We start from the raw sequence: 115,343 nt of genomic DNA on the forward strand, positions 1-115,343 counted from the left end.
CGTGGAAGACACCGCAGCGTCCCCTCAGGAGCAGGTAGAGCGCATCCCCTGGCAGGCCCCGGGTGAGGATGGGCTCTCCCGCCTCGACGGCGCGAGGGACGAACGCCGTGACGAGCTGCACCGCCAGCTCCGGCGGCAGCGTCGCGAGCAGCGGGCTGGTGCGCAAGGCGTCGGCCATGAGCCGCTCCTGGCAGGCCATCTTCACCACGGTCGCTTCGAGCCCGTGCCGGGCCCCCGCCTCCACCAACCCCGCGCGCGTCAGCTCCAGCACGACGGTGCGCTCCACCGCCATGATGCTCGCCGTGCGGCGGCACTGCGTCACCAGCGAGAGCTCGCCGAAGAAGTCTCCCGGGGACAGGTACCCCACCGTCTTCCGCGGGCCGTCCGGCGGCTGCCGCATCACCGCGACCCGGCCGTCGACGATGACGAACATCGAGTCTCCAGGCTCACCCTCCCGCACCAGCAGCTTTCCCGCCGGGTAGCAATGCGTCCACACCGGCTGCGGCGTGAGGGGAGGTATGGGGCTCACCGTGACGGGAGGCCGGGGCTCCGCCGCTTCAGGAGTGCTCCCCGGGGAAGGAGAACGGCGGCGATTGAACAGAGACAGGAACCGGAAGGCCAGACGCGACATGACTCCTCCCATGCAGGAGCGAGGCTGCTCTGACACCGTATGTTCCGGCCTGGAATCACGCAGTGAAGCGCTTCACACCGCCCCGGAAGGAAGCCTCACTCCGCCTCGCGCACCAGCCGCGCGGGGTGGACCAGGGTGATGCGTCCCGCCTCGTACGACAGCAGCCCCTCGCGGACGTAGAAGCGGAGCCACTTGTTGGTGCTCTCGCGGGTGAGGCCGCACAGGTTGGCCAGCTCCGTCTGTGTGAGCTTCTGCGGGATGACGACGCCTTCCGCCCCCTGCTGGCCCTGGTTGCGCGCCAGCTCCAGGAGCACGCGCACCAGGCGCGCCCGTGCATCCAGGAACGTCGTGTCGTGCACGAGCTGCGTCACGTGCCGCACCAGCCGGCTCAACGTCGCCAGCAGCCCCAATGCCACCTTGGGGCGCGCGTCGAGGAAGAGGCGGAAGTCGTCACGCTGGATGGACAGGAGGTCCGTCTCCTCCCGCGCCACCGCGTCCGTGGAGCGAGGCTCCCCGTCCAGCAACGCCAGCTCTCCGAAGAAGTCCCCCCGGTTCAGCAACGCCAGGATGACTTCCTTTCCATCCGGAGATGCGAGGCGGATGGCCACCTCACCCTTGCGGATGATGTAGAGCGAGGTGCCCACATCCCCCTGGTGGAAGATGACCTCTCCCTTGGCGTAACGCCGCGTGCGCAGGAGCGCGGACAGTTGCTCGAGGTCGTCACCGCCAAGCTGCTCGAAGATGGAGACCTGGGCCAGGAGCTGCGAGTAGGACACGGAATCACCCCTCGGACCGCGTGTGCCTTCAATACTGTCAACGCAACCAGCTTTATCCATCTATCCGGATACGGCAGTTTCCTGCCAGGGTATGCGAGTGAAGTGTCGGAATGACTCTCAATTCCACACGTGTCTCCGGCTTCACCGCGAGGGAGTGAACAGCTTCACAGCCGTGCAACATCGAGGGGACTACCGTCACGTCCAACCCCGCAGTGAGTGACTGGACGGCTCCCATGGCTCGACCGACCGCATCGGCGTCTCTCGTCTCCTCCCCTTCTCCCCGCTTGGAGTCCGCCTCCGCCCCCTCGCCCCGGGATGCGAAGAATCGCGGCACCGAGCTGCTCCTCCAGGGAGACCTGGAGGGCGCGCTCGCCGCGTTCCAGGAGGCGGCGGCGCTGGCACCGGAAGATGCCACCTGCCGGCAGAGGGTCGCCGAGGTCCTCCAGCGCCTGGGGCGCACCCGCGAGGCGACGGCCGAGTACGAAGTGGCCGCGAGAATCTGGGACGAGCAGGGCTGGATGCTGCGCGCCCTGGGGCTGTGCAAGGTCATCCTCCAGCTCGCCCCGGATCACGCTCGCGCCCGCGCGCTGCTCTCGGACCTCCGCGCACGACGAGGGCTGCCCGAGCCCGGGGGTGAGGCCCCGCCGGTGAGGCGCCCCGCCCCCGAGGCGCCCACCCGCGTGCTGCGCCCGGAGGTGGTCGCCCACCTGCTGCGACCCCACCCGCTCTTCGCCAGGATGCAGCCGCGACTGCTCCAGTTGATGGGCGAGGCCTTCAAGCCCTGCATCATGGACACGGGTGAGACCATCCTGACCCGGGGGGAGCCGGCCCAGGCGCTCTACCTGCTCCTGCGCGGGCAGTGTGAGGTGTTCCACCAGCACGTGGACGGCCACGAGACGGCGTACCCCGACCTCGTCGAGGGAGACGTCTTCGGGGAGGTGGCGCTGCTGCGCAGCAAGCTGGTGACGGCCTCGGTGCGGGCGAAGTCGGCGTGTCTGCTCTTGAAGCTGGACCGCCAGTCCTTCGATCAGCTCGTCACGGCCCAGCCCGAGCTGCGGCGAGAGCTGCAGCGCCTGGGGTCCGAGCGACTGTGCCGCACCGCTCTGCTGCTGACGCGTCCCCGGTAGGTGCTCCCGTGCTTGTGGTAGACATGACGCGCGTGGCCACGACGCGACGACGTGGCCATCACCGCGGGAGAGGTTTCGTGCAGGTGCTGCAAATCGTCATGAACCCGGGGCTGCCCGACGAGCAGAGCTTTCCGCTCGGCGAGGGCGTCACGTTCATCGGGCGCGACGTGGAGAATCAAATCTCCGTCCTCCACCGGAGCCTGTCCCGCCAGCACGCGAGGCTGGACACGGCCGGGGGCAAGGTCGTCCTCACGGACCTGCAGAGCAAGAACGGCACCTTCGTGGGTGGCTCGCGCGTTACCCGCCACGAGCTGCGGACGGGAGACACCTTCAGCTGCGGCGCCGTGACGTTCCGTCTGCTCGGCGACAATCAGGAGACGCTGGTCAGCCCCATGCTGACCCATGAGTCGCGCGCGCTGTCGCAGGTGTCGATTCAGGAGCTGCTGGGAGCACGCGAGGCCGTCCGCTCCTCCGCGCTCAAGCTGGGCACCACGCCCGCGGTGGAGCGGGACCGCGACAAGCTGCAGATTCTCCTCAAGGTGAGCCAGTTCCTCTCGTCCCCGGGCACCATCGAGAGCCTGATGGAGCGCTCGCTGGAGCTGGTGTTCCAGGTGCTCGAGGTGGACCGGGCCGTCATCCTGCTGGTGGACCCGGTCACGAAGGTGCTGCGGCCGCACGTGGCCCGGACGTCGGACGGCGCCAAGGATTTGTCGCAGGTCTACAGCCGGCACATCACCACGTACGTGCAGCAGCACGGCGTCGCCGCGCTCTTCGCGGATGCGCGGTTGGACCCGCGCCTGGACACCGCCGAGTCGGTGGTGCAGCAGTCCATCTACGCGGCCATGTGCGCCCCGCTGAAGGCCCGCGAGGAATTGCTGGGCGTGCTCTACCTGGACAACCTCCGGCGCCCGGAGCGCTTCTCGCAGGAGGACCTGGAGTTCCTGTCGTCCTTCGCGAACCAGGTGGGCATCGCCCTGGAGAACTCGATGCTGTACCGGCGCATCGAGCAGGAGGCCATCCGCCGCAACAACTACCAGCGCTTCTTCCCGCCCAGCGCCCTGGAGCGGCTGGAGCAGTCGTCCACGGGGATGGACCTGGGCGCGAAGGAAGCGGAGGTGACGACGCTCTTCTCGGACATCTGCGGCTTCACGCAGCTCTCCTCGACGATGCGTCCCACCGACGTGGTGGACATGCTCAACGTGTACTTCCCCATCATGGCGGACATCGTGTTCGAGCAGGAGGGAACGCTGGAGAAGTACATCGGCGACGCGCTGATGGCGACGTGGGGCGCGCCCTTCTCACACCCGGACGACGCCGACCGCGCGCTGCGGGCCGCCGTGCGGATGCAGCAGGCGCTGTTGCAGCTCAACGAGCAGCGGCGGGCGCGCAAGCAGGTGGAGCTGCAGATTCACATCGGCCTGAACAGCGGCCCGGTGGCGGCGGGGAACATCGGCTCCAAGCGCTTCCTCCAGTACGCGACGATTGGAGACACCACCAACGTCGCCAGCCGCGTGTGCGGCGCCGCCGGCGCGGGTGAAATCCTCATCACCCAGAGCACCTGCGACTTGCTCGCGGACAAGCGCTGGCCGCTGGAGCGGCTGCCCCCCACTTCCGTGAAGGGCAAGGACGCGCCGCTGACGCTCTACCGCGTCGACTGGCTTCGTGGCACGCCCGCGAAGCGCTGAGCATCATCCTGCGGTCGACGGACGGCGTGTCACGCCTGTGAAGCGCTGATAACCCGACACTTCCCGTATTGACTCTCCTGTCATTGCATGGCATCTAACCCGTCATCGATAATGAGAACCATTCTCATTATCTGGAATTTTCAGGTCCGGCGGGTTCCGGAAGAACGGGTGAGAAGCACCGATGGAGACGAACTCCAGGGTGGCGCTGGTGACAGGCGCCGCGCAGGGCATTGGCGCGGCGGTGGCGCGTGCGCTGGCGGACGACTCCTCCATTGCGGCGCTCGACGTAAATGCCGAGGGGCTCGACTCGCTCGTGACGGAGCTGCGTGCGCGCGGGTGCAAGGCCGTGGGCTACCGGGTCGACGTGGGTGACAGCGCGGCGGTGGACGCGGTGGTGGAGCGCATCGAGCGCGAGCAGGGCGCCATCGGCATCCTCGCCAACGTCGCGGGCGTGTTGCGCGTGGCCCCCGCCGTGTCGCTCAGCGACGCGGACTGGGAGGCCACCTTCGCCGTCAACACGCACGGCGTGTTCCACGTCTCGCGCGCCGTCGCGCGGCGCATGGTGCCCCGGAAGACGGGGGTCATCGTCACCGTGGGCTCCAATGCCTCGCACGTGCCGAGGATGCAGATGGCGGCGTACGCGGCGTCCAAGGCCGCGTCCTCCATGTTCACCCGCTGCCTGGGACTGGAGCTGGCCCAGCACGGCATCCGCTGCAACGTCGTGTCCCCCGGCTCCACGGACACCGCCATGCAGCGCGCGCTCTGGACGGATGAGCGCGGCGCCGAGGCCGTCATCGCGGGCTCGCCCGAGAGCTTCCGGGTGGGCATTCCCCTGCGCCGCCTGGCCGACGCCGCCGATATCGCCGAGGCGGTGCGCTTCCTCGTCTCGGACGGGGCCCGCCACATCACCATGCACGACCTCTGTGTCGACGGCGGAGCCACGCTCGGCGCCTGAGTCCCCTCCCTCGCTTCCCTCTGAAACCGGCACTCCTCCACTTGGGAGTTGAGAATGATTCCTAAATCCATTGTCGAAAATGTCACGGCGAGCCTCCCCGCGCAGTTGCTGGAGAGCTACGAGGCCGGCTCTTCGTTCTTCTTCGCCAGCCCCCGCCGGACGCTGCTGGCGCGCGGCACGTTCGCCACGGTTCCGCACACCGTCGGTGAGGATGCGCTGGAGCGGCTTCCCGGGCGCGTGACGTCCGTGCTCGATGCCGCGCGGCAGGCGGACCATGACATCCCGGTGGTGGTGGGCGCGGTGCCCTTCGACGGCACCGTCCCCGCGCAGCTCGTGGTGCCGATGACGATTCAGCGCGCGGGTCCGCTGGTGTTCGACAAGGCGGCCTCCGTGCACCGCCCGCTCGGCGCGCACTACACGGTGCAGCCGGTGCCGGAGCCCGCCGCGTATCTCCACGGCGTGGAGCGGGCCCTCACGCTGATGCAGAGCGGCCCGCTGCGGAAGGTGGTGCTGTCCCGCTCGCTGCACCTGCACGCGGCCGCGCCCATCGACATGCGGCAACTGCTGCGCAACCTCGCGTGGCGAAACCCCTCCGGCTACACCTTCGCGGTGGACCTGCCTCCCTCCGAGGACGGCGCCACCGGCGCGCGCACGCTGATTGGCGCGAGCCCGGAGCTCCTCGTGTCGCGCTCGGGGTTCCAGGTGCTCGCCAACCCGCTGGCGGGCTCGGCCGCGCGCAGCCCGGACCCGGTGGTGGACCAGGAGCGGGCCCGCGCGCTGCTGACCTCGCCCAAGGATTTGCACGAGCACGCGGTGGTCATCGACGCCGTCGCGGAGGCGCTGCGCCCATACTGCAAGACGCTGGATGTGCCGGCGGGCCCCTCGCTCGTCAGCACCGCGACGATGTGGCACCTGTCCACGCGCATCGTCGGCGAGCTGGCGGACCCGTCCATCTCCTCGCTGACGCTGGCCGCGGCGCTGCACCCGACGCCCGCGGTGTGCGGCTACCCGACGCGGCTGGCGCACGAGGCCATCGGCTCCATCGAGCCCTTCGAGCGCGGCTACTACACGGGCGCCGTGGGCTGGTGCGACGCGAGCGGCGACGGCCAGTGGGCGGTGACCATCCGCTGCGCCGAGGCCGACGAGCGCACGCTGCGGCTCTTCGCGGGCGCGGGCATCGTCGCCGGCTCGCGGCCCGAGTCCGAGCTGGCGGAGACCGAGGCGAAGTTCCGCACCATGCTCCAGGCCATGGGTCTGGGCCAGGGCGCCGAGGTCAACCCATGACGTCCCCCGCTCTGCCCCTCCCGGGCTGCCCCACGTGGCCGGAAGACTTCGCCGCGCGCTACCGGGCCGCCGGCTACTGGCGCGGAGAGACCTTCGGGCAACTGCTGCGTGAGCGCGCGCTGCAGTACGGCGAGCGCACGGCCATCGTCGCCGGGGACCAGCGCTGGAGCTACCGCGAGCTCGATGAGCGGGTGGACCGGCTCGCCGCGGGTTTCCTCGCCCTGGGCATCCAGCCGAAGGACCGCGTGGTGGTGCAGCTCCCCAACATCGCCGCCTTCTTCGAGGTGGTCTTCGCGCTGTTCCGCATCGGCGCGCTGCCGGTGTTCGCGCTCCCGGCGCACCGGAGCGCGGAGATTGGCTACTTCTGCGAGCACGCCGAGGCCGTCGCGTACGTCATTCCCGACAAGCACGGCGGGTTCGACTACCGCACCCTGGCGGCGCAGGTCCGCGAGAAGGTGCCGGGCCTGAAGCACGTCATCGTCGCCGGTGACGCGGGGCCCTTCACGCCGCTGAGCAGCCTGCCCTCCGCGCCCGTCACGCTGCCGGAAGTCCGGGCCAGTGACGTGGCCTTCTTCCAGCTCTCGGGCGGCAGCACCGGCGTCCCCAAGCTCATCCCCCGCACGCACGACGACTACCTCTACAGCGTGCGCGCGAGCGCGGACATCTGCCAGCTCGACACGACCAGCGTGTACCTGTGCGCGCTGCCCGTCTCGCACAACTTCCCGCTCAGCTCACCCGGGGTGCTCGGTGTCCTGCACGCGGGCGGAACCGTGGTGATGGCGTTGCACCCGAGCCCCGACGCGGCCTTCCCGCTCATCGAGCGCGAGCGCGTCACCCTCACCGCGCTGGTGCCGCCGCTGGCCATGGTGTGGCTGGACGCCGCGAAGGCGCGCCGGCACGACCTGTCCAGCCTGCGCGTGTTGCAGGTCGGCGGTGCCCGGCTCAGCAACGAGGCGGCGGGGCGCGTCCGGCCCACGCTGGGCTGCGCGTTGCAGCAGGTCTTCGGCATGGCCGAGGGGTTGGTCAACTACACCCGCCTCGATGATTCCGAGGAGCTCATCGTCGCCACGCAGGGCCGGCCCATCTCCCCGGATGACGAGCTGCGCATCGTCGACGAGGACGACCGCGAGGTCGCCCCCGGAGAGCTCGGCCAACTCCTGACGCGCGGCCCGTACACCATCCGCGGCTACTACAAGGCGGAGGCGCACAACGCTCGGGCCTTCACGTCCGACGGCTTCTACCGCACGGGAGACCTGGTGCGCCTGACGCCCGAGGGTTACCTCGTGGTGGACGGCCGCGTGAAGGACCAGATCAACCGCGGCGGAGAGAAGATCGCGGCCGAGGAGGTGGAGAACCACCTGCTGGCCCACCCCGCCGTGCACGACGCCGCGGTGGTGGCCATCCCCGACGCGTTCCTGGGCGAGCGCACCTGCGCCTTCGTCATTCCCCGTGGCACGCCTCCGGCCGCAACGGTGCTCACCGCGTTCCTTCGCGAGCGCGGACTGGCCGCCTTCAAGATTCCCGACCGGGTCGAGTTCGTCGACACCTTCCCCCAGACGGGTGTCGGCAAGGTCAGCAAGAAGTCGCTGCGCGAGACGCTCACCCGCTCCGCCGCGAAAACCGCCTCTCCCTCTCCGCGCTGAAAGGACCTCCCCATGGCGCTCCCCGCCATTGCTCCCTATCCCATGCCCGGCACGGCCGACCTGCCCAGGAACAAGGTCTCCTGGACGCCCGAGCCCCGGCGCACCGCGCTGCTGATTCACGACATGCAGCGCTACTTCATCAACGCCTTCACCGCCGGCCAGTCCCCGGTGTCCGAGCTCGTGTCCAACATCCAGCGCCTGCGCCAGCACTGCGCCGCGCTGGACATCCCCGTCGTGTACTCGGCCCAGCCCGGCGGTCAGACGCCCGAGCAGCGCGGCCTGCTGCTGGACTTCTGGGGACCGGGCATCAACGCCGGCCCGGAGCAGAAGCGCATCATCGACGCGCTGGCCCCGGCCGACGGGGACATCGTCCTCACCAAGTGGACCTACAGCGCGTTCCGGCGGACGGAGCTGCATGAGTTGCTGCGCGAGCGCGGCCGCGACCAGCTGCTCATCTGCGGCATCTACGCGCACATCGGCTGCCTCCAGACGGCGAGCGACGCGTTCATGAGCAACGTGCGCCCGTTCCTGGTGGCGGATGCGCTGGGTGACTTCTCCCTGGCGCACCACCAGCTCGCCCTGAGCTACGCCTCGCAGCTCTGCGCAGTCACCCTCACCACACAGCAGGCCGTCGATGCGCTGGGCTCGCCGCCGGCGCTGAGCCGCTGGAAGGTTCGCGCGGACGTCGCGGAGCTGCTGCAGATGTCTCCCGCGGACCTGCTGGAGGACGAGAACCTGCTCGAGCGCGGGCTCGACTCGATTCGCATCATGAGCCTCGTGGAGCGTTGGCGGAGCGCCGGCACCGAAGTGACCTTCGTGGAGCTGGCCGAGCGGCCCAGCCTCACGGACTGGTACGCGCTGCTGTCTCGCGCCAACGCCCAACCCTCGTAGTCCCCGGTACAGGGAGCAACTCCGATGCGCGACTCACAGCCCATGGGCTGGCCCCTGTCCGCTGCCCAGCACGGAATCTGGGTGGGACAGCAGTTCGACCTCAAGAGCCCGGTGTACAACGCCGCCGAGTGCATCGAGATTCGCGGCGCCGTCGACGTCGCGCATTTCGAGTCCGCGCTCCGGCAGGCCGTCGGTGAAGCCGAAGCCCTCCACTCGCGCTTCGTGTCCGGAGCGACGGGGCCCGTGCAATACATCGAGCCTCGCACCGACTGGCCGCTGCACTTCGAGGATGTCAGCGGGACGCCGGACCCATGGGCGGCGGCACATGCCTGGATGCAGGAGGACCTGACCCGGACCGTGGACCTGGGCCAGGGGCCGCTCTTCGCGGAGGCGCTGTTCAAGGCCGCGCCGGACCGCTTCTTCTGGTACCAGCGCGTCCACCACGTCGCGCTGGATGGGTACGGCTTCTCGCTCGTGGCGCGGCGGGTGGCGGACCTCTACACCGCACGCGTCACCGGACGCGCGGCGGCGGGAGGCTTCGGCCCTCTACGTCCCGTGCTGGACGAGGACGCGGCCTACCAGTCCGGGCCGCAGATACAGGCGGACCGCGCTTTCTGGGTGGAGCGCTTCGAGAAGGGCCCCATGCCCGTCAGCATCACCACGCCCGCGCCCATGTCGTCGCGCTTCGTGCGGCAGATGCAGCACCTCTCCGCGAGTGAGGTGGAGCGGCTCCAGGCCACCGCGCGTCAGGCGGGACTCGTCTGGCCGGACCTGGTGCTGGCCACCACCGCCGTGTGGCTGCACCGGTTCACGGATGCCACCGAGGTGGTGCTGGGCCTGCCGGTGATGACGCGCCTGGGCTCGGCGGCGCTGAAGGTGCCGTGCATGGCGATGAACATCGTGCCGCTGAAGGTAGCGGTGCGTCCCGAGGCGGGGCTGCTCTCGCTGGCACGTGACGTGGCCACTGAGGTGCGCGCCATGCGTCCGCACCTGCGCTACCGCTACGAGCAGCTCCGGCGTGACTTGCGCCGGGTGGGCGGCCAGCGACGGCTGTTCGGTCCCGTGGTCAACCTCATGCCGTTCGACTACGCGCTGCGCTTCGCGGGGATGCCGGCCGTCGCGCACAACCTCTCCGCGGGCCCCGTTGAAGACCTCTCCATCGGCATGTACGCGCGCTCGGACGGCGGCGGGATGCGCGTGGATTTCGACGCGAACCCCGCGTGCTACCGGCCGCAGGAGCTGCGCGCCCATCAGCGAAGCTTCCTCCAGCTCCTGGAGTCGCTGACCGCCGAGCCCGAGCGGCCCGTGGGAACGGTGACCGCGGCGCGGAGCAGCACCGCGCCGGAGACGAGTGCGCGGACCGCCGCGTCCGTGCTGGACGGAGGTCCCCTGCCCGCCCCGGCGCGCTCGGTGGTGGAGCTGTTCACGGAGCGCGCGCTCGAAACGCCCGAGGCCGTGGCCTTGGAGCACGGCCCGTACCGGATGACCTACCGCGAGCTGCTCCAGGCCTCGCTCGCGCTGGCGGACCGGCTCGTGTCCGAAGGCGTGTGGCCGGACACTCCCGTGGCGGTCATGCTGCCGCGCGGCCTGGATGCGGTGGTCGCCGCGTGGGGCGTGCTCTTCTCGGGTGCGGGTTATCTGCCCGTGGACCCCTTCGGTCCCGCGTCGAGGACCGAGGCCATCCTCACCGACGCGGCGCCCGACCTGGTCATCACCTCCAGCCACGACCTCGTGCCGGGAGTGGGTCCCCTGGCTCCGGGCCACCTGGTCGTGAAGCGGCGCGCGGGCGTGGCCGCTTCCGATGCGCAAACCGTGAAGCCCCGGCTGGCGTACGTCATCTACACGTCCGGCTCGACGGGCCAGCCCAACGGCGTACAGATTGACCGCCCCGCGCTGGCGCACTTCGTGGCGGGGGCGACGCACCGCTACGGAGTGAGCTCCAGCGACCGCGTCCTGCAGTTCGCCCCGCTGCACTTCGACGCCAGCATCGAGGAGCTCTTCCTCACGCTGTGCAACGGCGCGAGGCTGGTGCTGCGCACCGACGAGATGCTCCAGTCAGTGCCGAGGCTGCTCGAGGCCTGCGCCGAGCACGGCATCACCGTGCTCGACCTGCCCACAGCCTTCTGGCACGAGCTGGCCTACAGCGTGTCCACGGGCTCGGCCCGTCTGCCCTCGTCGCTGCGCACCATCATCATCGGCGGCGAGGCCGCGCTGCCCGAGCGCGTCGCCCGCTGGCGCGCCACCGTGGGCCCCTCCGTGCAGTTGCTCAACACCTACGGCCCCACCGAGGCCACGGTGGTGGCCACCGTCGCCACACTGAGCGGCGCTGAAGAAGTCGCCTCCTCCGCCGACGAGGTCCCCATCGGCCAGCCCCTCCCGGGCGTGCGCGCGGTGCTCCTCGACTCTCACGGGCGGCCCACCGCTCCGGGTGAGGAGGGAGAGCTATACCTGCTCGGTGGAGGGCTGGCCCGGGGCTACCTGGGACGGGCGCAGCTGACCGCGTCGCGTTTCGTCACACTCGACGGACTGCCCGACAAGCCGCGCGCCTACCGCACCGGCGACCGGGTCCGGCTCCGCGAGGACGGCAACCTGGTGTTCGTCGGCCGCGTGGACGATGAGCTCAAGATCAGCGGTCACCGCATCGACCCGGCCGAGGTCGAGAGCGTGCTCCTCCGTCACCCTCGGGTGAGGGAAGCCGCCGTCGTCGGGCAGTCGCTGCCCGGAGGCTCGCGACGACTGTGCGCGTTCCTCGTCACCGAGCCGCCTCAACCGTCCACGTCCGAGCTGCGCCAGCACGTGCAGTCCGCGCTGCCCGCTCCCATGGTGCCCGGTGCCTTCGTCCTGCTCGAACGGCTCCCGCGCACGAGCACGGGGAAGATCGACCGCGCGGAGCTGCGCCGCATGTCCGCCACCGAGGAGCCGCTCCCGCTCTCGGCGAATGCCACGGGGCTGGAGCAGACGGTGCTGCGCATCTGGTCTCAGGTGCTCGGCGTGAGCGGCGTGTCCGCGGGAGATGACTTCTTCGACCTGGGTGGCCAGTCGCTCCAGAGCATCCAGGTGGCCAACCGGCTCAGTGTCGAGCTGGGCCGCGAGGTCCCCGTCGCCACCGTGTTCCGTCACCCCACCGCCGCGGCGCTCGCACGGGCCCTGGAGCAGGGCACCGACGCAGCCTCCGAAGCGGGAGGACTCACCGCCGCGATGCTCGCGGATGCCGAGCTTCCGGAAGACATCGTGCCCGTGCTGCCGCCCGTCAGGACGTCACAGGCCCGGCTGAGACAGGTGGTCCTCACCGGAGCCACGGGCTTCGTCGGCGCACACCTGCTCTCGCAGCTCCTGCGGCAGACGGACGCGCGAGTCGTCTGCCTGGTGCGTGCGCGCGACGAGGCGCAGGCGATGCAGCGGCTTCGCGAGTCGCTCACCTCCCAGCACCTGTCCACGTCGGGCCTCTTCGAGCGCGTGCTCGCGCTGCCGTCCGACCTGACACAGCCCTGGCTGGGGCTCGGCGAGGCGCGGTTCCACGGCCTGGCCTCCGAGTGTGACGCCATCTTCCACAACGCCGCCGTCGTCAGCGTCGTGCGCGAGTACGGCAGCCTCCAGGCCGTCAACGTGCGCGGCACGCGCGAGCTGCTGCGAATGGCCGCCGCAGTCCATCCCAAGCCCTTCCACTACGTGTCCACGCTGGCGGTCGCGCCGCCCGCGAACCTCCGCCCCGAGGTGCCCGAGGACTTCGTCCCCGCGCACTCCGGCCTGCGTGACGGCTACCAGCAGAGCAAGTGGGTCGCGGAGCGGCTCGTCCAACAGGCGGGTGCCCGTGGCCTGCCCGTGTCCGTCTACCGGCTGGGCCGCGTCGTCGGTGCGCCAGACAGCGGCCTGGTGAATCCGCAGGACCTCGTGTGGCGCATCCTCCTGGCCGGCATACCCGTGGGCGCCCTGCCCCAACTCGACGTGAGCGAGGTGTGGACTCCGGTGGACTACGTGGCGCGTGCCATCGTCCACCTGTCGGGCGTGGCCCAGCCCGGCGAGGTCTTCAACCTCTCGCCCACACCTGAGGTCCGGCTCGGCGAGCTGTTCGGCTGGGTGCGCGACTTCGGCTACCCCGTGGAGATGCTCCCCGTCGGCGTCTGGCGCGCGCGCGTCGCGGAGCGGGCCGGGAGCGCGGAGAACGGCGCCACGCTGGCGTTCTTCGACCTGCGCTCGGGAGAGGCCGAGCCCGCCTTCGGCCTCGGTCCCATCCGCTGTCAGCGCGTGCTCCAGGCCCTCTCCGGCAGCGGCATCACCTGCCCTCCGGCGGACCGCGCGCTGCTCTTTCGCTACCTCGAATTCTGCGTCGAGCAGGGACTCCTGCCTCGGCCGCCCTCCACCGAAACGGCCCTCCCGTGATGACCCGAGACTGGACACCCCGCACCTGGCGGAACAAGCCCGTCACGTGCATGCCGGACGACTATCCGGACCTCAACGTGCTCACCCGCGTCGAGGAGCAGCTCTCACACCTGCCGCCGCTCGTCTTCGCATCCGACACGCGTCGCCTCTCCGCCCACCTCGCCCGAGTCGCCGAGGGTAAGGCCCTCCTGCTTCAAGGGGGAGACTGCGCGGAGAGCTTCAAGGAGTTCACCACCGACAACATCCGCGACACCTTCCGGCTCATCCTCCAGATGGCGGTGGTGCTCACCTTCGCGGGTGGCCGGCCGGTGGTGAAGGTGGGCCGCATCGCCGGGCAGTTCGCCAAGCCGCGCTCCAGCCCCATGGAGACGCGGGACGGCGTCACCCTGCCCAGCTACCGCGGCGACATCATCAACGGCATGGACTTCGACACGCGCGAGCGCACGCCCGACCCGCGTCGCCTGCTCATGGCGTACCACCAGTCCTCCGCCACGCTGAACCTCGTGCGCGCCTTCGCCCAGGGCGGGTACACGGACCTGTGCAACCTGCACCGGTGGACGCTCGACTTCATCGCGAGCAGCCCGCAGGGCGACCGCTACAAGGGACTGGCGGATAAAATCTTCGAGTCGCTCTGCTTCATGAGCGCCCTCTCCGCGCACCCGGAGCCGCACCCGCACGGAAGCGGCCCGGTGGACTTCTTCACCAGCCACGAGGCCCTGCTCCTCAACTACGAGGAGGCGCTGACGCGCGCCGAGCCTGGCTCCGGCGAGTGGTTCGACACGTCCGCGCACATGCTGTGGATTGGTGAGCGCACGCGCCAGCTCGACGGCGGCCACGTGGAGTTCATGCGCGGCATCCAGAACCCCATCGGCCTCAAGTGCGGCCCGACGATGGAGCCGGACGAGTTGCTGCGGCTGATGGACGTGCTGGACCCGAAGGGCGTGCCCGGGCGCCTCACGCTCATCGGCCGCTTCGGCGCGGACAAGGTTTCCGACCGTCTGCCCCGGCTGATGGCCGCCACCCGCCGCGATGGCCGCCCCGTCATCTGGTCCGTCGACCCGATGCACGGCAACACGCACAAGGCGAGCAACGGGTACAAGACGCGCTCGTTCGACCGCATCCTCTCGGAGGTGCATGCCTTCCTCGACGTCGCCGCCGCCGAGGGCGTGCACCCCGGAGGCCTGCACCTGGAGATGACCGGGCAGCACGTCACCGAGTGCCTCGGTGGCTCGCTGCCGGTGACGGAGGACGACCTCTCCAGCCGCTACCACACCCACTGCGACCCGAGGCTCAACGGCACCCAGGCCCTCCAGCTCGCCTTCACCGTGGCCGAGTCCCTCCAGTCTCCCCGCTCACACCGCGCTCGCGCTGCTTGAGCCCACGCTCTTTTCATGCTCTCAAGTTGAGAATGAAAGACATTTTCACATTCAAGTCCGTGACGTGGAGGGGGCTGCCACGCAGCGTGGTGCTGGGAGGCCTGCTCGCGGCCGGGCCGGTCCTCGCGGGTACGCCGCAGGACAGTGCACCGGCGGCTGCGTCCGCGCCCGCCCTCGAGGCTCCGAAGCTCGTGGAGTTCGTCGAGGCGCCCTACCCCGCGCAAGCGGAGCAGGAGCGCCTGGAGGCCACGGTGGTGCTCCGGCTCACACTCGACGCGCAGGGCGCCGTCACGGGGGCGGAGGTGATGACGCCCGCCGGACACGGCTTCGACGAAGCGGCCCGGGACGCGGCGCTCCGCTTCCGCTTCGAGCCCGCGAAGCGCAACGGCGTGCCGGTGCCGTCGCGCATCGCGTACAGCTACGAGTTCCGGCTTCGGGCGCCCGAGACTCCCACGACGGAGTCCGCGCCGGTGGCCGAGAGCGCGCAGGGAGCCACACCCGTTTCGCAGCCGGCCGACCCCACCGCTGTCACCGTCCCCCAAGAGCCGGTGCCGGGCTCCGAGCATCCCGCTTCATCAAGCGGGCCGACTGCCGCTGACGGTGAGCCCATCGAAGTCACCGTCGAAGGCGAGTCCGACGTGGAGCGCCTGCGTAACTCCGCCGAGGCCGTGCGCGTCATCGAGATGGAGCAGGTCCAGCGCGAGGCCGCCGACCTGGGCCAGGTCCTCGCGCGCACGGAGGGCATCGGCGTGCGTCGCGTGGGCGGGCTCGGAAGCCGCGCGCGCTTCTCGCTCGCGGGCTTCACCGACGAGCAGATCCGCTTCTTCATCGACGGCGTCCCGCTGGAGCTGGCGGGCTACGGGCCCGAGTTCGCCAACGTCCCGGTCAACTTCGTGCAGCGCATGGAGGTCTACCAGGGCGTCGTCCCCGTCCGCTTCGGAGCGGACGCGCTCGGCGGAGCGGTCCAGTTCGTCACCAGCGAGAAGCTCGGTGGCTCCAAGGCCGCGGCGTCCTACGAGGTCGGCTCCTTCAACACCCACCGCCTCACGCTCAGCGGCTCGCACCTGAACGAGGCGAGCGGCCTGTACGCCCGCGCCAGCGCCTTCTTCGACTCCACGCCCAACGACTATCGCGTCGACGTCGAGGTCCCCGACGAGCAGGGCCGGCTCGTGCCGAGAACCGTCCCCCGTTTCCACGACGCGTACCGCGCTGGCGGAGGCGCGTTGGAAGCCGGCTTCGCCGACCGCCCCTGGGCCCGGCGCCTGCTGCTGCGGGCCTTCGCCAGCACCACGTCCAAGGAGCTCCAGCACGGCGCCACCATGGAAATGCCGTACGGCGACGTGGACTCCGGGAGCACCTCCGCGGGCGCCACGCTCCGCTACGAGAAGACGCACGACTCGGGCCTCACCACCGACGCGGTGGGCGGCTACGTCTTCCGTCGCAGCACCTTCACGGACGTGGGCACCTGCGCGTACGACTGGTTGGGGAACTGCGTCCAGCAGCTCCCCCAGCCCGGTGAAATCGAGTCGCGCGCCGTCGAGCGCAACGTCCGTCAGCACACCGGTTTCGCCCGCATCAACCTCGGCTGGTCGCCGTCCACCGCCCATGCATTCCGCCTCGCCATCGCCCCCACCGGGGTGAGCCGCTCCGGCGAGGACCGGGCCCTGCGCGAGCGCGGAGAAATCGACCCGCTCACCGGAGACCGGAGCATCCTCTCGCTCGTTACCGGGCTCGCGTACCAGCACCAGGCGCTCGACGGCCGCCTGGAGAACATCGCGTTCCTCAAGGACTACTTCCAGCGCTCTCGCGCGGATCAACTGCTGCCCAGCCAGGTCTTCGCGCCCGCGGACCAGGACATCCACCGCCTCGGCGTGGGCGACAGCTTCCGGTTCCGCTTCAACGACGTGCTCATCGCGAAGGCCTCCTACGAGTGGGCCACGCGCCTGCCCCGCCCCGATGAGCTCTTCGGCGACGGCATCCTCTACGGAGAGAACCTCCTCCTGAAGCCCGAGCGCAGCCACAACGTCAACGTGGAGCTGGCGGCCACGCTGCCCCGCATCGCCCCCGGCACGTTCCGCGGCAACGTGCTCGGCTTCGCGCGCCTGGTGGACGACTTCATCCAGCCCATCGGCCACTCGGGCTACTACACGTACCAGAACGTCATCGAGGCGCGCAGCCTGGGCGTCAGCGGCGCCCTCGGCTGGAGCTCGCCCGGTGAGTGGCTCACGCTCGACGGCAACGCCACCTTCCAGGACTTCCGCAACATCTCCACCGAGGGCCCCTTCGCGGAGTTCGAGGGCCAGCGCCTTCCCAACCGTCCGCACCTGCTCGCCAACGGCAGCGCGCGCTTCCAGTGGACGGGGGTGGCCAGCCCCCGCGACGAGCTCTCGCTGAGCTGGCACACGCGCTACATCCACTCCTTCTTCCCCGGCTGGGAGCGCCTGGGCCAGGCCAGCCAGAAGCAGAGCGTGCCCACCCAACTCCTGCACTCGCTCGCGCTCACCTACGCCACCCGCATTTCGCGCGCCACGCTGAGCTGGACGGTGGACGTGCAGAACCTCACCGACGCCGACGCCTACGACTTCCTCGGCGTGCAGCGTCCGGGCCGTGCTGTCGCAGCCAAGGTGGTCGCGGAGCTCTGACCCCTTCCCCAACCCACGCAGTACCCCACCTGAAAAAGGACCCCCGAATGAAGCCTGCCTCGCCCTTCCGATTCGTACGCCTGACGGCCATGGCGCTGTCCATGTCCCTGCTCGCCGCCTGCGGTGACGACGAACCGACCGACCCGGAGCCCACACCGGACGAGACGCCGCTGTACGCCGCCGTCGCGCAGGTCTCCGTCAACGGTGAGTCGCACAGCTACATCGCGCTCACGGACAAGGTGGACCTCTCCGCGCCGCTGTCGCTGGAGACCGCCACCGAGGTCCCCGGCCGTGCGCTCGGCTTTGGCATCGCGAAGTCGCGCTCGCTGTACGTCGGGGGCAGCGACAGCGCCACCATCACCCGCTTTGACCTGAACAGCAGCGGGAAGCTGGAGCAGAAGGGCACCGTGAGCTTCGCGGGCAGGGGCCTCTCCTCCATCGGCGAGTACCAGAACCAGGTCCAGTTCGTCTCCAACACCAAGGCCTACTACCTCGACGGGCGCACCTCGCAGGTCATCATCTGGAACCCCACCGACATGACGCTGACCAACACGGTGGCCATCAACGACCTGGCCGTCGCGGGCGGCGTGACGACCTTCGCCACGCACCCGGTGCGCACGGGCGACCTCATCATCGCGCCCATCGGCTGGAGGTTGCAGGACGGGACCGTCGTCAAGCGGGCCGGCGTCGTCGTGGTGGACACGAAGACGGATGCGGTGACCCTGGCGACCGACGACCGCTGCGGCTACGTGCGGGATGGCGTCCTCGCGCCGGACGGCAAGGTGTACATCGCGACCGAGGCCTACGGCGCGGCGGTGTACCGCGTCGCCGGCGGTAGCACGCCCGTGCCCTGCCTGCTGAAGTTCGACCCCGCGACGAAGACGTTCGACAAGGACTTCTTCCGCGAGCTGAGCTCGTTCACGGGCGGCGCGGCCACGGGCTCGCTGCTCCCCGGCCCCAATGGGACGGGCTACCTGCGTGCGCTCGACGAGACCGTCTACACCGTGGCCCCGAACGCGTCCGGCCGCGCGGTGGCGAGCGCTCCGGCCTGGACCTGGTGGCAGCTCAACTTCAGCACGCTGACCGCGACGAAGGTGGCGTCGCTCCCGGCGAGCACCGGCAGCTCCTTCCTCTTCAACGTCGCGGACAACCGCGTCCTCTTCACGGAGTTCACCAACAACTCCAGCCAGACGAACTTCCGCGACCTGTCGAGCCAGAACGGCGCGGTGACGATGAGCACGCAGGGCCTCGTCTTCTCGTTCCTGCAGATCCGCTGAAGCATGAGCCCCTCGGCGCCGGGCATGGCCCTCCTTGCCCGGCGCCGTTCTCTCCCTTCCTCCGCGGTGTCGCCCATCCAGGGCCCCGTCACACGGCGCTGAGGCGCGGCCGGCGACCTTCCCTTCCACCGTACCGTCAGGAACCTCCCGTGAGTGCATCCGCCCCATCGAGGCAGGAACGCCAGCTCCTCTGGCTGCTGGCCGCCGTGCAGTTCACCCACCTCATGGACTTCATGCTCGTGATGCCCCTGGGGCCGGAGCTCATGCGCGTGTTCTCCATGTCGACCGCGCGCTTCGGGATGATGGTCTCCGCGTACACGCTCGCATCCGCGGTGATGGGCGTGTCGGGCCTGTTCTGGCTGGACCGCTTCGACCGGAAGCGCGCGCTGCTCACGCTCTACGGCGTCTTCATCATCGCGACGCTGGCCTGTGGCGCCGCGCCAGGCCCCACGGCGCTGCTCGTGGCGAGGATGCTCGCGGGCGCCTGCGCGGGGCTGATGGGCGCGGGCGTCATGGCCATCATCGGAGACCTGGTGCCACCCGAGCGCCGGGGCCGCGCCATCGGGACGGTGATGGCTTCGCTCGGCCTGTCGGCGGTGGCGGGCGTGCCGTTGGGACTGGGCATCGCGAGCAAGCTCGGCTGGCGCGGGCCCTTCTTCGTCATCGGTGCGCTCGCGGGAGTCGTGTGGCTGTGCCTGCTGTGGCGGTTGCCTCCGGTACGCCAGCACCTCACCGCGGCGAGCGCGGGCGAGCGGCGCAACCCGCTGGCGCCCCTGGCGTCCCCCGGGCTCGCGCTGGGCTGGCTGCTCACCTTCAGCGTGGTGTTCTCCAGCTTCCTGCTGATTCCGTACCTGGGCGCGTACATGGTCGGCAACCTGGGCCTGCGCCTGGAGGACCTGTCCGGGGTGTACCTGGGCGGAGGCCTGGCGACGCTGCTGAGCGCGCGCCTCGTGGGCCAGCTCGCGGACCGGCACGGCCCGGCGCGGGTCCTCGTCGCGTTGCTCGTCGGGACGGTGGTGCCGCACCTCGTCTTCACCCACCTGTCACCCTCTCCGTTCCCGGTGGTGATGGGCGTGTTCATGGTGTTCATGGCGACGACGTCCAGCCGGGCCATCCCCACCATCGCCCTGGTGACTTCACGCGTGCCTCCGCACCTGCGCGGGCGCTATCTCGCGGTCAACATGGCGGCGAGTGATGCCGCGTCCGGCCTCTCCGCCTGGGCGAGCGGGCTGTGGATTGCGACGGCGCCCGACGGCGCGATGGTGGGCTTCGGCCAGGTGGGCTGGATGGCGGTGGGCGTGACGGCCTTTGCGTTGTGCATCCTCTGGACGTTGGGTCGTAGCGCCGTTCCCGCGAGTGCCGTAGCCACCTGAGCCACGTCCCCTTCCTGTTCTCCACCGACGGAGCGCCCCTGGCGCCCCGAACGATTCCTCATTGCCTGTTCGTGCCCCGCAGTCGTCACCCCACAAAGGAAAGACTCATGGACCCCGCCAAGCGAAACCACCCGTCGCTTCCCCGCCCAATCATTGGAGACTTGAAGCTGGACAACTCCAACCGCCTGCTGGCCGACGCCAAGCGGATGGTGCCCGGCCTCTCCCAGTCGATGATGAAGCGGCCCGAGATGTTCGCCCCCGGCGCCTTCCCCGTGTTCCTGAAGTCCGGCCAGGGCGCGCTGGTGGAGGACGTGGATGGCCAGCAGTACATCGACTTCATCAGCGGCCTGGGCGCCAACATGTTGGGCCACAACCACCCGGACGTGGTGGAGCCCATCCGCAAGCACCTGGAGGAAGGCGTCCTCCACTCGCTGCCCACGCCGGTGGAGCTCACCGCCGCGCAGGCGGTGTTGGACCTGATTCCCGGCTCGGAGATGGTTCGCTTCTTCAAGACGGGAGCAGATGCCACGTCCTCCGCGGTGCGCCTGGCGCGCTACATCACCGGCAAGGAGCGCATCATCGCCGTGGGCTACAACGGCTGGCACGACCACTTCATGTTCGACACCCCGGGCGTGCCCGCCGCCCTGGCCGGCCTCACGATGCGCATGCCGCTCTTCACCGAGCCCGACGAGGCGGCCCTGCTGTCCAGCATCGCGCAGCACGGGAAGGAGCTCGCGATTGTCCTCCTCTCGGTGCCCTACAACCGCGTGCTGAGCCGTGAGTTCTTCAAGGCCCTGCGCGCCACCTGTACCAACCACGGCGTGCTGCTGGTCATGGACGAGGTGGTCACGGGGTTCCGCCTCGCGCTCGGCGGCGCGCAGGAGTTCTTCGGCGTGGAGGCGGACTTCGTGTGCCTCTCGAAGAGCATCGCGGCGGGCATGCCCCTGTCCGCGATTGCCGGCCCCACGCGGCACCTGAGCAAGCTGGCGGAGCTGCAGGTGTCCACCACCTTCGGCGGAGAGCTGCTGTCGCTGGCGGTGTGCGAGGCCGTGCTCAAGGGCTACCGGAAGAGCGGCTTCGTCGAGCACATCGCCTCTCTGGGCCGGCGGCTGCGCGAGGGCGTCAACGCGCGCGCGGAGAAGCTCGGCTCGCCGCTGCGCGTGGTGGGCTACGACGCGATTCCGTTCTTCCTCTTCGACAAGAACCCGCCGGAGCACGCGAAGCGGATGCAGCCCTTCCAGGCCGGCATGGCCCACCGGGGCGTGCTGCTGCGCCGCGACGTCAACTTCATCTGCGCGGCGCACACGGCTGAGCAGATTGAGTACACCATCGAGATGGCGGGAGAGGTAATGCAGGCCCTTCTCGCCCCGGCCGCGCCCGCCACCGCGGCCTGAGCAGGAGTCCCGGTGGCCAGGGGCTCCGTGCTCCTGGCCGCCGCTTCAGTCGTGCGGCTCCTCGTGGTCGGCGATGCCGCGCTTCCAGTAACCGACCACGCGGACCCAGGGCTTGTGGATGCCGCGCTCGTTGACGAAGTAGTCCCGGATGTTCCGCATCGAGTTGGACTCACCCGCCGCCCAGACGAAGCCGTCTCCCGGCGGGAGCGTCAGCCCGCGCACGGCCTGCTCCAGCAGCGAGGTGGCCCCCGGCGGCGCGCCGTTGCGGTGCAGCCACGTCAGCTCCAGGCGGGCGCGGGTGGTGAGCGGTATCTCCTCGGAGGCATCGCCGACCTCGAGGAGGACGATGGCGCGGGCGCTGGCGGGAAGCTCCTCCAGCCTGCGACTGATGGAAGGCAGCCCGCTCGGGTCTCCGGCGAAGAGGTACCAATCGAAGTCGTCGGCGACCATCAGCGAGCCCCGGGGCCCCGCGACGCAGATGAAATCTCCCTCCTTTGCGTTGGAGGCCCAGGTGGTACCGGGCCCGGAGCCGTGCAGCACGAAGTCGATGTCCAGCTCTCCGGCCACGGGGTCATGGCGGCGGGGTGTGTAGTCTCGCGTCGAGGGCCGGGCGACGCCCTCCGGGAAGACGACACCGTGCGGCCCCATGGTGGGCACTGCGGGCTTGAGCTCACCCGGGTTGGGGATGAGCAGCTTCACGTGGTCATCCGCGCTCGCGCTGTGGAAGCCCACGAGGTCCTCCCCTCCGAGCGTCACGCGCACCATGTGCGGCGTGAGCCGGGTGGTCCGGCGGACCTGCAGCATCCGGAACTTCACCGGGAAGGGACCTCGACGGTAGACGCGCTCTGCCACGGACCACTCCTGTGCGCCCGGCTCACCCGGGCCCTGATGAGAACCTGAATACGATACTGATTTTCATTTTCATCTCAACCCGAGAGTGGGGGTGTGTTGAGGATACGGTGAGCGTGAGGTCAGTCCGCCACGACTTCGATGAGCGGATTGTTCTCCGCCCAGGCCTCGGGCGCGGTCATCACCCGCTCGCACCACGCGCGGAGCGTTTCGAGGTGCCGGTCCTCGCCCACGGGCACGGATTGGAGGCGGCGGTGCCACACGGCCACGGAGGGCACGGCCTCACGGCGGCAGTCGCGCCAGTGGCGGATTTTCCAGCCGGCGCCCTCCACCAGCTCACGGAGCCGCGCCGAGCTGACCATGTGCATGGTGCCGCCGAACGCGGAGCTCGCGGGTGAGGCATCCTGACAATTGACGCGCATCACCAGCCGGTCCGCGAACACCCGCAGCACCCGCAGCACCCGGGCCTTGTCGCGGATGTGGCTCAGCGATTCGAGGAGGACGGCGCAGTCGAAGTGGCCCGGAGGCAGTGTCTGTTCCGCGTCGCCCCAGCGGACGGGCAGGCCCAGCCCCGCGATGTACTGGAACTGGCCGCGGCTGATGGTGACGCCAAGGCTCCGGCACCGGAGGTCGCGAATCCACATCGCCAGTGGCCCACCCCAGCCGCAGCCGACGTCGTAGATGCGGCTTCCCTCCGGGATGAACGGATACAGCGTCGTCACCGCACGGCGAAGCGCCGCCTCCATCGTCGCGTCGCTCACATCGAGCTCGGGCGAGTCGAACAGGCCGGCGTGGTAGTGCAGCTCCGGCCCGAGCACGGCCTGCCACGTCTTCACGTCACCACCGTAGAACGCATCGAGGCCCATGGGCTCCGGGCCGATGCGCGGCAGCGAGGGCAGGCGCCGGAATACCGACTCCTCGACGTCGCGCTGGAACGAGAGCGCTCCCTCGCGGATCCGGGCCTGCAAGTCGGCTTCGCTCACCGGCCACGCACCTTGCAGCGACGCCGCGGCGTACAGCGTCACCTGCGGAGCGCCCTCCCCCACCCTCACCGCGACATGGCGAATGGGAACCTCGCGCCACCGCGAGTCCTCCCGCACGCCGAGCACCGTCGCCAGCTCCCGTACGCCCTCCAGCGTTCCCGCGACGGGGCACCAGGGAAACGCCAGGTCGACCTGCTCCACCTTTCCGTCGCTGCCCTCGCGAAGCCAGAAGCCCGAGCTCTGCTGCAGCCGCTCGTCGCGCAGCAGTTGTTCGAAGGCCGGGCGAAGTGTGTCCGGAACCATCTCGGCGGGCCGCAGCCCCGAGGGCGTCTCAGGCAGGTAGTGGAAGTGGTAGCGCGAGCGCCGGGCCTCACCACCGGGCAGCCAGCGCCACGCTCGGTAGTCATCGGCCAGCGTGGCCGGGGCGCGGCCGTGAAGGTAGAGCCGGAGCTCGGGCACGCCCTCGCTGAAGCCCACTGCGAGCCCCTGGCGAACCGGCAGCACGGCATCGCGCTGCGCGGCGCGGACGGCCTCCGGAGCGGCGAGTCGCTCCAGCACGCGAGCCATGGGTGCGAAGGCGAGAGAATCCCCTCCCGCCAACCAGCAACAGAAGCGGCCCTCGGTGTCCACCCGGCCCGGCGTCAGCCGGAGCGAGAACTCCAGGTCCACGCCTTCTCGCCCACCGAGCTCGGCACCGAGCTGTTCGAGCAGCCACTTCGCGGTCCATCCCTGCATGTTGTTAGTGTCCCTGAATCATCATGCCAGACACCAGACCGCCCATGGACATCGATGACCGCGCGCTTGCCGACCCGACAGGGCTCGCGCGTGCGCTGCGTCCCCGCCTGGGCGAGCACCCCGTACCGCAGAGCGACCCGAGGACCCGCGGCCTGCTGCTGGAACTGGGCGGTGCACCGGAGGGCCACGCATGGCTCCAGGCCGAGCTACCGGAGTTGGCGGCGCTGTTCTTCCGCTTCGCCAGCAACGCGGATGCGCTCCATGTCCTCGCCATCAACGAGACGCCGCCCACCGCACCGGACCGCTTCCTGCTCCGCCCGCATGTGGACCGGCGCTGGCTGGGCGACGACGGCTTCGGCGCCGCGCCGCCCCGATGGACGACGGTGGTGTTCGTGGACTTCCCCAGCCACGCACGAGGAGGCGAGCTCGTCGTCTTTCCGCGAGGCGCGTTCGAGGACTCCGAGCCTGTCCCCCGCGACGGTGCTCATGAGACGGTGGCACGACACCAGGGCGTTCTCGTGACGCCGACACCGGGCCGCGCCTGCCGGATGTCCGGCGACCTGCCCCATGCCGTCATTGGCTACTCCGCCGCACCGGAAGACCCCTGGCGCCTCGCCATCGTCATCGCCGAGTTCGCGCGAGACGCCGCCGAGCCCCCACCGCGCGGCCTGCTCACGTGAGGAGCAGGGCCGCGCGATGAGCGGCGAGGTCACCACTTCGTCGGATCGAGCTTGCTCGCGGCCTTGGAGAACTCGCCGCCCAGGTTCTTGAACAGCTTGTTGATCTCGTCCGTGGCGTAGCCGGCGCCCTTGAGCGCGCTGTTGAGCGCATCGGCGCCCAGGTTGTATCCGCTCTTGAGGTAGTTGCCGACCTGGTCCACCGCGTAGCCGGCGCCCTTGAGTGCCTTGCTGGCGGCATCGGCCGAGCAGTTCCAGCCGGTCTTCAGCGCGTTGCCCACCTGGTCCGCCGCGTAGCCAACGCCCTTCAACAGCTTCGCGGCCTCCTCCGCGCTGGTGCCGTACGCGGACTTGAGCGCGTTGCCCACCTGGTCCGCCGCGTAGTCCGCGTCCTTGAGCAACTGCGCCGTCTGCTGGGCGGTGGCGCCGTATGCGGACTTCATCGCATTGCCCACCTGGTCCACCGCGTAGTCCGCGCCCTTGAGGAGCTTCGCGGCCTCCTGCGCGCTGGCGCCGTATGCGGACTTCATCGCATTGCCCACCTGGTCCGCCGCGTAGTTGGCCCCCTTCAGGAGCTTCGCCGCTTCCTGCGCGCTGGCGCCGTACGCGGACTTCATCGCATTGCCGACCTGGTCCGCAGCGTAGTTGGCGCCTTTGAGGAGCTTCGCCGCTTCCTGCGCACTGGTGCCGTACGCCGACTTGAGCGCGTTGCCCACCTGGTCCGCCGCGTAGTCCGCCCCCTTGAGGAGATTCGCGGCCTCCTGGGCGGCGGAGCCATACGCCGACTTGAGCGCGTTACCGACCTGGTCCACCGCGTAGTTCGCGCCCTTCAGCAGCTTCGCGGCCTCCTGCGCGCTGGCGCCATACGCGGCCTTGAGCGCGTTGCCCACCTGGTCCACCGCGTAGTTCGCGCCCTTCAAGACGGCCGCGGCCTCCTGCGCGGTCGCCTTGTAGCCCTTGACCAGGGCCGTGCCGACCTGGTCGGCGGCGTAGTTGGCGCCCTTCATCAGCTTCGCCGCCTCTTCCTTCGAGGCCTTGTACCCGGAGCTCAGCGCCTTGCCGACGGCCTCACCGGAGTCCTTCGCGAACGAGATGGCGCCGCTGCCCACGTTGGTGAGCCAGGTCAGCGCGTCCTTGAACAGGTGCTCCAGGTATTTCTCCGGCGCGTCGATGATGCGCTGCTTGACCCAGTTGACGAGCTGCTCGAAGTCCGCAGGCGGGACGTCGAACCCGAAGCGCACATCGAAGCCCTTGCCGTTGATCTTGAACCTCGCCGTGAGGTCTCCCGAGAACCCCTTCTTGGAGATGAGGACGGACACGTCCAGCAGGAGGTCCACGGAGATGCCGACGTTGTCCGCGACCTTCACGCCGCCGATGCGGACGAGGCCGAAGTCGACCTTCGCCGAGGCCTTGAACCCGACGGAGCCCTTGAAGCTCGGCTCGCCGTTGGCCCACGACACGTCGAGCAGCATGTACGAGCCGAGCCACCGGCCCTCCAGCCGGAGCTGGTCGTTGGACAGGTACACGCGCGACTGCGAGAGCGTAAGGCCGAAGAGCTGGTTGCGCGTCTCGCCCTGCACGTAGAAGCGCTGAGGGCTCACCATGCCCTCGACGTTGCCCGTCACCTTGAGGGGCCAGTCCTTCGGGAAGAGGTCGAGCTCGCCGCTGAACCAGAACTGGTCATCGACGAGCTTCAAGTCTCCACGCATGGCCGTGTGGCCCGCCACCGTCATCTGCGTGTGGCCGCGGAGCTGGATGGCCGCGCGGCCCTGCGTCGCGGGCGAGGCCGCGAGCGCCCACGTGCCGCCACCCACCACGCCATGGAGCGCGTTCGGCCCGAGGTCCACGAGCTGCGTCCCCGCCGTGTGGTCCATGTTGTAGTACGCGACGAGCCCCGGCTCTTTCCCGGTCAGGAACAGGTTCATGTCGTCGGAGATCTGCGCCGCCGTCCGAGCCACGGACCAGTACCGCAGGTCATCGATGCCACCCCGGAACCAGGCCTGCGCATTGGCATCGCCGCTGCGTCCCACGTTGACCGAGGCCGCCTCGGAGATGAGCTTCCCGGGCAGCTTGTCCTGCGCGGCCTGGGCGCCGTTGACGAAGACGGTGCACGTCGTCCCGTCGTTGGTGACGGCGAGGTGGTTCCACTCACTGAACCGGAGCGTGTTCACCGCCGTGTTGAGGACGCAGGCCCGCTCCTCCGTGGGAGAGACGCGCGCCGTGTAGCGGTGCGAGACGATGCCGTTGTTGCTCACGTAGAGCTTGGGCGCCTTGCCGCTGCCGCCCCAGATGCACTGCCATGAGCCTGCCGGGTCCTTGTCGGGGCGGACCCACGCCTCGATGGTGTACTGGTCCGTCCTGAGCTTGTCCGTCTGGGCGATGAGCGCGGAGTCGCTCGTGCCGTTGAGGACGAGGCCGTCATGCCGCAGCTTCGCGGGCTCCGCGGCGAGCTGCATCTCGATGCGGCCCGGGTTCCGCTTGCACGCATCCACGAGCGTGGTGCCCGTCGCCTCGGAGAAGCGCCACAGGCTGACGAGCCCCGCCTCCGTGCCGCTGAGCCGCCGGCGCATGTTCGCCGTGAGCTCCTCGGGAGAACGGGCGCTCGACCAGAGCCGGACCTCGGACATCTCGCCCGCGTAGAACGCATTGTTCTCGCCGTCCGCGGTGCGGCCGAAGGAAACGCGCTCCTTGTCGATGATGAGGTTGCCCCGAACGGGGCCCTCGGACACCTTGACGCCGTTCAGGTACGTCCGGGCCACCTTGCCGTCGTTGGTGATGGCCACGTGGTTCCACTGGTTCCACGCGACCAGGCCGGGCGCCGTATCGGGCGCGCCGTCGTTCATGTTGTTGGGCGTGTGGAAGCGGTGGTGGATGTAGCCCGAGCTATGGAAGAAGACGGCGTAGTTGCGGCCCCTCTTCCCGAACAGGCCCATCCACTCGCGACCGCTCTGCCTCGGCTTGCACCAGACCTCGACGGTGTAGGTGCCGATGCGGAGGCTCTCCGAGTCCGGCACCTCGATGTAGTCGTCCTGTCCGTCGAACACGAGGCCGCGCAGCGACACGACCTCGGACGGGACGAAGCTGCCGCTGGTGATGGTGCCGTGATTCCGGCCGCACAGGTCCATGGCCCGCGAGCCGGTGTCCGTGTCGAAGCGGTACAGGGACACGAGGTCCTGGCTGCCCGCGTCGATGCGCTCGAACATCGTGCCGGCAATCTCGGCGCCGCTCCGGGCGCGCTTCCAGATGCGAATCTCGGCGAGCTCCCCCTTCCAGGGGTTGCCCCAGTTGGACACCTTGCTCACCCAGAGCGTGTCCTTGAACAGGACGAGCTGGCCGTTCACCGGACCGCTCGCGAGCTCCTTGCCGTCGACATACGTCTTCGCGGTGACGCCGTCGTTGGTGATGACCACGTGCTGCCATTGCCCGAAGGTGACGGTGCCATTGGCGGTGTTCGGTATGCCCGAGTTCCCGCTCGAGGAGTCGGTGAAGCGGTGGTGGTAGAAGCCGTTGTCCCTGTTGACGGCGAGGAAGTAGTTCCGCCAGAGGTTGCCCTTGCGCGTGTCGACGCCGAAGACGTCGGCCCAGTCCGAGGGCTGGTCCTTCGCGGACTTCATCCACAGCTCGACCGTGTACTCGGGCAGGACGAGGCTGTCGGACGCGGGAATCTCGATGCGCGTGTCCTTGCCGTTGAAGGACAGGGCCAGCGGCGCCGGAGCGGGCTGCGGGGCGGGCGTGGCCACCTGGAGCACCGGCGCGGCCGCGACGTCCGTGGCCAGCGGCGCGTTCACCATGATGGCGCCGGACAGCTCGAGCTCGGTGACGCCGATACGGCCGTCGAGCTTGAACCCGGTGTTGAAGCCCATGGCGCCGGACGCGGCGAGCCCGAGGGCCGCCTCCATGCGCATGAACTTCAGGTCCGCCTCGCCACGCACGAAGGCGACGAGCCCTTCCTCGTTCCCCGTCTGTCCCTGGCCGGAGGTGCTCGCCACCGAGGGCAGCACGGTCATGAAGTCGTCGCGGTCGCTCTCGCTGAGCTTCAGTCGCTGGAAGCCACCCTTGCGGAACTCGGCCGGCGTGGTGAGCAGCCAGTCCGCGTCGAACTTCATGAAGGCGAAGCGGTACTCCGCGCTGCCCACGCGGTTCTCGATGGGAATCGAGCCGATGCAGTCGTTGATGGAGAACGTCTTCCCGAAGTTCATCAGCGACGCGATGTACTTCCACGCGCCCACCGAGACAGCCTTCCCCTTCGTCCCGAGCAGGCCGTTGCCGAGGTACTCGGGCGCCTGGAGGAACTCGTCGTGGAACTTGAACGCGAGGTCCACGCCACCCGGCGGCGTGTTCGGGTCCAGCAGTGCCTTGCGGTCGTTGAAGAACTGGTTGAAGGCCTGGAACACGGCCATGGCCGCGGCCCCGTCGAGCTTCGGCTTCGGGAAGCCCACGTGCGCCTGCAGGCCCAGGCCCTCGATGCCCAGGTACTGGAACCCGAGCTCGTCGTAGAAGACCGGCAGCGGAATCGGCAGGCCTTGCGAGACGGGGATGATGCAGAACACGTCGTCCAGGATGATGCGCCGCTGGAGCTGGTCCGACGTGGGCAGCGGGAAGCTGTCGCTGCGCGGCAGCATGAGCGACACCGCGAGCGACGGCAGGTCGAACTGGTCGATGAGCGCGTCGACCTCGCCGTAGAACAGCGAGCCCGACATGAGCGTGCCCACGGTGAGCTTCCGCACCTCGATGCCCACGAGCCCGGGCATGGGCACGTAGCTCTGCACCACGGACGGGAAGAGCACGCGCACCGGCGTCTTCGGCGCCAGCAGCCCGAGGCTGATGCGGCCCGCGGGCGAGAAGCCGAACTTGAACTCGAGCTCCTCGGGGACTTCGAGCTGGAGGTACTGCTTGAACCCGTCCGGGAAGCGGTTGAGCACCTTGCCGGCCGACTTCAGCGCCGAGACGATTTCGTTGGGGACCCCGCCGACCTTCTTCAGGAAGCTGACGAGCGCGTCGATCTTCAGGTCGTTGTTGTCGTCGACCAGGTCGAGCGCCTCGATGGGAATGGCATCCGGGAAGATGTCCGCCATGCCCTTGCCGCCGCAGGCCTCCAGGAAGAGCTTGAGCGGCGTGAGCGGCAACGCGAGCGGCCGGGTGACCTTCACGCCGCCGCCGGCCTCGAAGTACTGCGTGATGCCGTCGTAGACGAACGTCGGCATCTTGAAGCTGATGGCGCCGTACTTCCCGAAGTCGACGTCGTACCAGGCCTCGCCGTTGACGACGACGGAGTTGGCCCCGGTGAACGGCGAGCTGAGCAACTGCATGGCGACGCCGGTGCCGGAGATGGTGAACCGCGTCCGTGCCATGGAGAGCGGGTTGCCCTGCTGGTACACGCGGAACATCTGCGCGCCGAGATACGTGTTCAGCTCCGCCGGCAGGCCGAGCCCCGCTTCCAGCACCATTCCGAGCTGCGGCCGGATGGAGATGCCCAGCTCCGTGAGCTGGATGACCACCTTGCCCAGGCTCTTGCCGTTGGCCTTGGGCAGCGTGAAGTCGATGGGGCTGGTGACGTTCACCGCCGAGATTCGGACGTCCTTCTTTCCGGCAACCAGCTTCGCCGTGAGCTTGGACGGCAGCACCTGGGCGAGCCCACTGGAGATGCCGGTGAAGCCGAGGATGGTGGTGCCCGTGAAGGTCCACCCGGCGCTCGCGGACTCCTTGACGAAGCCCACCTCGGCCAGCTCGCCGCGGAAGCCGAGCCCCTCCCCCGTCGGGAAGTCGATGTGGAACTCCGTCGAGCCCGGGTTCGGCTTGAAGAGGAGCGCCTTCCGTCCCTCGGCGGTGTTGCTGAGGCTCAGGTAGCCGCCGAGCTTGAAGACGGAGGCGACCTCCAGCGTCGAGGCGAGGCGCAGGTCGAAGTACGTCGTCTTCTTCCCTCCTTCGACGCCGCGGCGGTCCAGCAACATGTCGAACTGCGCGAAGGAGTACGAGCCCGCGTCACCGAGGTCGATGAGCTTCGCCTCGGGCGAGGCCATCGCGCGGAACTTGATGCGCTTCGCGCCCTGCATGGACTCGTAGCCGGCCTGGAGGTCGAGCGACGTGTCGAAGACGTTGGCGCGGATGCCACCGGAGAGCTGCCACCCGGCGCCCGTCTGGTAGTTGAACAGGAGGTTGAAGGCCCCGAGCGACAGGCCGTCCGCGATGGACACCGGCCCCTCGCCCTGGAGGCTCAGGTTCGCGCGGATGGAGGAGCTCGTGGCGCTGGTGACGTCGCGCGACAGCGAGAACTCGACGCGCGTCCTGACGGAGCCGCCGTCGGAGAGGTGTTCCCAGTCGACGGACGCATTGCCGAGCACGGAGAACGCGTGCGTCTTCGTGTCCACGCGGAAGGAGAGCGTCTCGAAGACGATGTCGGGCACCTCCTCCGGGAGCGCCTCGCCGCCGGTGACGAGCGACCAGAACTTCTTGAGCGCGAAGTTCTGAAGGGAGCCGGAGAGGATGAGGCCGCGGTTGATCTCCCCATTCAGGATGACGGCGGTCTCGGCCACCCGCATCTGCGCGGTGACCACGGCCCGGGTACCGCGTCCGGTCTTGCCGTGGTCGATGACCAGGATGAGGCCTGCCACCTCGAAGGCCGTGGCGCCCACCGGGATGGAGAGGAGGTCCTGGAAGGTCGCGCTCAGGTAGGCCGTCTTCTGCTTGGGCGAGGCCTCGACGAAGAGCTGCGTGATGGTGAGGGCCGGGAGCTCGGTCTCCGCTGGCAGGAACGACTCGATGACGTCGCCGAGGGGAAGCGTCTCGCCAGCGGGCAGGCCCGCTCCGAAGCGCCAGGTCGGGTGCTCCGCGAAGGCCGCCAGGCTGAACTTCTTGAACGCCAGGAGGCCCGTTATCGTGGTGTTGATTCGCCGGGCGCGGTCGAAGGGGTTGGAGACCGTGAAGGTGATGCCCATCTCCTTCAACGTCATGACGTCCGGGATGAGCTCCCAGGCCCCCCTGGCTCCAATCCCCAGGGTCAGCGACGAGATGTCACGGGTGACGTAGTCGAAGGACACTCCCAGCTCGGTGATGGAGAGCCCCGGGTCCGAGGGAAGCTCCTCGGGAAGGGTCTGCTCGAAGCCCTCGACGCCCACGGTCTGCGAGAGGCTCGCGAACCCCGAGATGGCGAAGTCCGTGAAGCGCCCGTGCACGTCGACAGTCGCGCGGTCATCCAGGACGTCGTACGAACCGATGAGCTCGAGCGGGCGGCCCCCGAGCTCGGCGGAGATGAGCAGATAGATGCCCGGGTGCTGGGTGGCGCTGATGACCGGGTCCCGATGCCAGGCGTCGAAGCCAGACTTCAGGTAGAGCCGGGCGTCCTTGACGGACAGGGGCCCCACGCTCTTGAAGCCGAGGTCGAGCGGCGCGGACAGCCGGATGCCCAGGAACGCCTGCGGGTCTGGCACCGCTCGATACTCATCCAGCGGTCCCGCGAGCCGGGACGGGCCGTTCTGCTGGAGCAGGAACTTCGCGGGGAAGAGGATGCCCATGAAGAAGAGCTCTCCCGCGAAGTTGAGGCCGGGCTTCAGGTCGACGGAGTTCTTTTCGTCGAAGCAGGCGCGGTTGGAGAAGATGAGCCGGCTGGTGCCCAGGCTGAGCCGGTTCAGGAAGTGCGGCTCCGTGAGCTTGTCCCCGGTGAGCTCATCGTCTCGAGGCGTCACCTGCTCGGGCAGCGCCGTGAAGAGACTGGAGAAGGTGAAGCCGCCGGGCAGCAGGACCTCCAGCGTGACGCAGAGCTCGCCATCCAGCTCCCGCGCCAGGAAGGTCGCCTCGGCCTCAGGCATGCCGAGGATGGACGCCGTTCCCACGAGCTCGAGGTGGTTCTCGGAGCGGGAGATCTTCTCGGTGACGGCGTTGAGGGTGAGGGAGTCCGTGTCGAGCACGGAGAGAAACATCTCCGTGAGCTCGGCCGAGCCCGTGAAGCCTTGATTGATATTGATGGGAGCACGCGGTCCCATCGGACCGATGGCATCGAACTGCTGGAGCAGGTAATTGAAGGACATGGGAGTTCCCAGGAGGCAGGAGTCGGAGGGTTCGAGGCGCGAGCTTTCCGGCTAGAGCAGCTCGACCTCTCCGTCGTAGGGGTCGAATGCCTCGTACCGGAGGGTGATGACGTCGAGCTGGGGCGGCGTACGCGTGTTCTCCCAGTTCGAGTACTCGAGGTTGGCCCTCGTGTCGCAGTCGACCTTGATCCGCTCACACTCCTCGCGGCAATCCTTCTGCTCCTTCGCGATGAGACCGTTGATGTCCGGCTCGAATTGGAGGTTCCCGGGGTACTCCTTATACTTCTCGATCTCTTTGACGCGCTTCTGGGAGAGCGCCTGGGCCTGGGTCTGCCTCAGCGTGCACCGCTGTGAGTATTTGGTCCTGATATTCTCCCATGCGGTCGTCTTTTCTTCGTCCTCCTGCACGACGCGCATCGTCCCCGCGGAAGAGATGGGGAATGGCGCGACGACCATGGACTTCATGTAGCTGGCAGCAAGCTTCTCGATGAAGCCCTCCTTGATGGTTCCGGTCCCCGCATCGAGCTCGAGGATGCCGTGCTTGCCGTTCACGACCTTGCCCGTGGACAGCGCGACATGCTCATTGAGCCCGAACATCAAGATGCGTCCCTTCGGAATCACCATGTCCTTCGGAATCTCGATGAACTCGCTGTTCTCATCATCGATGGGCATCCGCTTGTCCTTTCGGACCATGTCGCAAGCGACCTTGGGAGCCCAGAAGAAGTAATCCATGTTCTTCAGGATGCTTGTCGCGAGATTGCTTGGATTGCTCAGCGACAGCAGCTCCTGGCTCTTGGCCGGATCCTGCCGGGAGCACCAGGTGATGTAGCTTTTTTGGACGAGTCCCGTCTTCACGAAGGCATACAGGACGGCCTCCCAGCAGTTCATGAGGATGGGGTCATGAGGCCGCACCCCCTGAATCCATTGGAACATCTGGCGATCCCTGCACGCGTATTTGAGGTACGACGCGTTGCTCCAGCGGATGATGCCCAGCTCGTTGTAGATACGATTCGAGATGGTTTTGGCCATCTCTTCGTTGGCGACCTTGGACTTGTCCCGCTTGGGCTTGGTCAGCCTGAGCCTGGGTGTGTTGTATCTCTTCAACTCGGCCTTGCTCAGGACATCGGCCTCGGAGGCGGCCTGCGCGAGTTCCTTGTCGATACGCTCTTCCGCGAGCTCGAGTCTTTCACCGTGGTCCCTGGCCAGCTCGCGCATCTTGTCCACGACCTTGTAACCGACCTCGCGGATGCGGATTTCTCGTTTCACGTCCGCCCAGGACTTGAAGACAATCTTATCCTTGATCAGGTCCTTGGTGATGTTCACGAAATCATCGACATCGTTACCCGTGAGGTACAGCCGGTTCTTGATCTCCTCCTGGAACTTGTCCGCTTCGCTGATTTCGATGCCGCTGACCGTCACCACCTGTCGTTGGACGACGGGGAGCGGTGTCGTCACGACGCGCAGCGGCCGCGTCACGGGGAGGTCCGCGTCCCGCAGTGCGAGGTGGCGGGCCACGAGCCCCATGGTGTCGGCTTCGAGCTCCAGGGACGTGTCGTCGTTCAGCGCCCCATGCTCCGTGGAGCACGTGGCGCGCACCCTGCCCTGCATCTGCTGGACGACGTGCCAGGCCTCGTGTTCGAGCGCGTCCTCGGCGCCGGGCGACAGGTGGATGTCACTGCCCACCGCGAAGGCCCGCGCTCCGATGCGCGCCGGCCATCGTGAATCCGTGTGTACACGCACGTCGCGCAGGTCGTAGCCAGAGAGCTGCTCGAGAACTCGCCGCAGCCGCTCAGGCAGTGCCGTCAGGATTTCCATGTTTGCTGTCGCCCCCGGGTCGAACGTCACCAGTGGACGCGACGATAACAATGTCTCACCCACGGACGGGAACCAGGGGACGCGCCGAGCGCCGGCTGCGTTCGGGAGCGCCGCGGTGTCGGCTTGCGTCAATGTGTCACGGGCCTGCCTGGGTGCTTCCCGCCCCGCTCCAGTTCATCGGGCCGAAGGAGCTGCCTCCCAGGACCAGCGCCCGCCCCCTTCCTCGGAGAGCCACAGCGTCCAGGATTCAAGGGGTAGCGTTTCGTCGGACTCGGCATCAATGAGGATGCGCTGCTGCGCATCCGTGGTGACAGGCGACTCCTGCCAGACGGAGAGCACCTCGAGCAGTTTGCCGTGAGGACCGGCGAGCGTTGCGTTTCGTGCCGTCCAGGGTGGCCCTGGCTCGCGGGCCCGGAGGGGGAGCTCGATGAGGACACGGCGCTCTGAACGGTAGGTGCGATGCCGCCGTCCGGAGGTTCCGCACGCTCGCGCCCAGGGACATGTTCAACGTGGAGCGCGACCGCCACGAACTGAAGGGCGCATGACCGGGTAGTACTAATCCGGCGTGAGGAAGGCCGGTATCAGGGCGGGAGAAGAGCGATCGAAGCCGTCGCGTAGGAACTTCGCCACGTCATCACCGGACGCCGCGGCCGACATGAGCTCGAGCCAGAACTCGCGGCGGATGCGGCGGTACTCTTCCCTCTCCAGGCGCATCAGCTCACGGTCTCCCTGGAGCATGTGGCCTGTCAGTGCCAGCCCGACTCCTCCCATCCATTTCCTCGCGCCGGTGCCCCTGGGGAGCAGGGGCCAGCGCCGCACCCGCCCATCGCTGGTGACGACGCGTAACTCGTGCTCGTCCGGCCCGAGGTCGAAACCCGCGATGGAGCGCTCGTTCCACATCTGCTCGGTCATCGCCGTGCCGGTGCGGGTGTCGACGAGGAGGAAGCGTGTTCCCTGCTCATCCGAGTTTCGGAGCAACTGCTCCACGCCCTGCCCGATGACGAGCCACTGCCCGTCCGAGCTGAAGAGCGGCTTCTTCGTCAGGTCATACCGGGTGGAAGGCGACACGAGTGGGTCCCCATCGGCGAGCGTCTCGGCCCGCCCACCCGCTCCGGCGCGTCCCGGCCGCACTTTTTCATGAGGCAGCACCGCGACGACATCCGGTGTCGTCTCCGCGCCGGGCGTGGGCTGGGACGGCTCGGGCTGGACCACGGAGAAATCCGTCGCACGCAGCAGCAGGCGGAGGAGAAGTTGAGGCGACAGTGAGCTTCGCGGACCAACGAGCAGGGGCGGCTTCATCTGGTCCAGTTCCGCGAAGGGCCAGAGCTCGATGGGGCTGGCATCGCCCAGGCCCCTGATGAGCAGGAGGTGGCTTGCGCCCTCGTTCAAGCCCACCAGCGTCGCGCCTCCCTTGTTGATTGGCTCCCTCCAGCGGGGTTGACAGTCGGAGAGCGACCAGGACTGCGCGAGAATCTCAGACTGCTCCTCATCCTTCCACGCCGCGGCGACACGGCCCCCGTCGGGGGTTAGCACCGGTGTGAAGTCGCGACCCGAAAGGGAGAACTGGCAGCGCAGCGGGAGTGCAGACGTGGATACGTCCCTGATTACGGCGAGCCCGGCGGACTGCTCTCTCAGCAGGGTCGCCACGAGAATGCGTCTCCCGTCCGTGGAGAACTGGAGGTGCTCCACACTGCCCTCCTGCGGGACAGGCTCTTTCAGCAGGGGGCTTCCACTTTCGACGTTCCAGAGCTGAAGCTCGCTCTGACCCTCGCGAAGCCTCGCGGTGAGCAAGAGCCGTCCATCCGGAGAGAACGCGGCGCTGTGTACAGGCGCGGCACCGGGAAGGAGCTGTTCGTAAGCGGGATCGGATGCAAGCGGGTCCCATCGCCAGACTGTCCGCGCCTGGTCGATCAAGGTGACCCAGCCGGTCTTCTCTTCGATGTCCAGACACGCGAACTGGTTGCCAGAAGCCACCGTGGAGAAGAGCGGCTCGGGTCCGAGACGCAGCGTGCCCGTCTCCGCATCCCACAGACGCAACTCGCCTTTGCGGGATACCGCCACGACGAGCGTTCCACCGCGGGCCAGTGCCAACGTGGCGTCCACCTGTGTGGCGTCGACCGGAATATGGGTCACCGCCCCGGTCCGTGTATCCCTGACCTCCAGTCCCGGGTTCTGTAATGCCTGCCGAGGACGGCCGGCAAGCCCGCGCGCGATGAGCACGCGGCTTCCGTCCGGAGCCACGTCGCTGAGCTCGGAGGCACAGTGAAGCCACATCGACGAGCCGGTCGGCCGTGGGTGACCGGTCCGCGTATCCCAGACGAGCAGGACACAGTCGTCCAGTGATGCCATCTGGAGCGCGACAGCCGTCAGTCCATCGCCGCTCAGCTTCATGGACGCGGTAGGCCCTGGAAGCTTGAACGTGGAGACCGTGGACGGGGCAGAGCTGGCGCGAAGGTCGATGGTACGCGCCACGTAGGACTTCTCGGCCGCGTCGTACCCGCGCACCACGATCCAGTTGCGCTCGGGAGCCTGAGACATCGGTACGGACCAGCCGGGGCGGAAGAGAGGACGGAGGGCATGTGGCGCGACCTGCCGCCCCACCAGGAGACTGGCCAGACCGTCAGGAGCGGGAGGTAGAAGCTGGAGGCTGGCCGTGCGCAGCTCGGCCCCGGTGAAGTCGATGACGACGAGCTCTTGGCGAGGCGAGCTTTTCTGCAGCAGGAGCGCCTTCCCGTCGGGGGTGAACGCCAGGTCATTCGCGCTGTGGCCGCTGATGGAAAAGCGGACCGGCTCGCCCGTGCCATCGGCGGATACCAGTGTCAGCCCGAGCGAGCCACGCGCAGGGACACCTTCCTGGAGGGCGGCGATGGTGGTGCCGTCCGGGCTGAAGGCCGCCAGCAGGAAGCGGGAGCGGGCGGAGAGCCGTCGAAGGACTTTCTGCGTGAGCAGGTCGACAATCACCAACTCGTGTGCCGTGGACAGCACGACCGCCCTGTCGCGTCCCGGAGAGAGCGCGATGCGGTCCCCGAAGTCCCCCAGTCCGGCGACCACCCGTGGCGAGTGCAGGGCCGCGTGCATGGCACGCAGCACGTATCTGCCGAGCTGCGGATCCTCCTCGGGGGCGGTGGAGACAGCCTCCGCCGTGAGCAGCATCGCCCGGGTACGGTCATTCTGCTCGCGCCAGACGGCGTCCGCGGCATCGAGCCGGTTCGCGGCGAGCTGTGCGCGCGCCCGGCGGCTCTCGGCGAGGGCAAGCCGGGACTGGATGCGGGCGTACACCGAGGCGCCCAGCGCAACCGCGGCGACGATGAAGAACACCAGGGCCGCTGCCCATCCGAGCCACGCGCGCGTGAGTGCCTTACGCCGGAAGTCGAAGGACCGCAGCAGCTCGGCCAGCACGGCCTCTGACGGAGCCTGTGCATCCGCCTGCTCGGGGACATGGAGCAGGCCGGAGAGAAGCGCCTTCATCTCGCTGTCCGCCTCGAGGCGTTCCAGCGCGGCCCCGAAGACGATGGGGACAATGGGACGTGCGCGGCCGAAGAGCCGGAGCTCCTTGGCGACCCAGGGCGAGCGCAGACCGGCGTCAGTGCCTACGACGAGGAGTGCGCTCGCCCGTCGCAGGTGGCGCTGGATGCTCGGGTCGAGCTGCTCCCCGGCCACCAACCCCCGGCGGTCGAGAAAGCAGTTATAGCCGCCCCGACGCCCGATTTCGTCCGCGAGCCGGCTCGCATAGGCGCCGCCGTCGGCCCACGCATACGAAATGAACACGTCGTTACCGAGCACTCGGTCCAGGAGCCTTCTTCGTGGACCTGGCAACGAAGGCGGAGCCGACGCGGGGGGCGCCGGCTCGTCATGCGAATGGGGAACGGCGGTCTCACTCATGGGCCGGCCTGGCGCACGGGAACTCTGCCAGGGAGCGCCGGGCAGGTACAAATCGTACACCCCAGGTCGAACGCGGAGAGCAGTTGAGTTCAAGGACTACCGACCCCGCCTGGAAGACGGCGGAGAGCTGTAGCGCCTTCGTCGAGGGCAGGCGGCCCCACTCGGTCAGGTGCGCGCCCGCAATCGGAGGTATGAGGTGCCCGAGCGCCAGCTCACCCGAGCTGATGGACCGCTTCGAGCTTGTGCCCGTCAGGATCGATGACGAAGCAGGCGTAGTACGAGGCGCTGTACTGCGGACGCAGGCCGGGCGGCCCCTCATCCTTGCCGCCGGCCTTCAGGCACGCGGCATGGAACCGGTCCACCGCCTCCCGGCTCGGGGCGTTGAAGGCGAGGTGGAATCCGGGCCCGGGCGCCGTGGCCTCCGGCCGTAGGAACAACGCCAGGACATCGCCCTCGCCGCGCGGGCCATAGCCCGCGGAGCGCTCGCTGCTCCACACCCGCGTGTAGCCAAGCGGCTCCAGGGCCGCGTCGTAGAACGCAATGGAGCGTGAGATGTCCCGGACTCCGAACGAGAGATGACCGAGAAGCAGGCCCGCCCGCGCCACGCTCTTCTGGATCGCCCGAGCCAGGACGGCCCGCTCGTCGACGGTCAAATCCGAGTTGTTGATCGAGGCCAGAATCTCTTCACAGCGAGCGGATAGCTTCATGGCGTGCACACGACTCCGGGCTACGACTCGACCAGGTATCCGTATCGCTTCAGCGGCTCCGCGAGAAGCTCATTCACATAACCATGCCACTCCGGCGGGATGATTCGGCGCCACTTGCCCACCGAGCCGTCTCCCGTGACATGGAGCCCGTTGATGCCGTCAATCGTGTAGGCCTGCCAGTTGTCGTCAATCCACCCGGCGCCGCCGTCCTGCCGGCAGACCACCGCGACCCGCTCGGATCGCGCCTTGTTGGCCTCGAGCGAGTAATCCTTCCGAGCCCGCTCCTTCTGCTCCGGCGTGAGCTCAATGCCGAAGAACTTCTCGATCTGCCCGAACAGGTAGTCGTAGTTGTTGAAGAAGTCTTCGTACCTCAGCCAGAGCACGTTCTCCCTGCCCTGCCAGGTCTCGCTGACCCTGTACAAGTCATTGAACGAGGAGTTGTCCTCCGCGTGCTCCTTGACCAGGAAGTCGATGCTCGCCTTGGTCACTGGCAGATTGGCGCGCTTGAAGTACGTACACAAAATGTCTCGAAAGTCCCTGACCGTGACGACCAACCGGTCATCTTCTCGATACCTGGGACATTTGTGTGTCTTCTTCACATTGCCGAAAATCGAGTTGAGCACCTGCCACACGAAGGTGGAGCCGCTGCCCGGGAAGCCGAACTGGATGACGAGCGGCTCCGTCCGCGCCTCGACGTGTGGATCGACTTCTTTTTCGAAATCAGAATAGGACTTCACTGCGTCCATGGACGTGTCTCCTGAGAGTGCGACAATCAGCAACACCACGTAGAGGCTAGGCGCTCTCGGCGAGGGCGAGCGACTGCTCCAGCCGGGGGGCGGAAGCCTGCTTGCGGCGCTGCTCCGCCGCCTCGTGGGTCCGGCGGATGCGGCGGGTCGCCATCTCCGGGGTGTACGCGGGGGCCAGCGACAGGAAGCGGCTGCCCTCCAGGCGCGTTCCCTCGCGGTAGAGGAGGCGCTGCTGGACGAAGCGCTCCAGGAGCGCGGAGACCTCGTCCGGGCTCGCGCGCCCGCTGTCGATGAACTCCTCGCGGAGGTCCTCCCAGCGCTGGATCTCCATGCAATACATGTAGAGGTCGCGCTCGAGCCCGCGCAGCACGATGTTGTTCAGCGTCCCACCCCGGGTGTCGTAGAGGCGCATCGCGTCGCCGCTGTCGAGGTAGGTCAGCAGGTGCCGGTACTGCGTCTCCTTCGCGGTCGCGTAGGACCTGCCCCACGTCTGGCAGGCGCTGTAGACGCTGCTCCAATCCACGGGCGGATTGGGACTGTCGTACGAGAGGTCGAGCAGCGAGATGCGCTGATACACCTCCTCCGGCAGGCCGACGCGGTAGAAGTCGGCGTTGCGGATGTTCCGCAGGCCATATTCCCTGCTCAAGACGTCGATGGTGGCGCCGCGCCCCAGCCAGAAGCGGTTCGGATTGAGCGGGGTGTAGATCATCGCGTAGTCGAGGATGGTCTGGCACGTCTCCGCCACCTCCTCCGGCTGGGCCCCGGGGAAGTGGGTCAGGAGATTGGCGCTGTTGAGGATGCCGAGCTCATGGCAGACCTTCATCGCCTGGAGGTTGGCGATGACCGAGGTGCCCTTGCCAATCCGCTTCAGGTACGCGTTGGAGAGGCCCTCGATGCCGAACTGGACGTAGCGCACCCCCGCCTCCCAGAGCCGCAGGAGCTCATGGGGACGGACGTTGGCGCGCATCTCGTAGAAGATGACGAAGTCCTTGCCGGTGTCGATGACCCGGTCGGCGAACTCCTCGAGGCCCTTGGCGCGGATGATGTTGTCGAGGAAGAAGAGGACGTTGGTGTGGTAGCGCGCGTTGAGCGCGAGGATGTCGGAGACCACCCGCTCCGCGCTCTTCTCGCGGTAGCCGTTCCACTGCACGTTGAGGTTGCAGAAGTAGCAGGTGGCCTTGGGATTCCCGGTGCGCTTGGCGCGGTCCCACCAGCAGCCGCGGGAGCCCTCGATGGTGAGGAACCACAGCAGGTTCCCCTGCTCCGCCCTCGCCGCATACTCGTCGTAGTCCGGCAGCGGAAGGGCGTTGATGTTGGGGACCTCCCAGAGCGGCGCGCCCCCGGACAGCTCGGCCGCCGTGGCCCGGGAGATGATGCCCTTGATGCCCCGCATCTCCGTCTGCCCCTCCCGGAGCTGCCGGAGGAGTGCGAGCAGCGGCTGCTCTCCCTCGCCCTGGATGACGTAGTCGAGGAAGCCGAACTCCTTCAGAAGCGAGGGCCCGACCTGATTGGAGATGGTCGAGCCGCCCAGCAGGGTCTTCGTCTCCGGAGAGCGCGCCTTGATGCGCTGGCAGAGCGCGAGGTTGGCGAAGAGCTGCCCGAAGCAGGTCGTCAGACCCACCACGTCGTAGCGCCCCGCCAGCTCGTCCGCGACCTGATTCAGGTGGGCCTCCAGCCGCTCGGAGAGCGTGTCGAAGGCGCTCGCCCAGGTGGGCTTCTCGCCGAAGATGGAGGGGGATAGGATGCTGTCCGGCCCTTCGAGCGGAATCCCCATCCCCTCCATCCGTGAAACGAAGAAGTCACGGACCCGGGCCTTCTGCTCCGGGAAGAGGCACGGAGTGTACAGCATCTCCCCCACCTCGTACGAGTTCTGGGAGATGCGGTCGTAGCAGACAAGTCCGATGGCGTTCGCCACGTCGAGGTAGGCGGAGCGGCACTCCACCGTCATCGCCGGTTCCTGTTGCCGCAAATAGGCCGAGAGCGCACCGATGGCGGAGGACGGGTGCCTGTGGAGGGACCAAGGAAGCGCGATGAGACAGATTCGCACGGGAGGCTCCTGAAATACTTCCGAATGCCAGTCGCGTTGCGTTGCGTTACGGCTCGTCACACACCGTCCTGTCATTACCTAACCAGCAATGAATTGAAGGGTCAACCGTGTTGACATCCAGCAATGTCTGCACCAACATCTAGATTTGCTTGAATTACTTGTTCATGGTGGTTTTCCACTATGGATATGTTTATGGAAAATTTACACCAGGCCCCAATCCCTGCCGGCATTCCTGCGTGGGGCTCGGGCCCCATGGAGGCCTCGAATGACGCTCCGAAGCGAACCATTTGGAACCGGCAGCGGGCGGCTGGTGTACCGAAACGGTCACGATGACATCCTTCAGCTCCCGGCCGACGAGGTCATCGAGCTGTTCAAGTCCGCTGGCCTGGTCATCTTCCGCGGATTCACGACCAGCCCGCAGGTCATGCATGACTTCGCTGGGCGGTTCAGCACCCACTTCAACCGGGACCGGCTGCGTCCCGTCGTGCCGGGGAGCGACGGCTACGTGCAGCTGGTGACCGAGGGCATGGGCTATGTGGAGCCGCACGCCGAGCAGGCCAACTCCCCCTTCCGCCCCGACGCGCTCTGGTTCTGTTGCAGCGTCCCCGCCGCCGAGGGAGGCGAGACGCTCGCGTGGGATGGCGTCCGGCTCTGGGAGAAGCTCAGCCCCGAGCTGAAGCAGCTCTTCCGCCGCAAGAAGCTTCGTTTCTTCCAGCGCTATTCCATCGACAAGTGGCAGCGCTTCATGGGCGAAGGAGCCTCGCTCGCCGACGTCCAGAGCACCCTCGATAGGCTTCCCGGTGTCTCGTATTACGTAAGCCCGGACAATTCCATCTACCTGGAATATGTCTGCCCTGCCGTAGTGAAGACACGCTATGGCGGGCAGGATGCCTTCGCGAACAGCCTCCTCTCCGAGCGCAAAAATACACTCGGAGAGTTGATGTCATTTGATGATGGCTCGCCCATCTCAGACACCGTCGTCTCCGAGATTCTGGAGGCCATGAAGGAGCTGGAGGAGGCCATCTCCTGGCACCCCGGAGATTTGGCATTCATCGACAACTCCCGGTACCTGCACGGCCGGAATGCCTACACGGACCCCAAGCGGAAGATCTTCTCGAGCCTGAGCTTCCTGAACTTCTGAGCGCGTTCCTCTCCGAGCTTCCCTCCCAAGGAGTTCCCGTCCGTGGATTCTCTCGACCCCTCCAGCGACGCCGGGTCCGCTGTCGCCATCGTTGGCATGGCCGGCCGCTTCCCTGGCTGCACGGACATCGACGCGTTCTGGCGCGCGCTGAAGGCGGGAAACGAGACGCTCACGTTCTTCTCGGACGAGGAGCTGCGGGCGCGAGGAATCGCGCCCGCGTTGCTGGAGGACCCCCACTACGTCAAGGCCAAGGGCGTCCTGGCCGGCGCGGAGCTCTTCGACGCGTCGTTCTTCGGGTTCAGCCCTCGTGAAGCCGAGCTCACGGATCCTCAGCAACGGGTCTTCCTGGAGGTGGCGTGGACGGCCCTGGAGCACGCTGGCTACAACCCGGAGGCCCATCCGGGCACCATCGGCGTGTACGCCGGCGCTGGGTGGCCGAGCTACCTGCTGTTCAACCTCGCGACCCACCCGTACCTGCTGGGCTCGGAGAGCGGGCACCAGGTCCTGCTGGGCAACGACAAGGACAACCTGGCGACGCGGGTCTCCTTCAAGCTGAACCTCAAGGGCCCCAGCCTCACCATCCAGACGGGCTGCTCCACCTCACTGGTGGCGACGGCCGTGGCCCACCAGGCGCTCCTGACGTACCAGTGTGACCTGGCGTTGGCAGGCGGCGTCTCCATCACCGTTCCCCAGGCGGGCTACCTGCATCAGCCCGGCAGCATCTTCTCCCCGGACGGGCATTGCCGCGCCTTCGATGCCCGGGCCCAGGGCACTGTCATCGGCAACGGCGCGGGCGTCGTCGTCCTCAAGCGACTGGAGGATGCGCTCGCGGACGGCGACAGCATCTACGCCGTCATCAAGTCCGCGGTCATCAACAACGACGGCGCGGCGAAGGCCGGCTACACGGCGCCGAGCATCGAGGGACAGGCCGCCGCCATCATGGAGGCCCACGCAGCGGCTGGAGTCGACGCGGAGACCATCACCTACGTCGAGGCCCACGGCACCGGCACCATTGTGGGGGACCCCATCGAGGTCGCCGCTCTGACCCAGGCCTTCCGCGCCAGCACCGAGGCCACGTCCTTCTGCGCCCTCGGCTCCGTGAAGACCAATGTCGGCCACCTCGACGCCGCGGCGGGCGTCACCGGCCTCATCAAGACCACCCTCGCCCTCCAGTACGGGCAGCTCCCTCCGAGCCTGCACTTCCAGACGCCCAACCCGCAGATTGACTTCCCCAGCACTCCCTTCTTCGTCAACACCTCGCTCTCCGAGTGGAAGACCGACGGGTTCCCCAGGAGGGCTGGCGTCAGCTCCTTCGGATTGGGCGGAACGAACGCCCACGTCATCCTCGAGGAGGCGCCCAGGGCACGGCGGACGAAGCCCGCCGCGGGGCCGCGCCTCCTCGTGCTCTCCGCGAAGACGCACGAGGCCCTGGAGGTCGCGACCGCGAACCTCGTCCATCACCTCGAGACGCACCCGGAGCTGGAGCTGGCCGATGTGGCCCACACGCTCCAGGTCGGGCGCAAGCCGTTCGCGCATCGCCGGGCGCTCGTGTGCGGGAGCCGCGAGGAGGCGGTCTCCGCGCTGAACGGCCGCGATGCGCGGCGAGTCTCCACCCGGGATTCAGAGTCAGCCGCGCGTGGCGTCGCGTTCCTCTTCAGCGGTCAGGGCACGCAGTACGTCGGCATGGCGCGCGAGCTCCATCAGAACGAGCCCACCTTCCGCGAGCACGCCGATGCCTGCTTCGAGCTCCTCCGCACCCGTCACGGGCTCGACCTCCGCGCGCTCATCCACGCGGAGGACGCGCAGCGTGAGAGCGCGTCCGAGCGCCTGAAGCGCACGGAGTACGCCCAGCCCGCGCTCTTCGTGGTCGAGTACGCCCTCGCCCGGATGTGGATGGCCTGGGGCATCCGGATGGACGCCGCCATCGGTCACAGCCTCGGTGAGTACGTCGCCGCGACGCTCGCGGGCGTCTTCTCCCTGGAGGATGCGCTCGCGGTGGTGGTCGCACGCGGCCGGCTCATGCAGGCCCTGCCTCCCGGCGCCATGCTCGCCGTTCCCCTCGCCGAGCAGGAGCTGGCGCCGCTCCTCGGGCCACACCTCTCCCTGGCCGCCGTCAACGCGCCGGGCTCGTGCGTGGTCTCCGGTCCTCCCGACGCCATCGAGGCGCTCCACCAGGAGCTCGGCGCGCGAGGTATCAGCGGCAGCTACCTGGAGACGTCCCACGCCTTCCACTCGGAGATGATGGAGCCCGTCCTGGCTCCCTTCGCGGAGCATCTGCGGCGCGTGCAGCTCCGCGCGCCCCGGACGCCCATCCTCTCGAACGTCACGGGCACGTGGCTGACGGCCTCCGAGGCGACCGACCCCGGCTACTGGGTGCGTCACCTACGGCAGACGGTGCGCTTCTCGGATGGGCTCGGCGTGCTCGTGAAGGACGGGCAGCTGGTGCTCCTCGAAGTCGGCCCGGGCCGGACGTTGGGCCAGCTCGCGAGGCGGCAGCCGGGCAGAGACCCGACGCAGGTCGTGCTCTCCACCCTTCCCCATCCGCGGGACTCCGTGTCTGACGTCACGTCCGTCCTCAAGGCGCTGGGTCAGCTCTGGCTGGCGGGGCTCGCCGTGGACTGGCCGAAGGTACATGGAGAGCGGCGTCCTCACCGCGTTCCCCTGCCGACGTACCCCTTCGAGCGCCAGCGCTACTGGATTGACCCGGCCGGGCGTGAAACCACCGAGGTCCAGCGGCAGCAGGGCCCTCGCGTTGACGAGCTCTGGCGCGGACTGCTGGACGCGGCCCGGACACAGGCCGAGGCCGAGCTCGCCGGGTTCGACGCCGAGGCGCACCGGCTCGACAAGAGCAGCCTCGACGAGGCCTGCACCGCGTACATGAACCTGACGCTGCGCGCCCTGGGGGCCTTCCCCCGGGTGGGCGAGGCCTGCACGCGCGAGGCGCTCCTCGAGCAGTGCCGCGTCATCCCCCGCTACGAGCAGCTCTTCTCACGGTGGCTGCGACAGCTCGTGGAGGCCGGCCACCTCGAACAGGACGCGGCGGGGCGCTATCGGGCGCTGCGCCCCTGCTCGCCGGAGTCCGTCGAATCGCTGGTGCGAAGGGCCGAAGCCCGGTGGGCGCGCACGCCGCAGGTGGTGGAGCTCATCCGGCGCTGCGGCGATGCGCTGAAGGACGTCCTGCGCGGCGAGCAGTCGCCGACGGAGCTCTTCGCCTCCATCCTGGAGGGCTCGGCCGAGAAGGCGCAGACCGAGTTCGGGCTGCGGACCTACTACCGGACCATCCTGCGCCGAGGCGTGGAGCGACTCGTCCAGCAGCTTCCCTCCACGACGAAGCTCCGGGTGCTCGAGATCGGCGGCGGCACGGGCATCGCCACGAGCGAGCTCCTCCCCATCCTGCCGGCTGAGCGAACCGAGTACACGTTCACGGACGTGGCGCCGCTCTTCCTGACCCAGGCGAAGCGGAAGTTCGGCGCTCACCCCTTCGTGAGGTACGCCGCCCTGGACATCGAGCGGCCTCCCGCCGAGCAGGGGCTCCAGCTGGGGGCGTTCGACGTCATCGTCGCCGTCAACGTGCTCCACGCGACGCGGAACCTTCCCGCCACGCTCTCGCACGTGCGCTCCCTGCTCGCCCCGGGAGGCCTGTTGCTGATTGGCGAGCTGACGCAGCCCACCCCGGACTTCGCCATCACCTACAGCCTGATGATGAACCCGGTCGAGGACCCGGAGCGCGACCAGGGCAATCCCTTCCTGTCCCCCGAGCGGTGGCGCGCGGTGCTCGAAGCCAGCGGGTTCGCCCGCGCGGCGTCGGCTCCCGACGTCGATGTCCTCGGGCAGCACGCCCTCATCGCCCAGGCCTCGAACCCGGGTGGGGCGGTGGCGTCGGCCTTCACCGCCTCGCCGACTCCGGCGGCTGACCCGGGGCACCGTCCCCCTTCCGGGCTGACGAAGAAGGCGGACGTCGGCGACTGGTTCTACGTTCCCTCCTGGAAGCGCTCGCCCCGCGCTGGGCTCGCGGCTCGCGCTGGGACCACGCCGGAAGCCTGGTTGCTCTTTGTCGATGACGTCGGGCTGGGCGCCGCGCTGGCGGAGCGGCTCGTCCAACAGGGGCACTCCGTCATCACGGTGAGGGCCGGCGATGGCTTCCACCAGGACGGGCCAGGCCGATTCTCCATCAACGCGAAGGAGCCGGGCGATTACGACACGCTGCTTGGTGCCTTGCGGGACCAGGGCACGTCACCGGGGAGAATCGTCCACCTGTGGAGCGTGTCTCGTGGCACGGACACCGGCCCTGGCCTTCCCTCTCTCGAAAGGGCGCGGGAGCTCGGGCTCGACGGCCTGCTCCTCCTGGTGAAGGCGCTGGGCGCGCGGGGCATCACGGACTCCCTCCGGCTCTGGGTCGTGTCCAACGACGTGCAGGAGGTCCATGGCGACGAGGTCGCTCCCGAGAAGGCCCTGCTCCTCGCTCCCTGCAAGGTCATCCCGCTGGAGTATCCGAACATCCAGTGCACCAGCGTGGACTTCGTGCTGCCAGCCCGGGGGCACCTCGAAGACGCGGAGGTGGTGGCGCAGCTCTTGGAGGAGATTCAGTCCGAGGCGTCCGACTCCATCGTCGCTTACCGGGGCCCGCACCGCTGGGTGCGAACCGTCGAGCCGGCTCCGCTGGCGCCTCCTCCCGAGCGCTCGGAGCGGCTGAGGGAGCGCGGCGTCTACCTGCTCACCGGAGGCCTGGGAAAGGTGGGCCTCACCCTGGCCGAGTACCTGGCGAGGACCGTTCAGGCCCGGCTCATCCTGACCCGGCGCTCCCCCTTCCCGGAGCCGCGAGAGTGGGACGCATGGCTGCGCGCGCATCCCACGGATGACCCAACGAGTCGAACCATCCGGACGCTTCGTGAGCTGGAGGCGCTGGGCTCCGAGGTCCTGGTCCTGAGCGCGGACGTCGCCAACCCCGAGCAGATGCGTGCCGCGGTCGCCCTCGCCACCGAGCGCTTCGGCGCGATTCATGGGGTCATCCACTCGGCGGGCGTCCTCGGCGATGGCGCCATCCAGCAGAAGTCCTCCGAGGAATTGTCGCGGGTGCTCGCGCCGAAGGTGCTCGGGACGCTCGTCCTCCACGACCTCTTCGCGGACGCGCCGCTCGACTTCTTCCTCCTCTTCTCCTCGCTCTCGGCCATCGAGCCCGGCTTCGGGCAGGTCGCCTACTCGGCGGCGAACAACTTCCTCGATGCGTTCGTCCACAGCCGCATGGCCCGCCGGCATCGCCACGTGGCGTGCCTCAGCTGGGACGTGTGGCGCGGCGAGGGCATGGCCTACGACGCGCGAACGCCGCTGGCGCTCCAGAAGTTGAAGGAGGAGGACTTCAACCAGCGAGGCATCCTTCCCCAGGAGGGTGTCGAGGTCTTCCGCCGCGTCCTGGAGTGCCGGCTCCCGCACGTCCTCGTGTCGACCTCCGACTACCTGCAGGTGCTGAAGACCCGCGGGCGCGACCTCTCGCAGCTCTACATGGAGGCGCTGGGCGAGACGCGGCTGGCCGTGTCGAGGCATGCGCGACCGAAGCTGGGCAATGCCTACGAGCAGCCCCGAGGAGAGACCGAGGAGTCCCTCTCCGACCTCTGGCAGGAGCTGCTCGGCATCGAAGGCATCGGAGCAACCGACGACTTCTTCGAGCTCGGTGGCGACTCGCTGATTGGCACGCAGCTCATCTCACGGGTCAACAGGAGCTTCGGAGTCAATCTGTCCACGAAGAGCCTCTACGCGCACCCCACGCTCCGGAGGATGTCGTCGGCCATCGACGAAGCGCTCATCAGCCGCGTGGGCGAGGACCGACTCGCCGAAGTCCTGAGGAAGCTCGATGGCGACAAGTGACTCGCAAGCAGGAGCGGAGCTCCGAACGTTCGTGGACGTGCTGGTGCACAGGGCGGAGCAGCAGCTCGACAGGCTCGCGTTCACCTTCCTGGGCGACGACACGGCGCAGGCCGCGTCGCTGACGAATGCGCAGCTCGACCGGAAGGCGCGCGCAATCGCGGCATCGCTGCAGGCCACGAGTCACGTCGGAGATCGCGCGCTCCTGCTCTACCCATCTGGGCTGGACTTCATCGCCGCGTTCTTCGGGTGCCTGTACGCGGGTGTCGTGCCGGTGCCCGCGTATCCGCCGAGGCGGAACCAGAAGGTCCAGCGGCTCCAGGCCATCCTCCTCGACGCCGAGCCCACCGCGGTCCTCACCCTCGCATCCCTGGAGCAAGGCATCCGCGCGCACTTCGCGGAGCAGCCCGACTTCCATCGGCTCCGGTTGCTGGCCACCGACGAGGTCGACGTCGAGCTGGCTCCGTCCTGGAGGAAGCCCTCCCTGACGGGGAGCATGCTGGCCTTCCTGCAGTACACCTCGGGCTCCACGTCGACGCCGAAGGGCGTCATGGTCAGCCATGCGAACCTGCTCCACAACTCGGGGCAGATCCGGCGTGCCTTCGGGCTCGGGCCGGAGGACGTGTCGGTGACGTGGCTCCCCAGCTTCCACGACATGGGCCTCATCGACGGAATCCTCCAGCCCGTCTACGCGGGGTTCTCCGCGTACTTGATGTCGCCCACGTCGTTCCTGCAGCAGCCCATCCGCTGGCTGAAGGCCATCTCGGACTACCGGGCGACCCACTCCGGTGGACCGAACTTCGCGTACGAGCACTGCGTTCGGAGGACGACTCCCGAGCAGCGCGCGGGGCTCGACCTGAGCTGTTGGACGATGGCCTACAACGGCGCGGAGCCCATCCGCCGCACCACCCTGGAGGAGTTCGCCTCCGAGTTCGTTCCACATGGCTTCCGGCCCCGGTTCTTCTATCCCTGCTACGGCCTGGCGGAAGCCACCCTCATGGTCACCGGAGGGCTCGTCGACGCACCTCCCGTCTTCTGTGACGTCGACGCGCAGCTCCTGGAGCAGCATCGCGTAGCGGAGCCCTCCGCGTCTGGAGACAGGACGCTGTCCCTGGTCGGCTCCGGGCGGGCTCATCACGGGACGACAGTGGTCATCGTGGAGCCGGAGTCGCGGACCCGCTGCGAGCCTGGCCAGGTGGGTGAGGTCTGGGTGTCGGGCGGCAGCATCGCCATGGGCTACTGGCGGCAGGCCGAAAAGAGCGAGGAGACCTTCCAGGCCCGCCTCGCGGATACGGGAGAGGGACCGTTCCTGCGGACCGGTGACCTGGGCTTCCTCCGAGGGGAGGAGCTCTTCGTCACGGGCCGCCTGAAGGACCTGCTCATCATCCGCGGGCGCAATCACTACCCGCAGGACATCGAGCTCACTGTCGCGCGGAGTCATCCGGCGCTGCGCCCCGATGGAGGCGCGGCGTTCTCCATCGAGTTGGACGGCGCCGAGCGGCTGGTCGTCGTGCACGAAGTCGAGCGGGTGGCCCTGCGCAAGGCGAACCTCGACGAAGTCATCGGGGCCGTGCGCGCTGCCATCGCGGAGCACCACGAGCTGCAGGCGCACGCGGTGGTCCTCCTCCGGCCCGGGCAGCTTCCGAAGACGTCGAGCGGCAAGATTCAGCGCGGCGCCTGCCGGGCGCGGTTCCTCGCGGGGACGCTCGAAGCTGTCGGTGGCGACATCCTGGCCCCCGAGACGGAACACGAGGCGGAGCTGCTCCCGTCACTGACACGGGACGAGCTCCTCTCGCTGTCGCGCGATGAGCAACGGACACGGCTGACCGGACACCTGCGGCACCTCGTCGCGCGGGTGTTGAGGATGTCCACCTCGCGGGTGGAGCCGGCGCGTACTCTCCTCCAGCTCGGGATGGACTCCCTGGCGGCCACGGAGCTCCAGCACCAGCTCGAGGTGGAGCTCGGCGTGAGCGTCTCGCTGGTGCTCTTCCTGCAGGACAGCAACGTGGAGCAGCTCGCCGAGCAGCTCCTGTCGCTCTTGGCCGAAGCACCGGACCGCGCTCCGGCGTCACTCGCACGGCCGGCGGCGCGGGAGGCCACGCACCCGCTGTCGCGCGGTCAGCAGGCGCTCTGGTTCCTCCACCAGATGGCTCCGAAGAGCGCGGCCTACAACGTGTCCTTCGCGGTGCGCATCGTCTCGGAGCTGGACGTGGAGGCCTTGCTGACGGCGCTCCGAGTCCTGACCGAGCGACACACCGCGCTCCGCACCTCCTTCGAGACCGTTACGGGCCAGCCCGTGCAGCGCGTGCACGAGGAGCCCGCGCTGGACTTCGAGCACATCGACGCCACCCGATGGAGCCAGGAGGAGATCGACGAAGCGCTGCTGGAATGCACCCACCGTCCCTTCGACCTCCGGGCGGCGCCGCTCCTCCGGACCCGACTGTTCCAGCGGGGAGCGCGAGAGCACGTCCTGGTGCTGACCGCGCACCACCTCGTGGTCGACTTCTGGTCCCTGGTCGTCCTCCTGGACGAGCTCTCCACCGTGTACACCGAGGCCAGGGCACGACGCCCCATCACGCTGCCCCCGCCCGGCTCGCAGCCGACCGATTACTCGGCCTGGCAGGCGGAGCTGCTCGCGGGGCCCGTAGGCGAGTCCCTCTGGAGCTACTGGAAGGAGCAACTGGCCGGGAGCCGCCCGGTCCTCACGCTCCCGACCGACAGACCGCGACCGCCGGTCCAGAGCGACCGGGGCGCCGTGCACGTCTCGCGGTGGGATGATGGCCTGGTCGCCAGCGTGAGGAAGCTCGCCGCCTCGCGTGGAGTCACGCCGTACATGCTGTTGCTCGCGGCGTATCAAGTGCTCCTCCATCGCTACTCGGGGCAGGAGGACCTGGTCGTCGGCGGCTCGGTGACGGGGCGGACCCGCTCGGAGCTCGCGGGCACCGTGGGCTACCTCGTGAATCAAGTGGCGCTCCGCGCGCGCCTGGGAGGCAACCCCACGTTCGAGGACTTCCTGCGGCAGGTGAGGCAGACCGTCCTTGGGGCGCTGGCCCACCAGGACTATCCCCTGGCCCTGCTGGTGGAGCGGCTCCAGCCGGGACGCGACTCGAGCCACTCCCCGCTCTTCCAGACGATGTTCGTGCTGGAGAAGCCGCACCGGCACCAGTCGATTGCGTCCCTGGTGACCGGCGCTCCGGGCGCGTCCGCCGAACTAGGCGAGCTCTCCCTCGCATCGCTGGCGCTGGAGCAGCGCACGGCCCAGTTCGACCTGACGCTCAAGTTGACCGAGGGCGCCGACTCAATGACGGCCGCCTGGGAGTACAACACCGACCTGTTCGACGCGGCGACCGTGCGGCGCATGGATGAGCACCTGCGCATCCTGCTCGCGGCCGTCGTCGAGCAACCGGGTCAGCGCATCGGCGAGCTCCCGCTGCTGAGCGCCACGGAGCGGCGGCGGCTCCTCGTGGAGTGGAACGACACCCGCGCGCCCTACCCCGATGACCGGTGCATGCACGAGCTGTTCGAGGCCCAGGTCCAACGCGCTCCAGAGGCCATCGCGCTGGTCCAGGAGGGCCAGGAGCTCAGCTACCGCGAGCTGAACGCGCGGGCGAATCAGCTCGCCCATTACCTGATGCGACGTGGGGTCGGCCCGGAGACGCTCGTCTGCGTGTGCATGCCCCGCTCCATCGAGATGGTGGTCGCGTTGCTCGGTGTGCTGAAGGCGGGAGGCGCCTACGTCCCCCTCAATCCGTCAGACCCCACCCAGCGTCTGGCCTGGCTGTTCGAGGACTCGAAGGTCACCGTCCTGCTCACACAGCACGCGCTCGTGCCACGGCTGCCGGCAGTGGACGCCCACGTCGTCTGCCTGGACTCGGACTGGGGAGAGATATCGAGGCACGAGCTGGACAACCCGATGGGCCGCGCCACGCCTGGAGCCCTCGCGTACGCCATCTACACCTCCGGCTCGACGGGGCGGCCCAAGGGAGCGCTCATCGAGCACCGGGGCCTGGTGAACTATCTCTCCTGGTGCACCCGGGCCTACGCCGTCGGGAGCGGCAATGGCTCCCCGGTGGTCACCTCCATCGGCTTCGATGCCACCATCACCAGCCTCTTCTCGCCACTGCTGGTGGGAAGGCAGGTCGTCCTCCTTCGGGAGCAGGACGAGCTCGCCGCGCTCGTGGACGTGCTCTGCGTCCAGCGTGACTTCAGCCTGGTCAAGCTGACGCCGGCCCACCTCGACCTGCTCCGGAGCTCGCTGCCCGCGGAGCTCGCGGAGGGGCGCACCCGGGCCTTCGTCGTCGGCGGTGAGGCGCTCTCACGCGAGAGCCTCGGGTTCTGGCGAGAGCATGCGCCCACCACGAAGATCATCAACGAGTACGGCCCGACGGAGACGGTGGTGGGGTGCTGCGTCCACGAAGTCACGGACCTCGCCTTCCCTTCCAGCAGCGTGCCCATTGGGCGGCCCATCGCGAACACTCGGCTCTACATCCTGGACCGGCACCTGCACCCCGTTCCCATCGGCGTGCCCGGCGAGCTCTACATCGCCGGCGCGGGCGTGGCGCGCGGCTACCTTCGTCGCCCGGAGCTGACCGCGGAGCGATTCCTGCCCGAGCCGTTCGGCGCCGAGACCGGCGCGCGCATGTACAAGACCGGAGACCTCGCGCGCTACCTGCCGGACGGCACGCTCGAGTTCCTCGGCCGCATCGACGACCAGGTGAAGCTTCGTGGCTTCCGGGTCGAGCTGGGTGAAATCGAAGCGGCCCTGCGTCAGCACCCGCAGGTCCTGGATGCCGCCGCCACCGTCCGCTCCGAGGCGAACGGTGACAGGCGCCTGGTCGCGTACCTCGTCTGGAAGACGCCTTCCTCGAAGACGAGCACGCTGGAGCTGCGGCGCTTCGTCGCGGAGACACTGCCGCCATACATGGTGCCGGCGGCGTTCGTGTCGCTCGACGCGCTCCCGCTGACCTCGCACGGGAAGGTCGACAGGCGCGCCCTCCCCGCTCCCGACAACACCCGCCCGGAGCTCGAAGCCGCGTACGTCCTGCCCGGCAGCGCGCTGGAGCACACCATCGCCACCGTGTGGCAGGCGGTGCTCCGCGTGGACCGGGTGGGCGTCGACGACAACTTCTTCGAGCTCGGTGGCCACTCGCTCCTCGCGGCGCAGGTGCATCACACGCTCCAGGAAGAGCTGAAGCGGGACATCCCGCTCGTGCAGCTCTTCCAACACCCGACCATCCGCTCCCTCGCGGGCTACCTGAGCCGCGGCCAGGAGCGCTCCACCGACAGCTCCACCGACCTGCAGCGCATCCAGGAACGCATCAGGAAGCAGAAGCGAGCGCTCGACCTGAACCGAAGGAAGAAGGACCGGTCGTAGCGCAGGCACTCCCCAACACCCGATGGCCGCTTCGCGAACGTGAGCCGGCCACGAACCTCACGAGCCGAGCCCCATGACTGTCAACAAGGACACCCTCGAGCTGCTCCACAACCTCCCGCCCGAGAAGCGCGCGCAGGTGCTGAAGACGCTGAAGCAGGAGGCGCTCCAGACGCAGACGCCGCGCATCACGCGCCGGAGCACCGGGGCCGCGCCCGTTCCCGTCTCACTCGCGCAGAACAGGCTCTGGCTGTTCGAGCAGCTTCGGCCCGGCACCCCGGCCTACAACGAGGTGTCCGTGCTGCATCTGGAGGGCACGCTCGACGTCGCCGTCCTGGAGCGGTGCATCCAGGAGATCGTCCGGCGTCATGAGGCCCTGCGCACGAGGTTCGCGGACTCCGCCGAGGGCCCGGTGCAGATCATCTCCGCCACGTCGACGGCACGGCTGCAGGTCGTCGACCTGAGCGGGGTGGCGGAGGCCGAGCAGTCCCGTGAGCTCCAGCGGCTGATGGACGCGGAAGCGCGGCGTCCGTTCGACCTCACGCGGGGGGCCCTGCTTCGAACCACGCTGTTCCAGCTCGGCGCCCGGGAGAGCGTGCTGATGACGACGGTGCACCACATCGTCCTCGATGGCTGGTCGATTGGCGTCTTCCAGCGGGAGCTCGCGGCGCTCTACAAGGAATTCAGCGCGGGCCGGCCGTCGCCGCTGGGCGAGCTCTCCATCCAATACGCCGACTACGCGCTGTGGCAGCGGCAGTGGCTGAAGGACGAGGTCCTCCAGAAACTGCTCGAGTACTGGACGCGGCAGTTGAAGGACCTGCCGCCCCTGCTGACGCTGCCGTTCGCCAACCCGCGGCCGGAGACGGAGACATTCTCGGGAGCCAGGGAGTACTTCACCCTGGACGAGCAGCTCAGCAAGGGACTGGCCGCGCTGAGCCGCCGGATGAATGCCAGCCTCTTCATGACGTTGCTGGCGGGCTTCCAGGTCCTGCTGCACCGCTACACGGGGCAGACGGACCTCCCCGTGGGCACGGTGGTCGCCAACCGCGAGCAGCCGGAGCTCGAGCAGCTCATCGGGTTCTTCGTGAACACGCTGGTCATGCGCGGAGACATGAGCGGCAACCCGCGCTTCGGAGAATTGGTGGAGCGCACGCGCGGCACCGCCCTGGCCGCGTACGAGCATCAGGCACTGCCCTTCGAGAAGCTGGTGGACGCGCTCAAGCCCGAGCGCTCCCTCGGCTACAACCCGCTCTTCCAGGTCATGTTCATCCTGCAGAACACCCCGGCGCCCGAGTTCGCGCTGCCGGGGCTGACACTCACGCCCATGGAGATCGGCAGTGTCACCGCGAAGTACGACCTGACGCTGGTGATGGAGGAGACGCCCCACGGGCTCCACGGCCACTGGGAGTACAACAGCGACCTGTTCGATGCGGCCACGGTCCGGCGCATGAGCGGCCACCTGGAGGTACTGCTCCGAGCCATCGTGGAGGACGCGGAGCGCCCCATCGCGGAGCTCCCCCTGCTGCCCGCGGCCGAAGAGCGGCAGGTGCTGGTGGAGTGGAACCGGACGGAGACCGCGTTCCCTCGGGACCAGACACTCCATCTGCTCTTCGAGGCCCAGGTCGCACGCACTCCCGAGGCCATCGCGCTCGCCCATGCCGGCCAGCGCGTCAGCTACCGCGAGCTGAACGAGCGTGCCAACCAGCTCGCGCATCATCTGCGCGCGATGGGCATCGGCCCGGGGAAGCTCGTCGGCGTGTGCCTGCAGCGCTCCACGGAGCTGGTGGTGGCCCTGCTAGGCGTCTTGAAGGCGGGGGGCGCCTACGTGCCGCTGGACCCCTCGTATCCCCAGCAGCGCCTGGCCTCCATGCTCGAGGACTCGAAGGCCGCGGTGCTGCTGACGCAAGCCTCGCTGCGCTCGCGGTTCTCCGTCCAGGGTACGCAGGTCCTCTGCGTGGATGCGGACTGGAGTGACATCGCCTCGCGGAGCAAGGCCGCCCCCGCGCCGTCGGCCAGCGCGGACGACCTCGCGTACGTCATCTACACCTCCGGCTCCACCGGCAAGCCGAAGGGTGTGCTGGTGAGCCACCGGAACGTGGTGCACTCCACCACCGCCCGCTGGGAGTACTACCGCGAGCCCGTCTCCAGCTTCCTGCTCCTGTCGCCCTACGCGTTCGACAGCTCCGTCGCGGGCATCTACTGGACGCTGACGCAGGGCGGAACGCTGGTGCTCCCCGAGGGCGATGGGTTGCCGGACATGGGCGCGCTGTGCGGGCTGATTGCCGCGCATCGCGTGTCGCATCTGCTGTGCATCCCGTCCGTCTACAGTCTCCTCCTGCGTCAGGCGCGGCCGGGAGAGCTCTCGTCGCTCCGGACGGTCATGGTCGCGGGCGAGGCCTGTCCGGCCCAGCTGGTCGAGCAGCATCATGAGGCCCTCGCCGGCTGCGCCCTCTTCAACGAGTACGGCCCCACCGAGGCCACCGTCTGGTGCACCGTCCAAAAGCTGGAGAAGGGACAGCCGCGCGCCATCGTTCCCATCGGGCGCCCCATCGCCAACACGCGCATCTACGTCCTGGATGCGAACCTGCGTCCCGTCCCCGTGGGTGTTCCCGGCGAGCTCCACGTGGGCGGAGCAGGCGTGGCGCGCGGGTACCTCGACCGCCCCGAGCTCACGGCGGCCCGATTCATCCTCGACCCGTTCAGCCAGGAGCCCGGGGCGCGGCTCTACAAGACGGGAGACCTGGCGCGCCATCTGCCGGACGGAACGCTCGAGTTCCTGGGGCGCGCCGATGACCAGGTGAAGATCCGCGGCTTCCGCATCGAGCTCGGTGAGGTCGAAGCCGTGCTGAACGGGCTGCCCTCTGTTCGGGAGGCGGTCGTCGCCGTCCGGGAGGAGATGGGGGAGAGCAAGCGGCTCGTGGCGTATCTCGTCGTGGAAGGGGCCCAGGCGGGTTCGGTCGCCGCGCTCCGCGAGGCCGCCGTCGAGCAGCTCCCCGGCTTCGCCGTCCCGTCCGAGCTCGTGCTGGTGGACAGCCTTCCGCGGCTGCCGAACGGCAAGGTCGACCGGAAGGCACTGCCCGCGCCCGAGACGCTGCGCGTGGCGACGCGGGAGCCCGTCGGTGCCCGTTGGACCGAGCTGCAGCGGACCATCGCCACGCTCTGGCAGGAGACCATCGCCGTGGAGTCGGTGAGCCTCGACGACAACTTCTTCCAGATTGGTGGCGACTCCCTGTCCGTCGTCCGCGTCTTCAACCGGCTGCGGGAGCTCGTGGACAAGGAGCTGTCCATCACCCACCTCTTCAAGCACCCGACCATCCGAGCCCTCTCGGAGTTCATCGAGCAGTAGCCCCGGCCCTCATCATCCATGCGCCTCTCCCTGCTACTGCTCCTTGGTACGGCCGCCGTCTCCCGATGCACGCGCGAGGAGCCGCCGCCCGCGCCGCTGAAGGCAACGATTCAACGGACCGCCCATGGCGTCCCGCACATCACGGCCGGTGACTACCGGAGCCTCGGTGCGGGCATCGGCCATGTGCAGGCGGAGGACCTGGTCTGCACGCTCGCGGACCAGTTCCTCAAGGTTCGCGGCGAGCGCGCCCGGTACTTCGGTCGAGGGCCGGATGGCGCCAACGTCGAGAGCGACCTGACCTACCGGGGGCTCGCGCTCCGGGCTCGCGCCGAGGCCGCCTATGCCCGGCAGTCACCGGAGCTGCGGGAGCTGGTGGAGGGGTTCGCCGCTGGCTACAACGATTACATCGAGCGAACGCCGCCGGAGCGGCTGCCCGCGCCCTGCACGGGCGCCCGTTGGGTGAAGCCCATCACCGGCGTGGATCTCCTCGCGTACCACCTCGACATCTCGCTGCTGGACACCCTGGCGCCCCTGCTCGGCTACGTCGCCAACGCGCAGCCGCCCGGCGAAGCGAGCACGGCGCAATGGAGCCCCCTGCCCCATGACGGGCTACGGAACCTCCGCGAGGCCAGCCTGGGGAGCAACGGCTGGGCGCTCGGCCGCGAGCGGTCCACGGGAGGCGGAGGGATGCTGGTCGCCAACCCCCACTTCCCGTGGGAAGGAGCGCTGCGCTTCTACGAAAGCCACCTCACCATCCCGGGACGCCTCGACGTGTATGGCGCATCCCTGGCCGGGATGCCGGTCATCAACATCGGGTTCAACCGTCACGTGGCGTGGACGCACACCGTGACGGCGTCGAGCCACTTCACCGTGTACCGGCTGCGTCTCGTGGAAGGTGACCCCACCGCGTACCTCTACGACGGCCAGGTCCGCCGGATGACGCGCGAGGAGCACACCATCGACGTGCTGGAGGCCGATGGAAGCCTGAGCCAGGTGAAGCGCACCTTCTGGCGCTCGCACTACGGTCCCATGCTGGAGCGGCCCGAGGTCCCGTGGACGAACACGGTGGCCTACACGCTGCGGGACGCGAACGAGGACAACTACCCGTTCGCGGAGCAGTGGCTGCGGATGAACACGGCACGGAGCCTGGACGAGCTCGCCGAGGTGGACCGCACGGTCCGCGGCATCCCCTGGGTCAACACCCTCATGGCGAGCTCGGACGGCGGCACGCGCTACGTGGATGCCTCGCGCGTGCCCCACCTGAGCGAGGAGACCCTCGCCGCGTACCGCGCCTCGCGCGAGACGGACGCGGACACCAAGCTCTTCGCGAGCCTGAAGGTCATCCTCCTGGACGGAAGCACGTCCCGCGACGAATGGGTCGGTGTGGAGGGCCCATCGAGGGGGCTCGTGCCGTTGGACAAGGCGCCACGGCTGTCGCGCGCGGACTTCGTGATGAACGCGAACGACTCGGCCCGATTCACGAACCCGGCCGCTCTCCTCCAGGACGTCCCCTTCCCGTACGAGGTGTATGCGAGCCCGCAGGGACGGCTCTCCACCCGGACGCGAATGAATCTCGCGCTCCTCGCAGAGCCCGGCGCGGACTCCGCCTCCGGCCCCGATGGCACCTTCACGCGTGCGGAGCTCGAGCGCGCCATCTTGAGCAACCGCGGCTGGCTCGCGGAGCAGCTCCTCGCTCCAGTCGCACGGCGCTGCCAGGGGACGACGACGGTGAGCGTCAAGGACACCCAGGTCGACATCACCGAGGCGTGTCGTGCCCTCGCCGCGTGGGATGGCCGGGATGAGCTGGACCGCTCCGGCGCCGTCGTCTGGCGCGAGTTCCTGGCGCGCTTCGCTCGCACGGACCTCAACGACAAGGGTGCGCTCTTCGCGGAGCCGTTCGATCCGCGACGGCCCTTGTCGACGCCGTCGGGACTCGTACCCGCACCCGCGTCGGGACCCGACCCCGTCCTCCAGAAGATCGGAGAAGCGGTCCTCGTGCTTCGCGAGGCAGGCATCCCCGTGAATGCCCGCCTGGGTGATGTGCAGTTCACCCGGAAGGGCGACCAGGTAATTCCGATTCACGGAGGCGTCGACGGAGTCGAGGGCGCGACCAACATCGTTGGCTATTCGGCGGTGAACACGACGCTGCTGCCGCGGACGCAGCGAGGCAAGGTGCTGTCGGAGAACTCGGGCCTCACGTCGGAAGGGTACCTCGTCAACAACGGCTCGAGCTTCCTCATGGTCCTGGAGTTCGCCAAGGACGGCCCGCGTGCGAGCGCGGTCCTCTCCTACTCCGGCTCGACGGACCCCACCTCGCCCCGGTTCGCCGACCAGACGCGGCTGTTCTCGAAGAAGCAGCTTCGCCCTGTCCTCTTCGACCGGAGGGACATCCTGGCGGACCCGGAGCTCGTCACCACCCACCTCGAAGTCTCGGGGAGGGCACCGTGAGACAGGAGTCGCGGGCTCCCACCATTCCCCGGCGCCAGGGCTCCGAGCCGACGCCGGTGTCGTTCGCCCAGCGGAGGCTGTGGTTCCTGGATCGCCTCGAGCCGAACAGCCCGACCTACAACATGCCGTTCACGCTGCGCCTCGCGGGGCGATTGGACGTGGAGGCACTGCGAGGCGCGTTCGAGCACCTCACGCATCGGCATGAGGTGCTTCGCACCACGTTCGAGGCACGCGAGGGAGAGGCGTTCCAGCGGGTCCATGCTCCCGCTCACTGGCCGATGCCGGTGGTCGACCTCTCGGGGTTGCACGCCTCCGAGCGGGACGAGGAGGCGCGCAGGCTGGCGGAGGAGGAAGCGCGACGGCCGTTCGACCTCGCGCGGGGGCCGCTGCTGCGGACCACGCTCCTCAGGCTCTCCGGGTCGGAGCACGTGTTGCTGGTGAACATGCACCACATCATCAGCGACGGCTGGTCGACCGGCGTGATGATGCGGGAGTTCGTGGCGCACTACGAAGCGCTCCGCCAGGGGCGCTCCACGGTCTTGCCGGAGCTTCCCATCCAGTACGCCGACTACGCGGCCTGGCAGCGGGAGTGGCTCACGGGCAGGACGCTGGAGAAGCAGCTCGCGTACTGGGCCCGGCAGCTCGCCGATGCGCCCTCGGCGCTGCGGCTCCCGACGGATCGCCCGAGGCCGGCGATGCCGAGCGGCCGCGGAGCCGAGCTCGCCGTCATGATTCCGGCGAAGGTGGCGGAGGGAGTGAAGCGGCTCGCCCAGCGTGAAGGGGCAACGCCGTTCATGGTGCTGCTCGCGGGGTTCCAGTTGCTGATGTCCCGCCTGACCGGACAGGAGGACATCGTGGTGGGCGCCCTCAGCGCGGGCCGGTCGCACCGTGAGCTGGAGGGATTGATTGGCTTCTTCGTGAACACGCTAGTCCTCCGCGCCGACCTGAGCGGCAACCCGACCGTCTCGCAGCTCATCGCGCAGGTCACGGAGACGGCGCTCGGTGCCTTCTCGAACCAGGACGTTCCCTTCGAGATGCTGGTGGAGAAGCTGGCGCCCCGAAGGGAGCCGGGACGTCCCCCGCTCATCCAGGTGTTGTTCACCCTGCAGAACGCGTGGGCGAATGCGTTGCGGCTTGAGGGGCTGACGGCGACGCCCCAGGAAGTCCACAACGGCATGGCCAAGTTCGACCTCACGTTGCAGGTGGGCGAGCGGGCCGAGGGACTCGAGGCAGCCTTCAACTACAACGTCGACCTGTTTGATGCCGCCACGGTCGAGCGCATCGGGCGGCAATACTCGGCGCTCCTGGAGAGCTTCTGCACCGCGAGCGGCAACGCGCGGTGCCGCACTCTGCTCCTGGAGGGAGACGCGCGGCGCATCCTGGAAGAGTGGAACGCGACGGCCTCCGACATTCCGCGCGACCGGTGTGTCCACGAGCTGTTCGAGGAGCAGGTGGCGCTCCGCCCCGATGCGGTCGCGATGGAGCTCGGGGACGAGTCCCTCACGTACCGCGAGCTGAATGCCCGCGCGAATCGAGTGGCCCAAGCGCTACGCGAGCGCGGCGTGGGGCCCGAGACGCGCGTGGGCCTGTGTGTCGAGCGGTCATCGGCGATGATCGTGGCGCTGGTGGGCATCCTGAAGGCGGGCGGTGCCTATGTGCCACTGGACCCGCGCCAGCCGGCAGAGCGGCTCAGCTTCATCGCCCGGGACGTGCGGCTCGCGCTGGTGGTGACCTCCGCCACGCACCGTGACGTGGCGGAACGCCTGGGCCCGGTGCTGGAGCTCGGCCCGTGGCTAGAAGCAGCGCCCGAGGTCGCGAATCCCTCGAGCGGCGCGCGCGCCAGCAACCTGATGTACGTGATGTACACGTCTGGCTCGACGGGGGAGCCCAAGGGCGTCGCCATCGAGCACCGGAACGTGATTCGCCTCGTGCGAGGGACGGGCTACGCCGACTTCGGGCCGGACGAGGTGTTCCTGCAGCTCGCGCCGATGGCCTTCGACGCATCGACGTTCGAGATCTGGGGATGCCTGCTGAACGGCGGGAGGCTCGTGGTCCATCCACCGTACGAGCCCACCCTGAGCCAACTGGCCACCCTGGTGGAGCAGCGCGGGGTGACGACCCTGTGGCTGACCGCGGGACTCTTCCACCAGTTCGTCGAGGAGGACGCGGAACACCTGTCACACGTCCGTCAGGTGCTCGCGGGAGGCGACGCGCTCTCTCCGTGGCACGTGCGGCGGTTCCTCGAAGTGGGAGGCCGCCGGCTCATCAACGGGTATGGCCCGACGGAGACGACGACGTTCGCCTGCTGCCACACGGTGGATCGTCCGGAGCAGGTGGGCGAGTCGGTCCCCATCGGGCGGCCCATCGCCAATACGACGGCGTATGTCGTGGACGAGGCAGGAGAGCTCGTCCCCGTGGGAGTGGCGGGTGAGCTGTGGATTGGTGGCGACGGTGTGGGGCGAGGGTACTGGAGTCGACCGGAGCTGACAGCGGAGAGGTTCGTGGCGAACCGGTGGGGCCCGGGACGCGTCTACCGGACTGGAGACCGCGTGCGCTGGCGCCCCGACGGCACCCTGGAGTTCCTGGGCCGCATCGACTTCCAGGTGAAGCTGCGCGGCTTCCGCATCGAGCCAGGTGAAATCGAAGCCGTCCTGCGTCGCCACCCGGCCGTCCGTGACGCGCTGGTGTTGGTGCATGAGCATGGCCCGGGTGACAAGCGGCTGGTGGCCTACGTCACTGCGCCTCCGTTGGCGACTCCGCCACCGCGCGAGGCACTGCGGGACCACCTGCGTCAGCACCTGCCCGAGTACATGGTGCCCTCGGCGTTCATCTCGCTGGCGGCCTTCCCGCTCACTCCCAATGGCAAGGTGGACCGCAGGGCGCTCCCCGTACCGGAGGTCTCTCTGCCCTCCTCCGGGTACGTTCCTCCGCGCAATCCCATGGAGGAGGTGCTGGCCCTCCTCTGGGCGGAGGTTCTCCGCGTCCCTCGCGTTGGTGGCCTCGACGACTTCTTCGCGCTCGGTGGGCACTCGCTGCTGGCCACGCAGCTCATCTCCCGCATCCGCTCCACGCTCGGGGTGGAGCTGCCCCTGCGCGCGCTCTTCGAAGCGCCCACCCTCACCGCTTTCGCCGAGCGACTCCACTCCGCCGCCCGCGTCCAGGCGCCTCCTCTCCTGCCCCAACCGAGGACGGAGCCACTCCCGCTCTCCTTCGCGCAGCAACGCCTGTGGTTCATCGACCAGCTGGAGCCCGGCAATGCCACCTACAACATCCCCATCGCGCTGCGCCTGACGGGACGCCTGGACGCCGACGCCCTCCGCCTCTGCTTCGATGCGCTCGTCTCCCGCCACGAGTCCCTGCGCACCACCTTCCCCACGGAACATGGACAGCCTCTGCAGCGCATCCGTGCGCAGGGCTCCCTCCCCTGGAGCATCGTGGACCTGCGGAACCTGCCCACGCAGGAGCGGGACGCGGAGGCCCTCCGGCTTGCGCGGGAAGAGGCGCTGCGCCCCTTCCACCTCGCCACGGGACCATTGCTGCGCACCACCCTGCTCCAGTTGGGTGAGCAGGAGCACGTGCTCCTGCTGACGATGCACCACATCATCTCCGACGGCTGGTCCATGGGCGTGCTGATGCGAGAGGTGAAGACCCTGTACGAGGGCTTCACCTCGGGCCACCCAGCGCACCTGCCAGCCCTGCCCGTGCAGTACGCGGACTACGCGCTGTGGCAGCGAGCCTGGCTGCAAGGCGAGGTGCTGGAGGCACAGCTCACCTGGTGGAAGCAGTATCTGGCGGGAGCCTCCGTGCTCGAGCTGCCCACCGACAGGCCTCGCCCGGCCGTCCTGTCGCCGCGCGGAGCGTCGCTGCCAGTGCACCTGCCCAGAGACCTCTCCGAGGCTCTCCTCTCCCTCGCGCGACGGGAAGGCACGACTCCCTTCATGGCCCTGCTGGCCGTGTTCCAGCACCTGCTGTCACGCTACTCCGGCCAGGACGACATCTCGATCGGCTCGCCCATCGCCGGACGCACCCGCGCCGAGACCGAAGGCCTCATCGGCTTTTTCGTCAACACCCTGGTGCTGCGCATTCACTCGAAGCCCCAGGCCTCCTTCCGCCAACTGCTGGCGCAGGTGCGCGCCTCCACCCTCGCCGCCTTCCACCACCAGGACGTGCCGTTCGAAAAGCTGGTGGAGGTGCTCCAGCCCTCTCGCGACCTCGGCCGCAGCCCGCTCTTCCAGGCGTTCTTCGCGCTCCAGAACGCTCCCCTGGAGCCACTGCACCTTCCGGGTCTCACCTTCCAACCGCTGCCCGTCGAGCTCGACTCCGCCAAGTTCGACCTCAGCCTCAACCTCGTCGAGACGCCCGATGGGTTCGCGGGTGAGTTCGAGTACAGCGTCGACCTCTTCGAGGAATCCACCGTGGCTCGCATGGCGGGCCACCTGCGCACCCTGCTGGAGGGAGCGGTCACGCAGCCCGATGCGCCCCTCTCGTCGCTGTCCCTGCTGACGGAACGGGAGCGACACCAGCTCCTGGTGGAGTTGAACGACAACCGGGCCGAGTTCCCGGTGGACGCGTGCATCCACCACTTGTACGAGGCCCAGGCCCGCCGGACACCGGACGCGCTTGCTGTGGGCTTCGAGGACTCGCGGCTCACCTACCGGGAACTGAATCAGCGTGCCAACCAGCTCGCGCGTCACCTGCGCCGGATGGGCGTGGGCCCCGAGGTGCTGGTGGGTCTGTGCGTGGAGCGCTCGCCGGACCTTGTAGTGGGTGCGCTGGGTGTGCTGAAGGCAGGTGGCGCGTATCTGCCCCTCGACCCGCTGCTGCCGAGCGAGCGGCTCGCCTTCATGCTGGAGGACAGCGGAGCGCGCGTGCTGCTCACCCAGCGAGCCTTGCGCGACCGCTTCCCGGGAGCACGCACCGGCGCGGCGAGCGTGGCTGATGGCGTGGAGGTGCTCTCGCGGGAAAGCGGAGCGAATGCCCGCGCGGTGTGCCTGGTCGATGACGCGGAGGCGCTCTCGCGAGAAAGTGGAGAGGACCTCGGACTCGCGCTGACCGGCCGCTCACTCGCCTATGTCATCTACACGTCCGGTTCCACGGGGCGGCCCAAGGGCACGCTCGTGGAGCACGAGAGCGTGTGCAATCTGGTGGAGCAGGAAGCGAAGGCCTTCCGAGTGGGCCCGGGCAGTCGGATGCTGCAATTCGCCAACCTCGGCTTCGACGTCTCGGTGGAGGAGATCTTCACCACCCTGTGCGCTGGCGGCACCCTGTGGCTGGGACCGATGACGAAACTGATGCCGGGACCCTCCCTGCAGCGGTTCCTGCGAGAGGCGGACATCACCATCATCAGCCTTACCCCCGCCGCGCTCGCGCTCACTCCCGCGGAGGGGCTGCCCGCGCTGCGGACGGTCATCTCCGGAGGCGAGGTCTGCCCGCCCGAGGTCGTGGCCCGCTGGGCTCCCGGGCGTACGTTCATCAATTCGTATGGCCCCACCGAGGCCACGGTGCTGGCCACCCTCACCGAGTGTGTCGCGAACGGAGGGATGCCGACCATCGGCCGCCCGCTGTCCAATGTCCGCGCATACGTGCTCGACGCGGCGCTGCGCCCGGTACCAGTGGGAGTGAAGGGCGAGCTGTACCTCGGCGGCGTCGGCGTGGCCCGAGGTTATTTGGGGCGCCCGGAGCTGACGGCGGAGCGCTTCATCCCGGATCCCTTCAGCCACGAGCCAGGAGCGCGCCTGTACCGGACCGGAGACGCGGTCCGCTACTTGCCGAGCGGCGACCTCGAGTTCATCGGTCGCGTCGACTCGCAGGTGAAGCTGCGCGGCTTCCGCATCGAGCTCGGTGAGATTGAGTCCACCCTCCTCCAACACCCCTCCGTGCATGGCGCCGTGGTGCTGGCCCGAGAGGATGCGCCAGGCGACAAGCGACTGGTGGCCTATCTCGTCGCCGGGCCTGGTCACGCCCTCGAGGTGGACTCGCTGCGCGGCTTCCTCAAGCAACACCTGCCCGAGTACATGCTGCCCTCGGTCTTCGTCCCACTGGAGGCGTTCCCCCTCACTCCGAACGGCAAGGTGGACAGGAAGGCACTGCCCGCGCCGGATGCCACCCACCTGCCCCATCGCGAGTACGTGCCTCCGCGAGACTCCCTCGAGCTCGTGGTGGCGAGTGTCTTCGAGGAACTGCTGAGTGCGGGCCCTGTCGGCATCCACGGCGACTTCTTCGAGCTCGGCGGCCACTCGCTGCTGGCCGTGCGGTTGGTGGCCAACCTCCAGCAGCGCACAGGGCGAACCGTTCCCCTTTCCGCGCTCTTCCAGGCCTCCACCGTCGAGCGGCTCGCCGCGAGGGTGCGAGCCGGAGAGGGCCCCTGGTCGCCGCTCGTTCCCATCCAGCCCCACGGCACGCGCACGCCCTTCTTCTGCGTCCACCCCGTGGGAGGCAACGTCCTCTGCTATGCCGAGCTGTCCCGTCGCCTTGGCCCTGACCAACCCTTCTACGGCCTTCAGGCCCGGGGGCTTGATGGCAGGCTGCCGCCGCTCCAGTCACTGCCGGAGATGGCCGCCCTCTATGTCCAAGCCGTGCGCATCGTGCAGCCGCACGGTCCCTATCGTCTGGGCGGCTGGTCTCTCGGGGCCGTCGTTGCCTATGAGATGGCCCACCTGCTGAAGCAACAGGGCGAGCCGGTGGAGGTGCTCGCCCTCATCGAGCCCAGCCCCACCTCCTATGCCCGGGGAACGCCGCTCGAAGACGAAGCACACCTGCTCTCATTCGCCGCGGACCTGGCGCGCACCGCGGGCATTCCGCTCGTCATGCCCGACACGCCCCTGGACACCTCCGAGGCCCTGCTGGCCGAAGTGCGGCGGGCCGGGCTGCTGCCCGCGGGGACCGGCCTGGAGCAACTGCGTCCCCTGCTGGAGGTCTTCACCGCCAATTCGCGAGCCCTCCATCAGCACACGCTGCGTCCCGGGGCCGGCCCCCTCACCGTCCTGCGCGGCGCCGGCTCCGCCGGGGACGAATCCACCGTCGAGCGCGACAGAGGATGGACCGCGCTCTCCGCCCATCCCGTGGACGTCCTCGAGCTGCCTGGCAATCACTACTCACTCCTGCATCCACCCCACGTCGAAGCGCTCGCGCGTGCCCTCACCTCTCTCCTGGAGCCGCCCCTGCGGCGCTCGATGCATGGCTGAGCCAGGGAGGAAGGACATGAAGGAACGCGCGGTACGGGACCTGAAGGCGAAACGAGGGCCGACGATGAATGACGACAGAGCTGCACCGCTCCATCCTCCTTCGCCCGAGACACACGCGCTGACCATGGCCGAGTTCGCAAGGGAGACCGCATGAAGCCCGCGCCTCATATCGCCATCGTGGGCGGCGGACAGTCGGCGAGGTGGTTCCTGTTCGCCCTGACGGAGCAGCTCGCGCGAGGAGTGCAGGCGTTGCACGGGAGCCGCCTCACCATCATCGAGGGGCAGTCGGAAGTCGGGACCGGCCTCGCCTGGAGCCGTCGCAACGCGCTGGAGGAGCACCTCGCGAGCCTGCCGGCGCGGATGAGCCGCTGGAGCTTCGGAGAGCGGCAGCAGGTGCAGTTCCACCGCACGGTGGGGTTCCTTCGAGAGCTGGGAATCTCCGTCGACCTGATCGTCGGTCAGGAGGCGATGACGATCGATCAGAAGGGCGAGCGCCTGGAGATTGGACTCGCGTCCGCCCCGGCGGTGAGTGCCGACGTCGTATTGCTCGCGACCGGCTACGGGCAGCGAGCCTGGAGGAGCCGGGCCCTGCCAGAGGCACTGCTCGACGGCCGCCCGGGAGTCCACAGTTCGCCCTGGCCGGCGAAGGCGCTGCAGGAGGCGGTCTTCGACGAATGCGACTCCATCTCCGAGAGACGCCCCAAGCACATCCTGATCCTCGGCTCCTACCTGAACGGAATCGACGCGGCCCTGTCGCTCGCGGTCAAGGCGGGAAGGTTCCGGCCCGATGCAGACGGGCGCCTGCACTTCGAAGCGCCCACTGGATTCAAAATCACCCTGGGCTCGCGCACCGGACAACTGCCGAAGGTCTGGGGGCGCGAGCCGTCATCGCCGTACCAACCACGCTGGTTCCATGCGGAGCGGCTCCAGCAGGTGTTCGAGAGCATGGAGCGCGGGCGCTTCCTTCCCATCGACACGACCCTGGAGTTGCTGGGGGACGAGCTGGCGGAGGCCTCGGGAAGAAAGCGCGCTGTGTCCGTGACAGCCGGTCGGCGACGCGGCGTGCCCGTGCGTCGCCGCATTGGAGCCTGGCAGCGCCACCTGGCGCGCGCAGACAAGGCCGAGATGCTGCGGCGGGACATCGCCGCCGTGATGACCACCGGGAAGCCGTTTGGCGGCTACGAGGACACGCGTGTCTGCGAATGGCAGACCTGCATCGACAGCGCGATCCAACTGTGGAGCGAGAATTCCCCGTGGTTCTGCGCCGAGGATGCTCTGTATTTCGAAAGGGAGCTCCGGACGACGTTCTTCAACACGATGCTGCCGATGACGCTGGGCAACGCGCTCCAGATCGAGGCCATGATGCGCTCGGGTCATCTGAACGTCGTCGCGCTGGGGCGAAACTATGAGCTGCATCCCGTGACGGACCGGGTGTGGCGCGCGGCCGTCTCGTACGCCGACGAGGGGGGCCATCCTCGCGTGATAAACTTCACCGACGTGGTCGATGCAACGGGACAGTATTCGAGTATCGAGGCGCATCCCTCCCCGCTGATTCAAGCCATGCTGCGCAACGGGCTCATCCAGCCCGGGCTCCGAGCATTCCGAGGTGACGGGACGGCGGCCCTCGACTTCCCGACCGGCAAGCGGAGGACCGTCATCGAGCGCGGAGACAAGGCCTACCTGGTCACCGGTGGCATCTACGTGAACCCGAAGACGGGAGAGGTCATCCCGCGCGGCACGTTCGACCTGGACCACAGAGGCTCGAACCGGACGGCCATGTACGCAATGGGGCCGAACGTTTGCGGTCAGTTCACCGATGCGCAGAGCCTCGGTCAGACACAACGCGACGCGCTCAGAATCGTCGCAGACCTGTGCCGGAAGCTGAGCCAGTAGAGCGCAGCCGGTTCCGCGCCGCATGATTTCTCAACGAGAACAACCGGAGGGGACGGTCGTGGCCGCCGGCTCTCCCGTGGAGGGAGGCCTGTCGACCCGGTCCGAGGAGGCCTCTGGTCCGGCCTTCAGCGGCTTCGTGCGCATCTGGCTGGGACAGTTCGTCTCCATCCTCGGCTCCAGGTTGACGTCCTTCGCGCTGGGCGTCTGGGTCTACCAGCGCACGGGCTCTGTCACGCAGTTCGCATTGATAGCGCTGTCCGCCGCCCTGCCCCCGCTCGTGCTCTCGCCGCTGGCGGGCCTGCTGGCGGACCGGATGGATCGCCGCCGGGTGATGCTGTTGAGCGACACCGCAGCCGCGAGCGCCACCGCGTGTCTTGCCCTGCTGCAGTCCGCCGGCAGGCTCGAGGTCTGGCACATCTACGCGGCGGTGATGGTGGGCGCCATCGCCAGCACCTTCCAGATTCCCGCGTACACCGCGGCCACCACACTGCTGGTGCCCCGGGAGCAACTGGGGCGCGCCAGCGGCATGGTGCAGCTCTCACAAGCCGTCGCGCGACTCGCGGCGCCGCCCCTGGCGGGACTGTTGATCGTCCTCATCGGCATCGAGGGCGTGATGATGGTGGACTTCACGACCTTCCTCATCGCGCTCGTCACGCTGCTGAGTGTGCGCATTCCCCAGCCGCGCGAGGAACTGAAGGTGGCCGGGGGACGCGGTGCGATGTGGCGCGAGGCGTTCGAGGGCTGGCACTACGTCGCCGCGCGTCCTGGGCTGGTGGGCATGCTGGTGTACTTCGCGCTCATCAATCTGTGCTCCGCGTTTACGGAGGTGCTGGCCCAGCCAATGGTGTTGAGCGTGGCCTCTCCCGCGGCGCTGGGGCTCACGCTGACCCTGGCCGGGTCGGGGATGCTGTGTGGCAGCGTACTAATGAGCGTCTGGGGCGGCCCGAGGCGCGGCAGGGTGTTTGTGGTGCTCGGCTCTGGCGCCATGCTTGGTGTCAGCCTCGTGCTCGCCGGGGCGCGCCCGTCCCTGCTGTTCATCCAGCTCGCCGCCTTCTCGTTCATGTTCTGGGCCGCGCTGGCCAATGCCTCCAGCCAGGCTCTGTGGCAGAGCAAGGTTGATCCAGCCATGCAGGGGCGTGTCTTCGCCATCCGGCTGCTGGTCGCCAGCAGCCCCACGCCCCTGGCCTATGCGCTGGCCGGTCCGCTGGTGGATTGGCTCTTCGAGCCCCTGATGGCCACGGGAGGGGCATGGAGCACGAGTCTGGGGCAATGGATCGGCGTGGGACCGGGGAGAGGAAGCGCAGTGCTCCTCATCCTCGCTGGGGTGCTGGTGCTGGGCGCCACGCTGCTGGCGCTTCTTCACCCGCGCATCCGTCGGCTCGAGGACGAACTTCCGGACGTGCTCTCCAAGAGATGAAGGCCGTGGATCCCGCGAGCCCGCAAAGTCGAAGGCCCTGGAATCCTCAGCTTTCGCCAAGAACTCCAGGGCCTTCAGTTGGTCGGGGCGACAGGATTTGAACCTGCGACCACTTGCACCCCAAGCAAGTGCGCTACCAGGCTGCGCTACGCCCCGATACTGCGTGTGCTGCCACCGCCGTGAAACGGTGCGCCCTTATGCCCCCGCGCGACGCTCAGGTCAAGCAAGAGCAGCAGGCCACCGTGGGAAAACTCAACCCTCCGCGTCCTCCATTCCCTCCTCGTCGAAGTCCTCGCCCCGGGCCTCCGCCGCGTCCGCCGCCGCTTCCTCGCGGGCATCGATCTCCGCGTGGTTCTCCGGCACCGCCTCGCCGTTCAGCGCGCTCTTCAGCACCTGGCTCGGACGGAAGGTCAGCACCCGACGCGCCGAGATCTCGATCTCCTTCCCGGTCTGCGGATTGCGCCCCACCCGCGCCTTCTTCTGACGCACCTGGAAGTTGCCGAAGCCGGAGATCTTGATCTTGTCCCCCCGCTCCAGCGTCTCCTTCAGCGTGTCGAACACGAGCTCCACGATCTCGGCCGACTCCTTCTTCGAGAAGCCGACCTTCTCGTAGACGCCCTCGATGATGTCCGCCTTCGTCATGCGATTCCTCGGGATGCCCTCGGTGCGATGAACGCGAGGCCACTGTTGCAGCCTTCCCGGAGACGTGTCAACCCTCTGACTTCATTCAGGAATTCACGCTCGGAGCTCGGCCCCCAGCCGCCGCTTCACCTCGTCGACGATGCGCTTGTGCGCGTCGTCCACCTCCACGTCGGTCAGCGTCCTCTCGGCCGAGCGGTAGCGCAGCGCGTACGCCAGGTTCTTCCGTCCCTCCGGAATCGGCTTGCCCGTGTACACGTCGAACACCTGCGCGTCCTCCACGAGCGGCCGGCCCACCTCCAGGATGACCCGTCGCACCTCGTCGTTCGCCAGCTCCACCGGCACCACCACCGCGAGGTCTCGCAGCACCGCCGGGAAGCGCGGCAGCGGCCGGTACGCGGGCACCAGCTTCGCGGCCGCGTATAGCGGCTCCGTGTCCAGTTCGAAGGCGTACACGCCCTCTGGCAGTCCCAGCGCCTTCACCACGCGCGGATGCAGCTCGCCCACGTGGCCCAGCACCTGGCCGTCCGCCGTCTTCACCTGCGCGCTGGCCTTCGGGTGGTACGCCGGATGCTCGCCGGGCGAGAAGGTGACGCCCTCCACGCGCAGCGCCTCCAGCACCCCCTCCACCGCGCCCTTCGCGTCGTAGAAGTCCGCGCGCGCGTCCTTCTGCGTCCAGCTCCGGCCGCCGCCGCGCAGGCCCCACACCAGGCCACCCACGCGATGCACCTCGCGCGCCGCGGGGCGCTGGCCCTGGCCGCCCTGCGCATCCCGGAAGTACGCGCGGCCCGTCTCGTAGATGGCCACCGACTCCACCTGGTGACGCACGCTGCGCGACAGGTTCTCCAAGAGGCCCGGCAGCAGGCTGGTGCGCATCACCGACTGCTCCGCGCTCAGCGGGTTGAGCAGCGCCACCGGCTGCTCCTTCACGCCCAGCACCTCCAGGTTCTTCGGCGCGACGAACGAGTAGTTCACCACCTCGCTCAGCCCCGCCCCCGCCAGCGCGTGGCGCATGCGGCGCTCGGCCTCCGCGTGCGCGGGCTCCGGCGCCAGCTCCGCCAGGCCGCGCGGCAGCTTCGCGGGGATGTTGTCGTAGCCATAGACGCGGGCGACCTCCTCCAGCAGGTCCTCCTCACGCTCCACGTCCACGCGCGCCCGGGGCACCTCGTACGTCACCTGCCCCGTCCCCTCCTCCACCGCCTTGAAGCCCAGGGCCGCGAGGATGCGCCGCACCTCGGGCTCCGCCACCGCCACGCCCAGCACCTTCTCCACCCGCGCGAAGCGCAGCGTCACCCGCCGCGGCGGCTTCGGCGCCGGGTACACGTCCACGCGCCCCGGGGCCACCGTGCCGCCGGAAAGCTCCGCGATGAGCTGCGCCGCGCGGTCGATGGCCGGCACCACCGCGTCCAGGTCCGCGCCGCGCTCGAAGCGGTGCGACGCCTCGGTGTGCAGCACGTGCCGCTTCGCCGTCCTGCGCACGCCCGAGCCCTGGAAGTTCGCCGACTCCAGCACCAGCCGCTTCGTGACCGGCGTCACCTCGCTGTCGCCGCCACCCATGACGCCCGCGAGCGCCTGCGCCTGCTTCGCGTCCGCGATGACCAGGTCATCCGCGTCCAGCGTGCGCTGCTTGCCGTCCAGCGTCGTCAGCTTCTCGCCCTGCTTCGCGAGGCGGACCACGATTTCCTGCCCGCCCAGCTTGTCCAGGTCGAACGCGTGCAGCGGCTGGCCGTACTCCAGGTTCACGTAGTTCGTGACGTCCACCACGTTGTTGATGGCGCGCACGCCGGCCGCCTTCAGCCGGTCCTGCATCCACTGCGGAGACGGGCCGATGGTGACGTTCTCCACCACGCGCGCCACGTACCGCGGGCAGCGCTCGGACGAGTCCACGCGCACCTTCACGTGCTCGGACGCGGGCTTCCCGGACTCGGCCGGCTTCGGCTGCGGCACCTTGAGCGCGGCGCCCGTCACCACGCCCACCTCGCGCGCCACGCCCAGGTGGCTCAGCGCGTCTGGCCGGTTCGGCGTGACGTTGACCTCCAGCACCACGTCATCCAGCCCCAGCGCCTCGGCGATGGGCGTGCCCGCCTTCGCGTCGGGCGACAGGATGAGCAGCCCGCTGGACTCCTCGGACAGCCCCAGCTCCTTCGAGGAGCAGAGCATGCCGAAGCTGTCCACGCCGCGCAGCGCCGCCTGCTTGATGTCCGCGCCGTTGGGCAGCTTCGTGCCCACCGTGGCCAGCGGCACCTTGTCGCCGACCTTGTAGTTCTTCGCGCCGCACACCACCTGCAGCAGCGCCGTCCCGCCGATGTCCACCTGCGTGACGGACAGCTTGTCCGCGTTGGGGTGCTGCACGGACTCCTTGATCTGCGCCACCACCACGCCGCGAAGACCTTCCGCGGGGCGCTCCATTCCTTCAATCTCCAGGCCCGCGGCGGTCAGCTTGCGCGCCAGCTCGTCCACGGACGGCGGCAGCGCCACGTAATCGCCCAGCCACTTCACCGAAATCTTCACAGGTCCACCCTCTTGCCCAACGGCCGGAACACAGGGGCGCGCGAGTCAAACGGCGCCCCCACGGGACTCAGAACTGCTCGAGGAAGCGCGCGTCGTTCTCGAACATCATCCGCAGGTCGTCGATGCGGTAGCGCAGCATGGCGATGCGCTCCACGCCCATGCCGAACGCGTAGCCCGTCACCTCGCCCGGGTCATACCCCGCCGACGTGAAGACGTTGGGGTGCACCATGCCGCTGCCCAACACCTCCAGCCAGCCCGTCTGCTTGCACACCCGGCACCCCTTCCCGCCGCACGAGGTGCAGGAGATATCCACCTCCGCCGACGGCTCCGTGAAGGGGAAGAAGGACGGGCGGAAGCGCGTGCGCGTGTCCGAGCCGAAGAACGCCTTCACGAAGGCGTCCAGCGAGCCCTTGAGCTCCGCGAACGTCACATCCTTGTCCACCAGCAGGCCCTCCACCTGGTGGAACATGGGCGTGTGGGTGATGTCCGAATCGCGCCGGTACACGCGCCCCGGCATCACCGCGCGGATGGGCGGCTTGCGGTTGAGCATGTACCGCACCTGCACCGGCGACGTGTGCGTGCGCAGCAGCACCGGGCTGTCCGCCTTCTTCGCGTGGCCCAGCGAGGCCTCGTCCACGTAGAACGTGTCCTGCATGTCCCGCGCGGGGTGGTCCTTCGGCAGGTTCAGCGCCTCGAAGTTGAAGTAGTCCAGCTCGATTTCCGGGCCGCTGGCCACGTCGAAGCCGAGCCGGGAGAACGTCCGGACGATGTCCTCCATCGTCCGGGACACCGGGTGCCGGCTGCCCGGCGACACCGTACGCCCCGGCAGCGTCACGTCCAGGCCCGGGCCCTTGAGCTGCGCCGCCAGCTCCGCCTCTTCCACCCGCTGCACGGCCTCGGCGAGCAGCTTCTCCAGCTCCGCCTTCACGCTGTTGGCCACCTCGCCCAGCGCGCGCCGCTCCTCGGGGGGCAGCTTGCCCATGCCGCCCAGCACTCCGGACAGCTCACCCTTCTTGCCCAGGTAGCGGACCCGAAGCGCCTCCACCGCGGACTTCTCGGACGCGACGCCAATCTCCTGTCGCGCGGACTCCGCCAGTGCCAGCAACCGATCCCGCATGGCCTTCCACCTCCACGCCCCGTGCGCCCTCAGGCGCGAGGCAAAAAAAAGGGCCGCCCCGAAGAGGCAGCCCGTTCACTCACCCGGAAAGGAGCGGAGGCCGAAGCCACCGCCCACCTTCCGTCTTGTTGCCGGCCCTCACGGGCCAGCGTGTCTCAGGCCGCCTTCGCGCTGTTGGCGACGGCCGCAAAGCCCGCGGGGTCCGCGATGGCCATGTCGGAGAGAACCTTGCGGTTCAGCCCGATGTTGGCCTTCGCCAGGCCGGCGATCAGCTTCGAGTAGGACAGGCCCACCGTGCGAGCGGCCGCGTTGATGCGGACGATCCACAGACGGCGGAAGTCCCGCTTGCGCTGCATGCGGTCGCGGCTGGCGTAGTCCAGCGCCCGCTCAACGGCCTGGTTGGCGCGCTTGTAGCAGTTCTTCCGACGGCCGCGGTAGCCCTTGGCCAGCTTCAAAATCCTATTGCGACGGCGACGAGCCTTGAAACCCTTCTTGACGCGCATGACTCAACTCCCGACTGCGTAGTTTGAAGCCCCGCGGGTATTGGCGTACCGCCGCACCGACGAGGCCACGCTTACTGCCAACCCTCTTCAGCCCCCGTAGGGGAACATCTCCTTGATGACCTTCTTCGCGTCCATGTCGCGCAGATGGCCAGTGCCGCGGTTGCCGCGCTTCTGCTTCGGCGTCTTGGCGTGCGTGAAGAGGTGCTTGCCGTAGGCCTTACCGTGCTTGACCTTGCCACTCTTCTTCACGTCGAAGCGCTTCTTCGCGCTGCTGCGGGTCTTCAACTTCGGCATTGTCCTGATCCTTCCTCACTCAGTGCCGTCAGCCTGCGGCCTCGGGCGTTGTCAAACCGGGCCGCAGCAGGTGCCGGCAGCCTCTATCACTATTTCGGCTCGGCGGGTGGGGAAGCTGTCGCCGCCGTGGCGGTAACCACCTGGGTGGCTACCACCCCACCTGCCTGCCCACCGGCCGGGCGGCTCGCGCCCTCCGGCTTCACCCCGTCCACCACCACCTCGTTGGGCTTGCCGGCCGGCTTGCCCTCGTCCTTCTTCGTCGCCGCCTCGGCCTGCTGCCGGGCCAGCTCGCGCGCCCTCGCCGCCACCTTCGGGTTGGGGGCCAGGATCATGAACATCTGGCGCCCTTCCATGCGCGGCGCCTGCTCCACCACCGCCACTTCCTTCAGGTCCTTGATGACATCGTCGAGGATGCCACTCCCCAGCTCCTTGTGCGTGATTTCACGCCCGCGGAACATGATGGTCACCTTCGCCTTGTTGCCCTCTTCGAGGAACCGGCGAATGTTCCGGACCTTGAACTCGTAGTCGTGTTCCTCCGTCTTCGGGCGGAGCTTCACCTCCTTGAGGTGAACCACGACCTGCTTCTTCTTGGCTTCCGAGGCCTTTTTCTTCTCCTCGTACTTGAACTTGCCGTAGTCCATGATCTTGCAGACCGGCGGCTTCGCCATGGGGTTGACCTCGACGAGGTCCATCCCCTCTGACTGGGCGCGCTCCAGCGCTGCTTCGATCGGCAAGACGCCAAGCTGCTCGCCGCCCGAGCCTACGACCCGGACTTCACGAGCACGGATTCGACGATTCGTTCTCTGGTCGCGAACGATAGGAGAATCCTCCGAAAGTGGGGCACCATATCCAGGTGGGACGCGGAGTCAAGACCCGCCCAGCCTGCCAGTGTCACACTGCACGGAGCGTGCTCCTACCTACGGCAGGGCGGCCTCCTTCGCGAGGAGGGCCTCGAAGTCCTCCAGCTTCATGGTCTTCAGATCCTCACCACCATACCGGCGCGGAGCCACCGCCCCGGCCTCCACCTCGTTGTCGCCCACCACCAGGGTGAAGGGCACCTTCTGGAGCTGGGCCTCGCGAATCTTCGCGTTGAGCGTCATGCCGCGCTCGTCCAACTCCACCCGGTAGCCCTTGGCGCGCAGGCCGTCGCGCACCTTGCGGGCGTAGTCGAGCTGCCGGTCCGCCACGGTGACGAGCGTCGCCTGCACCGGGGAGAGCCACACCGGGAACGCGCCGGCGAAGTGCTCGATGAGGATGGCGGTGAAGCGCTCGAAGGAGCCGAAGATGGCGCGGTGGAGCACCACGGGGCGGTGCTCGGCGTTGTCCTCGCCCACGTACGTCAGGTCGAAGCGCTCCGGGGCCAGGTAGTCCAGCTGCATGGTGCCCAGCTGCCACCGGCGGCCGATGCTGTCCGACACCGCGAAGTCGATCTTCGGGCCGTAGAAGGCGCCGTCGCCCGGGGCCAGCTCGTACGCGAGGCCCAGCGACTCGAGCGCCGCCTTCAGGCCGCCCTCGGCGCGGTCCCACAGCGAGTCGTCGCCCAGCCGCTGCTCGGGACGCGTGGACAGCTTCACCGCGTAGGTGAGGCCCACCGCCTTGTAGACGCGGTCCAGCAGCTTCACGAAGCGCCGCACCTCGTCGGTGATCTGGCTCTCCATGCAGTAGATGTGGGCGTCGTCCTGCGCGAACTGGCGCACGCGCGTGAGGCCGCCGAGCGAGCCCGCCGCCTCGTTGCGGTGCAGCACGTCCTGCGTGTGGAAGCGCAGCGGCAGGTCTCTGTAGCTGTGCTTCTTGAAGCCGTAGAACAGGTGGTGCGACGGGCAGTTCATCGGCTTGAGGGAGAAGTCATGCTCGCCGGACTCGCTGTCCAGGACGAGGAACATGTTCTCCTTGTACTTGCCCCAGTGGCCGCTCGTCTCCCAGAGCCCCTTGTTGAACATCAGGGGCGTCTTGATCTCCACGTAGCCGTCCTCGGCCGTGAGGTCGCGCATCCAGTTGGACAGCGTCTGGTAGAGCGCGGTGCCCTTCGGCGTCCAGAAGGCGGCGCCGGGCGCGTACTGGTGGAAGTGGAAGAGGTCCAGCTCCTTGCCCAGCTTGCGGTGGTCGCGCTTCTTCGCCTCCTCGATGCGCGTCAGGTACTCCTGCAGCGCCTTCTTGTCGAAGAAGGCCGTGCCGTAGACGCGCTGGAGCATCGGGTTGCGGTGGTCGCCGCGCCAGTAGGCGCCGCTGGACGAGAGGATCTTGATGACGCCGATCTTCCCGGTGCTCGGCGCGTGGGGCCCGAGGCAGAAGTCCACCCAGTCACCGTGCGTGTAGAGCGTGAGCGTCTTGGCGCCCTTGGCGGCGATGTCCTTGACGATCTCCACCTTGAACTTCTCGCCCTTGTCCTCGAAGAGCTTCACCGCCTCGTCCATGGAGATTTCGGTGCGGACGAAGGGTGCGTCCTTCTTCAGCTCGGCGTTGGCCTCGGCTTCAATCTTCTCGAGGTCCTCGGGCGTGAAGGGCTTCTCGCGGAAGAAGTCGTAGTAGAAGCCCTCCTCCGTCGCCGGGCCGATGGTGACCTGCGTGCCGGGGAAGAGGCGCTGCACGGCGCTGGCCACCACGTGGGCGGCGTCGTGGCGGATGAGCTCCAGGGCTTCGGGGCTCTTCGGCGTGAAGATCTGGAGCTTCGCGTCCTCTTCCAGCTTCCGGGCCAGGTCCATGTCCTGGCCGTTGACCCGGGCGAAGAGGGCGGCCTTGGCCAGGCCCGCGCCGATGCTCTCACGCACGAAGTCCGCGATGGAGGTGCCCCGGGCGGTCTGCTTCTGGCTGCCGTCGGGGAGCGTCACCGTGATCATTTCGGACATGTGAGACCTCAGGAAAAACAGCGGGCGGCAGGCTCTTGAGAAGCCGTGCCGCCCGCTGGATGAAACCTCTACTGTGTTGGGTCGTAGTGGGATCGAACCACTGACCCCTACCGTGTCAAGGTAGTGCTCTACCGCTGAGCTAACGACCCGTCGTGTTGAAGCGCGGGCGGGAATAGCAGCGGGCTCCCGCGGCTGTCAAGGAAACACGGACGACAATTCACCTCTTCCCGTCCAGCAGCACGCGGACGCGCGCCATCACCGCGTCGAACATCGCCGGGGTGAGACGCCCCGTCTGGGTGTTCTGCTGGCTGACGTGGTAGCAACCCATGAGCGTCCGCCCGCCCGGCAGCGCCACCTCCGCGCCGTGGCCGAAGGCGGGACGGGGCGGGCCCACCGGGACGCCGGAGCGCTCCAGCGAGGCGAGCGCCGCGTTCCACCCGATGGCCCCCAGCGCGAGCAGCACCCGGGCGGGCAGGAGCGCCATCTCCCGGTCCAGGAACGGCGCGCACCGGGCCAGCTCCTCGGGCAGCGGCTTGTTGTCCGGCGGGGCACAGCGGGCCGCCGCCACGATGAAGGCGTCCTGGAGCGCGAGCCCGTCGTCCCGATGCTCGCTCGTCGGCTGGTTGGCGAACCCCGCGCGGTGCAGGCCGGCGAAGAGGAAGTCCCCGGAACGGTCTCCGGTGAACATCCGCCCCGTCCGGTTGGCCCCGTGCGCCGCCGGCGCGAGCCCCACGATGACCAGCCGCGCCTTCGGGTCTCCGAAGCCCGGCACCGGCCGGCCCCAGTAGTTCCAGTCGCGCCAGGCCCGGCGCTTCACCCGGGCCACCTCCTCCCGCCACTCCACCAGCCGGGGGCAGGCCGTGCAGGCGACGATTTCCTTGTGCAGCTTCTCCAGCTTCGTCACCGCGGGCTCCCCTCGCCTCCCCTGCTCACTGCGAGGAGGCCTCGCCCGTATATAGCGACGTGCGCCGGTAGCGCTGCACCACCACGCGCAGCACCACCTTGAGGATGGCCGCCACCGGTACGGCCAGGAGGATGCCCACGAAACCGAACAGCTCGCCGAAGGCGAGGATGGCGATGATGACCGCCACCGGCGCCAGGCCCACCTTCTCGCCGACGATGCGCGGAGTGATGACCAGCCCCTCCAGCAGCTGCCCCACGACGAAGGTGCCCGCCACCGCCGCGAGCTGCCAGGGCCCCTGCCACGACAGCATCAGCCCCACCAGCGACAGCAGGATGCCCACGCCCGTGCCCAGGTACGGCACCATGTTGCCGAAGCCGGCAATCACGCCGATGACGATGGCCATGTCGATGCCGGCCAGCGACAGCCCCACCGCGTAGATGGCCGACAGCACCGCGCCCACCGTGAGCTGCCCGCGCACGAAGGCGGAGAGCACCTCGTCCACCTCGGCGAAGCGGCGGCCGACGAGGGCCACCGTGCGGCGGGGCAACAGGTCGCGCACCATGCCCATCAGCCGCGGGTAGTCCTGGAGGAAGAAGAAGGCCAGCACCGGCACCACGGACAGGCCCAGCAGCGTGGCCACGAAGCGCGCCGTGTTGCCCGCGAAGCTCGCCAGGATTCGCGCCGCCGCGGGGCCCGCGCTCTGCGCCAGGTCCGACGCCTGCTGTCCCAGCTCCGCGGTGCGCTGCCGCACGAGGTCCGGCAGCGAGCGCCCCAGCAGCGCCTCGATGTGCGGCACCACCTGCGTGCTTCCGCGACGGAAGAAGTCGGGCAGCTTCGCCGCTTCATCGCGGAACACCGGGACGAGGTACAGCACCGCGCCCGCCGCCAGCAGCGTGCCGCCGACGAAGACGAGCGTCGTCCCCCACGTGCGGCCCAGCCCCCGCTTCTCCAGGGCCGTCACCATGGGGTTGAAGATGTAGGCCCCCGCCAGCGCCAGCAGCACCGGCACCGCCACGCCGCCGAACACGGAGAGCAACGCGAACACCAGCCCCAGCGAGCCCACCATCACCGCGGACCACCACAGGTCGATGCGCCGCGCATCCACCTCGGTGAGTCCCACCTCGGGCATGGGCGGCAGGACGCCGCCTGACGGTGGAGCGCTCGGCTGCCCGGCTCCTCCCGGGACGGGGTGTGCCACGGCGTGGAGCACCGATGTGGATGCGGCACCCGGCTGACCGGCTCCAGGCTGAGCAGGGGGCGTCACCGCGTGGAGCACGGGCTTGGATGAAGCACCCGGCCCGGCATGCGCGCCAGGAGCCGCCCCCGTGTGGGGCGCGGGCGTGGATGATGCGGCGGGTGCTACCCCGGCACGAGCACTCGGTTTCCGACGGCGTCCGATGGCGTTCTCCTCTTCTGGTCCGGGCTACGGCTTCTTCAAGCCGCCATTGCGCTTCACGAAAGCGCCGAAATCATCGTTGGCCCGCTTCGTGTCCAGCTTCATCACGGGGCCTGCCTTGTCGCCCACCACCATCCCCCCGGCTCACCGCCGCCGCGGCGAGCCCCGGCAGGAGCTGCAGCGCCGCCACCAGTGCCCTCGCAGCCAACGCGTCCCGTCGCATCACGGAGCACCTCCGCCAGGAGGCGCCACGGAGCGGAGCTGGATGGTCAGCCTCGCCCGGGCCCCGCTGGCCTCGAAGTACGTCGTGTACGGCCAGAAGCCCTGCTTCTTCACCTCGACGTGGTGCAGCCCCGCGCCCACCCGCAGCGACCTTGGCGAGCCCGAGAAGTCGCGGCACAGCCCCTGGAGGACGCCGTCCAGGTACACCTCCGCGTCCACCGGCTCGCAGCGCAGGGCCAGGTTTCCGCTCGGCGCCTCCGCGCTCGCCATGAGCTTGCGCGCCTTCGCCACGGACTCGGGCTCCTGGCGCCCCGCACACGCGCACGCCAACACCGCCGCTGCCAGCAGGACTCCTCGCATCAACGCGCCAGTGTCAGCCCGACGGTGTTGCTCGTCACGTCCGTCATCACCATCTGGGTACCGTTCTGCTCCGCCTGGGAGAGGTAGTAGTCGACCACGGCCTTGCGCACGTTCGCGACGATGTCCTTGCCCCGGTGCTAGTGGGTGACGATGACGACCCGGCCTTCGGCCAGGAAGCGTGTGTTGACCTCGGCCAGCGCCTTCACGTCATCCGAGGCGAGCACCAGGTCCGAGCCCTTCAGCCCCGTGGCCTTCACCACCAGCGGCTTCTCGCCCACCAGCGTCGCCTTCTTCGCAGCCTCGAGGCTGTCGAACCAGGCCGCCACGCCCGCGGTGGCGCGGCTCTCGTCGGAGAGCGCCGCCGCGCCGTAGAGCGCCTTGCCGCTGCCATCCAACAGCCGAGGCGCCAGCACGGGCTTCGCGCCCAGGCCCCGCGCGTCCACCACCAGTCCCGTGTACTTCTGCGCGCCCCCGGCGTTGAGAGCAATCGCGGTGTCCGGCGCGGACGTCACCAGCGACGCGGTGATGGCCGCGAGCGGCACCTCCACGTCCACCTCCACGCCGCTGTCCGAGAAGTACCGCTTGGCCACGACCTTGTAGCCGCGGATGGCGCCCTCGACGCGGCCTCGCACCTCGTCGCGGGCCATCTCGTCCGCGACGGTGCGGCTGGCGCTGAGATGGATGCCTCGCGCCTGCTCCAGGAGGTTTCGGAACGCGTCCATCTTCGCGGCGCGCTCCGCGCCCAGTCGCGCCTGCGCCGGATTGGCCGCCTTCAGGTCCGGAGCGCCCGAGCCCGTGGCCCGCAGCACCTGCCCCTCCCAGTTGACGCCGGCGCTCGTCAGCTTCGCGGCCTCCGCCGCGGTACTCGCGGGCTTCACGGCCTCGGCCGCGGCGACCGGTGGCGGGGCCTTCGCTCCCTTGCCCTGGCCGAGCGCCGTCAGCGGCACCGCCAGCAACATCCCCCACAGCGAACGCCTCACGGAAATCCTCCAGTCCTCACCCGACCCGGCGGGTAGACACAGGACAGAATGATCCGCCATTGAATGGGGCCGCTTCGAATGAAGTCAAGGCGCGCTCCGGGGCGCGCCGCGGCGCGTCAGTGCTCGTTGCCGTGTCGGTCGACGTAGGCGTCGATCATCTTCCGGTGACGCTCGGTGAGGAGCGTGAAGCGGACGCCCGAGCGCTCGCGCTTCGCGGTGGAGGCCTCCACCCACTCGCGCACCACTTCACCCTCGGCGTAGATGATCTCTTCCGAGCCGGGGAGCTGGAACTGGAGACCCACGCGCTTCGCCTCGTGCTGCGGCTCGAGCAGGCGAGCGAGGCTCAGTCCCTCCTGGCTGATGTCCGCGGCCCGCGACATGTACGGCACGCCACCCATGTACTTGTTCAGGTAGATGTCGAGGGGCGCCCGCCGGGCCTTCCGCTTGTCGCTCATAGCTCCGTCGCCTCCAGTGAGTGCAACAGGTCGCTTCGGGGGTGAAGCAACCTGAGATTCAGGGTAGAGGCGCGCGATGAAGTCGCAAGAAAACGACCGGTGCTCAGCGCAGCAGGCCGCGAGGCATGCGCCCACTGTGCTTCCCCGCCGGAACATTGCCGCGCGGCTATAGTCCGCGGCTCCCATGAAAGGCGAACGCATGCGAACGATGTGGATGTCGGCCCTGGTGCTGGCGCTCGGCGCGCCCTCGGTCTACGCGCAAACCAACAAGCCCGCGAAGAAGCCCGAGCCCGCAGCCAAGGCGCCCCCGGCCGCGCCGTTCAATCCCGAGTCCGAGGATGCGAAGACCATCTACGCGCTCGGCGTCTCCGTGGGGCGTGACCTGTCCTCCTTCGCGCTGACACCCGAGGAGGTGCAGCTCCTCCAGAAGGGCATCGCGGACAGCATCGCCGGCACCGCGCCCACGCTGGACCCGAAGGAGATCGGACCCAAGATCCAGGCGCTCGCGAAGGCGCGACAGGCGCAGGCCAGCGCCGCCATGCTGGAGCGCGCCGCGAAGGAGCCCGGGGCCGTGAAGCTCCCTTCGGGCGTCATCTACCGCGAGGTGCAGGCGGGCACCGGCCACGGCCCGCGCCCCACCGACACCGTGAAGGTGCACTACGAGGGCCGGCTGGTGGACGGCACCGTGTTCGACAGCTCGGCGAAGCGCGGCGTCCCCGCCGAGTTCCCCCTCAACGGCGTCATCCCCTGCTGGACCCAGGGCGTCGCGAAGATGAAGGTGGGTGGCAAGGCGAAGCTCACCTGCCCGGGCAGCACCGCGTACGGAGAGCGCCCGCCTCCGGGCTCGCGCATTCCGCCCAACGCCGTCCTCATCTTCGACGTGGAGCTGGTGGACATCCCCGGCGATACCTCGAAGCAGCCGTAGCTCCGGGCCGCCGGGCTCCGTCGTCGTGACGGAGCCCGGTGCGGCACTCAGTGCTTGTCGAGCGCGGCCTCGGTGGCGTGCAGCAGCGCGTCCGCGCTCACCGGCGCGCCCGTGGCGTGAATCATCCACTGGTCCGGCGTCACGGAGCCATAGCTGGCCATGCGCTCGAACTCCGCGCCCAGCGGGCCCTTGCGCTTGAGGTGCTCCTCGATCTGGAACGCGATGAGGTGCCCCAGCGGATAGTCCGGCAGATAGAGCGGGTAGCTGATCATGTGGCTGTAGACGCCCAGCAGCGTCGCGCCCTCCCCGCCCAGCACCGGCGCGTAGTACCGGTTCCACACGTCCCGGGAGATGCCCACCACCGCGTCGCGCAGCTCCGCCGGCTTCGCGTCCGGGTGCTCGTACAGCCAGTGCCACACGGCGATGTCCACCAGCGCGACGCCGGCAATCTCCCACGTCTGCCAGAAGTCGTTGAGCACCCGCTCGCGCTCGGCCGCCGCGTCCGGCTTGCCCAGGCCCAGCAGCTCCAAGTCGCGCGCCTGGAACACGAAGGCCAGTGCCTCCGTGAAGGCGCTGTTGGGCACGCCCGCGAGCAGCGTGTGGTCCACCGAGTAGAGGCTGAACACCTGCTCCACGTTGTGACCGAACTCGTGCACCGCGATGTTGTAGCCCTTGTAGTTCATGCCCCCCTTCTCCACGCGCGTGCGCAGGTGCGGGAAGTCTCCGCGCCGCATCGCCTGCTGCGCGTGGCCCGCTCCGCGTGACGCGTCCACCTGGATGCGCACCGCCAGCCAGCTCGCCTTCTCGCGCGTGAAGCCCAGGCCCTGGAGGATGCGCGGCAGGTCCTTCGCGAAGGCCTCCGCCGTGGGGTAGCGCTTGCGCGTCAGCGCATCCAGCTCCGACTCCGGCCGCTTCGAGCCCGGCTTGAAGCCCGGGTACCAGAGGTCCTGCGGCCCGAGCTTCCGCCCCACCCGCGCCTCGATTTCCTTCGCCACGCGCGGCACCACCGGCGACTCCAGCACCTGCGTGAGCAGCGCCTTCACGCGCTCCTCGGGAATCTCACGCATCAGCTCGAAGCTGCGCGCGATTCGCGTGGGCGCCACCGGCGAGTACGGGTCCGCCTTGCGCGCCGCCTGGAAGACGGAGAGCAGGTTCGCATAGCGCTTGTCCGGCTCCGGGGCCGCGTCCGCCTTCGCCCCGCGCGCGGGCGCGTCCGCCTCCACCGTCTCCGGCGGCGCCACCGTCACCGCGTTGGTGAAGGGGTTCCAGTCCAGCCTCGGGTTGTCGATGACGACGGCGGGAATCGTCTGCGTGACGATGCGCTCCATCACCTGGAGGATGAGCTTCTGCTTCGCCGGCCCGTTCGGGTCCGTGTAGTCGCCCTTCAGCTCGTCGCGCAGGTTCCAGTGGCTGATGAGCCGCAGCCCCTTCGGGAAGGGCCGCTTCCCCTCCGAGTCCACGAGGTGGTGCATCCAGATGTTGTACTCGGCGATGTAGAGGTTGGCCGCGGCGATGGCCCGCGACGACTCCTGCTCCACCTCCGCCGGCACGCGCCGGTTGAAGCGCGACGCCAGCCGCACCTCCGCCCACTGCCGCCGCGTCCACTTCGGGCCCTGCTCCACGCGCTCGGCCAGCGTGGTGAGCGGGAAGTTGAGCAGCACCACGAAGCCGACCTTCGCCCGGAACAAGTCCGACGTGACGTTGGTGGACGGGTCATACGAAGCCAGCAGCGGCTCCACCGGCAGGAGCGGCCCCAGGTCCAGGTCCGTGTACCACTGCAGTTCGCGGCCCAATTCATTCATGTGTCCGTCGAGCTGCTCGAACACGCGCTCCAGCCGCGCGAAGGTGGCATCCAGCGCCTTCGAGTCCGACAGGAACTGCTCGCGGATGAACTCCGCCGCGTCCCCGTCCTCCTCGCGCCACTGCGCCAGCACCTGGTCCACGCCGCGCTCGATTCGCGCGCGCTGCGCCTCGCCGTGCTTCGCCACCAGTTCCGCCTTCAGCGCGGCAGCGTCCGGCGCGGGCTTCTTCATCGCGGGCTCCTGGGGGGCGGCGCTCGTGGCGGGCAGCTCTCGCGTCGCGGAGGGTGTCTCCGCCCCACGAGCGCCTGGCGGCTCCGCCACGGATTGCGCGGTGGAGCAGCCGAGCGCGGCCAGCAGGGGCAGCAACCGGACCCGGGCGGCCCGGGACTTCGTCGACGACATGGCGGGGACTCCTCCTTCGCTCGCCGGGTGGAGGGACGCGGTGCCGTCCAGCCAAGCGGCGACACCATAGCCCACGGACGCGAAGGGCTCCCCGCATGTCTACACGCGCTTGGGGAGGACGATGGTGAACTCCGCGTAGTCGTCTTCCCGGGCCGCGACGCTCAGGTCTCCCTGGTGCTTCTGGACCACGATGTCGTAGCAGATGGACAGCCCCAGCCCGGTGCCCTCCCCGGGCGGCTTGGTGGTGAAGAAGGGCTGGAAGACCTGATCGAGGTGCTCCTTCGCGATGCCCATGCCGTTGTCGCGGATGGTGATTTCGATCTCCCGCTCCCGGTTGACCGTCCGCACCTGGAGCTCCGGGACGTACGCCTCCCCCAGCTTCTTGCGCTTCTGCTCCATCGAGTAGCAGGCGTTGTCGAAGATGTTGATGAACACCCGCCCCAGCTCCTGGGCCATCAGCTCCACCTTGCCGATGCGCGCGTCGTACGACTCGACGAAGGTGAGCTTGAACGGCTTCACCCGCGCCATCAGGGACTGGTTCGTGAGCTGAACGGATTCCCGCAGGAGCTCGTTCACGTCGGTGACCACGCGCTTCGCGCTCGACGCCAGCGAGTGCGTCAGCATGCTGCCGATGATGCCGTTGGCCCGCTTGCCGTGCTCGGAGATGCGGTCCGCGTAGATGGCCATCTCGGAGAGGAGCTGCTTGACGTCGTCCATCCGCTTGGGGTCGGGCATCTCCCTCAGTGCCTCCAGCTCCTCGGTGGCATCGATGCTGTGGTGCTTGGAGAGCTCGGCGAAGTTGATGATGAAGTTGAGCGGGTTGCGCAGCTCGTGCGCCACGCCCGCCGCCAGCCGTCCCAACGAGGCCATCTTCTCCCGCAGCACGAGCATCCGCTGGGCCTCGGTGAGCTGGGCCAGGGCCTGCTGCAGCTCCTGGTTCTTGTCCCCCAGCTCGCGGGTCCGCGCCGCGACCTTCTCCTCCAGCGTCTGGTTGGAGAGCGCGAGCTCCTTGTTCGCCAGCTCCAGTTCCCGGTAGAGCCGGGCATGGTCGATGGCGATGGCCATCTCCGCCGACAGCAGCTTCAGCAGCTCGATGCGCTCGTGGGTGAAGGCCCCCGACACGAGATTGTTCTCCAGGTACAGCAGCGCCGTCAGCCGGCCCTGGTTGATGAGCGGCATGCACAGGATGGAACGGGCATGGTGGCGCCGGACATACGGCTCCTCCGTGAAGAGCCCCTCCGAGGACGCGTCGTTCAACACCTCCGGCCTGCGGCTGCGCGCGACGAGCTGGACGAGGGCCGGCAGCAGCGCCTCGCTGGAGGCCACGGGGGCGGAATGCAGCACCTGGAGCCGTGAGCCGTCCGCCTCGGCCTCGATGAAGAGCTGCCCCTCCGACTCCAGGATGAGGAGCGCCTTCTGGGCACCGGCGTTCTCGAGCACCGTCGTCAGCAGCCGGGCGAGCAGCTTGTCCAGGGCCAGCTCCCCGGAGAGCGCCTTCGAAGCCTTGAGCACCGTGCGCAGGTCCAGCGAGCCCTCGCCGACGAACTCCTCCGTCGACGTGCCCTGGACGGTGAGCCCACCCCGGAGCGAGGGCGCCGCGTGCGCCAGCTCATGGCGGAAGCTCGCCGCCAGGTGCCCCACCTTGGCCGCCGCGCCCCAGCGTTGGTAGGTGTAGTGGGCGTCGCGCACGTAATGACGGGCCAGGTGCGCGTGCCCCCGCTCCCGATGGAACCGGGCCGCCAGCTCGTGCGCCAGCGCCTCGTCCCACAGGAACTGATGCTGCTGCGCGAAGTGGATGGCGTCGTCGTAGGACTGCCGCGCATCGGCCGCCCTCCCCAGAACCCGGGCGCGCTCGGCCTCCACCAGCGCCACCTTCTGGGCGAGGTTGCCGGGAGCATGCCGGGCCCACGTGCGCAGCAGCTCCAGGTCGGCCTCCGCCCGCGCGAGCAGCTCCGCCCGGCGCCCCTCCTCGCGGGTGGCGGCGGCACACGCCAGATGGGTCAGCGCGTCGTAGAAGCGGAACGCCATCATGAAGACCGCGATGGTGATGGCCCCCATGTACTTCTCCGCCTCGCGCGCGTGCACCAGCGCCTGGTCCAGCTCGCCGAAGAGGTAGCAGAGGGCGAGCTTGTTCAGGTGGAACAGGCCGAGCGCGACGATGCTGTTCGACTCGACGTAGCGGGGCAGCTCCTTGCGCTCGTCGAAGACCTCCCCCACCAGCAGGCATGGGTCCGCGCTGCCGCCGAGGAGGTTGAGGATGGCCTGCCAGTGGATGCCATTGACCTCGCGGGGCCACTCCTGCTTGAGCTGGCGCAGCGCCCGGTCATAGGACGTCGCGCTCGCGGCCAGCACCGGCAGCTCCGCGCCGGACCAGTAGGGCTGGCAGAGCGCGCCGCAGAAGTTCAGGCCGGCGAAGTCCTGGTCACCGCTCTCCAGCCCCAGCCGGTAGCCTTCCAGGAAGGGCTCCGGCTCCTTCACGCTCTCGCGCCAGTAGCGCACGAAGAAGTTGAACATGAAGGTGGCGCTGGACCTGTCCCTGCCCTGGAAGCGCTCCGCCACCTGGAGCGCCAGCCGGCCGAAGCGGTAGCCCGACTCGATGTCGCCGGTGACACACAGCAGGAACGCGTAGGCCACCAGCCCGCGCGCCGAGTTCCACGTGAGGCCGTGGGTGAGCGAGAGGATGACCTCGTGATAGACGACGAGCGCGTACACGCCCGGCGCGCTGTTGTAGGCGGGGATGTACAGGCGGGCCAGCAGCTCCATGGCGGCCAGCCGCTCCGCGTCGCTCATCTCCGGCAGCGACACGAGCGACTCGATGTCACGCCCGGCCCAGGTGGCTGCCGCCTCGGCCGCCACGGACGCGATGAAGGCCGGGTCCGGCGACGCCGGAATATCGATGCCCAGCAGCTTCAGCGCCCGGAGCCCGGCCTCCACGCCCGCGCGCAGCTCCTTGCGCGCGGAGTAGGACTGGAGCTCCGTCTTGTAGGAGCGCACCTTGTCCAGCACCGTTCGCGCGTGCGTCCAGACGGCCTGGAGCAGCCGCCGCATCTCCTCGTACTCGCCACACAGGTAGGCCGCCTCCGCGGCCTCGTCGAAGAGCTCGAGGGCGAGCGCATACTGGCGCTCCCAGCATTCGCGCAGCGCCTCGGGAGGCTGCGAGCCCGCCCCGCCAGCGTCCGGCTCCCCCAACAACTGGAGCCCCGTGCGCAGGTAGCGCAGCGCGGGCTCGTGCGCCGCGGAGGACTTGGCCTTGCGGCCAGCCAGCAGGTACAGCCGCGCCAGTGCGTCCCGCTCCTCGCGCGCCCGCGCGTGCTCGATGCCATGGCCGAGCTGGTGGACGATGTCGAAGATGCGCTGCCCGAGCGCGTCCGGCGGGGTGGCCTCCCACAACATCCGCCCCAGCTTCCAGTGGATGCGGCGCTTCTCGTCGCCGTCGATGAGCGAGTACGCCGCCTGCTGGATGCGGTCGTGCGTGAACCGGTAGGCCACGTTCAGCGCGTCCGGCAGGCCCTGCACGTCCAGGCCGGCCAGCTTGTACGTGTCATCGAGCGGCACGACGAGCCCCTCGGCGAGCGCCTCCCAGAGGGCCGCAGCGGACTCTCTCGGGGAGCGCTCCGTGACGATGGCCAGGGTGCGCAGGTCGAACACGCCGCCCACGCAGGCCGCGAGCTGGAGCACCCGCTGGCACTCGGGCGACAGCCTGCGCACGCGCTCGGCCATGAAGACGACGACGTTGTCCGTCACGTGCGCCGAGGCGACCTGGTCCAGGCTCCAGCACCAGCCCGCGGGGAGCTCGAAGCGGATGAGCCGCTCGTCCACGAGGTGCTTGAGGAACTCGCCCAGGAAGAAGGGATTGCCGCCCGTCTTCGCGTGGGCCAGCTGCGCCAGGGGTAGCACGTCGGCCGGCTCGCGCCCGAACGCGTCCTGGATGAGTCGGGCCACGTGCTCCACGTCCAGCGGCCGGAGGGCAATCTCGCGCATGGCCACCCCCGCCTTGCGCAACTGCGCCAGCGTCAGCATGAGCGGGTGCGTGTCACTGACCTCGTTGTCCCGGTACGCGCCGATGAGCAGCAGGTGCGCGCTGTCTCCGTCCGTCATCAGCGCCTGGAGCAGCGCCAGGGACGCGCCATCCACCCATTGGAGGTCGTCGATGAAGAGCACCAGCGGGTGCTCGGGCCCCGCGAGCACGCGGATGAAGGCCTGGAACGTGACATGGAAGCGGTTCTTCGCCTCGCCCGGCTCCAGGTCCGGGACGGGAGCCTGGGGACCGAGGATGACCTCCAGGTCCGGAATCACGTCGGTGATGACGCGGGCATTGGCGCCCAGCGCCTCGCAGAGCCGGGTGCGCCAGCGGGCGATGCGCTCCTGGGACTCCGTCAGCAACTGGCGGACGAGCCCCTGGAACGCCTGCACCAGCGGAGCGTAGGGCTCGTCGCGAGTGAGCTGGTCGAACTTGCCGGAGATGACGTAGCCGCGCCGCCGGGTGAGGGGCTTGTGCAGCTCGCGGACGAGCGCGGACTTGCCGATGCCCGAATAGCCACTCACCAGCGCGAGCTCGCTGGCCCCGGCCGCGACGCGTTCGAATGCCGCGAGCAGCTCCTCCTTCTCCTGCTCGCGGCCGTAGAGCTTCTGCGGGAGCTGGAAGCGGTCCGAGAAGTCCTGCAGGCCCACGGTGAAGGGCGTGGTGATGCTCCCGCTCCGCCGCCGTCCGCACTCCTCCAGGTCGCGCAGCAGGCCATGGCAGGACTGGTAGCGGTCCTCCGCGTTCTTCGCCAGCAGCCGCATGATGGTGTCCGACAGCGCCCGCTCCACGCCCGGCTGGAGCTCATGGGGCGGAGTCGGCTGGCGGGCCAGGTGGGCGTGCACGCACTCGAGCGGGTCGGTGGTGGCGAAGGGCGGCTGCCCGGTGACGAACTCGTAGAGCGTGGCGCCCAGCGAGTAGAAGTCCGTGCGGAAGTCGATGACCCGGTTCATCCGCCCCGTCTGCTCCGGGGAGATGTACGCCAGCGTTCCCTCCAGGCGGCTCGGGTCTCTGGGCGCCGTGCTCTCGCGGGAGAGCACGGACGAGATGCCGAAGTCGATGACCTTGAGCGTCCCGTCGTCCGGGTTGAGGACGAGGTTGGTCGGGTTGATGTCCTTGTGGATGACGCCCCGGGAGTGCAGTCGGGCCAGGGTGGCGGCCACCGCCGAGGACAGCCGGAGGACCTCGTCCAGCGGGAAGCGCTGCTGCCGGACGAGCCGCGCCAGCGAGCTGCCGCCGAAGTCCTCCAGGACCATGAACCAGCGCGGCCCGGCGCGGTTCAGGTCGAGGGCCTGGACCACCCCGTCGACGTCTCCCAGGCTCCGGGTGACCTCGAACTCGCGCTGGAACCAGGCGAGCCGCTCCGGGGACGGATAGGCGTCCGCGAGCATCTTGAGGACGACGGGCCGGTCGTCGCTCTCACGCCGGGCGCGGTAGACGAGGGAGTTCTTCCCTTCGTGGAGCTGCTCGATGAGCTGGAAGCCTGGGATTGGGGACATGGCTCTGGACCTCTTGGCGCGGGGTGGGAACCAAACGCGGTTTCAGTGCTGGACCGCGCACGGATTGCCGTCGAGCTGCGCTCGCTGGGGCGACAGGGACCAGATGCGGTCCGTTCCGGCCGCCGGGTCGTGGCACCCCATGCACGAGTCCTGCTGGGAATAGGTCTCCAGCCGTACGTTCGCGGCGACCTGGGGCGCCGGCCCGTCGGGCACCACGAACCACTGCCGCGCCACCATCCGGTAGTGACTCCACGGCTCGGGCAGGTGCGAGAGAAGCGTGTTCGCCAGGTCCAGCGTGGGAGCTATCGGATTGAGCCGGCACTCACCGGAGGGCGTGCTCGCCCCAGCGGGCGGGGGCCCGCACACGAAGGGCTGGGGCTCGTGCGCGAAGCCCACGCCCCCATCACAGGCAGGCACATCCTCCGGCTGCTCGAAGGTCGTCCAGATCCACTTGTCCTGCGACTCACCACAGGGCCCCCCGTCGCCCGAGCAACCACACCCCACGCCCCCATCCACCACGGACTGATACGCGCTCTTGTAGACGACGTGCAGGGCGGCCAGGCCCAGCGTCGTCTCGGTGCAGACGCGCACGCCCGCATCATCCGGGGTGAGCACCAGGAGGTCCTGGGTGAAGTAGGTCCCCCCGTCGAGCTCCTCCTCCGGAAGCTCGCGCCACGCGGCCTTCACCATCAGCGCCCCGTCCGTGTCGACATCCGCCGCGGGCATGCAGAACCCGCCCTGGGGAAAGCGCACGCAGCCGTCGCTCCCCCCATCGCTCAAACAGTCATAGAGCGGCTGGTTGAAGGCAATCGCACCGCGGTAGGCCTTGCCGCGCGCGTCGATGTCGGGACCGGTGAGCATGGCGGCCAGCCCGCCGTCGAACGCGTTGCTGCCCGTCTTCACCAGGTTCACCTTGTCGATGACCTCGCCGTACTGGCCAGAGAGCCGGGCCCAGTTCGGCCCCACGGGCGTGACACCCCCGTCCTTGAACTGGAGCACGTCGCAGGGCGGGCGCCCCGCCAGGGCATGGCTGTTCCAGGCCGTCAGCGTGCCCGCGTCGCCCACCGCCTCCCAGTCCTGCTTCCACGTCTGCCAGACCCGGGGCAGCCCGCGGTACGCGTCGTCCCGGAGGGACTCCGGAAAGGAGACCGCCAGGGGAACGCCGCGGCCCGCGTCCGTGTCAGCCGGCCAGTTGATGGCGACGAACACCCGGGTCATCAGCCCGACGAGGACCTCGTTGGGGTTGCCATCGGGCCTGGGCACGGTGGAGCCGAAGTGGGGCAGCTCCACGTCCCCCGCGTCCCACGGTCCCGCGTCCATTTGCGAGCCCGCGTCCATTTGCGGGCCCGCGTCGCGCATCCCCACCACCGGGGGCACGGCCTCCGTGGAGGTGCAGCCCGGGCCACTGACGGCCACCACCACGGCCACGGCCAACGCGAGGGACAAGACCAGGGAGGACACATTGTTCATGGCGTCATGGCCCCTTACCGACAGCGGGGATGGTCAGCATTCCGCGCACGAAGCCCGACAGCGCATCGCTGTCCCAGGCGCCCATCCAGAACGCGATGGGCCACGGATGCTCCGAATCGAGCCGGGCCCCGAGCCGCTCCTCCGCGTCGCGGAGCGAGGTGGGGCCCTGCATCTCGAAGCGGTAGTCGTTGTAGAAGGAGAGCGACGCCACCTGGAGTCGCTCGGGGGCCTCGATGGAGAGCTCCTGGATGCGCTTGCCCAGCGCGGCGCGCGCCACCGGGTCGTGCGTCTCACGCAGGTCCGCCTCGAGCCGCGCCTTGCGCTCCCGCCGCCACGCCAGGGGCTCCCGGATGCCGGTGGCGTCCGCGACGCGGAGGCGGTCCACCGTGAGGGGAATCAGCGAGCCGCGCCGGGCAAGGAACTCGACGGGGACCCGATGGAGCGGCAGCGAGGGCGAGGGCGGATACAGGATGTCCTCGCGCTCGATGAGGATGCCCGCCCCCGAGATGCGGAGATGGAACGGGACGATGGTCCCCTGGGCGGAGTCGCGCAGGACGTAGTTGCGCGACTCGAAGCGCGGGCTGCCGAGCAGCTCGACGCGGCCCCCCACCAGCGGATGCCCGGACACGGGCGTCCCCCCGAGGGAGACGGCCTTCACGAACACGCCCACCCGGGGCCCGTGCGAGCGCGGCGCCACCGGCGCATGGAAGCGGATGACGCGGTCCAGGTCGGGCTCACCCGCGACGGCGAAGGTGAAGCCGCTGACGCCCCGGGGCTCGTCCGTCGGGTCCGGGTCGGTGGGCAGCCGACACTGGAACCAGCCCTCGAAATCAATGGTCACCATGACCCTGTTCCACCTCTCAGGACGCGAAGCAGGACGTCGCGCCCCAGGCCCAGCTGTCGGGCGAAGTTCACGGCGATGCGCTCCAGGTTCTCTTCGAGCAGCTCCAGCCGGGGCAGCACGCGGGGCACCCAGTCCCCCTGCTCCGCGCCCACGGCGCGCTTCAAATGCGCGGCGTCCCGCGCGAGGCCCTCCAGCCGCTCGTGGAGGATGGCCCAGGCGGTCCGTCCCGCCGGTGGCAATATCGGGGCACCCGGGAGCTCGAAGCAGGCGCCCCCCGTCATGGGCGCCCCACCCTCCGAGGCAGGCATCAGCGTGAGGAGCTCTCCCAGGGGCCGGATGACGGCCGTCATGAAGGGAAAGAAGGCCGTGCGAGTGAGCACCTCCGTCTCGGAGGGCGGCTCATCCGCGCGGTTGTAGAGCCGGGTCAGCATCAGGACCATGACCTCGTAGGCGGCGTTGAAGAGCCCGGCGGCCTCGCGCGTGCGGGGGTGGCGCAGCTCCGTCGCCGTCCCTCCGTCGCTCCCGCGCGCGAGCACCCAGGGATTGAGGACCACGTCCCTGGCCGGCGCGAAGGTGGCGTCGTCGCGCAGCAGCGCCGCCAGCTCGCGCCGGATGGCTTCGATGCGCTCACCGTGTCCGTGCTCCCGGATGCGCCGGACGACCTCCTGGGCCGACGCGAGCGAGGACACGCGGGTCAGCTCCACATCGAACTGCCCCGGGCGGATGCGCAGCTCCTGGTTGGTGACCTGGTACTGCGCGGGCCCGAGGAAGAGCTGCGGGCTCGTGCGGTCGACCTGCGCGAGCGCCTCGGCGATGCGCTCGTACAGCGCGTCGATACGTTGGCCCGGGCCCGGAACCTCCGGGGACTCGTAGGCGGCGAAGCGTTCGAGCGCCTCGCGACCGAAGGGCGTCAGCTCCAGCGTGGAGCAGCCCGGACCGCCGCGGCCGAAGTGCGGCGCGCCGCCCACCGCGAGCAGCAGGTTGCAGACCAGCCCGTGGTGCATCATCTCCTGCCGGGCCAGGCTCAAGAGCTCCGCCTTCCAGCCGCGGAGCTGCTCCAGCCGCACCCAGTCCACCCCCTCCTCGGGGTGACTCTTCAGGGAGAAGGCCGCGAAGAGATACTGGCAGGTGATGCCGTGCTCGATTTCCGCCGCCTCGCGGAGCGCGGCGGTCAATGACTCCCTGGAGTGCATGGGGGCTGCCTCGCGCGTCCGGCGTCGGCTCAGCAGACGAACTGGTACTGGGCGTACAGCGTCGCCGACATGTCCTGCATGCCCTGGGCGAGCTGCTTGTTGGTGCCGGTGTTCTGGTACGAGGTGAGCAGCGCCTGCATCGCGCCGTACGCGTCCTGCAGCGCGTCCTCGCTGATTCCACCCTGCTCGAGCAACTGCGCGCGCGCGGCCGCGTCGTCCTGGGCGAAGGTGTTGCCCACCGTCGTGCTGCTCAACAGCAGGAGGAAGGCGGTGAAGATGGCGGTGGGCGTGAGGCTGCTGTTGGCCGTTCCATTCGGAATCTGCACGGTGGCCGGCCCGCCCATGTTCGTCTCGAAGGCATTGAGGATGGCCTGCGCCGTCCCGGCGATGCCCGTGCCGTTCGTGTTGTAGAAGGCGATGTCATCCCCGATGCCCTGGCTCGGCACGTTGTTCTCCGAGGGGATGCCGTACTCCTGGCAAAGCTTCTGTCGCCAGTGCGGCTTCTGGCAGTTCCTGGCCACTTCCTCGTTGATGGGCTGCTGGGTGAGCGCCTGGAAGAGGAACTGCAGCATCTTCATGAGGTTCTGCGCGGTTTCCCGGTCGGTGACGTAGGTCGGCGTGGCCATGCCTGGATTGCCTCCTCGAAAGGGGGATGAACCGAGGACAGGGCCAGGTGTGCAGTGGGGGAATGCCTGTCGTCGGATGAGCCAACGAAACAAGCAAACCCCGTGCGAGCCAACAGGGCTGCCCTCCAGGACAGGTCGGAAATGACGGGTGGAACCACACCCAGCACGTTTCCCCAGGGAGGGCGAACCGTGGAGGAGTCAGCAGGGGACGCGGCGGCGCGGACGGCGCGTCCTGGGGGGACGCGCATGCGTCCCGGCGAGACGCGAGCGGCGGGACGCCAGAAACACGAAGGGCCCGACCCTTGCCAGGCCGGACCCCCATGTAGCATCAGGAAGTCGTTTGAACGACGCCCAGCTCAGGCGGCGCGAACGTTCTGCGCCTGCAGGCCCTTGGGGCCCTTGGTGACCTCGAACTCCACCCTCTGGCCCTCGGCCAGGGTGCGGAAGCCATCCATGTTGATGGCGGTGTGGTGGCAGAACACGTCCTCACCACCCCCGTCCTGGGTGATGAAGCCGAAGCCCTTCGCGTCGTTGAACCACTTCACGGTACCGGTAGCCATTTGCGCTCTTCTTCTTTCGTCACGGACGCGAAAATCCGTCGTCCGGTCCGGGCGAGTGATGCCACCCGGACTCGCGCAATCTATGCGCGGGCCCGGGCCGAGTCCACCCGGGAAGGTGTCACCAACCGCACTTCTGGCCCTTGTTCTGGGCCTGGAGCCAGGTGCGCAGCGGGCTGAAGTAATCCAGCAACGGGGTTGCATCCATCTGTCGGGAGCCCGTCATGGCCTGGAGCGCGTCCGGCCAGGGCTTGCTGGCGCCCAGCTCCAGCATGGCCTGGAGCCGCTTGCCGGCCTCCTTGTTCCCGTAGATGGAGCACTCGTGCAGGGGGCCCTTGAAGCCAGCGGCCTCGCACATGGCCTTGTGGAACTGGAACTGGAGGACGCGCGCCAGGAAGTAGCGCGTGTACGGGACGTTGGCGGGCACGTGGTACTTCGCACCCGGGTCGAAGTCCTCCTCGGTGCGGGCCACCGGCGCGGCCACGCCCTGATACTTCTCACGCAGCGCCCACCAGGACTTGTTGTAGTCCGCCGGCTGGATGCGGCCGGAGAACACCTCCCACCGCCACTGGTCCACGAGCAGGCCGAAGGGCAGGAAGGCCACCTTCTCCAGCGCGTCCTTGAGCTGGAGGTTGACGAGGTTCTTCTCGTTCTTCGGCACCGACTTCAGCAGGCCGATCTGCTGGAGGTACGCGGGGGTGATGCTCAGCGTGAGCGCGTCGCCAATGGCCTCGTGGAAGCCGTCGTTGGCGCCGGACTGATAGAGCACCGGCAGGTTGTAGTAGTACGTGTAGTAGTAGTTGTGGCCCAGCTCGTGGTGGATGGTGATGAGGTCCTCCTCGGTGGGCTTGATGCACATCTTGATGCGCAGGTCGTTCTCGTACGTCACGTCCCACGCGCTGGCGTGGCAGACGACCTCGCGATCCCTCGGCTTGGTGAACTGCGAGCGCTCGAAGAAGGTCTGCGGCAGCTCCTTGAGGCCCATGGAGGTGAAGAACTTCTCACCCAGCTTCACCATGCGCATCGGGTCGTAGCCCTGCTTCTTCATCTCCGCGTCCACGTCCAGGCTGGCCTGGCCGGGGAAGGGCTCCACGAGCGGGTAGATGTTGTTCCACTCCTGGGCCCACATGTTGCCGAGCAGGTGCGCGGGAATGGGCTTGCCGGCGGGCACCTTCGCCTCGCCGTACTGCCTGGCGAGCCGGGCGCGCACGTAGCAGTGCAGCTCGTCATAGAGGGGCTTCACCTGGCCCCACAGGCGCTGGGCCTCCTTCTCGAAGTCCTCGGGCGGCATGTCGTACGCCGAGCGCCAGAGCGTGCCCAGATCGTTGAAGCCGATGTCCTGCGCGCCCTCGTTGGAGATGGAGACGAGGCGCTGGTACAGCGGGCGCATGGGGCGGGAGATGCCGTGCCAGCCCTGCCACGCGTCGAGCAGCTCGTCGTAGTTGTGGCTCTCGGCGATGACGTCGGACAGCTCCTCCAGGTCGCGGCACTTCCCCTTGCCGTCCTTGCCGCAGTACTTGCCCTTGCCGTACATGCCCTCGAGCTTCGCGGCGATGCCGGCCAGCTCCGCGCGCTTCTGCGCGTCCGCGGGCGCGGGTAGGGACTGGGACACCTTGAGCAGGTGCAGCATGCGCGCGGTGTCCGCGTCGAGCTGCAGGCCGTCAAAGCGGCGCGACTCCTTGATGGCGCCGTTGACGTACGCGAGCACCTCCTCGTTGACGTAGGCGGCGTTCCGCTCGGTGTCGTCGGTGATGTACGTGTTCTTGATCCACTCGGCGGTGGCCTGCTTCGTCCACAGACGCTTCAGGTCCGCGTTGAGCTTCTCCGCGAACTGCTTCGCCTCTTCCGGCGTGGCCTTGGACGCGGCGGCCGGCTGTGCGGAGGCGGCGGGAGGCGCGGACTCGCCGGTGGCCGGCGTCTCACGCGTCACTTGCGAATCCTGGGCACAACCCAGGAAGGCGGGCAGCGCCATGGCCGCGAGGGCCGTGCGCAGCAGGGGCTTCAGAGGGGATTTCCGGGTCATGGGGGCGGACCGTAGAGGAACCGCCGCCCGATGACACTCCGAAAAATGTCAGGGGAACTTCCGCAGTCAGGGAGCCGTCACGCCCTGCCCTCGCGCCGGCCGGCGCTTCACTCCGAGCTGACGCAGCGCGAAAAGCGCGCGGTCCTTCTCCTTCGCCTCCAGCAGCGAGGCGAAGGGCACCAGTGACGAGCCGATGCGGAACACCTCGATGCCGCGCGCCTCATTGAAGAGCAGTATCTGCTCCAGCTCCTCCAGGTTCTGCGCGGTGAGCGCCTCCAGTCGCTGAGGCGTGGCGCTGGCGAGGCGGCACGTGTGGCTCGCGCCCACGCCGAGCGTCAGGCAATTGGCCACATAGCCAAGTCGATACGTCGTGGGGCCTTCCATGGTGCCCTTGAGATTCGGCATGGCGTTGGCCGTCTCACATGAGGCCGGCATCGCACGCGGGCCCGGACGGACAGCATGCGAGCACTCCGGCCCCGCCCTCCCCCGCGCCCGCGCGGCGTTACAGCTTCCTTCCATGCTGCTGGGACACACGAAGGACCCGCTCTGGCCCGCGCCCGAGGAGGCCATCGAGGACGCCCGACTCTTCATCCGTGAGCACCAGGGTCGGCGTGTCCTCGTGGCGCCGCACACGGACGTGGATGGCCTCACGTCCGGCGTGCTGATGCTGCGAGCACTGGAGGCGGTGGGCGCCCATCCGTTGGCCCGGGTACCGGGCAAGGGAGAGCACGCCCACTCGCCGGCCTTCCAGGAGCGGCTACGCGCGGGCTCGCATGACGCGCTGGTGGTGCTCGACATGGGCAGCCGTGGCGCGCTCATCGTCCCCGAGTTGCCGACGCTCGTCGTGGACCACCATGCCTCGGATGTCTTTCCTCCTGGAGCGCACGTGCTGAGCGCGCACGGCCATGAGCCCATCGCCAACAGCAGCCTGCTGACGTACGTGCTGGTGTCTCCGCTGGTGGTGCCCGGACCGCTGGAGTGGCTGGCGGTGATGGGGACGGTGGCGGACCTGGGCGCGACGGCGCCGATGCCGTTCCTCAAGGACGCGCTCAAGCGCGCGGGCCGCAAGGCGGTGACGGAGGCGGTGGCGCTGTTGAACGCGGCGCGGCGCTCGTCGCGCTTCGCGGCCCCACAGGCGTTGGAGATATTGCTGCGCGCCGGGAGCGCGACGGACATCGCCGAGGGGCGCGTGCCCGGCGTGGACTTGCTGCACGACTGCCGGCTGGAGGTGCAGCGTGAGGTGGCCCGGTGCGCGAAGACGCCGCCGCGCTTCGCGGGCAACGTGGCGCTGCTGCTGTTCAGCTCCGAGGCGCAGGTGCATCCGCTGGTCGCGGTGCGCTGGGCGCAGCGGCTGCCCGAGCACATCGTCATCGCCGCCAACGCGGGCTATCTGCCGGGCCGGGTGAACTTCGCGCTGCGCAGCCGGGCGCCCGTGGACCTGATTGCCTTCCTGAAGGGGCTCGACCTGCCATCCATGGGCGGGGAGTTCGCCCACGGCCACTCGCGCGCCACGGGCGGCAGCCTGTCGCAGGAGGACTTCATCCGCTTCGCCGACGCGGCGGGCTTCCGGGGGCTGCGCACCTTCGACGTGGAACGCCGGGGCGCCTTCCCCGGCTGATGCGGTATGACGGAGGCGTGAACCTGCGCCCCCTCGTCCTCGTCCCCTCGCTCGTCGCTCTCGTGTCGCTCACTGCCTGCGGCTCCACGGAGCCGGAGCCCGAGCCCATCGCCGAGGGCTGCGAGCAGTTCGACTTCCCGCTGTCGCCGCAGACCGACAATCATCACGTCGCCACGTGCACCAGCAGCGCGTGTGGTTCCTCGGACGCGGCCGCGTCGGAGAACCCTCCGAGCTCCGGCATGCACTGCGGCAGCGTGGCCCGCTGTGGCGTGTACACGGAGCCCGTGTCGCGCTGCATGTACGTGCACAACCTGGAGCACGGGCACGCGGTGTTCCTCTACAACTGCCCCGAGGGGTGCCCCGACGAGGTGGCGAAGCTCGAAGCCGCGGCGGCCTCGGTGGCGGCGGGCTCCAATGGCGTCCGCCGTGCGCTGGTGGCGCAGGACCCGCAGCTTCCGAAGCGCGTGGCCGCGCTGCTGTGGCGGCGCGCGTACGTGGCGGACTCCGCGGACCCGGAGGCCTTGAAGTGCCTGCTGGCGCACCAGGATGACGATGCCCCCGAGGCGGGGCTCGCGTGCCCGGGGCTCTGAGAAGTCATCTCCTCCGAGAACCCAGGCTCGGCCTCCAGTCCGAGCCTGGGCTCGCGGACTCGGGCCTCCATTGAGGCATCCGCTTCGGGACACCCGGCTCGGTCTCGAGTCCAAGCCTACGCGCGCGCTGTGCGTACGCCCGTGCGTGCGGATGAATGCCCGCCTGCACTGAGGTGAGACGAGCAGGTGTTCGGCTGCAAGCTCATGGAGCACGCGGGGCGGTTGGAATGTCGGCACCTGCCCCGGCGGGCGGCGTACGCAGCGCCCGCCGTTTGTCATTCAGGGTGCCATGAGAACGAACCCCCGACGCGCCCTCGCCGCGCTGCTGACACTTTCCCTCGTTGTTGGTGCCCCCGCTGTCGCGCAGTCAGTTACCGGCGTGCAGGGGCCGGTGCCCATAGGGCTCCCCAATCGGTTGCTCATCGGTCTCTTCGAGGAGGCCGGGCAGAACTGGATGCGCGACAGCAGCGTCCCCTGGGACGTGCGCTACCGGTACTTCACCAAGGGCTGGGTGGATAACTGGGGCTGGGGCCCCTACGACGGCGCGTGGGGCGCGACCTTCCTGCAGGAGTCGAATACGCAGGGCTTCATCCCCGCCCCCGTCTTCTACCAGCTCTTCTCCGAGCCCGGCGGAGGCGAGGACGCATCGCTGACCAAGGTGCAGAACGCCACCACGATGGCCAGCTACTTCAAGGACGTGAAGCTGCTCATGCAGCGCGCGAAGGAGCTCAACAAGCCCGTGCTCGTGCTCATCGAGCCGGACGCCTTCGGCCTCCTCCAGTTCCAGACGAACTCCAATCCCAATACATACGCCGCGGTGGCGGCCACCGGCCTGCCCGAATTGGCGAGCCTCCCCAACACCGTCGCCGGCTGGGGCCAGGCGTTCCTCCAGCTGCGCAAGGCCGTGGGCGCGAACAACGTCATCCTCGGCATCCACGTGTCCGCGTGGGCCAGTGGCAAGGACATCTCCTGCTGCTCGGTGACGGACCCGCTCCAGCCCGAGGTGGACAAGGTCGTCAACTTCCTCAAGCCCCTGGGCCTGGGGCCCAACACCACCGGCGCCACCTATGACGTGCTCGTGGGAGACCCGCTGGACCGCGACGCGGACTTCTACAAGCTCACGCGCGGACAGGAGGTCTGGTGGGACGCGAGCGACATCGCGTCCATCTCCTCGCGCTCGTTCAACCGCTATGCGGAGTGGCTGCGGCTGTTCAACGCGGCCACCGGGAAGCGCTGGGTGCTGTGGCAGATTCCGCTCGGCAACGCGAACCACCGCAACATCAACAACGACGGCTCTGCGCGCGCGGGGTACAAGGACAACCGGACGGAGTACTTCTTCGGCGCGCTGGGGGATTTGCACCGGAGGAAGTTCGCGAACTCGGGCGTCATCGCGCTGCTCTTCGGCGCGGGCGCGGGCGGGCAGAGCTCGTATCAGAACGACCAGGGCACGGATGGACAGCTCTTCGTGAAGGGCCGCGCCGGGAGCTTCCTGAACGCGGGCGGACTGACGCTGCCAGCGGTGGGCACCACCCTGCCCCTCCCGGGTACCGGGACGGATGGTGGCACTCCGGGAGGTACGGACGCGGGCACAGCGGACGGTGGCACACGCGGACCCGATGCGGGCACCGTGGATGCCGGGACGGGTGGCACGGATGCGGGAACTCGCGACGGCGGCACCGGTGGCACGGACGCGGGCACGGGTGGAACCGACGGAGGCACCGGCACGCCACGCGGGTACGGATTCGAGTCCAGCACCGAGCAGTGGACCGCTTCCGGCGCGCAGCTCAAGCCGGTGAGCTCCTCCACTGCGCGCGCATACTCGGGAACGCGCTCGCTCGCGGTGCCCTTCAGCGGCACATCCGGCACCGGCGTGGCGGTGGTCCCGAGCGCGGCCATCCCCAGTGGCGCGACGGTGTCGTTCCGCGTGTGGATTCCGTCGGGAAGCCGCATCACCTCCATCCAGCCCTTCGCGCTGGAAGGTGCCGCGGGAGGCTGGCGCTACACCGGGAAGTGGACCGGCATCGCCAGTCTCCGGGCCGATGCCTGGAACACCGTCACGGTGACGATGCCGTCCGGGAGCACCACGCCGCTGTACCAACTGGGCGTGGAGTTCACCACCAGCGGGAGCTGGACCGGCACGGCGTACCTCGACGGCATCACCTGGTAGTCCTCACCTCCGTCGCGGCGGACGCGGCCCGGCTCCCGAGCCCAGCCGCTCCGCCGCGTCCTCGCGCGCCACGTCCACGAGGGCCCTCAAGGCGGGCGACACCTGCGCGCGGCTGGGGAAGTAGAAGAACAGTCCCGACACCAGCGCGGAGAAGGGCTCCAGCACCACGCGCAGCGAGCCCCGCCGCAGCTCGTCCTCGATGGAGGGCTCGAAGTCGTACGCGAGCCCCATCCCCGCCTCCGCCATGCCGCGCATCAGCACCTGGTCATTGGTGACAATCGGCCCGCGCGTCGGGATGCGCCACGTCTGTTTCCCGCGCTCCAGCTCCCACTGGTAGATGCCGCCCGTCGTCCGCGAGCGGATGCCAATGCAGTCATGCGCGAGCAGGTCCTTCGGCGTCTCCGGAGTCCCCCGCCGTTCGAGGTACGCGGGTGATGCCACCACGACGAACCGGCATGGGCCATAGACGCGGACCTGCACCATGTCGCGCTCGATGGCCTCGTCCAGGCGGATGCCCGCGTCGTACCCTTCCGCGACGATGTCCACGAACCGGTCCTCGACGTGGGCCTCCACTTCCAGCTTCGGGTGACGCGCGAGCAGCTTCGGCAGGAGCGGCCGGATGATGGTGTCCTTGGCAATCGTCGGCACCGAGAGCCGCACCCGGCCCGTCACCTCCCCCGGCTGCACCGAGGCCGACTTCAGCGCGTCGAGCGCCTGGTCCACCGCCGGCCCGGCGTTCTCCAGGAGCCGCCTGCCGGCATCGGTCAGCGCCACGCTCCGGGAGGTCCGGGTGAGCAGGGCGACGCCCAGGCGCTCCTCGAGCTGGCGGACGGACTGGCTGAGCGCCGACGTGGAGATGCCGAGCTCGACGGCCGCCGCCGAGAAGCTCTTCCGCCGGGCCACCGCGAGGAACGCATTCAGCGCATTGAGAGGGGTGTAGGCCATCGTGAAGGATTTCTAAACGGCCCATCCACATCCTGCCAGTTTCGGATGGCGGGCGAAGGGCGCATATCTCCGGGCGTTCCAACCACCCCATCGAGGAGATTCCATGCTCAAGACTCACGCCTATGCCGCTGCCGCCGCTGGAAAGCCGCTGGCGCCATACACGTTCGAGCAGCGCGAGCCCGGTCCTCACGACGTGCTCATCGACATCCTGTACTCCGGCATCTGCCACTCCGACATCCACCAGGCCCGTGACGAGTGGGGCGGCGCCAGCTTCCCCATGGTGCCCGGCCACGAAATCATCGGCCGCGTCCGCCAGGTGGGCGCGCACGTCAAGAAGCTCAAGGTGGGCGACATGGCGGGCGTCGGCTGCATGGTGGACTCGTGCCGCGACTGCCAGCCCTGCAAGCAGGACCTGGAGCAGTTCTGCGAGAAGGGCGTCGCGTACACGTACAACAGCACGCTGATGGACCGGAAGACGAAGACCTACGGCGGCTACGCGTCGCAGCTCGTCGTCGACGAGCACTTCGCGCTGAAGGTCCCCGAGGGCCTGGACCCGGCCGCCGCCGCTCCCCTGCTCTGCGCCGGCATCACCACGTACTCGCCGCTGCGCCAGTGGAACTGCAAGCAGGGTGACCGCGTGGCCGTCGTCGGCCTGGGCGGGCTCGGCCACATGGCGGTGAAGTTCGCCGCGTCCATGGGCGCCGAGGTGACGGTGCTCAGCACGTCGCGCTCCAAGGAGGCCGATGCACGCCGCCTCGGCGCGAAGGGCTTCGAGGTCACGAAGGAGGAAGGGACCTTCAAGAAGCTGCAGGGCCGCTTCGACCTCATCATCGACACCATCTCCGCGCCGCACGACTACAACCAGTACCTGTCGATGCTGCGGCCCCAGGGCGCCATGGTGCTCGTCGGCGTTCCGCCCGAGGCGACGCCCGTGCACGCGTTCGCCCTCATCAACGGCAACAAGCGCCTCGCCGGCTCCAACATCGGCGGCATCGCCGAGACGCAGGAGATGCTCGACTACTGCGCGAAGCACAACATCGTGTCCGACATCGAGCTCATCCCCATCCAGAAGATCAACGAGGCCTACGAGCGCATGCTGAAGAGCGACGTGCGCTACCGCTTCGTCATCGACATCGCCACGCTCAACAGCGCCGCCGCGCGCTGAAGCTCCGAGCGAACGCTCCGCCGGGCCGGGTCCCCCGACCGGACCCGGCGGAGCGCCGCTCAGGTCCGCACGAAGGCGCTCGCGTCGGGCAACCCGCTGCCCGACGTGTCGACGCCCAGGGCCGTGAGAATGCCGGAGAAGATGTCGGGCTCGTTCGACGTCACCTTGCCCCGCTGCGGTGCACCGGTGCGCGGGTCGAAGCCGTACGTGAGCGTGGTGAGCGGGTCGACGCCTCCGAGCACCGTGTTGCCCCGGAGCATCGGCGACAGCAGCAGGAAGCCGTTGTTCAGGTCGTGCCCGGTGCCGAACTCCGTCGCGTCAGTGGCTCGCGTGCGGGTGCGGCCGAAGTCCGTGGCCACGTAGATCAACGTGCGGTCCCACAGGCTCTCGCCCGTCGTCGCGTCGAAGGGCTCCGCCTTCAGCAGGTCGATGAGCTTGTCCACCACGCCCATGACTCGCGCCCACATGAAGGCCTGGCCGGTGCGGTGGTCGTTGTGGCTGAAGTCGAAGGCGAGCGGCGGATTCGCGATGCCGTTCTCCCCGCCCACGGCCACGTTGAACGACGGGCCCAGCGTCACCGTCACCGACACCCGGTACTTGAGCAGCAGGAACGCGAGCGCCGCCTGCCCTTCCACCGGGTCCGTGAAGTAGTCCGGAAAGACGGAGCGCAGCCGCGCGCCGTCGGGCGAGCTCGACAGGCCGTACTCCGAGAGGGGAATCCGCGGCGGCAGGTCCGGCAGCACGTTGAGGCGGTTGATGAGGTCCTGCACCTCCAGCGCCGGCTGCCCCACGCCGCGCTGCTCGTTCCACCGCTTCAGCGCCGATGCGTTCTCGAAGGTCTGCCCGAAGATGGACTTCGCATCGAGCGCATCGCGCGTCCGCCGCGCCAGTGCCACCACGTCCCGCGAGGGCACATCCTTGAGTCCCTTGCTCCCGTCGAGCCCCAGCGGCCACAGCGAGGGATTGGTCACCACCTCTCCGAAGCAGTGGTTGGGTAGCGAGTCGTCCGTGCCGCGCTCGGCGTAGCCGCCCACGCCCATGTTGACGTTGGGGATGGGGAAGCCCGCGCCGTACTGGAGGGCCACGCACTCCTGCAGCGTGCGGCCGCGCCAGGCCGCGTTGCCGGTGAGGCTGCGCTTCTGCGCGATGACGTGGTTCACCGACGTGCCCACCGACGTGGCCACCAGCATCGAGTCCTTGTGCTTGCGCACGAAGGGAAGCTGGTCCGTATTCACCGGCACGTTGATGCTGCCCAGCCTGGGGCTGCTCACCTTCACGGCCCGGAACGGCGAGCCGTCCACGGACTGCACCTGCGCGTCCGGGAAGGTGTTGAGCTTCGATGCCTGGGCGCCCGCCTCCGACGCACGCACCGCGAGCAGGCTGTCGATGATGGAGGCCCCACCCGCGGCCCCCACGACGATGAGGAAGCGAGGCTTGCCGTCCAGCCGCGCCTCGCGCACGCCGCGCTGCTCCAGCGCCTCTGGCGTGTCGAGCGCCTCGCGGCAGCCCGTCAGCAGTGGACCCAGCACCGCCGAGCCCGCGGCGCACATGGACAGCGCCTTCATGAGTTCCCGGCGCGAGAGCCGGCCATCCTTGCGGAGTGACATGCGTGTATTCCCTCAGAAGAAGACGGACTCGGCGGAGGAGAGGACGGCGAAGCAGGCCGCCGTCATCCAGTCCCGACCGGGAGTGGCACTGCCCGTGGCCTCCACGTCGGCGGCGAGCTGGATGAGCGCTTCCACCTCGGCCTCCGTGGGGTCTCGCAGCAGCCCGCGTTGATAGAGCGAGGTGATGGCGTTCCTCACCGGAGCACCGTCCCGGCTCGACAGCCGGCCCTGCGCGTCCAGTGAGACTCCCGTGAAGATGACCGCGCTCGACGGCGAGCCGACATCGACGCTCACGCGGCGCGAACAGGCGGCCAGGGCCACGCGGTCCACGGCGATGGGCGTGGTGACTCCGGTGACGGGCAGCGGCTCGTAGAGGCCGCTGTTGTACGGCTCCACGCCTCCGAGCGTGACGCCGTGGACCGTGGCGCAGGGGTACTGCCCCAGCTCCTTGCAGACCTGGTCCACCGGCAACGCGAGCGCGTTCGCGAAATCGAGCGTCAGCCGCTCCGGTCCCTTGAAGCGCAGGTTGTTGCGCGAGGAGCGCGCCAGGGCCGAGGACGTCCCACCATCCGACTGTCCGTCGACGGGAGAGCCCGCGTCCACCACCCGGGCGCTGGGTTGTTCCGAGCAGGCCGTGAGCACGCACACGGCGAAGAGCAGCCACACGCGAAGGGAGTCAGGGCGCACCGTAGGCCTCCGTGCGAATCAGGTCGTGGAGCATCCGCTGCACGCTGTAGCCGTGCGTGTCCTTGAAGCGGCGCCATGTGGCGACGAACTCTTCGCTCTCCTCGGCTGTCGGCGTGTGGCCCACCAGCAGCTTCCAGTAGTCGGTGACGGCGGAGATGGCGAAGGCGTCACTGTCCGCACCCACCTGCGCCCATTCGAGGAGGTCTCTGACGGGCTGGCCGAAGAGGTAGCCGGCCTCGGGCGTCTGGGTGATGGTGGGCGAGACGTCGCTGAAGAACAGCTCCAGCCGGTTGGGCACGTAGCGCGCCGAGGCCGCGCCCGCGATGCCGTTGTAGTTCCGGAAGGGATAGCTCAGCGGGTCCAGCGTCGCGTGACAGGCCGCGCAGGCCGGCGCCTGGACTCCCTTGGCGTCGTAGTCCCGAGGCTCTCCGGGCACGCTGTGCAGTCCCTCCTGCTTCGCGATGTCGAGCCCCAGGTATGCGCGGTAGCTCTGCGCGGCGGCGTTGCGCGGCAGCGCGGTGAACATGACGAAGGAGATGAGGCTCCACGCGGAGGTGAGGTTGCCCGCGCGGCGCGACGTCTCGACGAACTGGGACGAGAGCGATTCCGCTCGGACGTAGCGCGTGGGGCCTGTCAGGCGGCGCACGTAATACCTCGCCGTCATCACCTCGCGCGCGTCGTGGTCGTCGAGCTGCGCGTACGCGTAGAGCGCGTAGTCGTCGTAGTAGTCGGCGAGCGGAATGGCGCCGCGGTCCTCGCCCTCCTTGAGCGAGCCCACCGGACGAATCTTCGGGTGCGCGAGCTTCCACAACTGCCCGTTCTTCCCGCGCCAGAACTCGGTGGTGGTGCAGCGGTCCAGCTCCGAGTCGAGCAGTGCCCGCTGCGCCTCCTCGCTCAGCGCGGCGAAGGACTGGAGCTGCGCGTACGTCGGCGACAGGCCGCAGAAGTCGAGCAGCACGCGCCGGTACGCGAAGCGCGTGTCGTAGCGGCACACGTCGTACCGGGGATTCTGTCCCGGCCCGCAGCCGCCCATGTCCACCGGCCGGCTGGAGACGTCCGCGGGCAGCGTGCCCCGCTGGATTTCCTCCAGGTTGGACGCGCCGTCACCGTCGGAGTCCTCGGCCTCCACGGCCCGGAGCGCCGCGGGCAGGGCCATGGAGAAGTCGCCGTCGGAGAGCGGGCGCGCCGCGCCGGGGGCGAGGTGGGGCTCCAGCGCGGCGCCATACGTGTTCCGCTGGGGCGGCGCGGTGTGGCACAGGGTACAGGCGGGCTGCTGGCCGTTGCAGGCGGGCGCGGAGGGATAGGTGGCGCAGAAGCCACCCGGCCCGGGGGGCTTTGCCAGCGCATTGGCTGACAGGCAGACTGCCGCCCCCAATATGAGTCGTCGAAGCACGAGACCTCCTCGTGGGCGCAGTGCGCCGTTCATCCGTATGGACACAGCAACACCCCCGGAACGAAAAGGTTGCGGTGCGCCGTGACGTCGAGCGACATCCGACCTGTCTCCAAGGACCGCGTGCGCGCCATCGACTGGCTGCGCGGCATCGCGGTGCTGTTCATGATCCAGACCCACACGCTCGCGCTGCTCACGCCGGAGCTGCGCAAGACAATCTGGGTGGGGCGGCTGTTGAAGGTGGATGGGCTGGTGGCGCCTGCGTTCATCTTCTCCGCGGGCTTCGCGACGGCGCTGCTGATGGTGCGCAGCGCGGCCGCCGGCGTCCTGCGCGAGCGCGTGGGGCGCAACCTCCGCCGCATCGGTGAAGTGCTCGCCGTGGCCACGCTCGTCAACTGGGCGTGGTTCCCGCTGCTGAAGGAGCCGGTGTGGATTCTCCGGATGGACATCCTCCAGTGCGTGGGCGTGTGTCTGCTCATCGTGCTGCCGGTGGCGGCGCTGCTGGCCTCTCGGCCACGCGTGCTGGCGGCGGTGGCCTTCGTACTGGCGATGGCCACGTTCGCGGTGGCTCCGCTGGGTGAGTTGGTGCAGGGGCCGTGGGCGACGCTGACGAACAAGTCATCCTTCGCGCCCTTCCCCCTGCTGCCGTGGCTGGGCTTCGCGTGGCTCGGGGCGTTCTCGGGGACGATGGCTGGTGCGTGGGGCCGGTCGGGGCTCGCGAAGGCGCTGGTCGGGCTGGTGGTGCTGGGCTTCGCGGGGGCGCTGGCTGCGGACTTCCTCTACAGCCTGTATCCACCGCACCGGTTCTACGTGGCGAACCCGTCGAACTCGGCGGTGCGCTTCGCGTGGGTGTGCACGGTGCTGCTCGTGCTGATGTGGCTGGAGGGGCGCGTGCCCGCGGACGCGGCGCCGTCACGGGTGCGGCGCTTCGTGGAGGTGTTCGGCACCTCGTCGCTGTCCGCGTACTTCTTCCACGAGATGCTGCTGTTCTACCGGACGTTCGGCGTCTTCTCGTTCCAGCGCTTCTGGGGAGACAAGAGCGACTGGCCGCAATTCTGGCTGCTGCTCGCCGCGCTCATCGGGCTCACGTACCTGCTCTGTGTCGTGACGGACCGCGTGGAGCGCGTGGTCCGGCCCGCGCTGCGCGGGTGGATGGGCAAGCTGGCGCAACGCGTCCGGCCATCGACTTGAACCGGGGTTCAGGAAGCTCGCTCACCCGCGTCCCCATATGATGCGGGTCTGATGACCAGACCTCCTGCCACCGAAGAGATCGTCCCCCCTGGCGAGGAGGGCATGACGGAACCTGTCGGTCCGCCGGTCCGGAGGGGCGGCCAGGAGCGGGCCTCCAGCGCTCGGGGCACTCCCGTTGCGTCCCCTGCCCTGGACGTCGGGCTCGTGCTGGAGCGAGGCACCCGCGTCGAGCGCTACGTCATCCTCAAGCCTGTGGGACAAGGCGGCATTGGCGTGGTCTACGCCGCCTATGACCCGGAGCTGGATCGCAAGGTGGCCCTCAAGCTGTTGCGCCCGGACAAGGCCGGCTCCGGCATCACGGATGAGGCGGCCGGGTTGCTGCGCGAGGCCCAGGCCATGGCCCGCATCTCCCACCCCAACGTCATCACCGTGCATGACGTGGGGACGGTGGGCGAAGGCGTCTTCATCGCCATGGAGTTCATCCAGGGCCAGAACCTCCACGACTGGGTCCGCCAGAAGCCCCACCCCTCGCCGCAGGAGGTGCTGCGCGTGTTCCACCAGGCCGGGAAGGGCCTGGTCGCGGCGCACCACGTGGGGCTGGTCCACCGGGACTTCAAGCCCGCCAACGTCCTCCTGGGTCACAACGGCCGCGTCTGCGTGACGGACTTCGGGCTGGCGCGGCTCTCCCCCCTGCCCCCCGAGGAAGAACTCCCGCTCCCCGACGAAGAGACGTTGGTCCAGGCGGGTGGGCTCCAGCTCGCCACGCCGCTGACGCAGGCGGGGCTCGTGATGGGCACGCCCCAATTCATGCCTCCCGAGCAGTACCTGGGCAGCGGCGTGGACTCGCGCTCGGACCAGTTCAGCTTCTGCGCCTCGTTGGCCTGGGCGCTGTACCGCAAGCACGCCGTGACGCCCAGGCTCATGGTCGACGCGGCCACCCAGGCGGCTCGACGCCACGGCGAGGCGCCCCCCGGCACGGAGGTCTGGCGGCTGCTGCCTCATGACACCGTGCAGCTGCCTCCCGCGGATGCCCACGTCTCCGCCCGGGTGCGGAGCGTGCTGATGCGGGGCCTGTCCATTCACCCGGAGGATCGCTTCCCGTCCATGGAAGCGCTGCTGGAGGAGCTCGCCCCAGAACAGCGGCGCGGCCAGCGCCGTGGAGCACTGGCGGCCGTGGGCCTGCTGGCGGCGGCCGCGGCGGGCACCGGCCTGTACGTGCACCACCAGAGTCAGGTGTGCGCGGGGGCAGACGCCCTCGTGGCCTCTGTCTGGGGACCCACGGAGCGACAGAAGCTGGAGGCTACCTTCCTCGCCACGGGCAGGCCCTTCGCCACGGAGAGTTCCCACGGGGTGACGCGGCTGCTGGATGCCTATGCCGGCCGGTGGGCCCGCCTGCACACCGAGGCCTGCGAGGCAACCCGCGTGCGCGGCGAGCAGACAGAGGCGCTGCTGTCGTTGCGCATGGTGTGCCTGGAGCGCCGTCGCAAGAGCCTGGACGCGCTGGTGGGCCTGCTCACCGGAGCGGAGGCGGATGGCAAGGTGGTGGAGCGCGCCGTGGATGCCGCCTCCGCGCTCCCGGGGCTCGAGGAGTGCCGCGACATCGAATCCCTGTCCGAGCAGCCCGCCCTGCCCGATGCCCCCTTGCGCCGTGCCGCCGTCGAGCAACTCGGAGAACAGCTCGCCCGGGTTCGCGCGCTGCTCGATGCGGGCCGCTATGCGCAGGGACTGGAGCTGGCGCGGAAGCTGGAGCCCCAGGCGTCCCTCACCGCCTACCAGCCCCTCCAGGCGGAGCTGAGCTACCTGATGGCCTGGCTGCTTCATCAGCAGGGCGAGGCGGAGGAGAGCCTGCGCCAGTTCGAGCGTGCCCTCCAGACCGCCGACGCGAGCCACGCGGACCGACAGCGCCTGGAGGTGCTCACCCGCTTCACCTACGCGCTGGCCAACAACGGCCACCCGGACGAGGCGCGCCGATGGGGCGACATGGCGCGGGGCGTGCTCGAGCGGGTGGGCAGCGAGCCGCCCGCGGCCGTCGACCTGAACGTCAACCTCGGCTACACCGCCCTCTTCGGTGGACGCTACAAAGAGGCGTGGGACTCCTTCTCCAGGGCGCGTGCGTTGGAAGGGGCGCTCGCGCCGGAGGACCCGCGCAGGGCCAAGGTGAGCCACGCCCTGGGACTGGCGGCGCTGCGCCTGGGAGACCTTCCCAATGCCATCGCCATGCTCAGCGAGTCGCTGCGGCGCACGGAGGAGCTCAAGGGCCCGCGACACCCCGAGGTCGCCATCCGCCGGAGCATGCTGGCCACTGCGTACCGGGAGAGCGGCGAGCCCGAGCAGGCGCTGGAGCAGGCTCGGGCCGCGCTCGCGGTACGCCGGGCCGCGCTGGGGGCGGAGCACCCTTCCACGGCGGACGACCTGGACGAGCTGGGCGAGTGCTTCCTCCAGTTGAAGCGGTATGACGAAGCCCTGACGTCCTTCCGCGAGGCCGAGGCGCTCAAGCGGCGGGTGCTCGGCGCGGAGCACCCCGACCTCTCCTACTCCCTGGACGGCGTGGGCAAGACGCTGCTGGCCCAGGGCCTCCCCGCCGAGGCCATCGAGCCCCTGCGGCAGGCGCTCTCCTACGAGAACACGGACCCGGAGGCGCTTGCTCAGACGCGCTTCACCCTGGCCCAGGCGCTGTGGGCCACGGGCCGGGAGTGGGACCAGGCCCGCGAGGAAGCGCGGCGGGCTCGGGAGCGCTACACGACGCTGGGCCAGCAGCGGAAGGCGGAGGAGATCAGCGCCTGGCTCGAGGCCCGGACGGGGCGCGCCGCGCCCCAGGGCTCAGGGCCTCGCTGATGCGGCGCGGGAGAGGCCCGGGAGCGTGAAGGCTCGCGGTGCCTCGCCGCGCGGCGGCTACGCCTTGATGCCGGAGTTGTGGCGCGCGAAGAAGATGCTGAGGTTGGCCTCCTGCTGCAGCTTCCGGAGCTGGTCGTACTCCGCCGAGTCCATCGTCCCGTCAGCCAGCGCGCGGCCCTTGGCTTCGGCGATGCGGGTCTGCTGGTCGATCAGGGCACCGGCCTCATCCGCGTTGATGGAGCCATTACGAAGGCCGTTCTGGATGCTGTTGCGCTGGTTGTCCTGCTGGATGCCAACGGAGGCGGTCCTCACGGCGGAAGCAATCGAGCTCCAGGGCATGCTGGTTCCCAACTGGCCGGCAGTGGGGACGCCATCGCACGTCGGAGGGCTCCCTGACTGGCCGGCAGTGGTGGCGCCTCCGGACGTGCTGCTCCCCGACTGGCCGGCAGTGGTGGAGCTCCCCGACGTGCTGCTTCCCGACTGGCCGGAAGTGGTGGAGCCCCCGGACGCGCTGCTTCCCGACTGGCCGGAAGTGGTGGAGCTCCCCGACGTGCTGCTCCCCGACTGGCCGGAGGCGGTGGAGCTCCCCGACGTGCTGCTCCCCTGCGTGCCCTGCGGAGCCTGACTGCCGCAGGGGCCCGACTGGCCGGGACCGGCGCAGCCCTTGGACTCGTTGTGCCGCTGCTCGAAGATGTCGCGGCTGGCCTGCCGCTGCATCTTCCGCAGCTGCTTGAACTCCTTCTTGTCGATGGAGCCGTCGGCCAGCGCGCGGCGCTCGGCGTCCGCGATGCGGCCCTGCTTCGCCATCAGGCCCTTGGCCTCGTCGGAGGTGAGGCTGCCGTCACCGACACCCTTCTGGATGCGGCGGAGCTGGTTGCCCTGATGACCAGCGATGCGGTGAGCGAAGGAAGAAGAGGAGGCGGAGCCGATGGCGCGCATGGGATTGTCCTTTTGGGGTTGCAGCGTCCGGAGGGGCGCTGTCGTGTGTGCCCATGCCTACTGCGAGGGACGTGCCACACATCCACCGAGCTTGCAGCACACGAGGCGCTCGTCTCTTCAGGGGTTTAGCGCGGGCGCGCGGGCATGCGGGCCCTGGCAGCGGGAGCCGTCCCTGGCGATTCGCATCGCCACCTGGCGACAGCAGTCGCCACCCCCGCCTCAGTGCGCGTCCAGCCCGTGCTTCTTCAGCAGCTTGCGCAGGTAGAACCGGTCAACGCCCGCCTCGCGTGAGGCGCGAGAGACGTTGCCCTCGCAGCGCTCCATCAGGCTCCGGAGATAGTCGCGCTCGAAGCCCTCGATGAGCCGCTCCTTGGCTTCCTTGAAGGGCAGCTCCAGATCGGCCGAGCCAGCACCCGCGCCATGCCCGAGCGGGTCCGGCGTCATCTCCGGCAGCGCTTCCTCGCCCAGGTTCACGACCTGCTCCACCACGTTGCGCAGCTCTCGCACGTTGCCCGGCCACGGGTACTGGGCCAGCAGTGCGCGAGTCTGCGCCGACAGCGCGCCCGGGGGCTTGCTCATCCGCCGCAGCACGGTGTCGATGAGGAGAGGAATGTCCTCGGGCCGCTCGCGCAGGGGCGGCAGGGTGACGCGCAGCACGGCCAACCGGTGGAACAGGTCCCTACGAAACTTGCCGGCCTTCACCGCGCCTTCCAGATCCACATGCGTGGCCGCGACCACCCGCATGTCCACGGTGCGGTAGTCATTGGCGCCCACCCGCTTCAACTGGCGCCGCTCCAGGACGCGCAGGAGCCGGGGCTGTAGCTCCAGCGGCAGCTCCCCCACCTCATCCAGGAAGACGGTGCCGCCGTTGGCCCGCTCGAAGGCCCCCATCCGGTCGCCATGGGCTCCGGTGAAGGCCCCCTTCACGTGGCCGAACAGCTCGGACTCGATGAGCGAGGGCGCCACGCCGGCCAGGTCGACGATGACGAACGGGCCCTGGCTGCGCCGGCTCTGCTGATGGATGGCCTCGGCGCACAGCTCCTTGCCCGTGCCCGTCTCTCCCTGCACGAGCACGTCCGAGTCTCCCGCCGCCAGTCGCTCCAGCAGGGTGAACAGCTCGCGCATGGGCCGGCTGTCGCCCACCAGCGCGCCGAAGGACTCGCGCGAGGAAGGAGGGATGATGCGCTCGCGGGCTTCCTCCGGCACCAGCTTGAACTCGGTCTTGCCCACCTGGAGGACCGCGCCGATGCGGACCTCGAGCTCGGAGAAGCGCATCTGCTCGCAGAAGGAGCCATTGCGCGAACCCGCGTCCACGGCCCGCACCCCATCCGCACGCACCTCGAGCCGCAAGTGCTGGCGCGAGACGGTCTTGTCGCTCAGCGCAATCTCACACGAGGGCGACGAGCCAATCTGGTAGTGGCCGGGCTCGAGAGGCACGCTGCGGCCCACGTCCGGCCCGGAGAGCACCAGGAGCTTCAGGCGGACCCGCGCGGAGCTGCGCACCTGCTCGAGCGGAGTGGTCTCCGATTCCCCGAGCGCCTCTTCTTCCTCTGGAGACACGGGTGCCAAGCGCGCGGATGCTAGCACACGCCGTGTGCGCGGCACCCTCCACCATCGAAGCTGCTGCGGCGCGGCTCAGCAGGGGTCGCCGAGGATCTTCTTGCCGATGCCCGGCTGGCGCAGCTCGGCTCGAATGACGCGGTCGAAGACGCGCTGATCCCGTGGGAAGGGGCTGGCCTGGAGGGCCTCGAGGACGTCGAGGGCCTTGCGGTCCCCCTTCCGCTTGAGCCACAGGAGCCGGTCCGCGAAGTCCTCCGCGGACATGCGGTGGGGAGCCACCGGCTTGCTGTAGCCAAGATGTGTCGCATCGCGGCCGAAGCCGTTGATGCCGGGCCCGAAGTCGTACCGAGCATCACCGCGGGCCATGACAGCCGTGGTGCTGCCCTTCCGGCCGAGGTAGTTGATGTCGAGCTTGTAGTCGTGGCGCTCCTCGCGGCGGGCCATGATCCCCATGGTGCCGTCTCTTCGGCCCGGAGCGTCCATCCGCGCGGGCCGGAGCGTG

Annotated in this window: 66 protein-coding genes and 2 tRNA genes (2 of these 68 cut by a window edge); 28 read left to right on the plus strand and 40 right to left on the minus strand. The window is 69.0% G+C overall.

Translation table 11 applies throughout. The annotated features are described in order from the left end of the window. A protein-coding gene (locus tag ACVTJA_RS28415; RefSeq protein ID WP_465824264.1) for a cyclic nucleotide-binding domain-containing protein crosses the window boundary here: on the minus strand, positions 1 to 631 show its 5' portion. It extends 251 nt beyond the left edge of the window; only the first 631 of its 882 coding nucleotides appear in the window; it begins with the start codon at positions 629 to 631; the stop codon falls past the left edge of the window. A 95-nt stretch (positions 632 to 726) separates the two neighbouring features. Continuing rightward, on the minus strand, positions 727 to 1,407 hold the full coding sequence (locus tag ACVTJA_RS28420; RefSeq protein ID WP_465824266.1) for a Crp/Fnr family transcriptional regulator: 681 nt from the start codon (positions 1,405 to 1,407) through the stop codon (positions 727 to 729). 233 nt (positions 1,408 to 1,640) lie between these two features. On the opposite strand from ACVTJA_RS28420, the gene ACVTJA_RS28425 reads away from it, so the two are divergent. The 12 genes from ACVTJA_RS28425 to mxcL all read left to right on the plus strand — a co-directional run bounded on the left by ACVTJA_RS28425 (position 1,641) and on the right by mxcL (position 21,434). Next, positions 1,641 to 2,534 (plus strand): cyclic nucleotide-binding domain-containing protein, encoded by an 894-nt coding sequence (locus ACVTJA_RS28425; protein ID WP_465824268.1) that lies wholly within the window; start codon positions 1,641 to 1,643, stop codon positions 2,532 to 2,534. Between the two features lie 77 nt (positions 2,535 to 2,611). Beyond that, positions 2,612 to 4,219, plus strand: coding sequence for an adenylate/guanylate cyclase domain-containing protein (locus ACVTJA_RS28430; RefSeq protein WP_465824270.1), 1,608 nt, complete (start codon positions 2,612 to 2,614; stop codon positions 4,217 to 4,219). Positions 4,220 to 4,400: 181 nt separating this feature from the next. After that, positions 4,401 to 5,174: a 2,3-dihydro-2,3-dihydroxybenzoate dehydrogenase gene (locus ACVTJA_RS28435; RefSeq protein WP_465824272.1), complete on the plus strand. Its 774-nt coding sequence runs from the start codon at positions 4,401 to 4,403 to the stop codon at positions 5,172 to 5,174. Positions 5,175 to 5,228: 54 nt separating this feature from the next. Then, positions 5,229 to 6,458, plus strand: a complete 1,230-nt coding sequence (gene dhbC / locus ACVTJA_RS28440) for an isochorismate synthase DhbC (RefSeq protein ID WP_465824273.1) — start codon at positions 5,229 to 5,231, stop codon at positions 6,456 to 6,458. Then, a complete protein-coding gene (locus tag ACVTJA_RS28445; protein ID WP_465824275.1) occupies positions 6,455 to 8,101 on the plus strand; it encodes a (2,3-dihydroxybenzoyl)adenylate synthase in 1,647 nt (548 codons plus the stop codon). The genes dhbC and ACVTJA_RS28445 overlap by 4 nt, the downstream gene beginning before the upstream one ends. 12 nt (positions 8,102 to 8,113) lie before the next feature. Next, positions 8,114 to 8,992, plus strand: a complete 879-nt coding sequence (locus tag ACVTJA_RS28450) for an isochorismatase family protein (protein ID WP_465824277.1) — start codon at positions 8,114 to 8,116, stop codon at positions 8,990 to 8,992. A 24-nt stretch (positions 8,993 to 9,016) separates the two neighbouring features. Continuing rightward, the gene (mxcG, locus tag ACVTJA_RS28455; protein ID WP_465824279.1) at positions 9,017 to 13,372 is read left to right on the plus strand and encodes a myxochelin non-ribosomal peptide synthetase MxcG; all 4,356 of its coding nucleotides are present in this window, start codon (positions 9,017 to 9,019) and stop codon (positions 13,370 to 13,372) included. Positions 13,373 to 13,422: 50 nt separating this feature from the next. Continuing rightward, positions 13,423 to 14,748, plus strand: coding sequence for a class II 3-deoxy-7-phosphoheptulonate synthase (locus ACVTJA_RS28460; RefSeq protein WP_465824281.1), 1,326 nt, complete (start codon positions 13,423 to 13,425; stop codon positions 14,746 to 14,748). 32 nt (positions 14,749 to 14,780) lie between these two features. Then, positions 14,781 to 17,390: a TonB-dependent siderophore myxochelin receptor MxcH gene (gene mxcH / locus ACVTJA_RS28465; RefSeq protein ID WP_465824282.1), complete on the plus strand. Its 2,610-nt coding sequence runs from the start codon at positions 14,781 to 14,783 to the stop codon at positions 17,388 to 17,390. A gap of 47 nt (positions 17,391 to 17,437) precedes the next feature. Then, the gene (locus tag ACVTJA_RS28470; RefSeq protein WP_465824284.1) at positions 17,438 to 18,667 is read left to right on the plus strand and encodes a hypothetical protein; all 1,230 of its coding nucleotides are present in this window, start codon (positions 17,438 to 17,440) and stop codon (positions 18,665 to 18,667) included. Positions 18,668 to 18,816: 149 nt separating this feature from the next. Further along, entirely contained in the window at positions 18,817 to 20,040 is a 1,224-nt protein-coding gene (mxcK, locus tag ACVTJA_RS28475) for a myxochelin export MFS transporter MxcK (protein ID WP_465824286.1), read from the plus strand. 107 nt (positions 20,041 to 20,147) lie between these two features. Beyond that, positions 20,148 to 21,434, plus strand: coding sequence for a myxochelin B biosynthesis transaminase MxcL (mxcL, locus tag ACVTJA_RS28480; RefSeq protein ID WP_465824287.1), 1,287 nt, complete (start codon positions 20,148 to 20,150; stop codon positions 21,432 to 21,434). Between the two features lie 45 nt (positions 21,435 to 21,479). On the opposite strand, the gene ACVTJA_RS28485 is transcribed toward mxcL, so the two are convergent. Together ACVTJA_RS28485 and ACVTJA_RS28490 are read right to left on the minus strand one after the other, a co-directional pair. Next, on the minus strand, positions 21,480 to 22,286 hold the full coding sequence (locus ACVTJA_RS28485) for a siderophore-interacting protein (protein WP_465824289.1): 807 nt from the start codon (positions 22,284 to 22,286) through the stop codon (positions 21,480 to 21,482). Between the two features lie 119 nt (positions 22,287 to 22,405). Then, complete coding sequence (locus ACVTJA_RS28490) at positions 22,406 to 24,001, minus strand: SAM-dependent methyltransferase (protein ID WP_465824291.1); 1,596 nt, start codon at positions 23,999 to 24,001, stop codon at positions 22,406 to 22,408. 23 nt (positions 24,002 to 24,024) lie between these two features. Here ACVTJA_RS28490 and ACVTJA_RS28495 point away from each other — a divergent pair, with 23 nt between their 5' ends. Next, positions 24,025 to 24,681 (plus strand): hypothetical protein, encoded by a 657-nt coding sequence (locus ACVTJA_RS28495; protein ID WP_465824293.1) that lies wholly within the window; start codon positions 24,025 to 24,027, stop codon positions 24,679 to 24,681. A 29-nt stretch (positions 24,682 to 24,710) separates the two neighbouring features. Here the strand turns inward: ACVTJA_RS28495 and ACVTJA_RS28500 are convergent, their stop codons facing one another. The 6 genes from ACVTJA_RS28500 to ACVTJA_RS28525 form a co-directional block, all read right to left on the minus strand. Beyond that, positions 24,711 to 32,702 (minus strand): LamG domain-containing protein, encoded by a 7,992-nt coding sequence (locus ACVTJA_RS28500; RefSeq protein ID WP_465824294.1) that lies wholly within the window; start codon positions 32,700 to 32,702, stop codon positions 24,711 to 24,713. A gap of 51 nt (positions 32,703 to 32,753) precedes the next feature. Then, positions 32,754 to 34,517, minus strand: a complete 1,764-nt coding sequence (locus tag ACVTJA_RS28505; RefSeq protein WP_465824295.1) for an eCIS core domain-containing protein — start codon at positions 34,515 to 34,517, stop codon at positions 32,754 to 32,756. A 555-nt stretch (positions 34,518 to 35,072) separates the two neighbouring features. Beyond that, positions 35,073 to 38,285: a TIR domain-containing protein gene (locus tag ACVTJA_RS28510; protein ID WP_465824297.1), complete on the minus strand. Its 3,213-nt coding sequence runs from the start codon at positions 38,283 to 38,285 to the stop codon at positions 35,073 to 35,075. 326 nt (positions 38,286 to 38,611) lie between these two features. Continuing rightward, on the minus strand, positions 38,612 to 39,106 hold the full coding sequence (locus ACVTJA_RS28515) for a VOC family protein (RefSeq protein ID WP_465824299.1): 495 nt from the start codon (positions 39,104 to 39,106) through the stop codon (positions 38,612 to 38,614). Positions 39,107 to 39,126: 20 nt separating this feature from the next. Then, the gene (locus tag ACVTJA_RS28520) at positions 39,127 to 39,852 is read right to left on the minus strand and encodes a sulfotransferase domain-containing protein (RefSeq protein WP_465824301.1); all 726 of its coding nucleotides are present in this window, start codon (positions 39,850 to 39,852) and stop codon (positions 39,127 to 39,129) included. A 46-nt stretch (positions 39,853 to 39,898) separates the two neighbouring features. Further along, positions 39,899 to 41,959, minus strand: coding sequence for a RiPP maturation radical SAM C-methyltransferase (locus ACVTJA_RS28525; protein ID WP_465824303.1), 2,061 nt, complete (start codon positions 41,957 to 41,959; stop codon positions 39,899 to 39,901). Between the two features lie 205 nt (positions 41,960 to 42,164). On the opposite strand from ACVTJA_RS28525, the gene ACVTJA_RS28530 reads away from it, so the two are divergent. The 8 genes from ACVTJA_RS28530 (at position 42,165) to ACVTJA_RS28565 (ending at position 70,558) form a co-directional block, all read left to right on the plus strand. After that, positions 42,165 to 43,040, plus strand: a complete 876-nt coding sequence (locus ACVTJA_RS28530) for a TauD/TfdA dioxygenase family protein (protein ID WP_465824305.1) — start codon at positions 42,165 to 42,167, stop codon at positions 43,038 to 43,040. Positions 43,041 to 43,082: 42 nt separating this feature from the next. Further along, positions 43,083 to 48,902: a type I polyketide synthase gene (locus tag ACVTJA_RS28535; RefSeq protein ID WP_465824307.1), complete on the plus strand. Its 5,820-nt coding sequence runs from the start codon at positions 43,083 to 43,085 to the stop codon at positions 48,900 to 48,902. Further along, entirely contained in the window at positions 48,889 to 54,273 is a 5,385-nt protein-coding gene (locus ACVTJA_RS28540) for an amino acid adenylation domain-containing protein (protein ID WP_465824308.1), read from the plus strand. Before ACVTJA_RS28535 ends, ACVTJA_RS28540 begins: the two co-directional genes overlap by 14 nt. A 73-nt stretch (positions 54,274 to 54,346) precedes the next feature. Beyond that, positions 54,347 to 57,616 carry a non-ribosomal peptide synthetase gene (locus tag ACVTJA_RS28545; RefSeq protein ID WP_465824310.1) on the plus strand — a complete coding sequence of 1,090 codons (3,270 nt, stop codon included), beginning with the start codon at positions 54,347 to 54,349 and terminating at the stop codon, positions 57,614 to 57,616. An 18-nt stretch (positions 57,617 to 57,634) separates the two neighbouring features. Next, entirely contained in the window at positions 57,635 to 60,064 is a 2,430-nt protein-coding gene (locus ACVTJA_RS28550; protein ID WP_465824312.1) for a penicillin acylase family protein, read from the plus strand. Continuing rightward, positions 60,061 to 67,248: an amino acid adenylation domain-containing protein gene (locus ACVTJA_RS28555; RefSeq protein WP_465824314.1), complete on the plus strand. Its 7,188-nt coding sequence runs from the start codon at positions 60,061 to 60,063 to the stop codon at positions 67,246 to 67,248. Before ACVTJA_RS28550 ends, ACVTJA_RS28555 begins: the two co-directional genes overlap by 4 nt. Positions 67,249 to 67,398: 150 nt before the next feature. Continuing rightward, positions 67,399 to 69,141 carry an FAD/NAD(P)-binding protein gene (locus ACVTJA_RS28560; RefSeq protein ID WP_465824316.1) on the plus strand — a complete coding sequence of 581 codons (1,743 nt, stop codon included), beginning with the start codon at positions 67,399 to 67,401 and terminating at the stop codon, positions 69,139 to 69,141. Between the two features lie 58 nt (positions 69,142 to 69,199). After that, positions 69,200 to 70,558: an MFS transporter gene (locus ACVTJA_RS28565; protein WP_465824319.1), complete on the plus strand. Its 1,359-nt coding sequence runs from the start codon at positions 69,200 to 69,202 to the stop codon at positions 70,556 to 70,558. A gap of 79 nt (positions 70,559 to 70,637) precedes the next feature. On the opposite strand, the gene ACVTJA_RS28570 is transcribed toward ACVTJA_RS28565, so the two are convergent. The 14 genes from ACVTJA_RS28570 to ACVTJA_RS28635 all read right to left on the minus strand — a co-directional run bounded on the left by ACVTJA_RS28570 (position 70,638) and on the right by ACVTJA_RS28635 (position 82,785). Next, positions 70,638 to 70,714: transfer RNA gene (locus ACVTJA_RS28570), tRNA-Pro, on the minus strand. A gap of 96 nt (positions 70,715 to 70,810) precedes the next feature. After that, positions 70,811 to 71,200 carry an integration host factor subunit alpha gene (locus ACVTJA_RS28575; protein ID WP_164002315.1) on the minus strand — a complete coding sequence of 130 codons (390 nt, stop codon included), beginning with the start codon at positions 71,198 to 71,200 and terminating at the stop codon, positions 70,811 to 70,813. A 93-nt stretch (positions 71,201 to 71,293) separates the two neighbouring features. Beyond that, the gene (gene pheT, locus ACVTJA_RS28580) at positions 71,294 to 73,708 is read right to left on the minus strand and encodes a phenylalanine--tRNA ligase subunit beta (RefSeq protein WP_465824321.1); all 2,415 of its coding nucleotides are present in this window, start codon (positions 73,706 to 73,708) and stop codon (positions 71,294 to 71,296) included. A gap of 67 nt (positions 73,709 to 73,775) precedes the next feature. Further along, a complete protein-coding gene (gene pheS, locus ACVTJA_RS28585) occupies positions 73,776 to 74,825 on the minus strand; it encodes a phenylalanine--tRNA ligase subunit alpha (RefSeq protein ID WP_465824323.1) in 1,050 nt (349 codons plus the stop codon). 155 nt (positions 74,826 to 74,980) lie between these two features. Then, entirely contained in the window at positions 74,981 to 75,328 is a 348-nt protein-coding gene (rplT, locus tag ACVTJA_RS28590) for a 50S ribosomal protein L20 (protein WP_465824325.1), read from the minus strand. 87 nt (positions 75,329 to 75,415) lie between these two features. After that, the gene (gene rpmI / locus ACVTJA_RS28595; protein WP_465824327.1) at positions 75,416 to 75,622 is read right to left on the minus strand and encodes a 50S ribosomal protein L35; all 207 of its coding nucleotides are present in this window, start codon (positions 75,620 to 75,622) and stop codon (positions 75,416 to 75,418) included. Between the two features lie 89 nt (positions 75,623 to 75,711). Beyond that, positions 75,712 to 76,440 (minus strand): translation initiation factor IF-3, encoded by a 729-nt coding sequence (gene infC / locus ACVTJA_RS28600; RefSeq protein ID WP_465840530.1) that lies wholly within the window; start codon positions 76,438 to 76,440, stop codon positions 75,712 to 75,714. A 99-nt stretch (positions 76,441 to 76,539) separates the two neighbouring features. Next, positions 76,540 to 78,468: a threonine--tRNA ligase gene (gene thrS, locus ACVTJA_RS28605; RefSeq protein ID WP_465824328.1), complete on the minus strand. Its 1,929-nt coding sequence runs from the start codon at positions 78,466 to 78,468 to the stop codon at positions 76,540 to 76,542. A 77-nt stretch (positions 78,469 to 78,545) separates the two neighbouring features. Further along, positions 78,546 to 78,617: transfer RNA gene (locus ACVTJA_RS28610), tRNA-Val, on the minus strand. Between the two features lie 68 nt (positions 78,618 to 78,685). After that, positions 78,686 to 79,372 carry a uracil-DNA glycosylase gene (locus ACVTJA_RS28615; protein ID WP_465824330.1) on the minus strand — a complete coding sequence of 229 codons (687 nt, stop codon included), beginning with the start codon at positions 79,370 to 79,372 and terminating at the stop codon, positions 78,686 to 78,688. A gap of 25 nt (positions 79,373 to 79,397) precedes the next feature. Then, positions 79,398 to 80,501 carry an AI-2E family transporter gene (locus tag ACVTJA_RS28620; protein WP_465824332.1) on the minus strand — a complete coding sequence of 368 codons (1,104 nt, stop codon included), beginning with the start codon at positions 80,499 to 80,501 and terminating at the stop codon, positions 79,398 to 79,400. Between the two features lie 489 nt (positions 80,502 to 80,990). Continuing rightward, a complete protein-coding gene (locus ACVTJA_RS28625; protein WP_465824334.1) occupies positions 80,991 to 81,350 on the minus strand; it encodes a PEGA domain-containing protein in 360 nt (119 codons plus the stop codon). A gap of 137 nt (positions 81,351 to 81,487) precedes the next feature. Next, positions 81,488 to 82,330: an LPP20 family lipoprotein gene (locus ACVTJA_RS28630; protein WP_465824336.1), complete on the minus strand. Its 843-nt coding sequence runs from the start codon at positions 82,328 to 82,330 to the stop codon at positions 81,488 to 81,490. A gap of 116 nt (positions 82,331 to 82,446) precedes the next feature. Then, the gene (locus ACVTJA_RS28635) at positions 82,447 to 82,785 is read right to left on the minus strand and encodes a PilZ domain-containing protein (protein ID WP_465824338.1); all 339 of its coding nucleotides are present in this window, start codon (positions 82,783 to 82,785) and stop codon (positions 82,447 to 82,449) included. Positions 82,786 to 82,984: 199 nt separating this feature from the next. On the opposite strand from ACVTJA_RS28635, the gene ACVTJA_RS28640 reads away from it, so the two are divergent. Next, on the plus strand, positions 82,985 to 83,710 hold the full coding sequence (locus ACVTJA_RS28640; RefSeq protein WP_465824340.1) for an FKBP-type peptidyl-prolyl cis-trans isomerase: 726 nt from the start codon (positions 82,985 to 82,987) through the stop codon (positions 83,708 to 83,710). Between the two features lie 47 nt (positions 83,711 to 83,757). Here the strand turns inward: ACVTJA_RS28640 and ACVTJA_RS28645 are convergent, their stop codons facing one another. The 9 genes from ACVTJA_RS28645 to ACVTJA_RS28685 all read right to left on the minus strand — a co-directional run bounded on the left by ACVTJA_RS28645 (position 83,758) and on the right by ACVTJA_RS28685 (position 98,552). Continuing rightward, positions 83,758 to 85,743 carry a gluzincin family metallopeptidase gene (locus ACVTJA_RS28645; RefSeq protein ID WP_465840531.1) on the minus strand — a complete coding sequence of 662 codons (1,986 nt, stop codon included), beginning with the start codon at positions 85,741 to 85,743 and terminating at the stop codon, positions 83,758 to 83,760. A gap of 270 nt (positions 85,744 to 86,013) precedes the next feature. Further along, positions 86,014 to 91,434, minus strand: a complete 5,421-nt coding sequence (locus ACVTJA_RS28650) for a trifunctional serine/threonine-protein kinase/ATP-binding protein/sensor histidine kinase (RefSeq protein ID WP_465824341.1) — start codon at positions 91,432 to 91,434, stop codon at positions 86,014 to 86,016. 42 nt (positions 91,435 to 91,476) lie between these two features. Further along, the gene (locus tag ACVTJA_RS28655; protein WP_465824343.1) at positions 91,477 to 92,904 is read right to left on the minus strand and encodes a hypothetical protein; all 1,428 of its coding nucleotides are present in this window, start codon (positions 92,902 to 92,904) and stop codon (positions 91,477 to 91,479) included. Between the two features lie 4 nt (positions 92,905 to 92,908). Then, entirely contained in the window at positions 92,909 to 93,748 is an 840-nt protein-coding gene (locus ACVTJA_RS28660; protein WP_465824345.1) for a hypothetical protein, read from the minus strand. Then, positions 93,742 to 94,941: a ferritin-like domain-containing protein gene (locus ACVTJA_RS28665; protein WP_465824347.1), complete on the minus strand. Its 1,200-nt coding sequence runs from the start codon at positions 94,939 to 94,941 to the stop codon at positions 93,742 to 93,744. Before ACVTJA_RS28665 ends, ACVTJA_RS28660 begins: the two co-directional genes overlap by 7 nt. 29 nt (positions 94,942 to 94,970) lie before the next feature. After that, positions 94,971 to 95,567 carry a hypothetical protein gene (locus ACVTJA_RS28670; protein WP_465824349.1) on the minus strand — a complete coding sequence of 199 codons (597 nt, stop codon included), beginning with the start codon at positions 95,565 to 95,567 and terminating at the stop codon, positions 94,971 to 94,973. A 356-nt stretch (positions 95,568 to 95,923) separates the two neighbouring features. Then, positions 95,924 to 96,127, minus strand: a complete 204-nt coding sequence (locus ACVTJA_RS28675) for a cold-shock protein (protein ID WP_043400630.1) — start codon at positions 96,125 to 96,127, stop codon at positions 95,924 to 95,926. A 118-nt stretch (positions 96,128 to 96,245) separates the two neighbouring features. Then, positions 96,246 to 98,147 carry a M2 family metallopeptidase gene (locus tag ACVTJA_RS28680; RefSeq protein ID WP_465824352.1) on the minus strand — a complete coding sequence of 634 codons (1,902 nt, stop codon included), beginning with the start codon at positions 98,145 to 98,147 and terminating at the stop codon, positions 96,246 to 96,248. A 66-nt stretch (positions 98,148 to 98,213) separates the two neighbouring features. Continuing rightward, positions 98,214 to 98,552 carry a hypothetical protein gene (locus ACVTJA_RS28685; protein ID WP_465824353.1) on the minus strand — a complete coding sequence of 113 codons (339 nt, stop codon included), beginning with the start codon at positions 98,550 to 98,552 and terminating at the stop codon, positions 98,214 to 98,216. A gap of 112 nt (positions 98,553 to 98,664) precedes the next feature. Here ACVTJA_RS28685 and ACVTJA_RS28690 point away from each other — a divergent pair, with 112 nt between their 5' ends. The 3 genes from ACVTJA_RS28690 (at position 98,665) to ACVTJA_RS28700 (ending at position 102,522) form a co-directional block, all read left to right on the plus strand. Beyond that, positions 98,665 to 99,765 (plus strand): DHH family phosphoesterase, encoded by a 1,101-nt coding sequence (locus ACVTJA_RS28690; RefSeq protein ID WP_465824355.1) that lies wholly within the window; start codon positions 98,665 to 98,667, stop codon positions 99,763 to 99,765. Positions 99,766 to 99,782: 17 nt separating this feature from the next. Continuing rightward, the gene (locus tag ACVTJA_RS28695) at positions 99,783 to 100,355 is read left to right on the plus strand and encodes a DUF3105 domain-containing protein (RefSeq protein WP_465824356.1); all 573 of its coding nucleotides are present in this window, start codon (positions 99,783 to 99,785) and stop codon (positions 100,353 to 100,355) included. An 817-nt stretch (positions 100,356 to 101,172) separates the two neighbouring features. Beyond that, entirely contained in the window at positions 101,173 to 102,522 is a 1,350-nt protein-coding gene (locus tag ACVTJA_RS28700; RefSeq protein WP_465824358.1) for a hypothetical protein, read from the plus strand. 3 nt (positions 102,523 to 102,525) lie between these two features. On the opposite strand, the gene ACVTJA_RS28705 is transcribed toward ACVTJA_RS28700, so the two are convergent. Beyond that, a complete protein-coding gene (locus ACVTJA_RS28705) occupies positions 102,526 to 103,467 on the minus strand; it encodes a LysR family transcriptional regulator (protein WP_465824360.1) in 942 nt (313 codons plus the stop codon). A 103-nt stretch (positions 103,468 to 103,570) separates the two neighbouring features. On the opposite strand from ACVTJA_RS28705, the gene ACVTJA_RS28710 reads away from it, so the two are divergent. Beyond that, complete coding sequence (locus ACVTJA_RS28710; RefSeq protein WP_465824361.1) at positions 103,571 to 104,632, plus strand: NAD(P)-dependent alcohol dehydrogenase; 1,062 nt, start codon at positions 103,571 to 103,573, stop codon at positions 104,630 to 104,632. Positions 104,633 to 104,691: 59 nt separating this feature from the next. Here ACVTJA_RS28710 and ACVTJA_RS28715 read toward each other — a convergent pair whose 3' ends face one another. The 3 genes from ACVTJA_RS28715 to ACVTJA_RS28725 are packed head-to-tail and all read right to left on the minus strand — an operon-like array spanning position 104,692 to position 108,319. Further along, positions 104,692 to 106,239 (minus strand): hypothetical protein, encoded by a 1,548-nt coding sequence (locus ACVTJA_RS28715; protein ID WP_465824363.1) that lies wholly within the window; start codon positions 106,237 to 106,239, stop codon positions 104,692 to 104,694. 12 nt (positions 106,240 to 106,251) lie between these two features. Continuing rightward, positions 106,252 to 106,926 (minus strand): hypothetical protein, encoded by a 675-nt coding sequence (locus tag ACVTJA_RS28720; RefSeq protein ID WP_465824365.1) that lies wholly within the window; start codon positions 106,924 to 106,926, stop codon positions 106,252 to 106,254. Next, the gene (locus ACVTJA_RS28725) at positions 106,916 to 108,319 is read right to left on the minus strand and encodes a hypothetical protein (RefSeq protein ID WP_465824366.1); all 1,404 of its coding nucleotides are present in this window, start codon (positions 108,317 to 108,319) and stop codon (positions 106,916 to 106,918) included. Before ACVTJA_RS28725 ends, ACVTJA_RS28720 begins: the two co-directional genes overlap by 11 nt. Positions 108,320 to 108,400: 81 nt before the next feature. Between ACVTJA_RS28725 and ACVTJA_RS28730 the strand changes: the two genes are divergently transcribed. Both ACVTJA_RS28730 and ACVTJA_RS28735 read left to right on the plus strand, forming a co-directional pair. Continuing rightward, entirely contained in the window at positions 108,401 to 109,507 is a 1,107-nt protein-coding gene (locus ACVTJA_RS28730; RefSeq protein ID WP_465824368.1) for a heparan-alpha-glucosaminide N-acetyltransferase domain-containing protein, read from the plus strand. A 102-nt stretch (positions 109,508 to 109,609) separates the two neighbouring features. After that, positions 109,610 to 112,342 (plus strand): tetratricopeptide repeat protein, encoded by a 2,733-nt coding sequence (locus ACVTJA_RS28735; RefSeq protein WP_465824369.1) that lies wholly within the window; start codon positions 109,610 to 109,612, stop codon positions 112,340 to 112,342. Positions 112,343 to 112,399: 57 nt separating this feature from the next. Here the strand turns inward: ACVTJA_RS28735 and ACVTJA_RS28740 are convergent, their stop codons facing one another. The 3 genes from ACVTJA_RS28740 to ACVTJA_RS28750 form a co-directional block, all read right to left on the minus strand. Continuing rightward, the gene (locus ACVTJA_RS28740; RefSeq protein WP_465824370.1) at positions 112,400 to 113,281 is read right to left on the minus strand and encodes a hypothetical protein; all 882 of its coding nucleotides are present in this window, start codon (positions 113,279 to 113,281) and stop codon (positions 112,400 to 112,402) included. 219 nt (positions 113,282 to 113,500) lie between these two features. Beyond that, a complete protein-coding gene (locus ACVTJA_RS28745; protein ID WP_465840533.1) occupies positions 113,501 to 114,784 on the minus strand; it encodes a sigma 54-interacting transcriptional regulator in 1,284 nt (427 codons plus the stop codon). Between the two features lie 132 nt (positions 114,785 to 114,916). Further along, positions 114,917 to 115,343, minus strand: partial view of a C39 family peptidase gene (locus ACVTJA_RS28750; protein WP_465824372.1) — the end only. The gene runs 629 nt beyond the window's last position; only the last 427 of its 1,056 coding nucleotides appear in the window; its start codon lies beyond the right edge, outside the window — the gene reads right to left on this strand; it ends in the stop codon at positions 114,917 to 114,919.

Source organism: Pyxidicoccus sp. M6 (genome assembly GCF_055568925.1).

What these genes read in the sequence shown, in the direction of transcription:
- ACVTJA_RS28425 (WP_465824268.1), top strand. Translation starts at nt 1,641, where the DNA reads ATGGCTCGACCGACCGCATCGGCGTCTCTCGTCTCCTCCCCTTCTCCC.
- ACVTJA_RS28435 (WP_465824272.1), top strand. Translation starts at nt 4,401, where the DNA reads ATGGAGACGAACTCCAGGGTGGCGCTGGTGACAGGCGCCGCGCAGGGC.
- dhbC (WP_465824273.1), top strand. Translation starts at nt 5,229, where the DNA reads ATGATTCCTAAATCCATTGTCGAAAATGTCACGGCGAGCCTCCCCGCG.
- ACVTJA_RS28445 (WP_465824275.1), top strand. Translation starts at nt 6,455, where the DNA reads ATGACGTCCCCCGCTCTGCCCCTCCCGGGCTGCCCCACGTGGCCGGAA.
- ACVTJA_RS28450 (WP_465824277.1), top strand. Translation starts at nt 8,114, where the DNA reads ATGGCGCTCCCCGCCATTGCTCCCTATCCCATGCCCGGCACGGCCGAC.
- mxcG (WP_465824279.1), top strand. Translation starts at nt 9,017, where the DNA reads ATGCGCGACTCACAGCCCATGGGCTGGCCCCTGTCCGCTGCCCAGCAC.
- ACVTJA_RS28460 (WP_465824281.1), top strand. Translation starts at nt 13,423, where the DNA reads ATGCCGGACGACTATCCGGACCTCAACGTGCTCACCCGCGTCGAGGAG.
- mxcH (WP_465824282.1), top strand. Translation starts at nt 14,781, where the DNA reads ATGAAAGACATTTTCACATTCAAGTCCGTGACGTGGAGGGGGCTGCCA.
- ACVTJA_RS28470 (WP_465824284.1), top strand. Translation starts at nt 17,438, where the DNA reads ATGAAGCCTGCCTCGCCCTTCCGATTCGTACGCCTGACGGCCATGGCG.
- mxcL (WP_465824287.1), top strand. Translation starts at nt 20,148, where the DNA reads ATGGACCCCGCCAAGCGAAACCACCCGTCGCTTCCCCGCCCAATCATT.
- ACVTJA_RS28490 (WP_465824291.1), bottom strand. Translation starts at nt 24,001, where the DNA reads ATGCAGGGATGGACCGCGAAGTGGCTGCTCGAACAGCTCGGTGCCGAG.
- ACVTJA_RS28495 (WP_465824293.1), top strand. Translation starts at nt 24,025, where the DNA reads ATGCCAGACACCAGACCGCCCATGGACATCGATGACCGCGCGCTTGCC.
- ACVTJA_RS28500 (WP_465824294.1), bottom strand. Translation starts at nt 32,702, where the DNA reads ATGTCCTTCAATTACCTGCTCCAGCAGTTCGATGCCATCGGTCCGATG.
- ACVTJA_RS28505 (WP_465824295.1), bottom strand. Translation starts at nt 34,517, where the DNA reads ATGGAAATCCTGACGGCACTGCCTGAGCGGCTGCGGCGAGTTCTCGAG.
- ACVTJA_RS28515 (WP_465824299.1), bottom strand. Translation starts at nt 39,106, where the DNA reads ATGAAGCTATCCGCTCGCTGTGAAGAGATTCTGGCCTCGATCAACAAC.
- ACVTJA_RS28520 (WP_465824301.1), bottom strand. Translation starts at nt 39,852, where the DNA reads ATGGACGCAGTGAAGTCCTATTCTGATTTCGAAAAAGAAGTCGATCCA.
- ACVTJA_RS28530 (WP_465824305.1), top strand. Translation starts at nt 42,165, where the DNA reads ATGACGCTCCGAAGCGAACCATTTGGAACCGGCAGCGGGCGGCTGGTG.
- ACVTJA_RS28540 (WP_465824308.1), top strand. Translation starts at nt 48,889, where the DNA reads ATGGCGACAAGTGACTCGCAAGCAGGAGCGGAGCTCCGAACGTTCGTG.
- ACVTJA_RS28545 (WP_465824310.1), top strand. Translation starts at nt 54,347, where the DNA reads ATGACTGTCAACAAGGACACCCTCGAGCTGCTCCACAACCTCCCGCCC.
- ACVTJA_RS28550 (WP_465824312.1), top strand. Translation starts at nt 57,635, where the DNA reads ATGCGCCTCTCCCTGCTACTGCTCCTTGGTACGGCCGCCGTCTCCCGA.
- ACVTJA_RS28560 (WP_465824316.1), top strand. Translation starts at nt 67,399, where the DNA reads ATGAAGCCCGCGCCTCATATCGCCATCGTGGGCGGCGGACAGTCGGCG.
- ACVTJA_RS28575 (WP_164002315.1), bottom strand. Translation starts at nt 71,200, where the DNA reads ATGACGAAGGCGGACATCATCGAGGGCGTCTACGAGAAGGTCGGCTTC.
- pheS (WP_465824323.1), bottom strand. Translation starts at nt 74,825, where the DNA reads ATGCGGGATCGGTTGCTGGCACTGGCGGAGTCCGCGCGACAGGAGATT.
- rplT (WP_465824325.1), bottom strand. Translation starts at nt 75,328, where the DNA reads ATGCGCGTCAAGAAGGGTTTCAAGGCTCGTCGCCGTCGCAATAGGATT.
- rpmI (WP_465824327.1), bottom strand. Translation starts at nt 75,622, where the DNA reads ATGCCGAAGTTGAAGACCCGCAGCAGCGCGAAGAAGCGCTTCGACGTG.
- thrS (WP_465824328.1), bottom strand. Translation starts at nt 78,468, where the DNA reads ATGTCCGAAATGATCACGGTGACGCTCCCCGACGGCAGCCAGAAGCAG.
- ACVTJA_RS28620 (WP_465824332.1), bottom strand. Translation starts at nt 80,501, where the DNA reads ATGCCCGAGGTGGGACTCACCGAGGTGGATGCGCGGCGCATCGACCTG.
- ACVTJA_RS28625 (WP_465824334.1), bottom strand. Translation starts at nt 81,350, where the DNA reads ATGCGAGGAGTCCTGCTGGCAGCGGCGGTGTTGGCGTGCGCGTGTGCG.
- ACVTJA_RS28635 (WP_465824338.1), bottom strand. Translation starts at nt 82,785, where the DNA reads ATGAGCGACAAGCGGAAGGCCCGGCGGGCGCCCCTCGACATCTACCTG.
- ACVTJA_RS28640 (WP_465824340.1), top strand. Translation starts at nt 82,985, where the DNA reads ATGCGAACGATGTGGATGTCGGCCCTGGTGCTGGCGCTCGGCGCGCCC.
- ACVTJA_RS28645 (WP_465840531.1), bottom strand. Translation starts at nt 85,743, where the DNA reads ATGAAGAAGCCCGCGCCGGACGCTGCCGCGCTGAAGGCGGAACTGGTG.
- ACVTJA_RS28650 (WP_465824341.1), bottom strand. Translation starts at nt 91,434, where the DNA reads ATGTCCCCAATCCCAGGCTTCCAGCTCATCGAGCAGCTCCACGAAGGG.
- ACVTJA_RS28655 (WP_465824343.1), bottom strand. Translation starts at nt 92,904, where the DNA reads ATGAACAATGTGTCCTCCCTGGTCTTGTCCCTCGCGTTGGCCGTGGCC.
- ACVTJA_RS28660 (WP_465824345.1), bottom strand. Translation starts at nt 93,748, where the DNA reads ATGGTGACCATTGATTTCGAGGGCTGGTTCCAGTGTCGGCTGCCCACC.
- ACVTJA_RS28665 (WP_465824347.1), bottom strand. Translation starts at nt 94,941, where the DNA reads ATGCACTCCAGGGAGTCATTGACCGCCGCGCTCCGCGAGGCGGCGGAA.
- ACVTJA_RS28670 (WP_465824349.1), bottom strand. Translation starts at nt 95,567, where the DNA reads ATGGCCACGCCGACCTACGTCACCGACCGGGAAACCGCGCAGAACCTC.
- ACVTJA_RS28675 (WP_043400630.1), bottom strand. Translation starts at nt 96,127, where the DNA reads ATGGCTACCGGTACCGTGAAGTGGTTCAACGACGCGAAGGGCTTCGGC.
- ACVTJA_RS28680 (WP_465824352.1), bottom strand. Translation starts at nt 98,147, where the DNA reads ATGACCCGGAAATCCCCTCTGAAGCCCCTGCTGCGCACGGCCCTCGCG.
- ACVTJA_RS28685 (WP_465824353.1), bottom strand. Translation starts at nt 98,552, where the DNA reads ATGCCGAATCTCAAGGGCACCATGGAAGGCCCCACGACGTATCGACTT.
- ACVTJA_RS28690 (WP_465824355.1), top strand. Translation starts at nt 98,665, where the DNA reads ATGCTGCTGGGACACACGAAGGACCCGCTCTGGCCCGCGCCCGAGGAG.
- ACVTJA_RS28705 (WP_465824360.1), bottom strand. Translation starts at nt 103,467, where the DNA reads ATGGCCTACACCCCTCTCAATGCGCTGAATGCGTTCCTCGCGGTGGCC.
- ACVTJA_RS28710 (WP_465824361.1), top strand. Translation starts at nt 103,571, where the DNA reads ATGCTCAAGACTCACGCCTATGCCGCTGCCGCCGCTGGAAAGCCGCTG.
- ACVTJA_RS28715 (WP_465824363.1), bottom strand. Translation starts at nt 106,239, where the DNA reads ATGTCACTCCGCAAGGATGGCCGGCTCTCGCGCCGGGAACTCATGAAG.
- ACVTJA_RS28735 (WP_465824369.1), top strand. Translation starts at nt 109,610, where the DNA reads ATGACGGAACCTGTCGGTCCGCCGGTCCGGAGGGGCGGCCAGGAGCGG.
- ACVTJA_RS28740 (WP_465824370.1), bottom strand. Translation starts at nt 113,281, where the DNA reads ATGCGCGCCATCGGCTCCGCCTCCTCTTCTTCCTTCGCTCACCGCATC.